At 41.1% G+C, this 115,343-nt stretch carries 108 protein-coding genes and 1 tRNA gene; 32 read left to right on the top strand and 77 right to left on the bottom strand.

All coding sequences use genetic code 11. The annotated features are described in order from the left end of the window. Positions 1-182 (top strand): DUF4136 domain-containing protein (locus tag FXV77_RS15285; RefSeq protein ID WP_148920109.1); only part of this gene is annotated, 182 nt, incomplete at its 5' end. 40 nt (positions 183-222) lie between these two features. Here the strand turns inward: FXV77_RS15285 and FXV77_RS15290 are convergent. The 5 genes from FXV77_RS15290 to FXV77_RS15310 all read right to left on the bottom strand — a co-directional run bounded on the left by FXV77_RS15290 (position 223) and on the right by FXV77_RS15310 (position 7,123). After that, positions 223-1,374, bottom strand: a complete 1,152-nt coding sequence (locus FXV77_RS15290) for an aldose epimerase family protein (protein WP_148920110.1) — start codon at positions 1,372-1,374, stop codon at positions 223-225. A gap of 35 nt (positions 1,375-1,409) precedes the next feature. Next, positions 1,410-3,110, bottom strand: a complete 1,701-nt coding sequence (locus FXV77_RS15295) for a sodium:solute symporter family transporter (protein WP_148920111.1) — start codon at positions 3,108-3,110, stop codon at positions 1,410-1,412. Positions 3,111-3,181: 71 nt separating this feature from the next. Then, a complete protein-coding gene (araA, locus tag FXV77_RS15300) occupies positions 3,182-4,684 on the bottom strand; it encodes an L-arabinose isomerase (RefSeq protein ID WP_148920112.1) in 1,503 nt (500 codons plus the stop codon). A 47-nt stretch (positions 4,685-4,731) separates the two neighbouring features. Continuing rightward, positions 4,732-5,427, bottom strand: coding sequence for an L-ribulose-5-phosphate 4-epimerase (locus tag FXV77_RS15305; RefSeq protein WP_148920113.1), 696 nt, complete (start codon positions 5,425-5,427; stop codon positions 4,732-4,734). 22 nt (positions 5,428-5,449) lie between these two features. Continuing rightward, positions 5,450-7,123 carry a ribulokinase gene (locus tag FXV77_RS15310; protein WP_148920114.1) on the bottom strand — a complete coding sequence of 558 codons (1,674 nt, stop codon included), beginning with the start codon at positions 7,121-7,123 and terminating at the stop codon, positions 5,450-5,452. 180 nt (positions 7,124-7,303) lie between these two features. Here FXV77_RS15310 and FXV77_RS15315 point away from each other — a divergent pair, with 180 nt between their 5' ends. After that, entirely contained in the window at positions 7,304-8,005 is a 702-nt protein-coding gene (locus FXV77_RS15315; RefSeq protein ID WP_148920115.1) for an NUDIX hydrolase, read from the top strand. Positions 8,006-8,019: 14 nt separating this feature from the next. Here FXV77_RS15315 and FXV77_RS15320 read toward each other — a convergent pair whose 3' ends face one another. The 4 genes from FXV77_RS15320 to FXV77_RS15335 form a co-directional block, all read right to left on the bottom strand. Continuing rightward, entirely contained in the window at positions 8,020-9,051 is a 1,032-nt protein-coding gene (locus FXV77_RS15320; RefSeq protein WP_148920116.1) for a GntR family transcriptional regulator, read from the bottom strand. Positions 9,052-9,144: 93 nt separating this feature from the next. Next, a complete protein-coding gene (locus FXV77_RS15325; protein ID WP_148920117.1) occupies positions 9,145-9,531 on the bottom strand; it encodes a type II toxin-antitoxin system VapC family toxin in 387 nt (128 codons plus the stop codon). Continuing rightward, a complete protein-coding gene (gene vapB / locus FXV77_RS15330) occupies positions 9,531-9,734 on the bottom strand; it encodes a type II toxin-antitoxin system VapB family antitoxin (protein ID WP_148920118.1) in 204 nt (67 codons plus the stop codon). Before vapB ends, FXV77_RS15325 begins: the two co-directional genes overlap by 1 nt. 136 nt (positions 9,735-9,870) lie before the next feature. Continuing rightward, on the bottom strand, positions 9,871-10,800 hold the full coding sequence (locus FXV77_RS15335; RefSeq protein WP_148920119.1) for a LytTR family transcriptional regulator DNA-binding domain-containing protein: 930 nt from the start codon (positions 10,798-10,800) through the stop codon (positions 9,871-9,873). A gap of 444 nt (positions 10,801-11,244) precedes the next feature. Between FXV77_RS15335 and FXV77_RS15340 the strand changes: the two genes are divergently transcribed. Together FXV77_RS15340 and FXV77_RS15345 are read left to right on the top strand one after the other, a co-directional pair. After that, positions 11,245-11,484: a hypothetical protein gene (locus FXV77_RS15340; RefSeq protein WP_148920120.1), complete on the top strand. Its 240-nt coding sequence runs from the start codon at positions 11,245-11,247 to the stop codon at positions 11,482-11,484. A 146-nt stretch (positions 11,485-11,630) separates the two neighbouring features. After that, on the top strand, positions 11,631-12,047 hold the full coding sequence (locus FXV77_RS15345; protein WP_148920121.1) for a hypothetical protein: 417 nt from the start codon (positions 11,631-11,633) through the stop codon (positions 12,045-12,047). A 105-nt stretch (positions 12,048-12,152) separates the two neighbouring features. Here the strand turns inward: FXV77_RS15345 and FXV77_RS15350 are convergent, their stop codons facing one another. After that, positions 12,153-13,523, bottom strand: a complete 1,371-nt coding sequence (locus FXV77_RS15350) for a RagB/SusD family nutrient uptake outer membrane protein (RefSeq protein ID WP_187444153.1) — start codon at positions 13,521-13,523, stop codon at positions 12,153-12,155. Between the two features lie 13 nt (positions 13,524-13,536). After that, positions 13,537-13,902 (bottom strand): hypothetical protein, encoded by a 366-nt coding sequence (locus FXV77_RS15355; protein ID WP_148920123.1) that lies wholly within the window; start codon positions 13,900-13,902, stop codon positions 13,537-13,539. Positions 13,903-13,954: 52 nt separating this feature from the next. Here FXV77_RS15355 and FXV77_RS22185 point away from each other — a divergent pair, with 52 nt between their 5' ends. Then, positions 13,955-14,092, top strand: coding sequence for a hypothetical protein (locus tag FXV77_RS22185; protein WP_187444154.1), 138 nt, complete (start codon positions 13,955-13,957; stop codon positions 14,090-14,092). Between the two features lie 273 nt (positions 14,093-14,365). On the opposite strand, the gene FXV77_RS15360 is transcribed toward FXV77_RS22185, so the two are convergent. From FXV77_RS15360 to FXV77_RS15370, 3 genes are read right to left on the bottom strand one after another with little or no spacing between them, the layout of a single operon-like run. Next, positions 14,366-15,241 carry a hypothetical protein gene (locus FXV77_RS15360; RefSeq protein WP_148920124.1) on the bottom strand — a complete coding sequence of 292 codons (876 nt, stop codon included), beginning with the start codon at positions 15,239-15,241 and terminating at the stop codon, positions 14,366-14,368. 16 nt (positions 15,242-15,257) lie between these two features. Then, positions 15,258-16,907 (bottom strand): SusD/RagB family nutrient-binding outer membrane lipoprotein, encoded by a 1,650-nt coding sequence (locus FXV77_RS15365; RefSeq protein WP_148920125.1) that lies wholly within the window; start codon positions 16,905-16,907, stop codon positions 15,258-15,260. An 11-nt stretch (positions 16,908-16,918) separates the two neighbouring features. Beyond that, on the bottom strand, positions 16,919-20,098 hold the full coding sequence (locus FXV77_RS15370) for a SusC/RagA family TonB-linked outer membrane protein (protein ID WP_148920126.1): 3,180 nt from the start codon (positions 20,096-20,098) through the stop codon (positions 16,919-16,921). A 668-nt stretch (positions 20,099-20,766) separates the two neighbouring features. Between FXV77_RS15370 and trmD the strand changes: the two genes are divergently transcribed. The 4 genes from trmD to trpC all read left to right on the top strand — a co-directional run bounded on the left by trmD (position 20,767) and on the right by trpC (position 24,444). Then, on the top strand, positions 20,767-21,444 hold the full coding sequence (gene trmD / locus FXV77_RS15375) for a tRNA (guanosine(37)-N1)-methyltransferase TrmD (protein ID WP_148920234.1): 678 nt from the start codon (positions 20,767-20,769) through the stop codon (positions 21,442-21,444). Positions 21,445-21,679: 235 nt separating this feature from the next. After that, entirely contained in the window at positions 21,680-23,083 is a 1,404-nt protein-coding gene (locus tag FXV77_RS15380; RefSeq protein WP_148920127.1) for an anthranilate synthase component I family protein, read from the top strand. Between the two features lie 6 nt (positions 23,084-23,089). Beyond that, positions 23,090-23,665 (top strand): anthranilate synthase component II, encoded by a 576-nt coding sequence (locus FXV77_RS15385; RefSeq protein ID WP_148920128.1) that lies wholly within the window; start codon positions 23,090-23,092, stop codon positions 23,663-23,665. Beyond that, a complete protein-coding gene (trpC, locus tag FXV77_RS15390) occupies positions 23,662-24,444 on the top strand; it encodes an indole-3-glycerol phosphate synthase TrpC (RefSeq protein ID WP_148920129.1) in 783 nt (260 codons plus the stop codon). Before FXV77_RS15385 ends, trpC begins: the two co-directional genes overlap by 4 nt. Before the next feature lie 27 nt (positions 24,445-24,471). Here the strand turns inward: trpC and FXV77_RS15395 are convergent, their stop codons facing one another. From FXV77_RS15395 to FXV77_RS15405, 3 genes are all read right to left on the bottom strand, one after another. Further along, positions 24,472-25,344 (bottom strand): cupin-like domain-containing protein, encoded by an 873-nt coding sequence (locus FXV77_RS15395; protein WP_148920130.1) that lies wholly within the window; start codon positions 25,342-25,344, stop codon positions 24,472-24,474. Positions 25,345-25,492: 148 nt separating this feature from the next. Beyond that, the gene (locus FXV77_RS15400) at positions 25,493-26,260 is read right to left on the bottom strand and encodes a uroporphyrinogen-III synthase (protein WP_148920131.1); all 768 of its coding nucleotides are present in this window, start codon (positions 26,258-26,260) and stop codon (positions 25,493-25,495) included. An 11-nt stretch (positions 26,261-26,271) separates the two neighbouring features. Then, positions 26,272-27,201 carry a DUF4271 domain-containing protein gene (locus FXV77_RS15405; protein WP_148920132.1) on the bottom strand — a complete coding sequence of 310 codons (930 nt, stop codon included), beginning with the start codon at positions 27,199-27,201 and terminating at the stop codon, positions 26,272-26,274. 64 nt (positions 27,202-27,265) lie between these two features. On the opposite strand from FXV77_RS15405, the gene FXV77_RS15410 reads away from it, so the two are divergent. Then, on the top strand, positions 27,266-27,841 hold the full coding sequence (locus FXV77_RS15410) for a DNA-3-methyladenine glycosylase I (RefSeq protein WP_148920133.1): 576 nt from the start codon (positions 27,266-27,268) through the stop codon (positions 27,839-27,841). An 18-nt stretch (positions 27,842-27,859) separates the two neighbouring features. Next, positions 27,860-28,876 carry a tRNA dihydrouridine synthase DusB gene (dusB, locus tag FXV77_RS15415; RefSeq protein ID WP_148920134.1) on the top strand — a complete coding sequence of 339 codons (1,017 nt, stop codon included), beginning with the start codon at positions 27,860-27,862 and terminating at the stop codon, positions 28,874-28,876. Here the strand turns inward: dusB and FXV77_RS15420 are convergent. The 4 genes from FXV77_RS15420 to FXV77_RS15435 are packed head-to-tail and all read right to left on the bottom strand — an operon-like array spanning position 28,836 to position 32,433. Next, the gene (locus FXV77_RS15420) at positions 28,836-29,375 is read right to left on the bottom strand and encodes a hypothetical protein (RefSeq protein WP_148920135.1); all 540 of its coding nucleotides are present in this window, start codon (positions 29,373-29,375) and stop codon (positions 28,836-28,838) included. The two genes, dusB and FXV77_RS15420, sit on opposite strands and share 41 nt — an antisense overlap. A gap of 50 nt (positions 29,376-29,425) precedes the next feature. After that, positions 29,426-30,943 (bottom strand): MATE family efflux transporter, encoded by a 1,518-nt coding sequence (locus FXV77_RS15425; RefSeq protein ID WP_246162483.1) that lies wholly within the window; start codon positions 30,941-30,943, stop codon positions 29,426-29,428. Positions 30,944-30,948: 5 nt separating this feature from the next. Continuing rightward, positions 30,949-31,227 (bottom strand): acylphosphatase, encoded by a 279-nt coding sequence (locus FXV77_RS15430; RefSeq protein WP_148920136.1) that lies wholly within the window; start codon positions 31,225-31,227, stop codon positions 30,949-30,951. Positions 31,228-31,263: 36 nt separating this feature from the next. Then, entirely contained in the window at positions 31,264-32,433 is a 1,170-nt protein-coding gene (locus tag FXV77_RS15435) for an amidohydrolase family protein (protein ID WP_148920137.1), read from the bottom strand. A 289-nt stretch (positions 32,434-32,722) separates the two neighbouring features. Here FXV77_RS15435 and FXV77_RS15440 point away from each other — a divergent pair, with 289 nt between their 5' ends. From FXV77_RS15440 to FXV77_RS15450, 3 genes are read left to right on the top strand one after another with little or no spacing between them, the layout of a single operon-like run. Further along, positions 32,723-34,864: a TonB-dependent receptor gene (locus FXV77_RS15440; RefSeq protein ID WP_246162484.1), complete on the top strand. Its 2,142-nt coding sequence runs from the start codon at positions 32,723-32,725 to the stop codon at positions 34,862-34,864. A gap of 17 nt (positions 34,865-34,881) precedes the next feature. After that, positions 34,882-35,328, top strand: coding sequence for a D-aminoacyl-tRNA deacylase (gene dtd / locus FXV77_RS15445; RefSeq protein WP_148920139.1), 447 nt, complete (start codon positions 34,882-34,884; stop codon positions 35,326-35,328). A gap of 14 nt (positions 35,329-35,342) precedes the next feature. After that, on the top strand, positions 35,343-35,669 hold the full coding sequence (locus tag FXV77_RS15450; RefSeq protein ID WP_148920140.1) for a nucleotide pyrophosphohydrolase: 327 nt from the start codon (positions 35,343-35,345) through the stop codon (positions 35,667-35,669). Here FXV77_RS15450 and FXV77_RS15455 read toward each other — a convergent pair. After that, positions 35,661-36,428 carry an endonuclease/exonuclease/phosphatase family protein gene (locus FXV77_RS15455; RefSeq protein WP_148920141.1) on the bottom strand — a complete coding sequence of 256 codons (768 nt, stop codon included), beginning with the start codon at positions 36,426-36,428 and terminating at the stop codon, positions 35,661-35,663. The genes FXV77_RS15450 and FXV77_RS15455 overlap by 9 nt on opposite strands. Positions 36,429-36,494: 66 nt before the next feature. Between FXV77_RS15455 and ggt the strand changes: the two genes are divergently transcribed. Beyond that, a complete protein-coding gene (ggt, locus tag FXV77_RS15460) occupies positions 36,495-38,192 on the top strand; it encodes a gamma-glutamyltransferase (protein WP_148920142.1) in 1,698 nt (565 codons plus the stop codon). Between the two features lie 10 nt (positions 38,193-38,202). Here ggt and rmuC read toward each other — a convergent pair whose 3' ends face one another. Both rmuC and FXV77_RS15470 read right to left on the bottom strand, forming a co-directional pair. After that, positions 38,203-39,519, bottom strand: a complete 1,317-nt coding sequence (gene rmuC / locus FXV77_RS15465) for a DNA recombination protein RmuC (RefSeq protein WP_148920143.1) — start codon at positions 39,517-39,519, stop codon at positions 38,203-38,205. An 11-nt stretch (positions 39,520-39,530) separates the two neighbouring features. Further along, positions 39,531-40,718: a formimidoylglutamase gene (locus FXV77_RS15470; RefSeq protein ID WP_148920144.1), complete on the bottom strand. Its 1,188-nt coding sequence runs from the start codon at positions 40,716-40,718 to the stop codon at positions 39,531-39,533. Positions 40,719-40,868: 150 nt separating this feature from the next. Here FXV77_RS15470 and FXV77_RS15475 point away from each other — a divergent pair, with 150 nt between their 5' ends. After that, entirely contained in the window at positions 40,869-41,843 is a 975-nt protein-coding gene (locus FXV77_RS15475) for an SDR family NAD(P)-dependent oxidoreductase (RefSeq protein ID WP_148920145.1), read from the top strand. Then, positions 41,840-43,135, top strand: coding sequence for an HAD-IB family phosphatase (locus tag FXV77_RS15480; protein ID WP_148920146.1), 1,296 nt, complete (start codon positions 41,840-41,842; stop codon positions 43,133-43,135). Before FXV77_RS15475 ends, FXV77_RS15480 begins: the two co-directional genes overlap by 4 nt. Here FXV77_RS15480 and FXV77_RS15485 read toward each other — a convergent pair. The 7 genes from FXV77_RS15485 to FXV77_RS15515 form a co-directional block, all read right to left on the bottom strand. Then, entirely contained in the window at positions 43,116-43,688 is a 573-nt protein-coding gene (locus tag FXV77_RS15485; RefSeq protein WP_148920147.1) for a 5-formyltetrahydrofolate cyclo-ligase, read from the bottom strand. The two genes, FXV77_RS15480 and FXV77_RS15485, sit on opposite strands and share 20 nt — an antisense overlap. Before the next feature lie 74 nt (positions 43,689-43,762). Then, on the bottom strand, positions 43,763-44,323 hold the full coding sequence (efp, locus tag FXV77_RS15490) for an elongation factor P (protein WP_148920148.1): 561 nt from the start codon (positions 44,321-44,323) through the stop codon (positions 43,763-43,765). Between the two features lie 48 nt (positions 44,324-44,371). Further along, positions 44,372-44,956 (bottom strand): ABC transporter ATP-binding protein, encoded by a 585-nt coding sequence (locus FXV77_RS15495; protein ID WP_317132160.1) that lies wholly within the window; start codon positions 44,954-44,956, stop codon positions 44,372-44,374. Between the two features lie 70 nt (positions 44,957-45,026). Further along, positions 45,027-45,824 (bottom strand): acyl-ACP--UDP-N-acetylglucosamine O-acyltransferase, encoded by a 798-nt coding sequence (gene lpxA, locus FXV77_RS15500; RefSeq protein WP_148920150.1) that lies wholly within the window; start codon positions 45,822-45,824, stop codon positions 45,027-45,029. A gap of 1 nt (position 45,825) precedes the next feature. Next, entirely contained in the window at positions 45,826-47,223 is a 1,398-nt protein-coding gene (locus FXV77_RS15505; protein ID WP_187444155.1) for a bifunctional UDP-3-O-[3-hydroxymyristoyl] N-acetylglucosamine deacetylase/3-hydroxyacyl-ACP dehydratase, read from the bottom strand. 23 nt (positions 47,224-47,246) lie between these two features. Then, the gene (gene lpxD, locus FXV77_RS15510) at positions 47,247-48,290 is read right to left on the bottom strand and encodes a UDP-3-O-(3-hydroxymyristoyl)glucosamine N-acyltransferase (RefSeq protein ID WP_148920152.1); all 1,044 of its coding nucleotides are present in this window, start codon (positions 48,288-48,290) and stop codon (positions 47,247-47,249) included. A gap of 30 nt (positions 48,291-48,320) precedes the next feature. After that, positions 48,321-49,577, bottom strand: a complete 1,257-nt coding sequence (locus FXV77_RS15515) for an HD domain-containing protein (RefSeq protein ID WP_148920153.1) — start codon at positions 49,575-49,577, stop codon at positions 48,321-48,323. Positions 49,578-49,821: 244 nt separating this feature from the next. On the opposite strand from FXV77_RS15515, the gene porX reads away from it, so the two are divergent. From porX to FXV77_RS15545, 6 genes are all read left to right on the top strand, one after another. After that, positions 49,822-51,375 carry a T9SS response regulator signal transducer PorX gene (porX, locus tag FXV77_RS15520; RefSeq protein ID WP_148920236.1) on the top strand — a complete coding sequence of 518 codons (1,554 nt, stop codon included), beginning with the start codon at positions 49,822-49,824 and terminating at the stop codon, positions 51,373-51,375. A 7-nt stretch (positions 51,376-51,382) separates the two neighbouring features. After that, on the top strand, positions 51,383-51,793 hold the full coding sequence (tsaE, locus tag FXV77_RS15525) for a tRNA (adenosine(37)-N6)-threonylcarbamoyltransferase complex ATPase subunit type 1 TsaE (protein ID WP_148920154.1): 411 nt from the start codon (positions 51,383-51,385) through the stop codon (positions 51,791-51,793). 72 nt (positions 51,794-51,865) lie between these two features. Further along, positions 51,866-52,402: an RNA polymerase sigma factor gene (locus FXV77_RS15530; RefSeq protein WP_187444156.1), complete on the top strand. Its 537-nt coding sequence runs from the start codon at positions 51,866-51,868 to the stop codon at positions 52,400-52,402. Further along, entirely contained in the window at positions 52,399-53,163 is a 765-nt protein-coding gene (locus FXV77_RS15535) for a hypothetical protein (protein WP_148920156.1), read from the top strand. The genes FXV77_RS15530 and FXV77_RS15535 overlap by 4 nt, the downstream gene beginning before the upstream one ends. Before the next feature lie 6 nt (positions 53,164-53,169). Further along, positions 53,170-53,958 (top strand): outer membrane beta-barrel protein, encoded by a 789-nt coding sequence (locus FXV77_RS15540; RefSeq protein ID WP_148920157.1) that lies wholly within the window; start codon positions 53,170-53,172, stop codon positions 53,956-53,958. A 50-nt stretch (positions 53,959-54,008) separates the two neighbouring features. Beyond that, complete coding sequence (locus FXV77_RS15545; protein ID WP_148920158.1) at positions 54,009-55,055, top strand: ABC transporter ATP-binding protein; 1,047 nt, start codon at positions 54,009-54,011, stop codon at positions 55,053-55,055. Between the two features lie 41 nt (positions 55,056-55,096). Here the strand turns inward: FXV77_RS15545 and FXV77_RS15550 are convergent, their stop codons facing one another. Both FXV77_RS15550 and FXV77_RS15555 read right to left on the bottom strand, forming a co-directional pair. Next, positions 55,097-55,939 carry an alpha/beta hydrolase gene (locus FXV77_RS15550; protein ID WP_148920159.1) on the bottom strand — a complete coding sequence of 281 codons (843 nt, stop codon included), beginning with the start codon at positions 55,937-55,939 and terminating at the stop codon, positions 55,097-55,099. A 4-nt stretch (positions 55,940-55,943) separates the two neighbouring features. Beyond that, positions 55,944-57,155, bottom strand: coding sequence for an alanine dehydrogenase (locus FXV77_RS15555; RefSeq protein ID WP_148920160.1), 1,212 nt, complete (start codon positions 57,153-57,155; stop codon positions 55,944-55,946). A 119-nt stretch (positions 57,156-57,274) separates the two neighbouring features. Between FXV77_RS15555 and FXV77_RS15560 the strand changes: the two genes are divergently transcribed. The 4 genes from FXV77_RS15560 to FXV77_RS15575 all read left to right on the top strand — a co-directional run bounded on the left by FXV77_RS15560 (position 57,275) and on the right by FXV77_RS15575 (position 61,264). After that, on the top strand, positions 57,275-59,197 hold the full coding sequence (locus tag FXV77_RS15560) for a polysaccharide biosynthesis protein (protein ID WP_148920161.1): 1,923 nt from the start codon (positions 57,275-57,277) through the stop codon (positions 59,195-59,197). Positions 59,198-59,272: 75 nt separating this feature from the next. Continuing rightward, positions 59,273-59,944, top strand: a complete 672-nt coding sequence (locus FXV77_RS15565; protein ID WP_148920162.1) for a tetratricopeptide repeat protein — start codon at positions 59,273-59,275, stop codon at positions 59,942-59,944. A 70-nt stretch (positions 59,945-60,014) separates the two neighbouring features. Continuing rightward, positions 60,015-60,503, top strand: coding sequence for a 6,7-dimethyl-8-ribityllumazine synthase (gene ribH, locus FXV77_RS15570; RefSeq protein ID WP_148920163.1), 489 nt, complete (start codon positions 60,015-60,017; stop codon positions 60,501-60,503). 35 nt (positions 60,504-60,538) lie between these two features. Next, positions 60,539-61,264 (top strand): hypothetical protein, encoded by a 726-nt coding sequence (locus FXV77_RS15575; RefSeq protein WP_148920164.1) that lies wholly within the window; start codon positions 60,539-60,541, stop codon positions 61,262-61,264. 5 nt (positions 61,265-61,269) lie between these two features. Here FXV77_RS15575 and FXV77_RS15580 read toward each other — a convergent pair whose 3' ends face one another. Continuing rightward, positions 61,270-63,756, bottom strand: a complete 2,487-nt coding sequence (locus FXV77_RS15580) for a family 20 glycosylhydrolase (RefSeq protein WP_148920165.1) — start codon at positions 63,754-63,756, stop codon at positions 61,270-61,272. Positions 63,757-63,941: 185 nt separating this feature from the next. Here FXV77_RS15580 and FXV77_RS15585 point away from each other — a divergent pair. After that, a tRNA-Glu gene (locus FXV77_RS15585) sits at positions 63,942-64,013 on the top strand. Between the two features lie 136 nt (positions 64,014-64,149). Here the strand turns inward: FXV77_RS15585 and FXV77_RS15590 are convergent. From FXV77_RS15590 to FXV77_RS15605, 4 genes are all read right to left on the bottom strand, one after another. Then, positions 64,150-65,445: a dicarboxylate/amino acid:cation symporter gene (locus FXV77_RS15590; protein ID WP_148920166.1), complete on the bottom strand. Its 1,296-nt coding sequence runs from the start codon at positions 65,443-65,445 to the stop codon at positions 64,150-64,152. A gap of 86 nt (positions 65,446-65,531) precedes the next feature. Further along, entirely contained in the window at positions 65,532-65,765 is a 234-nt protein-coding gene (locus tag FXV77_RS15595; RefSeq protein WP_148920167.1) for a hypothetical protein, read from the bottom strand. Positions 65,766-65,776: 11 nt separating this feature from the next. After that, on the bottom strand, positions 65,777-66,334 hold the full coding sequence (locus tag FXV77_RS15600) for a DUF4142 domain-containing protein (RefSeq protein WP_148920168.1): 558 nt from the start codon (positions 66,332-66,334) through the stop codon (positions 65,777-65,779). A gap of 12 nt (positions 66,335-66,346) precedes the next feature. Further along, entirely contained in the window at positions 66,347-66,589 is a 243-nt protein-coding gene (locus tag FXV77_RS15605; protein ID WP_148920169.1) for a hypothetical protein, read from the bottom strand. A 320-nt stretch (positions 66,590-66,909) separates the two neighbouring features. Between FXV77_RS15605 and FXV77_RS15610 the strand changes: the two genes are divergently transcribed. Together FXV77_RS15610 and FXV77_RS15615 are read left to right on the top strand one after the other, a co-directional pair. Next, on the top strand, positions 66,910-67,752 hold the full coding sequence (locus FXV77_RS15610) for a universal stress protein (RefSeq protein ID WP_148920170.1): 843 nt from the start codon (positions 66,910-66,912) through the stop codon (positions 67,750-67,752). A gap of 129 nt (positions 67,753-67,881) precedes the next feature. Then, complete coding sequence (locus tag FXV77_RS15615; RefSeq protein WP_148920171.1) at positions 67,882-68,274, top strand: hypothetical protein; 393 nt, start codon at positions 67,882-67,884, stop codon at positions 68,272-68,274. Positions 68,275-68,277: 3 nt separating this feature from the next. Here the strand turns inward: FXV77_RS15615 and FXV77_RS15620 are convergent, their stop codons facing one another. The 24 genes from FXV77_RS15620 to mutY all read right to left on the bottom strand — a co-directional run bounded on the left by FXV77_RS15620 (position 68,278) and on the right by mutY (position 92,840). Further along, positions 68,278-70,488, bottom strand: coding sequence for a mechanosensitive ion channel family protein (locus tag FXV77_RS15620; RefSeq protein WP_148920172.1), 2,211 nt, complete (start codon positions 70,486-70,488; stop codon positions 68,278-68,280). A 76-nt stretch (positions 70,489-70,564) separates the two neighbouring features. Then, positions 70,565-70,933, bottom strand: coding sequence for a response regulator (locus FXV77_RS15625; RefSeq protein ID WP_148920173.1), 369 nt, complete (start codon positions 70,931-70,933; stop codon positions 70,565-70,567). 13 nt (positions 70,934-70,946) lie between these two features. Continuing rightward, complete coding sequence (locus FXV77_RS15630; RefSeq protein WP_246162485.1) at positions 70,947-71,528, bottom strand: chemotaxis protein CheB; 582 nt, start codon at positions 71,526-71,528, stop codon at positions 70,947-70,949. A 5-nt stretch (positions 71,529-71,533) separates the two neighbouring features. Then, positions 71,534-72,358, bottom strand: coding sequence for a CheR family methyltransferase (locus FXV77_RS15635; RefSeq protein ID WP_148920174.1), 825 nt, complete (start codon positions 72,356-72,358; stop codon positions 71,534-71,536). Between the two features lies 1 nt (position 72,359). Further along, positions 72,360-72,755, bottom strand: coding sequence for a response regulator (locus FXV77_RS15640; RefSeq protein ID WP_246162486.1), 396 nt, complete (start codon positions 72,753-72,755; stop codon positions 72,360-72,362). A gap of 3 nt (positions 72,756-72,758) precedes the next feature. After that, positions 72,759-76,361: a response regulator gene (locus tag FXV77_RS15645; protein WP_148920175.1), complete on the bottom strand. Its 3,603-nt coding sequence runs from the start codon at positions 76,359-76,361 to the stop codon at positions 72,759-72,761. A gap of 6 nt (positions 76,362-76,367) precedes the next feature. Further along, complete coding sequence (locus FXV77_RS15650) at positions 76,368-77,837, bottom strand: hybrid sensor histidine kinase/response regulator (RefSeq protein ID WP_148920176.1); 1,470 nt, start codon at positions 77,835-77,837, stop codon at positions 76,368-76,370. 29 nt (positions 77,838-77,866) lie between these two features. After that, positions 77,867-78,256: a DUF2752 domain-containing protein gene (locus tag FXV77_RS15655; RefSeq protein ID WP_148920177.1), complete on the bottom strand. Its 390-nt coding sequence runs from the start codon at positions 78,254-78,256 to the stop codon at positions 77,867-77,869. A 1-nt stretch (position 78,257) separates the two neighbouring features. Then, positions 78,258-78,770 (bottom strand): CD225/dispanin family protein, encoded by a 513-nt coding sequence (locus tag FXV77_RS15660; protein WP_148920178.1) that lies wholly within the window; start codon positions 78,768-78,770, stop codon positions 78,258-78,260. A 99-nt stretch (positions 78,771-78,869) separates the two neighbouring features. After that, on the bottom strand, positions 78,870-80,510 hold the full coding sequence (groL, locus tag FXV77_RS15665) for a chaperonin GroEL (protein WP_148920179.1): 1,641 nt from the start codon (positions 80,508-80,510) through the stop codon (positions 78,870-78,872). 31 nt (positions 80,511-80,541) lie between these two features. Continuing rightward, a complete protein-coding gene (locus tag FXV77_RS15670; protein WP_148910403.1) occupies positions 80,542-80,817 on the bottom strand; it encodes a co-chaperone GroES in 276 nt (91 codons plus the stop codon). A 208-nt stretch (positions 80,818-81,025) separates the two neighbouring features. After that, complete coding sequence (secG, locus tag FXV77_RS15675) at positions 81,026-81,397, bottom strand: preprotein translocase subunit SecG (RefSeq protein ID WP_148920180.1); 372 nt, start codon at positions 81,395-81,397, stop codon at positions 81,026-81,028. 12 nt (positions 81,398-81,409) lie between these two features. Further along, on the bottom strand, positions 81,410-82,501 hold the full coding sequence (locus tag FXV77_RS15680) for a hypothetical protein (RefSeq protein WP_148920181.1): 1,092 nt from the start codon (positions 82,499-82,501) through the stop codon (positions 81,410-81,412). A 6-nt stretch (positions 82,502-82,507) separates the two neighbouring features. Further along, complete coding sequence (locus FXV77_RS15685; RefSeq protein ID WP_148920182.1) at positions 82,508-83,035, bottom strand: LptE family protein; 528 nt, start codon at positions 83,033-83,035, stop codon at positions 82,508-82,510. Further along, positions 83,035-84,270 carry a sigma-54 interaction domain-containing protein gene (locus tag FXV77_RS15690; RefSeq protein WP_148920183.1) on the bottom strand — a complete coding sequence of 412 codons (1,236 nt, stop codon included), beginning with the start codon at positions 84,268-84,270 and terminating at the stop codon, positions 83,035-83,037. Before FXV77_RS15690 ends, FXV77_RS15685 begins: the two co-directional genes overlap by 1 nt. A 16-nt stretch (positions 84,271-84,286) precedes the next feature. Next, entirely contained in the window at positions 84,287-85,720 is a 1,434-nt protein-coding gene (gene miaB / locus FXV77_RS15695) for a tRNA (N6-isopentenyl adenosine(37)-C2)-methylthiotransferase MiaB (RefSeq protein WP_148920184.1), read from the bottom strand. 131 nt (positions 85,721-85,851) lie between these two features. Then, positions 85,852-86,541 carry an OmpA family protein gene (locus FXV77_RS15700; RefSeq protein ID WP_148920185.1) on the bottom strand — a complete coding sequence of 230 codons (690 nt, stop codon included), beginning with the start codon at positions 86,539-86,541 and terminating at the stop codon, positions 85,852-85,854. A 100-nt stretch (positions 86,542-86,641) separates the two neighbouring features. After that, positions 86,642-87,406, bottom strand: a complete 765-nt coding sequence (locus tag FXV77_RS15705) for a hypothetical protein (protein ID WP_148920186.1) — start codon at positions 87,404-87,406, stop codon at positions 86,642-86,644. A 63-nt stretch (positions 87,407-87,469) separates the two neighbouring features. Then, positions 87,470-87,862: a hypothetical protein gene (locus FXV77_RS15710; protein WP_148920187.1), complete on the bottom strand. Its 393-nt coding sequence runs from the start codon at positions 87,860-87,862 to the stop codon at positions 87,470-87,472. Between the two features lie 13 nt (positions 87,863-87,875). After that, positions 87,876-89,291, bottom strand: a complete 1,416-nt coding sequence (gene rlmD / locus FXV77_RS15715) for a 23S rRNA (uracil(1939)-C(5))-methyltransferase RlmD (protein ID WP_148920188.1) — start codon at positions 89,289-89,291, stop codon at positions 87,876-87,878. A gap of 285 nt (positions 89,292-89,576) precedes the next feature. Continuing rightward, a complete protein-coding gene (locus FXV77_RS15720) occupies positions 89,577-90,158 on the bottom strand; it encodes a TetR/AcrR family transcriptional regulator (protein ID WP_148920189.1) in 582 nt (193 codons plus the stop codon). Between the two features lie 16 nt (positions 90,159-90,174). After that, on the bottom strand, positions 90,175-91,212 hold the full coding sequence (pheS, locus tag FXV77_RS15725; RefSeq protein WP_148920190.1) for a phenylalanine--tRNA ligase subunit alpha: 1,038 nt from the start codon (positions 91,210-91,212) through the stop codon (positions 90,175-90,177). A gap of 23 nt (positions 91,213-91,235) precedes the next feature. Beyond that, positions 91,236-91,682, bottom strand: coding sequence for a single-stranded DNA-binding protein (locus FXV77_RS15730; RefSeq protein ID WP_148920191.1), 447 nt, complete (start codon positions 91,680-91,682; stop codon positions 91,236-91,238). An 84-nt stretch (positions 91,683-91,766) separates the two neighbouring features. Continuing rightward, a complete protein-coding gene (gene mutY, locus FXV77_RS15735; RefSeq protein ID WP_148920192.1) occupies positions 91,767-92,840 on the bottom strand; it encodes an A/G-specific adenine glycosylase in 1,074 nt (357 codons plus the stop codon). Positions 92,841-92,973: 133 nt separating this feature from the next. Between mutY and FXV77_RS15740 the strand changes: the two genes are divergently transcribed. Next, entirely contained in the window at positions 92,974-93,831 is an 858-nt protein-coding gene (locus FXV77_RS15740) for a M23 family metallopeptidase (protein ID WP_148920193.1), read from the top strand. A 100-nt stretch (positions 93,832-93,931) separates the two neighbouring features. Here FXV77_RS15740 and FXV77_RS15745 read toward each other — a convergent pair whose 3' ends face one another. The 6 genes from FXV77_RS15745 to FXV77_RS15770 all read right to left on the bottom strand — a co-directional run bounded on the left by FXV77_RS15745 (position 93,932) and on the right by FXV77_RS15770 (position 99,259). Continuing rightward, entirely contained in the window at positions 93,932-94,729 is a 798-nt protein-coding gene (locus FXV77_RS15745) for a DUF4197 domain-containing protein (protein WP_246162488.1), read from the bottom strand. Between the two features lie 65 nt (positions 94,730-94,794). Next, positions 94,795-95,631 (bottom strand): endonuclease/exonuclease/phosphatase family protein, encoded by an 837-nt coding sequence (locus FXV77_RS15750; protein ID WP_148920194.1) that lies wholly within the window; start codon positions 95,629-95,631, stop codon positions 94,795-94,797. A 35-nt stretch (positions 95,632-95,666) separates the two neighbouring features. Next, on the bottom strand, positions 95,667-96,506 hold the full coding sequence (locus FXV77_RS15755) for a phosphodiester glycosidase family protein (protein ID WP_148920195.1): 840 nt from the start codon (positions 96,504-96,506) through the stop codon (positions 95,667-95,669). A 6-nt stretch (positions 96,507-96,512) separates the two neighbouring features. After that, positions 96,513-97,274, bottom strand: a complete 762-nt coding sequence (locus FXV77_RS15760) for a glycerophosphodiester phosphodiesterase family protein (RefSeq protein WP_148920196.1) — start codon at positions 97,272-97,274, stop codon at positions 96,513-96,515. Positions 97,275-97,359: 85 nt separating this feature from the next. Then, positions 97,360-98,016 (bottom strand): HD domain-containing protein, encoded by a 657-nt coding sequence (locus tag FXV77_RS15765; protein WP_148920197.1) that lies wholly within the window; start codon positions 98,014-98,016, stop codon positions 97,360-97,362. Next, positions 98,006-99,259, bottom strand: coding sequence for a THUMP domain-containing class I SAM-dependent RNA methyltransferase (locus tag FXV77_RS15770; RefSeq protein WP_148920240.1), 1,254 nt, complete (start codon positions 99,257-99,259; stop codon positions 98,006-98,008). Before FXV77_RS15770 ends, FXV77_RS15765 begins: the two co-directional genes overlap by 11 nt. A 72-nt stretch (positions 99,260-99,331) precedes the next feature. Between FXV77_RS15770 and FXV77_RS15775 the strand changes: the two genes are divergently transcribed. After that, positions 99,332-99,706, top strand: coding sequence for a DUF3127 domain-containing protein (locus tag FXV77_RS15775; RefSeq protein ID WP_148920198.1), 375 nt, complete (start codon positions 99,332-99,334; stop codon positions 99,704-99,706). A gap of 79 nt (positions 99,707-99,785) precedes the next feature. On the opposite strand, the gene FXV77_RS15780 is transcribed toward FXV77_RS15775, so the two are convergent. The 9 genes from FXV77_RS15780 to FXV77_RS15820 all read right to left on the bottom strand — a co-directional run bounded on the left by FXV77_RS15780 (position 99,786) and on the right by FXV77_RS15820 (position 115,180). Next, a complete protein-coding gene (locus FXV77_RS15780; RefSeq protein WP_222867807.1) occupies positions 99,786-101,816 on the bottom strand; it encodes a hypothetical protein in 2,031 nt (676 codons plus the stop codon). Between the two features lie 23 nt (positions 101,817-101,839). Then, positions 101,840-102,790: a glycoside hydrolase family 43 protein gene (locus FXV77_RS15785; protein WP_148920200.1), complete on the bottom strand. Its 951-nt coding sequence runs from the start codon at positions 102,788-102,790 to the stop codon at positions 101,840-101,842. An 18-nt stretch (positions 102,791-102,808) separates the two neighbouring features. Next, positions 102,809-104,371 (bottom strand): RagB/SusD family nutrient uptake outer membrane protein, encoded by a 1,563-nt coding sequence (locus FXV77_RS15790; RefSeq protein WP_148920201.1) that lies wholly within the window; start codon positions 104,369-104,371, stop codon positions 102,809-102,811. Between the two features lie 17 nt (positions 104,372-104,388). Further along, the gene (locus tag FXV77_RS15795; RefSeq protein WP_148920202.1) at positions 104,389-107,403 is read right to left on the bottom strand and encodes a SusC/RagA family TonB-linked outer membrane protein; all 3,015 of its coding nucleotides are present in this window, start codon (positions 107,401-107,403) and stop codon (positions 104,389-104,391) included. Positions 107,404-107,446: 43 nt separating this feature from the next. Further along, complete coding sequence (locus FXV77_RS15800; protein WP_148920203.1) at positions 107,447-108,394, bottom strand: glycoside hydrolase family 43 protein; 948 nt, start codon at positions 108,392-108,394, stop codon at positions 107,447-107,449. A 12-nt stretch (positions 108,395-108,406) separates the two neighbouring features. After that, positions 108,407-109,717, bottom strand: coding sequence for an IPT/TIG domain-containing protein (locus FXV77_RS15805; RefSeq protein ID WP_148920241.1), 1,311 nt, complete (start codon positions 109,715-109,717; stop codon positions 108,407-108,409). 173 nt (positions 109,718-109,890) lie between these two features. After that, positions 109,891-113,889 carry a hybrid sensor histidine kinase/response regulator transcription factor gene (locus FXV77_RS15810; RefSeq protein WP_187444157.1) on the bottom strand — a complete coding sequence of 1,333 codons (3,999 nt, stop codon included), beginning with the start codon at positions 113,887-113,889 and terminating at the stop codon, positions 109,891-109,893. A 111-nt stretch (positions 113,890-114,000) separates the two neighbouring features. Further along, positions 114,001-114,642 (bottom strand): hypothetical protein, encoded by a 642-nt coding sequence (locus tag FXV77_RS15815; RefSeq protein WP_148920205.1) that lies wholly within the window; start codon positions 114,640-114,642, stop codon positions 114,001-114,003. Continuing rightward, the gene (locus FXV77_RS15820; protein WP_148920206.1) at positions 114,632-115,180 is read right to left on the bottom strand and encodes an RNA polymerase sigma factor; all 549 of its coding nucleotides are present in this window, start codon (positions 115,178-115,180) and stop codon (positions 114,632-114,634) included. The genes FXV77_RS15815 and FXV77_RS15820 overlap by 11 nt, the downstream gene beginning before the upstream one ends. Between the last annotated feature and the right edge of the window lie 163 nt (positions 115,181-115,343).

Below are 115,343 nucleotides of genomic sequence, written 5' to 3' on the forward strand. Positions count from 1 at the left end.
ATCCTGTAGGCCATGAAAAATACCGTTATGCCCATCTGATTATCGAGGCTGTGGACAGACGTACAAACAGTGTTGTATGGCAGGCTCGCGGCTCGTCAGAAGTTAGATCCCCTGAAAAAACCATCAATAAACTTCCAGAGATTGTTAATGGGGTATTTAAACAATATCCAACAAAGAAATAGTAAAATAAGGGCGATGATAATCATCGCCCTTATTTTTTAATTATTTCACAAAAAATCGATATTCTGTTTTTGACGTGTATTGCTCGCCCGGTTTCAGTACCGTGGACGGGAAAGATGGTTGATTAGGTGAATCTGGAAAATGTTGTGTTTCCAAACAGAATGCGGAGCGGAACGGATACCCCTTTCCTTCTTTACCTTTCGGATCGCTATCTGTCATAAAGTTGCCACTATAAAACTGTAACCCTGGTTCGGTTGTTAATATCTGCATTTCTATCCCTGTTTTAGGTGCATATACCGAGGCTACTTTACGGAATCCTTCCCCTTTCACTAATTCAAAGTTGTGGTCATATCCTTTCCCAACTTTTAACTGTTCGTTATCTGTATCGATACGTGAGCCGATAGTTTGAGGCTTGCGAAAATCAAATGCTGTACCGTCTACAGGCAAGCTCTTGCCTGTAGGAATTAACGTTTCATTCACTTCTGTAATAGCATCAGCATCTATTTGCAATTCGTGATCCAATATCGTCGAATCTCCCTCTCCATTGAGATTAAAGTAGGCGTGGTTGGTTAAGTTCAACACCGTTTCTTTATCAGTAGAACCTTCGTAATCGATAACCAAGCCTCCCTCATCCGTTAAGGAATACGTTACTTTCATAGTCACCGTGCCCGGATATCCGGCTTCTCCATCGGGGGACGTATACGCCAATGTTATAGCGGTATTTGAAGCATCCTCTACATCCCACACTTTGTTATAAACACCATTTGTTCCTCCATGTAATGAGTTTTCACCATTGTTTTTCTCCAACTCATATGTAGTGCCATTCACTGTAAAAGTAGCGTTGCCAATACGATTTCCATACCGCCCCACAATGGCGCCATAATAATTGCTAGCGTTTTGCTTAAATTCGTCTGCTGTATCATAGCCTAAGATGACATCCGTTTGTTTGTCCTCTTTACCTTTTACATTCAAGCTGACTAATCTTGCCCCATAATTCGTGAGGGTTACATGTAGCCTATCATTTTTTAAGGCATACAATTTAACGTCTTTCCCATCGATAACAGCATCAAAGGCTTTCTGCTGCTCGGTACTGTCGCTCGTTGTTTCCCCTGTTTCGCCCTTATTGGCTCCCTGTTGACAAGCATAAGCCAACGAAGCCGAAGCCAATAATGCAATGAAAATTTTTCTTTTCATGTTCTTTATAGTTTATAGTTATTGTGTTTATTTATCTACCAAAACCTAACGTAAATAGCTGTCACAAGCAGTAAAGTTATCACAATCATGACAAGAATGGAAGGCTCAACTTTAAACATTTTCCTATCAAGTTCGAATGCTTTCGGATTGACTTTAGGCCCCAATAAGCTTATTCCAACCATCACGATCATCGTAAACGCAAAAGCTAATCCCATACAAATTTGGAAAGGAATCTCGTATACACCAAATTTGTTCAGATAAGCTGTATAGATCCACGTTTCTGGACCGAAGACGTTCACCGCAAACTCGTTAAAGAAGACGGAAAGTACAAACCCCGTAATAAGCCCTGCAATCGCTGCTGGTCCGGTCGTCCGCTTCCAAAACATACCCAACAAGAACATCGCAAACACACCTGGACTGATAAAGCCTGTATACTTCTGGATAAAGGTAAATCCACCCGCACCTCCAATACCTAAAGTATCGTTCCATGTAAAGAGAACAGCTACTACGATAGACGCAATAATCGTTAACTTACCAACCCAAACCATTTTGCCCTCACTAGCATCTTTATTCATGTATTTCTTATAGATATCCAGCGTAAAGATAGTCGCTATACTATTCGCTTTACCAGCGAGACCCGCAACGATAGCTGCTGTTAATGCCGCTAATGCTAATCCTTTCATACCATTTGGTAAATAACCTAAGATCGCTGAATAAGCATTATCCGCATGGAATACCCCTCCCGGTGCCATTTCTTCCTGCAAAGCGCCATTCTTATACAATACATAAGCTGCAATACCCGGTAACATCACGATGATCGGCATGAAAAGCTTCAGGAAACCTGCAAAAAGAATACCTTTACGCGCCGTATTAAGGTCTGCCCCCAATGCACGCTGCGTGATATATTGGTTACAGCCCCAATAGTTTAGGTTCACGATCCATATCCCCGCAAGGTACATTCCTATACCGGGTAACATCAAATATTTATTAATCTCTTCCTGCGTAGCACCTGGACCCGGTTTCTCAACGATCATATTGAAATGCTCCGGCGCATCGGTCATCAACGCATTGAAACCGGCAAGCACATCCTTACCTAATCCGAAGTGTTCGCTAACCAATGTCAAGGCTACGTATGTTGTAGCGATACCCCCAATGATAAGTACAACCACCTGGATAACATCGGTAAAGCCAATAACACGCATACCACCAAGCGTAATGATAACAGCAAAGACCGCCAACGCAACCATAATTAAGTGGAAGGTATCCCCGCCACCCGCAAGGCTGGAGATGGCTATTGCGCCCAGATAAAGGATAGACGTCAGGTTCACGAAAACATACAAGAACAACCAGAACACGGCCATAATCAAGCTCGTCGTTTCATTATACCGGTTGTTCAAGAACTGCGGCATCGTGAAGATCTTGTTTTTCAGATAAACCGGAATAAACCAGACCGCAACGATGATCAGTGCCAATGCGGCAATAATTTCGTAGGCCGCCACAGCGATACCTACTTCGAAACCGTTTCCACTCATTCCGATGAATTGCTCTGCCGAAATATTCGACGCAATTAAGGAAGCACCGATAGCCCACCAGGTTAGTGAACCTTCCGCGAGAAAATAATCTTTACTGGTGTTTTGTGCTGCCGTCTTCTTACGGTAGATCCAATAGCCATATCCGGCTACCACAAAAAAGTAGATTACAAAGATGATGTAGTCTACTGTTGCAAATTTTTCCATTTATTATACAGCTTTATTGATACAAAAAGGCTTCCCGTTACATCATCATGTGGTGGGAAGCCTTGGTTAGGTTATTTTTTTAACAGGTAATATAGCTCATTCCATTTGAGTTGATTTTCCAGGCCTGTCAATGTCGTATTTTCATCAATAGCGACATATTCCAGTCCGGCAATTCTGGCAAAGTCTTCCAAATATTCTGGCGTCAAACTTAGACTATAAGCCGTGTGGTGTGCACCTCCGGCGTATATCCAAGCACTACAGCCTGTCTTCATATCCGGTAGTGGTCTCCATAACACCCGTGCAACAGGCAGCTTCGGCAGTTTCTCGACTACGGGTACGCCTTCTACTTTATTCACGATTAAACGGAACCGTGTTCCCATATCAACGATAGAGGCGTTTAGCGCCGGACCGCTGATACCGTTAAATACCAGACGCGCCGGATCAGCCTTTCCACCGATACCCAAAGGATGTACTTCTATCCTCGGCTTATGTGCCGCCAGTGCCGCATCTACCTCCAACATATGTGATCCCAACACCATCGCATTTTCGGGGTCAAAATGATAGGTATAATCTTCCATAAACGCTGTTGTTCCCGGCAAACCCGCACCCATCACTTTACAAGCACGAACTAATGCAGGCGTTTTCCAATCACCTTCTCCTGCAAATCCATATCCATCAGCCATCAAACGCTGAACAGGTAAACCCGGTAATTGCACCATCCCGTGCAAGTCTTCGAACGTGTCTGTAAACCCTTTAAAGTTTCCCGCTTCCAAGAATTTACGGAGACCGATTTCAATTTTAGCAGCTTCGACCAAACTTTGGCGGTCTGCCCCACCTTCAACTACATTCTCTGCCAGTTCATACGTTTCTTCATATTCCTGCAATAAAGCCTGCAGTTCTTGGTCGGTTGTTTCGTTAATCACGGCTACTAAATCACCGATAGCATAGGTATTCACGGAGAAGCCGAATTTGGTTTCCGCCTCTACCTTATCCCCGTCGGTCACTGCCACAAAACGCATATTGTCGCCAAAACGCGCAAATTTTGCACCCTGCCAGTCCTGCCATGCAGCAGCAGCCCGTGTCCACACGTTAATCCGGTCGATGACCTCCTCATCTTGCCAATGACCAGTCACGACCTTACGCCCAATATTCAAGCGCGTTACGATGTGTCCGAACTCCCGATCACCATGTGCACTCTGGTTCAGGTTCATGAAATCCATATCCATCGTTTCCCATGGAATGTCTCTATTATATTGCGTATGCAGATGCAATAACGGCTTTTGCAATGCTTTTAAGCCTCTTATCCACATTTTAGCCGGAGAGAAGGTATGCATCCACGTTATCAATCCAATACACTCGCGGCTAGCGTTAGCTTCCACAATAGTGTCATATATCTCGTCGCTGTTCTTTACAATCGGCTTATAGACAACCTCAACCGGTATTTTTTCGTGCGCGGAAAGATAATCTGCAATTTCTGCGGCATGCACGGCGACCTCCCGTAGTGTTTCTTCTCCATATAAATCTTGACTTCCTGTTAGGAACCAGATTTGTAATTTGTTTAATTCGATATTCATTGTTTATTATTTGTACTTGTATTTGTTAAACTTCCGAACGAACTTTTCTACTCCTGTCCATAATACGCATCCGTACCATGTTTACGGTCGTAATGCTTTTTAATCAACGCATCTTTAAGTCGAGGTGCTTTCGGATTGATTTGCTCTGTTAAATACGCCATTTGTGCTACCGTTTCCAAGACCGCACTATTATATACGGATTTGATACCCGTCTTACCCCATGCAAAAGGTGCGTGGTTCCCGACTAATACCATTTCCACTTCTTTATAATCCAACTGTTGTGCTTCAAAGTGGTTGATGATCTGGAAGCCTGTTTCGTATTCATAGTTCCCGACAATCATCTCATCGTTCATCGGTGGAGCACAGGGTATGTCAACCGTCAGGTGATCGGCATGGGTTGTCCCGAAAATAGGAATATCCCGTTGACTTTGCGCCCATGCAGTACCATACGTAGAATGGGTATGCGTAATCCCCCCAATCCCTTCCCAATGTTTATATAGTACGGCATGTGTCCGTGTATCCGAAGAAGGGCGCAAATCTCCCTCTATGGTATTTCCGTCGAAATCTACAATGACCATGTGATCTGGCGTAAGCTCTTCATAGGGAACACCACTCGGTTTAATAGCAAAAACGCCTTGTCCACGATCTGCCACACTTACATTGCCAAAGGTAAACAGGACCAAGCCCAATTTAGGCAACTGCATGTTACAATAGTATGCCTCTTCTTTTATTGCTGTATACATTTTTTTAGTATTATTTAATGACTTAGTATGCTACATTTTCTACAAAAGCGCCTAACGCTTTATATTGCTGATACCGTTTCGCATAGATGGCGACCATCTCTGGTCGTGGTTGGTAGGTTCGTTCAAAACCTTGGCCCATGGCTTTCATGGCATCTTCTACCTTATCATAGATACCTGCTGCTGTTGCAGCAAACATCGCCGCACCTAGTGCGCAGGTTTGTTCCGATTTATGTACGCTTATGGGCATATTGATTACATCAGCCATCGTCTGCATAATATACGGTGACTTTTTTGCTACGCCGCCCAGTCCGATAATTCCTTTGACGGGAATGCCTTCGTCTATAAAACGGTCGACAATACTTTTTGCACCGAAACAGGTTGCTTCCACCATTGCGCGAAAGATACGTGGTGCATCTGTTCCAAGGTTTAAACCCTGTAAAGCTGCTTTCAAGGTTTGGTCAGCATCCGGTGTACGGCGACCATTAAACCAATCAAGTGCCAGTTCGGATCCTGATGTTACCGGTAAAGCTTCCGCTTGTTTCCCCAATTCGGGAATGATACGGTCATCGACCAGCTCAAGCACTTTTCTCAGATCATCCTCCGGCAATACGCCACTATCTGCCAATAAATTTTTTACTGGCCATAGCAATATTTGTTTGAACCAGGCATAAGCATCGCCAAAAGCCGACTGACCGGCTTCCATACCGATCATACCCGGGATAACCGAACCATCTACTTGTCCACAAATACCCTTTACCAGTGTATTGGCGATTTCTTCTTTTGGTGCAACTAAGATATCACAGGTGGAGGTACCGATTACTTTACTTACATAATAAGGTTCAATCTCTCCACCTACAGCCCCCATATGGCAATCAAAAGCCCCGACACCCACCACCACTTCCGTGGTTAGCCCCAGTCTTTCCGCCCATTCTTCCGACAATGTACCCGCAGACTGATCGGAAGTATACGTATCTGTAAACAGACGATCTGTCACGCCATCCAGTAGCGGATCCAATGCACTAAAAAATGCATTAGGAGGTAGACCACCAAATTCCGCAGCCCACAAAGATTTATGTCCTGCTGCACAAACACTGCGCTTGATATCCACTGCGCGCGTTCCGCCTGTCAACAAAAAAGGAATATAATCACAATGCTCCACCCAGGTATACATGGCTTTACGAACGCTTTCATCTACCCGCAATGTACGCAGTAATTTTGCCCAAAACCATTCAGAAGAATAAACACCACCTACATACTGCAGATAGTTGACATCAAATTTCTCGGCATGTTCGTTGATCTGCTGCGCTTCCTCTACAGCAGTGTGGTCTTTCCACAACACAAACATGGCATTCGGATTATCCGTAAACTCTTCTAGCAACGCCAAAGGAACACCGCGTTCATCTACGGCTACCGGTGTAGAGCCGGTGGTATCCACCGAAATCGCTTTCACCTGTTGTGCCGTAAGCACGCCATCTACTTTTTTCAGGCAGTCCTTTATCGTAGCTTCCAAGCCTTCTATATAATCCAATGGATGTTGACGGAACTGACTAGCCGATGCATCACAAAATGCTCCTTTTTTCCATCTGGGGTAATAAAACACAGACGACGCCATTTCGTTCCCATTACTTGCATCCACTAATACGGCCCGAACCGAGTCGCTTCCGTAATCCAATCCAATCACATACGATTTTTCCATTATGAATATCTTTTCTGGTTTATTTCAGGAACTTCCCTTTCAAAATTAATGTCAAATTAACACTTAATTTTAGAAAAGTGAAAATTTTATTTTACTTTTAGCAAAATAAATTTAATTGTACCTATCTTAACAGGATAAATCAGTAATCTAATTAACGTGGGGAAACCCGATAATCAACATATGGATTTTTACAAAGGCGAACCCAAAACATTATTGGCTGTGGATTGTGTTATTCTTGGCTTTAACGGGGAATCACTGGAAATATTATTAGTCAAAAGGGATATTGCGCCCGAGCGTAACAAATGGAGTTTGATGGGCGGCTTTGTTCAGGAAGACGAGAGTCCCGAAAAAGCGGCTACACGTGTACTCAAAAAACTCACAGGCCTGGAAAACGTCTACATGGAAAATTGTGGTATATTTGGCGAGCCTGGCCGTGAAAAACGTCGCGTCGTTAGTATCACTTATTTTGCACTGATCGACACAAAACAATATAAGCATATTCTCAGCGAAGAGTATGAAGCGAAATGGTTTCCGTTAAACGATCATCCGAAGCTTATTTTCGATCACGAAGACATGATTGCTGCCGCAAAGCACACGTTACGCACCAAAGCGGCATTGTACCCCATCCTGTTCGAACTTTTGCCAGAAAAGTTTACGGTTCCGCAAATTGCGATCTTATATGAATGTGTGTACGACATATTTCTGGATAAACGAAATTTCAGCCGTAAGCTCCTTTCTTCCGGGCTCATCATCAAATTGAACGAAAAAGATAAAGAGAACTCCAGAAAAGGTGCTTTTTTTTACCGGTTGAATACGGAAATATACAAAGAGAAAATCATGTCGTTCATACGTTATCTGCCAAGCTGGTCTTCTGTTGACTAATAAATGGCTGGTTTCTATAAAGAAGGCCGAATGTTGACGTAGAACGGGTTTTCTTTCTGTTCTTTTTTCTGTTGTTTAATGATTTGCGCAGCATATTTCCCCATAAGCTCAAAGTCGGTAGATATCGTCGCTATCCCATTGAGAATAAATTTTTTAAGTGGGGTTTCGTTATAGGAAATCACACCTATATCGTTACCGATTTGATAATCTTTTGCTATTGATTTTTCTAACATGTGTACCAAATCGTCTTCGGCCAGAATAATATAGCACTCTCCCCTTTTTAACGGCTCCTTGGCGAGATCGTCTACGAGCAAATGATCAAATGCGTATTGCTGGCAAAATCTATAAAACCCTTTTATAATCGCTTTGGGGTAATCACTATGATCGGGGAAAACAAGTTTCAACGTACGGTATTGGGAGAGTGGTGCCAACATTTTTTCCAATGCACCATAAATATCCTTTTCATAATTTTCATAGACCGCATCGAAACTTCCTTCCAATCCCTCAATGAGTTTACCTAGTAACATCAATTTATCGATAGGAATAAGCCCCAGAACTTCCGCAGCTTGATCGCTGCCCTCTTTGAAATGAGGAAAAACGACATAATGGTCGTACTGCTTCGTCAAATTCAACAATAGGCTACGTAGGTGCGAAACATCACTGTTATAAACAAACAAATCCAACGATGCTTCATCACCCAACTCGCGTGCAAAGGCATCGTAAATAATTTTTTTATGGGCACTCAGTTTATTCAGAAATAGAGCTATCTTTTGTTTGCTTACAACATCGGATTTCGCAACAAAATACCCTTTTCCAGGTGTAGAGGAAATGATATCCAAGCTCTTAAGGTGCCGGTAACCCTTTTCTACGGTATCGCGGGAAATATCGAAATAAACGCTCACTTCATTAATAGAGGGCAGGATATCCCCTTGCTTTAATTGATTCTTTCGCACACCTTCGATGACCGCATCTGCTAATTGCAGATACTTCGGTGTAGACGAAAACTCGCTGATCTGAATGCTTTTGATAAAATCAATGTCGCTCATGTTATTCCTGTTGGCTATAGAAAAGGCTAAAGAAACGGTTTTTTTGAAAAAAATGCAAGCTTTTGCTGTTTCAGCATAGCGAAAAACGGGAATTCACCAAACTACAGAAAGTGGATATTTTTTTAGGTTAGCGTCTTTCGAAATTAGTTGATAATTTAAATCGATTGCAGTAGCTGCAATGATTCTATCAAACGGATCTCGATGGTGGAATGAGAGTTTTTCTAAAGTGGTTAAAAAAGACGGCTGAATCGGCAAAATAATGATATAGTTTATAGTGCAAGACTGGACTAATTCTTCTATAGAATATCCCAATAGAAGTTTCCCTAAAGACTTTTTAATAACAATTTCCCAAAGAGAGGCAATACTGATATAAAGATCATTTTCAGCATTACTCAGTATCGTTTTTATATCGGCAGGTAAATTATCACTATCATCTTGCATCCATAGCAAGACATGTGTATCCAAAAGGTACTGCCCCATTACATATAATCTTTAAAATCTTCCAAAGGTTCATCAAAATCACTACCCATTTTTAGCTTACCTTTTAACAGACCTAATTTTCTTTTCGGTTTATAAGATTTTGGCACTTTCTTTTCCAAAATAAAATCAATAAAATCTTCAACCTCCTGCTGATATGCAGGCGGTATCTTTTTCACCTTTTCTATTAATTGATCTTGTTCCATACCATCCATGTTTAGGTTAAAGATAGCCAAAATTCCTCAAAAATAAAATTACCAATCGTTATATCCACCACACAAAAACCCGCACGATTTTTTTACACGCCACGGAGCTACAAACCACTCTCTCATTTAGCTCCCATTATTCAGAGGTATTGCTTCTATCTTCCATTTCCAGCCACGCAAGAAAAGACTCTACTTCAGTTTTGGAGACGAACACATCTACCGGATAGTTCTCTAACAGCTGGAGTGTAACGCCTTTGTCTGCGTTGGGATGATAGCCCGCAATAATTGAGCGGTTAATAACGCAGTTGCGGTTAACCTTTCGATATTGGAAATAATCGAGGTGCTCGTGGAGCTTTCTCAATGAAAGGTTATTCTCGTAATAATGTTCGGGTGAATCGTAAACCCGATTTATACCCTCCTGATGCGCAATGAGCGTCACCACGATATCCTTTAGAAAAAACTTTTGGCCATCTACTACCGCGATCAACGGATTATCTGACATCTTATTTTCCATCACTAATGATTCCCCTCCTTCATTTCCGTTTTTTTCTGAGGGCTTAACTTTTACCAATAATGTGTAATACTCATCTTTCAAAGATAGCAATGCACAGCAAAGCCCGCAGATAATAGGAAGTATCAACGAATAAGGCACCTGGAATACATTCCGCTTCATCCTTAAGAGGCTACGATCGGTTATTTGGAGATACATACGGTCATAACACTCCATAAAAAACATCGCAGACAGGATGACGATCGGTGTAACGACATACATGCGTACATAAAAATCCTTTCTCCAACGCTCTTTACCATCAAAATATTTTGTACACCAATAAATCCACTCCACAACCAAAACAATCAGCACCAACGACCAGAATACATCAATGAAATAGTCCGGCTTTTCGACGACGTGCCGTCCCAGCTTCCAGCCCTCGCCAATGCGATGCCCCACTAAAGGCATGATAAAAGCGACAACACAAGAAATGGCGAAACGGTTCCACCATCGGCGTGTTTCAACCCTGTTCGCTTGTGTTTCCTCCTGCTGTTTTTCTAACGATGTATCCGCCATAAAGTACTCCCTTCATAATTTGTTGTATTTAATATTTCTTTTAGGTATGATAATTATATGAAAAACTGTTCAAAAAAACAAGTCAGGTCGCGGCCAGTCACATTTTTTCATTTCAATTCACGGCTATCGGTGAAAAAATACGGAAAGAAGTGAAAGCCTTGTTTTCTTTGCTTTTGACGATACGACAAAGTATGTAAACGAATAATATACGGAACGTACCGGGATCTGGAGCCATTCTCCCGATGGTAAAAGTCCGCCACAAGGTAGCCACAGGCAGTGAGACCAGCTACTGCTATCCGCCGGTACGTAAATTGGGTCGATCGGATGTGGCGGACAAGGGGACGCGGGTACAGCGATAAAGTGCAAACAAGCCCAGTGGGCAGGTGGGGCCAAGGCTGCTCCGCTGAACAGTAGGCAAATGGATAAAGGTAAAAAATGGATGCAATGAACAGTAAAGGAACAGCAAAAACGAGAACAACAGATTTCCTCCACAACATTGGAGAACTGCAGCTGTATATACAGGTTTGGCTGCATGCCCTGTTCTTGCGGATATCCATGGTAACCGTGTTGGTAAGAGAATACATCTTTATACGGCTACCCGTCTATCGGATTGCCTTAGCCCAAAAGAGAGTTATTAACCGGTTCTATTATCCGCGTAAGTTTGCACCCTTCACGGGCAGCTAGGTCTTTTGGCTTCAAGGAGGCTAATCGACCAACAAACAGGATCCCTCGAGAGCATCGCTGTGAGGCAAAACCGGGATGCAAAGTGGATAACGACATTTTATTTTGAAACTAAAGTTCGCACTCATCTTCAAGTGCATAATTTGCCTATGGCAACTATAAAGAAAAACTGGCTACGTGCCGGTATATCATTATTCGTTTTACTATTAGGGGTTTTCTATATTGTGAAGGCAAGGGAAACAAAAGACGAGATGGCAGTGGAAAAAGCAGAAACGAAAAAGGCGGATGATCTTTACACATTTGAGTACACTGGTCCCGATTTTAGCAAAGCTAATGTGGAAGATGAATCAAAGTGGACATATACGACCAATACGGATCTCTGCAGTGGATTGGATGAACGCCCTTGTCGCATTCAAGTCTCCGAAGCATTTGTGAGTAACCCTAGCACTTCTCCTTCTTTAAATCCAAGTGCTAATATAAGTGCGGCTTTAAATTCAGGAACAGGCACTCATTATGTAGATGGGATTGCCGACCCGAGTGGGGTAATCTCGAATATGGAGAATTAGAAGCTACGATTGAAGGACATAAAAGTCCCCAAAAACCACGTTACTATAGTTCGGTTTTGGGGACTTTTCCGTAAAAACAGACGACTAGCAAAATATAGTATAGTTTTAGTTCTGTTCAATACCCGTCAAACGTATGATGTCGTCAGGAAGCGGCAAAGCGTACAAACTGTCGTTAGGTTGCAAAGAAAAAGTTTCTCCGTTAACCACCCTTGTCGGAACAATATTCGACCCCTCCTTATTAAGCCTTTTTATATCTATCCATCTCAATCCTCGCATTAACAGTTCTTTTCTTCTTTCCAAAAGGACAATTGCAAGGGCATCTTCTGCGTTTTCCGCCGTAAATACAGGGTAATCCACATTGTTTTTCCATCTCATTTTTAATAAAGTGTTGAGATCATCCATAGCTTCGTCGATTTTACCCAAACGGGCATTGGTTTCCGCCCTGATCAAATACAGTTCGTCCACAGCAATTCCGCTGAAAAGTATACTTGCACTGGCTGCATAGCTGCCCTTGAACTGGTGATAACCGCTATTTGGCCTAAAGAAGGCTTCTTTCCGTAGATCGTTGGTGTCATATGAGTTGTAAAGTATACTGTCTATCTTACCTCTAGCCGGATGGTGCAGTCCAAAGCTTGAAAACATCTCTGAATAGAATAGGGTTTCACTATTGAATTTTTTAAAAGGTACAGCTGCTGTAACCGAACCGTTGAGGTCTGGATCTCCATTATAATCCATAAGGGAGCTTTTAATACCAAGTGCGAGATCTGCATACTTATATGCGCTATCGGGAAGGGACATAGATAGATAAGTTCTTGCCAGCAAACCGTATGCCGCTGCTCGTGAAGGACGCATGACGTGGATAGGATGTTCCGGTAATAGTGGCACAGCGGCTTTTGTATCTTCGATAACTTGGCCATAAGTTTCCTCTACGCTTGCCCGAACTGACGGAACATTAAAATCTGAGTTAGCTCTTAATACGATTCCCAGATCAGTGGAAGCGGTCGATGTATCGTAAGCCTTGGCATGTTGCCAAGCCAGTAGTAGATAATAGTATGATCTAAAGAAAAGCGCGGAACCCTTGACATTATCCCGAGCGAGTTTGTTTACTACGGTCTGCTCGATATCCTCCAGCCTCTCCAGACAAACATTAGAGTTGTAAACAACTTGATAGGACTTGGACCAATCATTACCATACTCATACGGAAACGGCTTGTAGCAGTAGAGGGAAACCTGTAAGCTGGTCAACGCATTATATGTTGCCGGTAAGAGAAAATAATCATCTGAGCAGGTTTCCATAAATCCCGGAGTAGCGGTGTTCATGGTTACAGCATCATCAAGCAATGCCTGAAGATCCTCAACTGTCGACGGTGTAATCAGGCTCTTGTCCGATTTTTCTTCCAAATAATCTTTACATGAAGAAAATAGGAGCAAAGATACTATTAGCGGTGTAACCTGTATCAATAATTTTGTTTTCATGATCATAGTGGATTTAAAAATTTGATCTTAACCCTATGGTTATAGTACGTTGTTCTGGATAAATCGAAATATTATCGGGATCAATTTTATCCTTATTTGCCCTCCACAGAATCCCCAAGTTGGAAGCGACAGCAAACAACTGTATCCGTTCAAAAGGAAGCACTTGGACTTCTTTCCTGGAAAAAAGTTCGTACCCGATGTTTATATAGTTTAGCCGTATATGGTCGCCTTTGATGACATTTGCCTCCGAAGATGCGAAAAAGGCATCCCTACCCGAAATCACTGGATACGTAAATGCTGGAATATCCGTAAACAGTTCATCCCCCTGTTTTTGCCATCTTTTTTCATAGTCTGCGTGCCCTCTTCCATTTTCTATCAATGCAGCATAAGAGATAGTAGGCTTAAATAGATAATAACCAAATTTATAACCGATGTTGATAGATGCAGATAATTTCTTCCAGGCAAAAGTATTGATCAGGGAGCCGAAGTATTCGGGTACGGAGGAACCAATATATCTTACGTTGCCGTCCGTCCCTTCCGCATACGCTTCTCTGCTGATCTCGGTGTAATCCGTACTCAGTTCTCCTTCCCGATAACCCTGCGGATTTCCATCTGTATCCAGTCCTCCCCACTTATATGCCGCTATTGCATATAGGTGTTTTCCTATTATCGGGCTGATACTGCTCCCTGTCGCACACCAGTAACATTAGCGTCATCTTATTCATAATTTTCTTTTCCAATCGTGGCCTTCCTCTGTTTAGAAAAACAATTTAAAGATAGATAAAAAAATAGGCCGCCCAAAAAGGACAGCCTATTTTCATTTATTCCGTACCGAATCCGGTTTATTGCACTTTCTTCAATTCAAGAACGTATGCACCAAATCCACCAGCACTAACAGTATAATTACCGTTAATTCTGATTGTTCCTTCACAGGGGTTTACATAGTTTGCAGTCCCCCCGCCGGTAGAAGCTACCGATACGACTCCATAAGGCCAATTTCCATAATCTCCCAGTGGTTGTTGTGGAACGACAACAGTGTTATCTCCTAAATCGACATTAAGTGTGATCGGGTTAAAACCAGGTATAGGGTAGGTGATTGAGATCGTGGATTCATCGACTTTAACTACATCTACAACTGTACCTGTACCGAAATCAGCCCATCCATCTGTTATAACTTCAAACTTACCATCACCGAGGAAGTCATCTGCAATAAATGAACAAATAGCCGAATAACGCACCATTGGAGAGGCATCCGGCTGGGCTGCTACGTTAGGTCCATAGCCTATTCCACCCCCTTCGGGAAAAGCAACATAAGTTGTTCCTCCGGTAATATAGTTTGTACCAAAGTCAAAGTTATCTCCAGCGACGATTGTTCCAAACAAATCGGTTAACAATTGTCCGGACACCTCGAATTCTACCGGGTAAGATGAAATATTACCTCTTAATAGCTTCGCGTTTTTGGCATCTCCATTTTTCATGACCACCAAATCCAGATAATCTGGTTTTACATTCGAATCTTTAAAATATAAATCAACACCGACTGTAGCTTCAAACCCCAACGGATCATCATCTAATATGGCGGGGGAACCCGAAACCTTTGTTACGTGCGGTTGATTAATATATATAATGCCATCAGGCATCGTGGCGTTATCGCTTTTTCTACATGCTGAAACCACGACTAGTGACAACAACATCAATATGCTAAATAATCTTTTCATTTCTATCAAATATTAATTAAGGCATCCAAAATACTTTCGCAGCATTCAAATCTGTTTTTTGTGCAGGCGCATTTGTATTGATGTTTATCTCATCGGCTATATAAGGCAAAGAGTTAGGAAACGGACGGTTCAAGATTACCGTCACAGCAGGTAAATCTTCGCCACCATTCCCTCCAGCAGGGGGTGTTACTGAACCCCCAAAGTTTGCAGGATTGAATAATACTGGATAACCTGTTCTTCTGTAATCTGTATACTGATCTACCCAAGAACCAATATTAGACAACCATTTCTGAGTCATGATATGTTCTAATTTTTTCGCCGCCGAAGCCGATGCAAACTGTGCCAATACTCTTGTCACATACTCTTCAGCAGCTGTTGATCCTGCCAGTACGGGCACTCCACTGGCACCTGTTCCCGTTACGACATAATCAATCATATTAAAGGATTCTTGAATAGCCTCTTCCAAAGTTTCCGCTGCATCACCAGAAATCTCACCTGCTTGTATCAACTCTGCTTTCAAGAATAGGATGTCAGCATAAGTGATTAAGCGATATGGTGCTGCTCCCGTCCCACTAGTTGCGGAGGCCGTACCACCCGCACCATTATCGTATCGGCCACCAACCGGGTAGATTCCAAATAAGGAAACTTCGTTTTGCAGGTTTTTACCTCTATTCGGTCCTTGTGAACCAAAATATTTAGAGACAAAAGCACCATCTCTATATTCGACATCTGGGTTTGGATCGGCATCTTCTGTCATTTGATTATAGATATAATATGGAATACGAGGGTCTTCAATACCGGTTAATATACCTGTATTATAGCCTTTCATAATTTCATACAACCAAGGGCTGACGTGCATGGTACGTTGTGAGGCATAATATTCTCCATAGCCAGGGTTACGATCATCTGTGGCCGCATTCGGACCATAAGGAATCATGAGAGACTCATCTGTAGCACTGATCAAGTCACCAGAGTTTAACAAAGCATCGGCTTCTGAACCAATACTTTTCACGTGCCTCTGCTGCACCAACAACTTAAATTTCAGCGAGTTTGCTGCCTTTATCCAATTATCCAGATCGCCACTGTATATAACGTCATCGTTTCCTGGTTCAGCACTCGCATTGTTCAAGTCTGCAATAGCTTCATCAATCAAGTTTTCCAACTGTGGATAGATTTCTGCACCGTCATCATATTTCGGGTACAGTATGCCCTCTACCAATTGGTTTGCTTCTGAGAACGGAACATTACCAAATAAATCCACTAGTACAGAGTATGTATATACTTTCAACACCTTTGCAATTCCCACGTAATGTAGTTCTCCTGCCTCTGTTCCTTGCTGGATAATAATCTCTAAATTGGTAAGCGCATCCCGATAGGCAAAATCCCAACCTTGTGTCCAATAAAAATCATTTCCTGCTGCACCATACTGATCAGCATTTCCATAGTGCACCATTTGATGCGTGTAGGCAGAGAGGTTGTTGGAAAAACCTGTTCCCATAGCCATACTCTCACCGATATATTTCTGCGCACGTGTTAACAACACCGAAGAAGATAGTTTTGCTGGGTTGTTCGGGTCATCATTTATATCCAGTTGCTTCGAGCATGACATAGCCGAAACGGCTAAAGCAACTAGTACAATACTTTTGATTTTATGTATATATTTCATAATTATCTCAATTAAAATCTTGCCACTAAATTAAATCCGTAACGTCTCGTTGTTGGAGCTGCTGACAAATCAATACCTTGCGTAGAACTTGAACCAAAACTATTAACCTCAGGATCAAAGTTAGAATACTTAGGGAAATTAGGAGCAAAGTGCCATAAGTTACGTCCAGTGAGGCTTAACGTCAAACCTTTAATAAAGCTATTGTTGTTAAATAATCTTTGTGGTAAATCGTAGCCAATAGATACCTCACGCAATCTATAAACCGTTGCATCATATACACTCCATTCAGAAGCCCCATTAATCCCAAATGTCTGTCCTAGCGTCGGATCTGGAGAAAAATAAAGGTCATTGACGGTTAATTTTGTTCCATTAGGAATCTTATTACCGTTTCCATCTAATATAGCCTGACCTGTCTCCGGATCACCGTATACACCAGGAATAATAGCATTAAATTCACGACCTTCAGTATCCTTGGTTACCCCCCGCCCTATAAGCGAAGAGTTTGTCACCGAATACATACTTCCGCCTTTTGTCCAATCAAAAAGAGCAGCAAATGTAAATCCTTTATAGCTTACCACGTTATTGATACCCAACTTGAATTTCGGATTCGTATCCCCAAGGTAATGTTCCTGGCTTTGATCCTCGATCAAAGCGCCTGTTTCCGGATTGATCAACAAGTTTCCTTCATCATCACGAAGTGATTTTGTTCCACGTAGATAACCGAAAGGCATTCCTGGCTCCAAATAGGTACCGATGGTTCCGCTCAAAATCCCTCTCAATTCCGTTCTATCTGTTCCTTCGATCAGCTCTTCCACCATGTTTTTGTTTTTAGTGAAGGCTGCGGATATTTGCCATTTTACCGGACTGTTCGGCGATAAGGGCCTCAATCCTAAACTTGCTTCCCACCCTTTGTTACTTATCTTACCATAGTTCATAAAATAATAGGTGTAGCCTGATGATTTTGGCACAGATATTTCTGCTAATAAATCGGTAGAATTTCTGGTATAATAAGTAAGATCTAAGTTAATACGATTATTAAAAAATGCCAACTCCGTACCCACTTCAAATTCTCTCGTAAATTCTGGAGTCAGATTCGGATTGAAAGCTGTACGACTTATATAACCCGTAGGCTGACCTAAGAAATTCGTTCCGATAGTATACGTATTTAGTAGATTGTATGGATCCGTATCTCTACCGACCTTTGCCCATGAAGCTCGAACTTTACCGTAACTCAAGATATCCCCTTGAAGATTGAATGCATCAGAAAAAATAAAGGACGACGATATACCAGGGTAGAAATAAGATCTAGAATCCTTGGGTAAGGTAGATGAGATATCGTTACGTCCACTTAATGTCAAATACAAATACTCTCTATAGTCAAACGTCGCATCGATAAAGGTACCCATTATCCGTCTTTTAAACAAGTCATCTATATCGAATTGTTGTTGAGCAGTGTTTGTAAGAGAATAAATCCCTTCAGAAATAAACCTTCTTCCGGTCAGCTTGTCTCTATCCGTTACACGTTGGTTATAGTTAAAACCAATGACACCCGTAAAAGATATATCATCGGTAATCTTAGGAGTAAAGATGGATTTGAAAGTTGTTTCCAACTCTCTATGATTTCTAGCGTCTGTCACCAAGGCACCTAAACCTTCATAAGCACGTGAAGAAGTTTCATAAATCTCTTTACGATCCATAAAAGATAGGTTGGCTCCCAACATATAATCCACCTTCCACCAATCGTTTATAGTATAATCTATCGCAAAAGACCCCAATACTCTATTCTCTAAAGTTGTCGCATAGTTATTGTATGCTGACCAAGTCGGATGATCAAATTGACCACCACCTAACCAATTCAAGTCTCTCCCATCAGCAGTTTCCCACGGTAGTGAGCCATCCCAGTTACGCGCTAAAAACAGCGATCGAGCAAATTGGGATGCCGCACCATCTACCTGGTTTTCTCCAAAATATCCACCAACTTGATTGGAGTTTGAAAATGTAAGGTTTCCTCTCACGTTCATCTTATCTGAAACTTTCAAAGCCCCACCGGCAGAAAGGTTATAACGTTTAAAAGAAGAATTTGGCACATACCCCTTATGGTCCATTTGCGAAAGGGTAACGTTAAAACCTGATGTAGAAGAACCTCCTGCAAAGTTAACCGAGTTTTCCCACACTACACCTGTATTAAACAAATCTTTTACGTTATTTTCATAAGCACGATAGGGAACTCTACTTCCCGGCTCAAAAATTCCGGCATCTACATATGTAGGCCAGGCCGGAATACTATCCAACTGGTCAAAACCTGGTCCCCATGAACCATTAGAATTAGAGTAACTAAACTGGGATCCTGCACCATAAGCGTTTTGATACGTAGGGAGATTCGCTATATTTTCTAGTGAAACGGAACTTCTAAGTGTAATAGAAGTGGGTTGATCTATTTTAGCACTACCCGATTTCGTGGTGATAAGAACAACACCATTTGACCCTCTGGATCCGTATAATGCTGCAGCCGCAGATCCTTTTAATATGTTCATCGATTCGATGTCATTGGGGTCAAGATTCGAGATACCCGAAGAATACGCCGAACCACCGGAAGTCATGCTATTTGTTTCAGTCATAGTATTATCGTATGGAACACCGTCAACGATAATCAGCGGCTGGTTGTCTCCAAAGAAAGAAGAGTTACCACGAACTTGAAAACGTGTAGCCGCACCCGGTGTACCTTGTGATGTCCGAATGTCCACACCGGCTACTTTTCCTTGCATCGATTTCAAGATATCTGGTTCTGAGTTTTGAACCAAATCTTCTGGATCTACACGAGCGGTCCCATATGATAAACTTCTTGCGGATCTTTCGATCCCCATCGCCGTTACCACCACTTCCTCTAAAGAGGATTCATCCGTCGCTAGGTTAATATTAATTGTCGAGCGGCTATTCACTTGAACACGCTGACTAATATAACCGATGTATGAAAACGCCAATGTAGCATCTGTAGCCACATTAATCGAATAATTACCATCTCCATCGGTCTGCGTGGCATTTGTAGTTCCAACAGCCGCTACCGAAACTCCTGCAATAGGAGATCCATCACTTGCTGATGTCACACGACCACTCACTTGTCGATTTTGTGCAAACGATACCCCTACCAGGAACGTCAGCACAAAAATTAAACTGAGTAATTTTTGTTTCATGTTTGTGTTTGTTTAGTTATTAATTTGTTGATTGTTGATGTTTCCTCAGAAGTTACTAACATACATATACTTTGCTCATACGTCACACATTCTCCACACAACTACCTTTCAGCAAGCTATCAAATTAATACGAACCGAAGTTCAAGTAACTTGAAAGCCCACATCATGAACATTTGAGTGTAAAAACGTTACTACCCTAACAAAGAAAATACAATGGATTAGTTAATAAATTCCGTTTCATCTGTGTGTTTGTTTAGTTAAAAAATCTATCTCCCATTAACAAATGATTAACGACCAAGGCGATTGTTAAAAACTGTTAAACTATGCAAACATAGAAAAATATCTTTGTTCTTGCAACTTTTCAAAAAACTAAACTAGTTACTAAAAGGGCATCAACAAATTCAACAAAACGATATAAAAAAGGAAACAAACAATACAAAATTATAAAACAAAAAAATACTGCAAAAGCAAACTTTATTTTAAACAAATGTTAAACACAAAAATATTCAACCACAACACAACAGACCAAAAACAGATTCAATCTTCCAGAACACATATATAAATATTATATTTTGTCATAAAAAAATGACTCTACAGGATTTTAGGAATATAGAAGTTTTGCGCCACTTTTGCGATCAAAAGTGGAAACAAAGAATTACTTTTGTACCATGCGCTTCGATATCATTACTGTTTTACCGGGCTTATTGGAGAGTCCTTTTGCACATTCTATTCTGCAACGTGCTCAACATAAGGGCCTGGTAGAAATCCATGTACACAATCTACGGGATTATGCAGCGAACAAGCACAAGTCCGTAGACGACTACCCCTATGGTGGCGGATCGGGGATGGTTATGCAAATAGAGCCTTTTGCAGCCTGCATTGAAAAACTGCAAGCGGAACGGCAATATAACGAAGTAATTTACATGACACCGGATGGAGAAACCCTTAATCAAGAAATTGCAAATACGCTATCATCCGTAGAAAATGTGATTATTCTCTGCGGACACTACAAGGGAATTGACCAGCGTATCCGAGATGTATTTGTGACCAAAGAGATTTCCATAGGTGACTATGTACTGTCTGGTGGCGAGCTACCTGCCGCTATACTCGTTGATGCGGTGGTCCGGTTGATACCGGGAGTACTGTCGGATGAGACCTCGGCGCTATCTGATTCTTTTCAGGATGGATTGCTGGATGCACCTATCTATACTCGGCCTGCGGAATGGCGCGGACATCATGTCCCTGAAGTACTGCTCAGCGGTCATGAAGCAAAAATTGCCACCTGGCGCTACGAACAACAACTGAAGCGCACGGAAGAACGTCGGCCAGATTTACTAAACGACTAAGATTAATCCATAATTTTTAATTTTTTATCAAAAAAAGTTTGCCAAATAAAAAATATTCATAAATTTGCGCAGTACAAATGATCATGAAACAAATCCATACAAACTGGTGGTGGCTCGAAGCAAGTAGCGTCGGGAATGTGTTTGGTATGTACTAAAGAATATTCATAATCAACCAAAACCATTTTGAAAGTAAGCCCGGCGATTAAACGTCGGGCTTTTTTAATTAAGGGAAACAATGAAGTATACACTGAAAACGAATTACAGAAAGATATTGGCGGATACGACAACGCCAGTAAGCATCTATCTCCGTCTGCGGGATACCTTCCCCAACAGTTTGCTGTTGGAGAGCTCGGAATACCACAGCCGCGACAACAATATTAGCTATATTTGCTGTGATCAAATTGCGGGCATCACCCTAGACAAAGAACAGCTTCGCATCCTCGAGCCGGGCGCGCAACCTGTTTACAAACCCGCGAATGAAATCAACCTCCGGGAAGAGGTATCAGCTTTCCGTAAGCACTTCTCTCAAGCGGAAATTGATGGCGTGAATGTTATTTCTTCCGGATTATTCGGATACTTTACTTTTGATGCTGTGGAGCACTTTGAAGATATCAAACTAACAGCAGGTACGCATATAGCCCGTGAGATTCCTTATATGCAATATCACGTATATCGTTATGTCATTGCTATCGATCATTTCAGAAACCAACTTTATATCTTCGAAAACCTGTTGGCCGACGAATCTTCCGATTTGGATCGACTTGAATATTTAATACAGAATAAAAATTTCCCTGAATATCATTTCAAACGCCAAGGCGGTGAGTCGTCTAATATGACGGATGAAGACTTCAAGAGTCTGGTCAACAAGATGAAACAACACATACAGCGCGGAGATGTTTTTCAGATTGTACCATCACGTGCGTTCTCTACCCCGTTTGCAGGTGATGAGTTTAATGTATACCGTGCGTTACGATCGGTAAATCCCTCGCCTTATCTTTTCTATTTCGATTATGGTGACTTTAAATTATTTGGGTCGTCACCAGAGGCGCAACTGACCATTAAAAAAGGGGAAGCCACCATCTATCCCATCGCCGGGACATTTAAGCGTACAGGCGATATGGAAAAGGACGAAAAGATTGCAGAAGAATTGAAAAATGATCCAAAGGAATCCGCAGAACATGTCATGTTAGTTGACCTAGCCCGCAATGATTTGAGCCGTCATTGTACCAACGTCAATGTAAAATCGTATAAAGAAGCACAATATTATTCCCATATCATCCATTTGGTATCCAAAGTTTCCGGCGAGCTTAACCCTACCTCAAATCCTTTTGATGTCGTAGGCGATACCTTCCCCGCAGGGACGTTATCGGGTGCACCTAAACATAAAGCACTCACACTCATAGACCGCTACGAAGGCTTTCCGCGCTCCTTCTACTCCGGCGCCATAGGCTACATGGGTTTTAACGGAGATTTCAACCACGCCATCATGATCCGTTCCTTCCTTAGCAAACAGAATGTATTACATTACCAAGCTGGTGCAGGAATCGTACTGGATTCTGACGCTGAAAAAGAACTACAAGAAGTAAACAATAAAATTGCAGCTTTACGCCGCGCTTTAGAAATTGCAGAAACGCTATAACACAAAATGAGTAACAATAAGATATTAGTAATCGACAATTACGATTCTTTCACCTACAACCTCGTCCATTTACTACAGGAACTCGGACAAGAATACATCGTGTGGCGAAATGACAAATTCGACCTGGAGGATGTCGAACCGTTTGATAGGATTTTGCTGTCTCCTGGCCCGGGAATACCGGAAGAAGCGGGACTTTTAATGGATGTAATCCGTCTATATGCTCCCTCAAAGAGCATCTTAGGTATCTGCTTGGGACAGCAGGCTATCGCCGAAGTATTTGGGGGAACGTTATATAACATGCCTAAACCCCTACATGGTGTTGCGACCGATATTATCATCACCGACGAAACGGAGGAATTGTTTCAAGGTTTTCCTAACGATTCCAAAATTGGACGTTATCATTCATGGGCGGTATCTAAAGAAACCCTACCGACATCTCTTCAGGTAACGGCGGTAGATTCCGATGGGGTGATCATGGCATTGCGCCATAACGAATATAATGTACGTAGCTTACAATTTCACCCGGAGTCAGTATTGACAACAAATGGGAAAAAACTAATAGAAAATTGGCTAAAAAAATGACAATATTAGATAAAATAATAGAACGGAAAAAAATAGAGGTCGCAGAGGCGAAAAAACAAGTTTCGTTAGAAGAACTGGAACAGTATCCGCTTTTCAGCAGGACTTGTTATTCACTGAAAGATTCTGTATTGCACCCCGAACGGACGGGTATTATTGCGGAATTTAAACGGGCGTCTCCATCAAAAGGGCTCATCAATGGAACGTCGAGCGTTGCGGATGTCGTCCGCGGCTATCAGGAGGCGGGAGCTTCGGCGATATCCGTACTGACTGACCCCGATTTTTTTAAAGGCTCTCTTGCAGATTTAAGCGCTGCGCGGGACGTATTAGCCATCCCTTTACTGCGCAAAGAGTTTATCGTAGACACTTATCAGATAGCTGAAGCCAAAGCGTATGGTGCTGACATTATCCTCTTGATTGCCGCATGTCTGCATAGCGACGAAATAAAAACTTACGCCGATTATGCTAAATCGTTAGGGTTAAATGTACTCTTGGAGGTGCATAACGAAGAAGAGCTCCAACGTAGTCTCTTTGATAGTATAGATGCTATAGGCGTCAATAACCGTAATCTAAAGGATTTTGTCGTAGACCTGAACCACTCCTATGATTTGGTGAAGACCATCCCAGATCGTTTTATCAAGGTTTCGGAAAGCGGCATATCTGATCCAAAGACGATAAATGAATTGAAAAATGCTGGTTTTCAGGGATTCTTGATTGGCGAAAACTTCATGAAAACAGGGGATCCTGCAGAAGCGATAAAAACATTCGTCGGAAATTTATAGAGACGCAGGTATTGCGTCTCTATAAATTTATTTCTTCTCGCGTTTTCGCATTCCACGACTGGCACGCTTCTCTGCAATCTTTATTTTATAAGACAACCATTTATCTTTGAATATCTTACGCATCGTGTCATCAAAATAACGCGTGATAAACAGGTTTCTCGCTCCCTTAATTTTTTCACTAAGAGAATTTGCCAGTGCCCGAACGGAAATGGAATATCCCTCGGTTTCATATTGTATATAGTGCCACCATCCTGCTGGCATATAGAGCGTATCACCGGGGTGGATAAGGGCTTCATAACCCTCCAATAACTTTAACGCCGGGTACTCTTCATGGCTGCTTGTTTTTAAATTCGCTATGCTATGAAAGTTATAAGGCAACTTATACATCAAATCGGATTGATTGTTTGGAAAGACCCATATCCGCTTGGTTCCTTGAAATTGCGAAATGAATACATGCGACATATCAATATCGAAATGGTTGCGGGTTGCCGAACCTTCTCCCCCAAAAAACATATACGGAAGCCACTGCACCACTTTACCTCCAGTCACATCATTATAGATAACATCTTTTTTTAGCTCCGGCCGAATCTTCATCAAATTGAAAAGAAACAAGCGAAGCTCTGTTGGCTCTGTACGGATTTTATCAAGATATTCACCAAAACTCATCCTTCCCACTGGGGGACTGGCGGCATGGTTTTGAGATTCTTCTTCACGTCCGTATATGTCTACTTGTTCATTACCCGCTATTTCCTTGAAATAATCGTAACTCCATTTCTGCCAGCACGGACTATCTTTGCTGATAAAATCCTTGATAATAACCGGCTGCCCCTTGTTGAGATAATCCCGAACAAAGTCCTTTGGAGAAATTCCTGATATACTATTTACTGGTTTTAGTTTCACAAGTTCTTACGCTTAACAACTATTTACAAACTTAAAAAAATATTCCTCTTAAATGATGATACGATAATTTTAATTTTATCGGATCCATATGCACGCACAAATTAAATAGAAATATTCTAAATAAGAAATAACAAGCGCCATATTTCTCCTATTTATTCGCCTGTTTAATGTATTGTTCCACCGCCATGGTCATGCTTGGTGCTTCTGGCGTGGGGGCCGGTATATCCAAAACTAAATTATGGTTAAGCAGCTCTTGTTGGGTCGTAGCGCCAAATGCCGCAATTCGTGTATCCTTTTGTTTAAAATCAGGAAAATTCTCGAACAACGATTGTACACTTGATGGGCTAAAGAAAACGATAACATCATAAAATACATTCTCCAAATCTTTGATGTCGCTGATAACGGTGCGAAAGAGCACTGCCGGGGTAAAGTCGTATCCGTTATCTTGTAGCCATTTTTGTGTTTCTTCATTAGCAACGTCAGAGCATGGAAAAAGGAATTTTTCTTTACTATGCTTCTTTAGAACCTCTTCTAAATCTTTAGCAGTTTGCTTCCCAAAGAAAATTTTACGCTTACGATATTGGATATATTTTTGCAGATAAAGCGCAATAGCCTCCGAGATACAGAAATATTTCATGTCAGCCGGCACTTCATATCGCATTTCCTCACATACACGAAAGAAGTGGTCGACCGCATTTTTACTGGTAAAGATAACAGCTGTAAAATCGGCAAAGTTAATTTTTTCCTTTCGCACATCTTTAGCCGGGACACCTTCTACATGGATGAACCCTCTAAAGTCCAATTTCAAGTTATATTTTTCTGCTAAGGCAAAATACGGAGACTTATCATTTTCAGGTTTGGGCAAGGTAACTAAAATACTTTTTACCTTCTTGGCTCTTGCTTCATCTACTTGCATATTCGATTTTTTTAATTGCTCAATGTTCGCACCAATATCAAAATCGGCGCTACTTCAAGTGCGCAAAGATACAGAATTAAATAAAAAACTGAAAACTTTAGATTTCCGAACAAGCGGAAAGCAGTTCTCAAAAACCTATATATGAACAAGATAGACACCAATATACTGAACAAAATTAACAGAATCTTAAAATAGGTAGTAGGAACGAGGGTCACCGTTAATAGAAAAGGCATCAAAAAAAGCATGCTATTAAAGTAAACTAAATAAAGGACAGTGACATATTCTCTCACAAGCCGATCTATTTCAAATACAAACGAAATAAATCTGATTAAGAGTATTTTAATAATAAACAATAGCGCAACAAGAAGAGCCGTTCGTAAATAATTTTCCAAACTGAGAACGTCAAAACGTTCAAAAGAAGACTCCAATAACACAATAAAAAGCCCTAATGCAAGGCTAAAAATGAGATAAAGAAATATATACGGCCAAGATGTCAGCATATTGTCTTCTTTACTCACCTGTTGCAATGTCCGTTCGTCGTAATATGCCTGTACAATCATCGTAAAATCACCTGGAAATGCAAGACGCACGAGTGCAACAGCCAGAAACAACAGAAAAACAACCACCAATACCCATACCGGCCGTTCGCTTTTTATCTCCCCTTGCCCGTGGGAAATGCTTTCGGAGGATTTATTGATGGATTGCATATAATCCAAAGCAGCGACCGGATTTACACTACGGTATTCAATATCTGACAAAAATTGTTCAAGGAGTTTATTTGGACGATCCGTCGACGGAAATATATAATTGAACATATCGATTTCCGTTTCTTTCACGCTTTCACGTATTGTCAACATACGGGTAGTGTCCTCTTGCTCCCACGCTATGCTGATGATCAAACACAGTATGCTACTCAAAAAGATACGCTTCAATAGATACATCCGAAAATTTTCTTACTTTGGCGTAAAGTTAGCATAATATCACCAAGCTAAAAAAGAAAAACACATGACGTTATCTCCTATTGAACGTTGCCCTTGGTGCGGTAACGACAATTTATATGTAAAGTACCACGATGAAGAATGGGGCAAAGAAGTAGATTCTGACACCGTTCTTTTTGAATTTCTTGTCCTGGAATCGGCGCAGGCGGGTTTAAGCTGGATTACAATCTTGCGTCGTAGAGAAGGTTATCGAAAGGCTTTTGCCGAATTTGATTACAAACAGGTTGCACAATTTGATGAGCATAAAATTGATGCACTCGTGCTCGACGAACGTATCATCCGCCACCGTGGTAAAATAGCCGCAACCGTAAAAAACGCACAAATATTCATACAAATACAGCAAGAATTTGGATCATTCTACAACTATCTCTACAGCTTTATGCCAGAGAAAAAACGCATCGTCAACTCGTTAAAAGATTTAAAATCCGCCCAAACACACAGTAAGGAATCGGACGCCATTTCGAAAGATCTCAAAAAGCGCGGCATGAAGTTTTTCGGAACAACGATATGTTATGCATTTATGCAGGCCGTAGGTATGGTTGATGATCATTTGGATAGTTGTGATTTTAAGGCAGTTTCGTAACTTTGCAAAAAAGTTAAGATGGCTGTTAAGATTGGTGAGCATATTGATTTAGGTAAATTTCCGTTGCTACTGGCTCCTATGGAGGATGTCAGTGACCCACCATTCCGTTATGTGTGTAAGCAAAACGGTGTGGATATGATGTACACGGAGTTCATTTCTTCAGAAGGACTAATTCGCGATGCGGCCAAATCAAAACAAAAGCTTGACATCTTTGAATACGAACGGCCTATTGGTATACAGATATTTGGTTCTGACATCGAAAGCATGCGCCAGTCTGCCGAGATATGCACCTTAGCCCATCCGGATTTAATCGATATCAATTATGGTTGCCCGGTAAAGAATGTTGCTTGTCGTGGTGCAGGGGCCAGTCTACTGCAGGATATTGATAAAATGGTTGCCATGACCAAGGCTGTTGTCGATGCCACACCCCTTCCGGTAACCGTAAAAACGCGTCTTGGCTGGGATGATAACACCAAAAATGTATACGAAGTCGCCGAACGCCTCCAGGATGTAGGTATCAAAGCTTTATCGATCCACGGACGTACAAGAGCCCAGATGTATAAGGGGCAGGCCGACTGGAGTATGATACGGGACGTAAAACGTAATCCTCGTATCCAAATCCCTATTTTTGGAAATGGGGATATAGACTCCGTGGAAAAAGCCGCGGCTTGGCGTATGGAATATGAAGTAGATGGCATTATGATTGGACGTGCATCCATCGGATATCCCTGGATATTTCGGGAGATCAAACATTTCTTTGAAACAGGAGAGCAATTGGAAGGCCCGACAATCGAAGAGCGTGTCGAAGTCTGTAAAACCCATCTGATCAAGTCTATTGAATGGAAAGGGGATAAAACCGGTATTTTCGAAATGCGCCGCCATTACGCCAATTATTTTAAGGGTATACCGAATTTTAAGGAATACCGTACAAAATTGGTGGGATTAGGAAACCATAATGAAATTCTGGAGGTACTAGAAGAAATAAAGGAAAGGTTTAAAACGCATACCCAAATCCTACCATCCATTTACCGGTAATAGATTCCATGTTGTCGGTTGTGTTGATAAACTTACGGGCAATGCCTCCACCGACTTCCAACATCAGGTTTCTTTTAAAAAGCCACTTACCTCCTAAACCTACCCCCAGTCCTACCGATGTACGCTGTTCCGTAACCTCTATATAATTCGCATGAGCATCGCTATATTTCTCAAACGTTTCTTCCTTATTGACAATCGGCACAAAAGCTTCCATAAAAAAACCTGCACCATGCGAACCGCCTACATACAGTCGTCCAAATGGTGAAAACTGTATCATTTCGTCCATCGCACCTAAACCCAACAGACTATGTACTCCCAGGCCTACATCTTCGTTAATGGCACGTTCATAGGAGAAATTAAGTACTGGTCCTGCAATTAAAGAGATCGGATCTAACATGATATGATTGGGGCGTGCAGCTGCTCGTTCTCGCCTCGATTCCTGGGCATGACTAACGAATACAAAAGCCATAAAACTCCAAAAAAGCAAAATTTTTCTCATAAAATAATATTAATAAACAAGTAAACGGCACACGAGCTATAAATGCTACGTTATTTCAAATTATTTTTTCGCTGCGACAACAACAGCTGTATATTCTTTCTTTCCAAAAAAATAATCGTTAAACAGAACAATAACAGTAAGCCATTACCAATCCAGAAGTTACTATCAAAAATAAAGAAACTAGCAAGCGAGACGCCTAAACCGCTCACAAGATAAAGAATTATTTTAAGGAAATGATAAGGTATCGGATAATATTTCTGCCCCCAGAAAAGAGACAATCCGATCATCACCAAATAGGCTGCAGTAGTTGTAGCAACGGCGCCTGGATACGAATAAATAGGAATCAGCAGAAAATTTAAGACGATCGTCACTAACGCACCGGTCAACGATATATATAAGGCAAACCGTGTCTGGTCGGTCAATTTATACCACACGGATAGGTTCATATAGATGCCTAGTAAAACAAAGTTTAAAAGTATGAACGGTACGACTTTTAATCCGGTCCAGTAGATGTCTGGTTGGAGTTCATTTCCTTTGATAAAATCTTTAAGCCAATCCAGGTTTACGGTGATACCCACCATGACCAATACCATCAGCATTACAAAGTACTCCATAATCTTGGCATACGTACGGGAGGCATTTTCATTTTTAGCGTATGAGAAAAAGAAAGGCTCTGCACCTAGACGAAAAGCGGTGATAAATAAATTTAGAAAAATAGCAATTTTGCTCACCGCACCGTATATACCAAGTTCTGTTCTTCCGTATTCCCCAGGTAATAATTTCGGAAAAAACATTTTGTCCAGATTTTCATTGATAATAAACGATATATTGGCAATCAAAATCGGGAAGCTGTAAGCTAGCATATTTTTCATGAGCGGTCTGTCGATACGCAGCCTTAATGTCAACATCTCCGGCACCAACAAAAGTAATGTTATGCTACTGGCTAGCAGATTGGAAATAAAAACATAACCTATCCATCCTTCCTGAAACCAACCCGCTGCAAAATTAGCCCAAAAGGTAGACGATTTCGTCCAGCTAGATAAGTAAACGATAAAAAATAAGTTTGAAAGAACAGTGATGAAAATATTGATAAACTTCAGATAGCTATATCGGATAGGACGTCCCTGTGCCCGCAACTTCGCAAAAGGCACTACCGCCAACGCATCAGCTACCAAAATAAATACAAAATATTGGATATATTTGGCATATTCGTCGACATTCTCGTCTCCCGCAAACCAAGTTGCTATTGGATCAATAAAAGTAAAAACAGAGGCCAGCAACAGCAAGGAGGTAATCAAGGTAACAACAAAGCTGTTGTTAAAAACCCTATCCTTATCTTTGGAATCAACTTTTTGCAAAAACCGGAAATACGTAGTTTCCATTCCGAATGCCAGAATAGCATTCAACATAGAAACCCAAGAGTAGAGATAGTTATATAATCCATATACCGCGGCATTTTCAAATTTACGGAGATATATGGGCGTCATCAAAAAACCGATCATACGGGGGACAATGGTCGTAAAACCATATATCACCGTATCACTTACAAATTTTTTGACGGAAGACACAACGGCTATCTTTTCTTTTTTATGACATCAAAATTCTTAAAACCTTGCACGGGGCCTTCAATAGAACTGACTGCTGCAACTTCGGCACGATCAGGCCCTTCGTGGCAAAATTCTAACAGAGCCTCCAATGCAAAGGACTCACCTTCGGCCTCCATATATACCGAACCATCGGGCTGGTTCATAACAAATCCCTTTACCCCGAGCTGATCCGCGACTGCCTTACACGTTGCACGATAATATACGCCTTGCACCTTGCCTGTAATCGTAATATCCAGATGTTTCATTCTTACAAGCAAATGTAAGAAGAAAATGGAAAGAAACTAAGCTATTCTTTTCAACGTGACCCGTTCCGTCAGCCGCAAGTTGTTCATTCCCTCCAGCAGGACTAAACCCGGTGTTTTACCGACCTCGATAGATCCAAGCTGATCGGCAAGTCCCAGCACTTCCGCACCATTAATCGTTGCCCATGGTAGGATTTGCAAGAAATCCAATTGGCTAAAGTGTGAGGAAATCACCTTCAATTCTTCCAGGATATCAAGTGTATCGTTAGAAGCCAAACTGTCTGTACCAATCACCATTCGGTTTTGGTTCGGAACAAAATTGAGGATTTTAGGCAACTTGCCCTCAATGTACAGATTTGATTTTGGACAGACACAAAAGTAAACGTCTCTGCCTAAACGTTCGATAAAATCAATATCCTTTAAGGACATATAAGTATTATGGACTAACATGAGCCTATTGTTCTTCGGCAGGTGGGCAAGGTAAGACTGGATAGAATTTCTGGCCTGCGCTTTGAACGACTCTGCATTCAATCCCATTTCCTTATAAAATTCGAGAAACTCCCCTTGTTTATAGCGATAGAGTTTATTCTCTTCATCGCTCTCTTGATTATGGACACTTAGGATATTATCCTCGCTCACGAGCTTACGAAATGCCTTAAACAGCTCTTTCGAGCACGAATACGGGGCATGCGGCGTAATGGAAGCATGATTAGCATCAAAATAAAATTCAATATCACGTGCTTTATCCACACGGACTTGTATATCTTCCTTTGCCATCGCCATGACTTCTACAAACGTGTGGTATTTTATCCGGCTATTTGTTTTTATTTTTGCCGACAACTCCGTATTAACATGATCGCCCACCGCTTGGATGCCATTATTGTACATGGTCTCATCGGCCGCTTCAATTTTCGCCAAAATGTCCTTTTCTTTTGCGGCCCGTTGTTTCATTACATCCGCCAAAAAACGCGGTAGCCCCGTTCCTTTCTTCGTTTTACCAAGCATGTGGGACAATTCAATATGGCAATGTGCATTGACAAAACCCGGTATTAAGACTCCGTCGTAAAATTCCTTCTTCACATCCGATACTTCAGGGTCCGTTTCTTCGTAGACCCCCTTAATCATACCGGTTTTATCAATCGCAACGACACCCTTTCTCATGAAATTCCCTTTGACAGGAATCACAATGCTTGCTGAAATATACCTCATTTAACTAATTGAATATTTTGTTATTCAGATAGAATCAAAAATGACGCCATAATTTGAGAATATCAAATTAATCTTTACTTTTGCGGTATCGAATAGGGGTGCCTTGTTTTAAACATAAAGACGGGCTGAGATCATACCCAGTCTCGCATAATCGCGGGACGCACCTGATCCAGATAATGCTGGCGTAGGGAGTGGTTAGTTAAATTGGTCACTATTGCAAACCCCTTGTAATAGTATGTTTAACGTAGTTTAATTATTATTTTTTATGTTAAAACATGGAATTATAACCATGGCTATGCTTCTCGGAGCATTCATCACTTATGCACAAAAGCCGGACACCGTTCGTGTGCTCGTCGAAGTACAGGTCATGGCGACACGAGCAGCAAATAACGCTGCAACAACGTACAAAAATATCTTAAAAGAAGACATTAAGCGGGGAAATCTCGGACAGGATATCCCGTATTTACTCGACCAGACACCATCCGTTGTCATCGGTTCAGATGCTGGCGCGGGAATCGGTTATACCAATATGAGGATCCGAGGGTCGGACAATCAGCGTGTCAATGTTACCCTTAATGGTATTCCGTTGAATGATGCCGAGAGTATGGGTTCTTTTTTTGTAAACCTTCCCGATTTTGCATCGAGTTCAGAAAGCATTCAGATTCAACGCGGTATAGGAACGTCAACCAACGGCGCGGGAGCTTTTGGCGCGTCGCTTAATATACAGTCGGATGCACTAGAGCCAACCCCATACGCCGAACTCAACAATAGCGTAGGCTCTTATAATACGTGGAAAAACACCATTAAAGTCGGCTCGGGATTAATTAACGATAAATTTGCTTTTAATGCCCGCTTATCACGGATTAGTTCGGACGGCTATATTGACCGTGCTACCTCTGATTTAAAATCCTTCTATATCGACGCGGGATATTATGGTGAAAAACATCATCTGAAAGCCACCGTGTTCTCCGGCAAGGAGAAAACCTATCAGGCATGGGATGGTGTACCGGAAGAAATGTTGGATGATAATCGTCGCTATAATGGTTTTACGTACGAAAACCAGACCGACAACTACACGCAAACGCATCACCATCTGCATTACAACTATTTTGCATCGGAGCGCACCACGTTTAATATGGCACTACATTATACACGAGGTGCCGGTTATTACGAAGAATACAGAAACGATGAACCATTTAATGCTTATGGTTTAGCGCCTATCGAAATCAGTGGTATAACCATCGACACCACAGATCTCGTCCGTCGCCGTTGGCTAGACAATTATTTTTACGGAACGGTGTTCTCTATCCATCACCAGGTAAATGAAAACCACAACTTGATTTTCGGTGGAGGTGCCAATCAATATCGGGGCGATCATTATGGGGAAGTAATTTGGGCACAGTATGCTTCGGATAGTCAATTAGGTGACAAATATTATCTCAATGACGCAGAAAAAAATGATGTGAATATATACGGTAAATGGAACGCTACTTTCGGTGCGGTACGCCTGTATACAGATTTGCAATACCGCTTAGTAGATTACACTTTTGAAGGGTATAACCACAATCTGGAACTGGCGGATGTGAATGTAAAGCATCACTTCTTCAATCCAAAAATCGGAACGACCTATATATTATCGCCAACCGCAAATCTATACGCCTCGTATGCATTTGGCAATAAAGAACCTGTTCGCAACGACTATGTCGAATCCTCGCCCAACGCTCGTCCTAAAGCAGAGAAAATGCATAATATCGAAGCGGGTTACCGATTGAAACGGGAATCGTTGAATATCGGTGTCAATATGTATGGTATGTTTTATAAAGACCAACTGATTGCAACGGGTGAAATCAACGATGTGGGTGGATCGATACGGGAAAATGTGCCAGACAGCTACCGTATCGGACTGGAATTGGACGGCGCCTGGCAGATATCGGAACAGTTTAGATGGAAAGCAACAGCTGGCCTCAGTGAAAACAAAATCAAAAACTACACGGAATATCTTACGGTAATGGACGAAGACTGGAATGAATTGGACGAACCACAGGTAGAACAGCACTATCGTTCCACGACCATCTCGTTTTCTCCCTCCGTGATCTTGTCCAATGAGCTTTCCTATTCACCCATACGTCCAATGGAATTTAGTGTGGCCAGCAAATACGTATCTAGGCAATATTTGGACAATACACAGTCGGCAGACCGCAGCGTAGACCCTTTCTTTGTAAACAATCTGCGTGTACGCTATAATTTCTCTTTGTTAGGTATTGAAAATATAGACGCAAATTTAGCTATCAACAATATTTTCAATGAAAAGTATGAATCTCACGGTTATACATACGGTGGCATTACCCCTAATGGAACACGACTTTACGGCAATGCGTATTATCCTCAAGCGGAAACAAATTTCATGTTTGGATTAAATATCCGGTTTTAATTTTTTTATCTTGCAGCATGCGAGCAGTTATACAACGGGTTACACAAGCTTCGTGTACAGTAGATGGCGTATGTACCGGAGCAATTCAACAAGGGTTATTGGTATTATTGGGTGTAGAAGAAGATGACACAGAGAAAGAACAGGAATGGTTGGCTCAAAAACTAGTCAATCTTCGTATTTTTTCTGACGAAGCGGGCTTAATGAACAAATCTGTTCAGGATATAGGTGGCAACATCCTTCTTATATCCCAATTTACCTTAATTGCGCAGACCAAGAAAGGTAATCGGCCTTCTTTTATCCGTGCGGCAAGACCCAACAAAGCAGAACCTTTGTACCAAGTTATGGGTGAACGTTTATCTACGCTATTGGGTAAACAGGTACAAATGGGTATTTTCGGAGCAGATATGAAAATAGATCTGCGGAATGATGGTCCGGTAACGATTATTTTGGACACGAAAGAGTAAGGAGATTTAAAGATATGACTATAAAAGAAGCACAAGACCTCGTAGACAAATGGATTAATAGCACCGGTGTGCGTTATTTCAATGAGTTGACGAACACCGCTATGCTGATGGAAGAAGTGGGAGAAGTGGCGCGGATTATGGCTCGGCAATACGGGGAGCAATCCTTTAAAAAATCGGATAAAGAGGTCAATCTAGCAGATGAAATGGCAGATGTATTATTTGTACTTATCTGTCTTGCCAATCAAACAGGGATAGACCTCACCGATGCGTTGCAAAAAAACCTAGAAAAGAAATCCATCCGTGATGCGGACCGTCACAAGAACAACGAGAAATTATTGTAGTGTTATTTCTATTTCCGCAAATACGGGTAAATGATCGGAAGCATACGTTTCGAGGATTGTGTTATAGGTTTTCCAACTGAATTTCGTTTGTTTTCCGACCATAATATAATCGATTTCGTTTTTTGCTCCAGTGTTTGGATGCGTCGGGCCGTTAGTTGTCGTATTTCGGACAAACTGTTCTTCTAAGATTTTAATAGTCTCTTCACTAGGTTTCGCATTAAAATCCCCAACAAGAATCAACGGATTTTCTATTCTTGCACCTAATTCATTTATATAGTTTGCTTGTGCAACTTTATTTTTTGCTTTTAAATCCAGATGCGTATTCGCAAAAGACAGGATTTCGCCAGTGGGCAGCTCCAAATCGACAACGGCTAGCGATCTGTTTTCACTTTTTTCGACCATGGGTAAATCATAGTGTTTATTGCCGACAATTTTATGCTTTGTAAGGATTAACGTGCCGTATTCGCCTTCTTCTAAATCGATACCCTTCGAGAAAAAATAGTGCATCCCTGTCAGGCTTGCCAATTCTTTTGCTTGATCTACCATTTGCGAACGCGATACACGGACATCCACTTCTTGTATACCGACAACATCAGCATCAGCGGTTTTAATAACTTCCGCTATGCGGGGCAAATCGATTTTATTCGGATGGCCCGGCGGATTACCATGATGTATGTTATATGTTAATATGCGAACCGATTGTGCATGGAGCACAACGAAAAAAACACAAAATACAATAGTGGAAAAAAATGTTTTCATGGCATCTAAGTTAGACAAAAAAACATTTTTAATTTATATTTACCCACGATAAACTGTTTTGTCTCTATGAAGTTACTTTCTACCATCTTTTTTATCACTTTATTTTTAGTAAGTCCCCATCCTAAAGCTCAAGATAAACCTCTTACGATCACCGGACAGGAATTTAGCCATGCCGCGGTAGTCACTGCTCATCCCTTGGCCTCGCAGGTTGGCATAGATATACTCAAAAAAGGGGGGAACGCTATTGATGCTGCCATTGCGGTACAATTCGCCCTCGCCGTCGTTTATCCAAATGCCGGAAACATCGGTGGAGGTGGCTTTATGGTATACCGGGGCAAGGATGGTCATGTTGCATCCCTTGATTTTCGCGAAAAAGCATCCGAACACGCACATCGTGATATGTACTTGGATGAAAAAGGGAATCCCATAACGGATCTCAGCCTGTACGGTCAACTCGCCGCGGGTGTACCCGGCTCGGTTGCTGGAATGGAAGAGGCTCATAAAAGATACGGCAGTATGCCCTGGAAAAAGCTCATCCAACCAGCTATTGATCTTGCTGAAAAGGGATTTTCCATCACTACCCAGCAAGCAAGAGAATTTAACAACTATCAAGATCGGTTCAAACAGTTTAATCGGAATGGAGCCGCCATTATTCGGAACGAAGAATGGAAAACCGGCGATCTATTTGTACAGACACAACTTGCAGGCACGTTAAAACGGATTGCTGAACAAGGACGAGATGGTTTTTATAAAGGGGAAACGGCTGATTTCATTATTGCGGAAATGAAACGTGGAAATGGGATTATGACACATGCTGATTTAGCGAACTATCATGCCGTTTGGCGAGAACCCATTGTCGGAACTTATAAGGATTACAAGATTATTTCCATGCCTCCTCCTTCTAGTGGTGGCATTGCTTTGTTAGCATTATTACAATCGGTAGAGCAATACCCTCTGCGTGCTTGGGGCTTCCAATCCGATAGTACAGTAAGGGCAATGGTAGAGGCTGAGCGGCGTATATATGCTGATAGGGCATCCTACCTAGGCGATCCTGATTTTTACAACGTACCGGTACAATATCTAACCGATAAAAAACTTAACCAAGATCGGATGGCAAACGTAAACCTGGCCAAAGCGACACCTAGTTCCGAAGTACAGGCATCGTCCTTTCCGGGTTATGAATCGGAAGAAACCACCCACTTCAGCATTGTTGACAAGGACGGGAATGCGGTTTCATTGACGACTACTATTAACGGATCTTATGGCGCTTATGTATGGGTAGATGGCGCTGGGTTTCTATTAAATAACGAAATGGATGACTTTTCTGTAAAACCGGGAACACCTAATTTGTATGGTTTACTAGGAGGCAAAGCGAACGCCATAGCTCCACAAAAAAGGATGTTGAGCGCGATGACTCCCACCATTGTTGAACAGAATGGACAGCTAAAGATGGTTATTGGAACACCCGGCGGGTCAACGATCATCACATCGGTATTTCAGGGTATTCTTAATGTTCTGGAATTTGGTATGAGTGCACAAGAATCTGTAAACGCACCTCGTTTTCATCACCAATGGAAGCCCGATCGCATTGATGTCGAGGGAAAAGCAGTCGCCGAACATGTCCGTACAAGTTTGGAAAGCGACGGTTATGTCCTCTACCCACGACAATCGATAGGTCGTATGGAAAATATTGTCGTCCTTCCTAACGGGAAATTACAAACGGGCGCGGATCCACGTGGGGATGATGTCGCTGTAGGGTATTGAGATAACGCCTTTACTCCAGATATTTTGGATCGATCTGCTTATTTGCTTTTGCGCCAAGCTGCTTTAGGTTTTCTACTTTTTTGATCACATTTCCCGTACCCGTCGACAACTTTCGCATAGCCTCTTGGTGTTTTTCCGACGCACGTTGCAAATGGGTTTCCATTTGTTCCATATCATTCAAAAATCCTACAAACTTGTCATATAGTAAGCCTGCTTCTTTCGCTATTTCCAATACATTACGGTTTTGGCGCTCCTGTACCCACACACTAGCAATCGTCCGCAATGTAGCCAACAGCGTTGACGGCCCTACAATAACGACTTTCCTATCCCAAGCATTGGAAAATAGATCCGATTTTTCCTTAATAGCAACACTCAAAGCAGATTCTACCGGCATAAACAATAGGACAAAATCTGGAGAATGGATGCCATAGAGATCGTGGTAATTTTTTGCTGATAGCTGCCGGATATGTGATTCGATGGACTGTACATGTTGTTGTAGGTAGTGAACTTGTTCTGCTTCCTCTTCCTCATTCACCCAACGTTCGTACGCCGTCAACGATACTTTAGAATCAATGACCAGATGTTTATTTTCCGGAAGTAAAACAATGGCATCTGGAATTTTACGGCTATTATCTTCGTCAAATACCGCTTGCAGCCTATATTCTTGATCTTTTATCAAACCCGAACGCTCTAATACCCGTTCCAGGATAATTTCACCCCAATACCCTTGCTTCTTATTATCGCCTTTCAGTGCTTTTGTCAGATTATTCGCCTCGTTTTTAATGAGCATACTTTGCTGCATAAGCTGCTCCACTACACCTTTCAATACATTACGTTCTCCAGCTTCTTGCTGGTAAGTACGCTCTACTTTCTCCTCAAACGTTTTGATCTTTTCCTTTAATGGCGTTAGTATCCGATCTAGCTGTTGTTGGTTAACCGCTGTGAATTTCTGCGTCTTTTCTTCGAGAATAGCATTCGCCATCTGCTGAAATTCTAAATGAAACTGTTTTCGTAATTGTTGTGTTTCTTCTTGCTGTGCTTGATATTTCTCTTGTTGTGCCTGTAGATAAGCATTGGTGCCTTCGAGTGTCCGCTCTAACGCTGCGCGTTCACGTCGCTCCGTTTCAAATGCCTGTTCGACAAGCGCTTTTCCCTGCTGTAGCAACCGCTCCCGTTCTTGCACTTTGGTCAGTTCTATCACAGCGGTATTCTTCTCTTGCTCGATTTGCAACAAAGCGCTTTTGGGTATTTTTTGCGTCTGCAACCAAAGGAGCCCAATAATGATACCGAATAAGACGACAATGATAAGAAGTGATAATGTATCCATAAACCTCGTCCCTACTGTAATTTTTGATGGGTTTTCCACCAGAGATCAGGCATATCACCACCTACCGCTTGTTGATAATCTTCATACCGACATGGCACCCAGTAATAACGCTCGTTTACAGATCTAGAACCAAAATAAGGCACTTGCATCCACCAACGATCGGATTTCTTACTCTTGACAAAAACCAATTCGTAATCATCATTTTCTAACGTGGTACGATAAATAATATAAGATGATTTCGGGATAACCGGTGTATCATTTTTACGGCTATAAAATCCGTCAATAAAGCACCATATCATCTGCGCCACCAAACTGCCAGTATGCCCCATAGGATCAAAAGTGGGATTATATTCGTAAAACCCGATTGACGAACACTTATCTGACATTCCTGCATAACGTGTTAACTGACAAGCTTCATCTCCATATAGTCCGTTCGGATTTGCATTAGCATTACCCGGTGCTTCGGACGCCCGTATGGCGCTTATATCGAAACTGACCATATCTGCAGCACGAATTAGGGGCTCTGCCTGATCAAGCTTACCCGCCATCATACCAATACGCATCGTAGTGAAAAATAGCTTATCATACATATTAATAGACTCCTTGCTCACTAAATAGGTTTGATAAGCTAGGTTACTTAGATTAAACAGATAGTCGGGTTGATGCAGAATAATATGATTGAGGTAGGTATTCGAGGTTAACGGGGGATTTTCTACATGATCTTGATCCAAATCAAATCGGGCATCGATAACCGCTATTTCCACACGTTGTTCCAGCCCTTCGTAACCTGTATATTGGGCGTAGGTGAGATCCTGTCCCCCTCCTATTATAACGGGTATTATATCCTGCTTCACCAATTCTTCCACCACGGTTTTTAAAGCGATGTACGTATCTTGTATCGTTGCGCCAGCTTGAATATTCCCTAAATCAGCTACACGCACATCATAATCGCCTTGATAGAGATTATAAAAATGCTTTCGCACCGCATTTGGCGATTTCTTCACTCCCCCGTTATTACTAGATGCTCGCTCCTCTTCGACACCCACTAAGGCTATATGTGGTTTTTTTTCCGAATCTTCCAGATCGGGGAAGGACGTTTCATAAGCCTGTATAATTTTTCCGAATTGCGAATTATAAAAATCAGTGCCAGAACAAAAGTCCTGTGTCACGATAGGTGTAAAGAAATCAGCTAAAGACATGTTAACAAAGTAAAAGGTAATATTTAAAAAGTCAAAAGCGAAAGTTTCCACAAATTGTGAAAAGAAAAAAATAGCCGTTTTTTGCACTTGCAAACCCAGTATCAATAGGTTATCTTTGGGCGGAGCAATTTCAACGACAATTCGATATAGGTGATATTAGTAACAGGCGGAACAGGTTTTTTAGGATCCACATTGATTAAGTTATTAATCGATGAGGGAAATGCCGTTCTAGCTATCAAGCGTGAACAGTCTGAAATTCCCGAACTATTACGTTCTTCTTCCCTAGTGGAATGGCTGCCTGCGGATATCACGGATTATTTCGCTTTAGCCGATGCTTTTGATGGGGTGACACAGGTATATCATTGTGCCGCTAAAATATCCTATCAAAAAGAGGACTGGGCGGCCATGTTGCATACGAATATCGAGGGCACCAAACATATTGTCAATCTTTGTTTGGAGCACGGTGCTCGCTTGGTGCACGTGAGTTCTATTGCCGCCCTAGGTTCTCCGAAAGCGGGCGAATTGATTTCTGAACAAAGTAAATGGGATGATGGGGCTGACCATTCCAAATATGCTCTTTCTAAGCATGAAAGTGAAATAGAAGTATGGCGCGGCATTATGGAGGGATTGGAGGCTGTTATCGTCAACCCCTCCGTCATTATGGGTGTTGGTTCTGGCAAAAAGGCCTCTGGAGCAATCTTTAACTTGATCGAAAAAGGAATTAAAGTTTATCCTCCAGGAACAGTGGGCATTGTGGATGTAGAAGATGTGGTCAAAATCATGACACTACTAATGAACAATCGGGGGATCAGTGGTGAACGCTTCGTACTAAACAGTGAAAACCTTACCAATAAAAATTTATTGGAACGTATCGCCAAACTACTAGATAAACCAGCTCCAACGATTAAAGCAACACCTTTTATGCTTAGCATAGCCTGGAGGGTGGCCAAGATTATCGCCTTATTCAAAGGAGGGCGTCCGGCATTGTCGCGTGAAACTGCAAAAGCTTCGGCTTCTCATTTGGCTTATACAAATAAGAAAGTGACTGACACTACAGGATACTGTTTCAAGCCGGTTGATTTAACTTTGAAAGAAATGAGCATGGATTTTAAAACTTATAAATGAAAAATTATTACATCATCGATTTCGATAGCACATTCACGCAAGTCGAAGCTTTGGATGAATTAGCAAGAATATCCTTAGAAAATCATCCCGACAGGGAACAAATTTATCAACAGATAGAGGACTACACCAATCTTGCGATGGAAGGAAAGATTTCCTTTCGAGAGAGCTTAACTGGTCGTGTCCAACTCTTGAGTGCAAATAAAAGTCATCTGGACAAGTTGGTAACCCATCTGAAAAAAAAGGTGTCCCGATCATTTGGTCGAAATAAGGAGTTTTTCAAAAAAAATAGAGACACTGCACTTATTGTGTCGGGCGGATTCAAGGAGTTTATTACGCCCGTCGTAACACCCTATCACATCCAAAAAGAGAATATATATGCCAATACGTTCAAATTTGACAAAGATGGCAACATCATCGGATATGACGAAAACAACCCGCTTTCCGATGAAGGAGGTAAAGTCAAACTGCTCCACGAGCTTAAATTGGACGGCAGAATATTCGGTATTGGTGATGGTTATTCGGATTTCCAGTTAAAGGAATCTGGTCTAATTGAGAAGTTCTTCGCTTTTACTGAAAATATCTCACGAAAAAGTGTAACGGACAAAGCTGATCACATCACGCCTAGCTTTGATGAGTTCTTATATGTGAATGATCTCCCACGCGCTATTTCCTATCCTAAAAACCGTATTTTATGTGTTATTGTGGGTGACGTACCGGAAATTGCTGTCCATATTTTAAAAAGGGATGGTTTCTCTGTGCGGGTAAAAGACACTTTCGAAGACAAATACACGAAAGATGTCGGTCTGCTTTTATTGGCTGATGGCGTACACATTGAGGATGAACAATTATCCCAAGCAGACAAATTAAAAACCATTGGATATCTGGGTGACGTAAAAGGATCTATAAACAAAAATATATGCACCGAAAAGGGCATTGTCATTTTTGATGACAAAAAGTATAAAAAACGTAACGCGGAATTTATTCCAAGACGTATGGCGGACTTCATCAATAATGGGGATACCTACATGAGTCGAAACTTCCCGAACTTGACATTGCCTCGTCTTACGCAGGCACATCGTTTGTTGCATATCCACCAAAACGTGCCCGGCATCATGGCGCAGATAAATAATGTATATGCTGAAAACGAGATCAATATTATTTCACAATTTCTAATGACAAAAGGAGAAATCGGATACGCTGTTACAGATATTCATACGGCATATGATAGAGATGTTCTAAAGCAATTAAAACAGATCGACAATACCATAAAGTTTAGGATATTGTATAAATAAAGTTAGGTGTTATCACGATATCCAAAGGCACATCCAATGGGTCTACGTCATCGATTTTTTCGACGGGTTCAAATAGTGATACACCTATCTTTAGACAATCCGGGCGACACTTCGCCAAAAAACGGTCGTAGAATCCCTTCCCGTATCCTATTCTATTGCCGGTTTTATCAACAACTAATAAAGGAACTAATACGACATCCAGTTGTGTTTCGGCTATCGTTTCTCCGTCGACAGGTTCTACGATTCCCCAAGCATTTTCTTCTAGCACAACATTGTCGGCTAACAGAAAATGTTTCATGGAATGGTCTTTCTGTTCGGAACGGCTAACAACGATATGTACATCGGGACAATACACTCGGATATTCGTTATAAACGACCACATATCCGGTTCATTTTGCCCGGTAATAGGCAAAAAAGTATGAATGTAGTGCATCCCTTTCCAATCAAATTGTAAAAGCTGATTCAATATACCCGTATTGAACGAACTGATCTGCATCTCCGTTAAGAGAGAACGCTTTCGCTTATAATTTCTCCGTAGTTCCGCTTTTGTCATGCTCGATTAATAAAAAACGGCCTTGCGCCTGAGAGGCTAACAAGACCGCATAATCAACCTAACCTAATATTTTTTTATTTTACGCGCTCGATATAATCTCCCGTACGTGTATCCACTTTCACTTTATCTCCTTGGTTGATAAATAAAGGTACACGAATCTCGACCCCTGTCTCGACTGTTGCATTTTTCAAGGCGTTTGTCGATGTGTCACCTTTCACGGCAGGCTCCGTATAAGTTATCTCCAATTCTACAGATGCCGGTAGGCTTGCCATAATAGGCTCATCGCTTTCAAACGCAACCAATACATTCATACCCTCTTTCAAAAATCGCGCCGCATCGCCAAACAAGGCTTTTGGAATATTGAATTGCTCGTATGTATTGTTATCCATGACAACGAAGAAATCCGCGTCATCATATAAATATTGATAATCATTTGTTTCTACACGGGCAATCTCTACCTCTTCGTCTGTCCTAAAACGATATTCTACCAACTTTCCTGTCCGCACATTACGCATTCTCGCTTGATAAAATGCGCGCAAATTTCCCGGTGTACGGTGGATATATTCTTCCACAGTAACTAGCTCTCCATTAAAACGAAGTATATTCCCTGATTTTACCTCAGATGCTTTTGACATAACAATCTATTTGAGTTTAGTGTAACAAAAGTACGAAATATCCACTTCTTATAAAAACGATAATTTTTCCCCCTTATAGGAAGTTATATTTATTTGCTCATCACAAAAGGCATATTCTTTTTCTTGGTTGGAACCTATTATCAATATCCGATCGGTTCCGATAGTGCGCTCTATCAAAGATAGGTACCAATCTTCTCCTGCAGTATCCAAATTGCTCATAGGCTCATCAAGCAGCACCATGTTACTGGATGAACAGCAGGCCAATGTCAGCTTAACACGCTGTTTCATTCCCGAAGAGAAAAAACGAATTTCTTTATCTAAGGCTTTTTCTAAATGCAATATCCTAACGACTTCACCCAAATCAAACCCAGATAGGTAGGATTTGAATTTAAAATGAAATGAAATCAGCTCCCTCAGTGTAAACTCTTCAATCAGTTCCATATAAGGAGCTGCGACCGTCAACTGTTGATAAACACCTTCTGTTAGTATGCGTTGAGTAGATATATTTTCGTAGACGATTTCCCCCTCACTTGGTGCAAGACTTCCGGAAATCACTTTCAACAAAGTAGATTTGCCCGAACCATTTGGCCCCAGTATTGCATATTTCTTGCCAAATGAAAAGGTATAATCCATATGGCGAAAAATCCATTCTTTATTATACCGTCTACCTAAATTTTGTAAAGTTACAATCAATAAGCTTTTTTTAAAGTGTCGAGGTTCTCCCCTGATTAAAACCCTTAATTACGCCGCGATTGGAATTACGGACAAAGGAAAGTATTTCATCTCTTAATTCTGTCGGCGCAAATTCTGCTTCTACCAAATCGAGTGCTTTGGTCAGATTGCGGTGCTGGACGAACAATACCCGGTAGATATCCTGGATTTCTGTAATCTCTTCCGTACTAAATCCTCTGCGACGCAATCCAACAGAATTGATACCTGCATAAGCAATAGGCTCCCTGGCCGCTTTGATAAATGGTGGAACATCTTTTCTCACCAGCGTTCCGCCCGTCACAAAGGCATGCGACCCGATTTTACAGAATTGATGAACAGCGACCATACCTGCAAGAACAACATAGTCTCCAACGGTGATGTGTCCCGCCAGTGTACTGGAGTTGGAGAAGATACAATTATCTCCTACGAAACAATCGTGAGCAATATGGCTATAGGCCTGAATAAGACAATTTTTTCCAATGACGGTCTTATACCTATCTTTTGTACCTCGATTAATGGTTACACATTCCCGAATCGTGGTATTGTCGCCAATCTCCGCAGTCGTAATCTCACCTTCAAATTTTAAATCTTGTGGCTCGCCCGAGATAACAGACCCTGGGAAGATACGACAGTTTTTTCCAATACGGGCTCCATTCATGATGGTAACATTGGACCCGATCCAAGTTCCCTCTCCAATTTCTACATCCCGATGAATGGTGGAGAATGGTTCTACTACCACGTTTTGTGCTATTTTAGCCTCTGGATGTATGTATGATAACGGTTGTATCATGCTAATTACCTTTTACTTTTACAATTTGAGCCATAAGCTCTGCTTCACTTACTACCTTGTCACCTACCATGCCTACGCCCTTCATTCTGGCTATTCCGCGACGAATAGGTTCGAGCAACTCGCAGCTGAAAATAATCGTATCACCGGGAGTCACTTGATTCTTAAAACGGGCATTTTCTATTTTTAGGAACAGTGTAAGCCAATTTTCTGGATCAGGAACTGTATTTAAGACTAAAATCCCCCCTGTTTGTGCCATTGCTTCAATCTGTAATACCCCTGGAAATACCGGTGCTTCCGGAAAATGTCCCATAAAAATATCTTCATTCATCGTAACATTTTTTAATCCTACGACGTGTGTTTCCGATAATTCCAGAATTTTATCGACCATTAACATTGGCTGACGATGCGGTAAAATTTTCATTATTTGTACCGTGTCATAAACAGGTGTCATGTTCGGATCGTAAATTTTTATGTTTTTACGATTCTTATCATTTTTAATTTGTGCTTTTATTTTCTTCGCGAAAGCCGCATTTGCAGCATGCCCTGGGCGGGCTGCCATAATATGCCCTTTAAGCGGGCGCCCTACTAACGCCAAATCACCAATCATATCCAGCAATTTATGTCGTGCTGGTTCATTTTGATAACGTAATTGAATATTATCCAAGATGCCCTCACTGGCAACTTCCACCGTTTTATTAAATAAACCAGATAGCTTGTCCAACTCTTCCTTACTCACCTCTTTATCCACAATAACGATGGCGTTGGATAGATCTCCTCCCTTGATTAAGTTATGGTTGACCAGGCTTTCCAATTCATGTAAGAAGCAGAATGTCCTTGAACCGGAAATTTCATTTTTAAATTCCGTAATATTACTGATAGATGCATGTTGGCTTCCCAATACAGGCGAATTAAAGTCGATCATACAAGTCAAGCGGTAACCATCCAACGGCATCGCTATGATTTCGACTTTTCTATCCTTGTCCACATAAACAATATTATCCTGAATTTCATAATAGTCTCGATCTGCTTCTTGATCGATAAAGCCAGCTTCCACTAACTTCTCTACAAAAATTCTGGAGCTACCGTCTAAAATGGGAACTTCCGGACCATCTATTTCGATTAGAACGTTATCAATTTGAAGGCCGACCAACGCAGCCATCAAGTGTTCAATAGTACTGATCGATGCTCCATTTTGGGAAATGGTCGTACCACGTGATGTATCGGATACATTATCTGCATCAACGGCCACGATAGGCCCTCCCTCCAAATCAACCCTTTTAAATTTATACCAATGAAATTCCGGCGCAGGTTTAATCTTCATGTTCACAGCTTTCCCCGTGTGCAATCCAATCCCTGAAATCGATATTTCAGATTGTATCGTCCTCTGTTTTACATTCATATCTAACATTCTAATTAGCAAATTTATCGAGTTTCGTTATAGAGTTCTTTAAGACGGGCTTCCAGTTCAGCAATACGTTGCTCCAGTGCGGGCAACTTACTGTATATAACCTGCGAACGTAAGTTCCTGCTATAGGGCATAGCAGGACTCCCTCCCCATTTCTTATTTTCTTGGTCAATAGATCTATTAACGCCCGATTGGGCTTGAATTTGTGATCCCGTTGCTACTTGAATATGGCCCACGACTCCTACTTGTCCACCTAAGACTACATTCTCTCCAATTTTCGTACTTCCCGAAATACCTGTTTGGGCTGCTGCTACCGTATTGGCACCGATCTCTACGTTATGGGCTATTTGTATAAGGTTATCCAATTTCACTCCTGTACGAATGGTCGTAGAACCAAGCGTAGCACGATCTATTACCGTATTAGCGCCTATCTCTACTTGGTCTTCAATGACTACATTGCCAATCTGAGGCACTTTTCTATACGTACCATCTTTTTGTGGTGCAAAACCAAATCCATCACTACCTACTATCACACCACTGTGAAGTACCACACTATCTCCGATTTTACTATCGTGATAAATCCTAACTCCTGGATAAATTACAGTATTATCTCCAATGGCAACGCCATCTCCAATATATACTTGCGGATATATCTTCACCTTGTTGCCGATTACAACATCTCGTCCGATATAGGAAAAAGCGCCTAAATATAGCTCTTGCCCTATACGTGCCGATTCATGGATGAAAGAAGGCTCTTCGATTCCGCTCCGTTCGTTACGCAATTGGTCATAGATACGCAAAAGCTCTGAAAAAGCGGAGTATGCGTCTTTTACACGGATTAGACTAACCTCGACAGGTTTTATCAACTGCAAGTCCTGATTGACGATAACGACAGACGCTTTCGTTTCATAAAGGAAATGCTCGTATTTTGGGTTTGATAGGAAGGCCAACGCCCCCTCTTCGCCCTCTTCAATCTTAGCCAATTGATTTACAAGAACATCGGGATTGCCTTCAACGTATCCGTTCAATAATGTTGCTATTTGATTTGCAGTAAATTGCATCTTACAAATGTATACTTTTTCTTAATAATTTTACGAGAAATTATTACCCTCATCCAGCGGATGCCCTATTTCCTTCGGATAGGAAATGGCAAACTTAACTACGCGCTTTGCCAATGCTTCTAAATTAGAAACGTCAGAGGCTTCCGTAATATCCTGAACACAACCTCTGTTGTTGATAATTTTAATATTATTATGTTGTATGTCATAAGCACTGTTTTGAATAACTTGTGTATACACGAAGTAGTCAATTTCGCTGTCTTCCAAATCAAAATGAGCTTTCACTTTTCCCCGTACCAAATCTACTTCCGTTTCCAAAAAAGGCGTATTTCTAAGTTCTGTACGTGGAAGGTCTCTATTCATCAATTTCCGACAAAGTGTGCGCAATATTTCGTCTTTCTCATTTACCCATTCTTTCAAAGCCGACATAATATCTGTATCGTCTAAGCGCGTAAACCATTCTAAATGACGAGGATCTTCTAAGAAATTATGATGATTAATTTTATTTGTCAAAAAATGGCGCAATGCCGTTGTCGCAAATAAGGTGTGTCCCTCTGTCGCCAGCTCCTTAGCACGATACAGAATCTTAATAAGCATCTGTTCTGCACTGATGACGGTTTTATGTAAATAAACTTGCCAATACATCAGGCGGCGGGCGATCAAGAATTTTTCCACAGAATAGATTCCCTTTGCTTCCACGACCAACTCACCCTGTTCAACATTGAGCATCGTAATGATGCGGTCAAAAGAAATAACGCCTTCCGAGACGCCTGTAAAAAAGCTATCCCGGTTGAGATAATCCATACGATCCATATCCAGTTGACTGGAAACTAGTTGATGAAAAAATTTTCTGGGATACTGATCGTTAAAAATAGTAATTGCTAAAGACAACCCGCCATCAAATTCTTCGTTCAGTTTGTCCATCAATAACAACGAAAGCATTTCATGAGATACACCTTCAATAAGCGTATGTTCTAACGAATGTGAAAAAGGGCCATGGCCAATATCGTGCAACAATATCGCAATCAGCACAGCCTCTTCCTCGTCGGAGCTGATGGGGACATTTTTATTACGAAGTGTATCAATGGCTAATGACATGAGATGCATCGCACCAATGACATGTTGAAACCGCGTGTGAAGTGCCCCGGGATACACCAAATGCGTCATGCTCACTTGTTTGATAAAACGCAGCCTTTGCAGGTATGAATGTTGAATAAGGTCGAAAATAAAGGCCGACGGAATAGTGACAAATCCGTAGACAGGGTCGTTAATTATCTTTTTCTTATTCAACTTTACGCTATGATGTTAATTATTATCATTAAATTTGAGACACGAACGAGAGCTTTCAACAGCACAACTACATTGTAGCCTCAAAGAGTTCAAAGGTAATTTATGTATGCGAGGACAAGCTCTTTCTACTTCGACATAGCAGTTCATCTCTCTTTCTTTTGCCGTTGGTGCTTAAGCGCTTTCGGGTGTCTAAATTAAACGCAAAGATAAGGAGAATGAAGTTAATTAATGTTAAAAATAAATGATACAGAAGATACATATATTGTGGGCCGATGACGAAATTGAGTTTTTGAGGCCACATATCCTATTATTGGAAGAAAGAGGCTACCGGGTCAAAACCGTTAATAACGGTAACGATGCGGTGGATGCTTTTCAGAATGAACCTTTTGATTTGGTTTTTCTCGACGAGAACATGCCAGGTAAAACGGGTCTGGAAACGCTTGCCATATTGAAAACCATCAACCCTGCCATTCCTACGGTATTGGTAACAAAGAATGAGGAGGAACATCTGATGGAAGATGCGATAGGTTCCAAGATTGATGATTATCTAATAAAACCTGTCAACCCCAAACAAATCCTCTTGACGATAAAAAAGTTCACTGAAAATAAACGTCTGGTCAGTGAAAAAACCTCCATGGCTTACCAGCAGGAATTCCGGAACCTAGGAATGACCATTAATGATGACCTAAATTATAAACAGTGGATAGAGGCTTATCGTAAACTGATCTATTGGGAGCTTTCCTTGCAAAAGTTGGAAGATGCCGGCATGCACGAGATTCTTACGATGCAAAAGGCAGATGCCAATACACTTTTCTCTAAGTTTATAGAAAAGAATTATCTGAATTGGATACAAAATAAGGAAGAAGGACCAATTTTGTCACATCAGCTATTTAAAAACAAGGTATTTCCACAGCTTGACAAGGAACGTCCTACTTTTTTCTTCTTGATTGATAACTTGCGGTATGACCAATGGAAGGTAATAAACGAAGCCATAACAGATTATTATCGATTAGAGGAGGAAGACGCCTACTACAGCATCTTACCTACAGCCACCCAATATGCAAGAAACGCTATTTTCAGTGGCTTAACACCGTTGGAAATGGAAAAAAGATTTCCCGATCTTTGGCAAAACGATGATGATGAGGGAGGTAAAAATTTATATGAAGATAAATTTTTAGCTGATCAAATCAGCCGCATCTACCGCCGAGATTTAAAACATTCGTATCATAAAATAATCACGCTAAGCCAAGGTAGAGACGTTGTTGAATCGCTGAATAACCTCATGCAAAACGATTTAAATATTTTGGTTTACAACTTTGTTGATATGCTTTCGCACGCACGAACAGATATGGCGATGATTCGAGAATTGGCAAATGATGAGAGGGCCTATCGTTCATTAACCTTATCCTGGTTTGAGCACTCTCCGTTATTAGAAGCTTTAAAGTGGCTTGCGCAGCGGAATGTACGTGTTATCATTACAACCGACCATGGCACTATACGGGTAAAGAAACCAAGTAAGATTATTGGTGACAGAAATACAAATTCTAACTTGCGGTACAAACAAGGAAGAAATTTGAACTATAAAAACAAGGAGGTCTTTGTGATTAAAAACCCACAGGATGCACAACTTCCCAAACTTCATGTGAGCTCTGCATTTGTGTTTGCCAAAGATGACTATTTCTTCGTTTACCCGAACAACTACAATCATTTTGTCAACTATTACAACGAAACGTTTCAACACGGTGGGATCTCTTTGGAAGAGATGATTATCCCGTATGCAGTTTATACACCCAAATAATGCTTTTATGACAATCACCGTAAACAATCTTCAAGAATTGGACGCGGCGGCAAAAAAAATACTATCTGGTTTTCCAAACGATAGGATTTTTTTGCTTTGCGGCAACATGGGAGCTGGGAAGACAACGCTGGTCAACTCGTTTTGCCGGGCTTTAGGCGTATCGGATAGTACGAGCAGCCCGACGTTCTCTATCGTTAATGAATATCGTTCTCCTCACGGCCCCATATATCATTTTGATTTCTATCGCTTAAAGCATGAAGAAGAGGCATTAGATATGGGTTACGAAGAATATTTTTATACAGATGCCTATTGTTTCGTAGAATGGCCGGAAAAAATCCCCAATCTCCTCCCGGAAGAATCCCGACAGATAACCATTACCGTGTCATCACCAAGCAGTAGGATCATTGTTGTAAAATAATTTTCTTCTTCATGCAACCTTTCCGCGATCGCCATCGTCTTTTTAATAAAGACTAATCTGAAATTGGATAACATGAACTTAGATACCTTATGGAATGCCTGTCTAGCGGGAAACCGCAAAGCACAGTTTCAATTGTATCAAACTTTATCCGGTCGAATGTTTGGCGTTTGCCTACGTTATGCACAGCATGAATCGGAAGCAGAGGAAATCCTCCAGGCGGGGTTCATCAAAGTGTTCACAAAAGGGCAGTTATTTGACAATAAAGGTTCATTAGAAGGCTGGATTCGCAAGATCATGGTCAACACAGCCATCGAACTACACCGAAATAAGAGCAGACATTCTTTTGAGTCACTTACGGATGATTATCCAGTGGTGGATAGTCGCTCGAGGAGCGACGAAAACCTACGGTATAAAGATCTGTTAACTATGGTAACAGAACTTCCTTTAGGTTACCGAACGGTCTTTAACTTATACGTGATTGAGGGTTACTCACATAAAGAGATTGCACAAATGCTGTCCATTAGTGAAGGTAACTCTAAGTCACAGCTGTCTAGAGCACGGCAATGGCTTAAAGAGAAATTGATGAAAATTGAAAATATCGGGTTATGAACGATGAAGAACTAGACAAACTATTCAAGGAGCAACTGGAACATCATCCTGTTCCTCCAAGAAAGGACAATTGGCATCAAATTGAAAGCCAATTAGATCAAGAAAAGGCTGTACCTGTCAGAAGACTAGGCTGGGTAAGTTATGCAGCAATCGCTATTGGGTGTCTCAGCCTGGTTGCATTATTATATAAGATTATAACCCAACCTACGCCGGCACTTGACGTACCGATCATCGCACACAAGGAAATATCATCACCGCCGACAAGCACGGTGCAAGAATTATCCAAATCGATTCAAACTGACATCCCTGTCGCAAAACATGCTGAGCAACTGAAGGAACAAGAAGTAGCGAAGACGGAAACGTTCGTACTAGAGGTTTCAGCTCCCGAACAAAAAAATGATGTAAATGAACTTCTACCTCGAGTGGAAGAAAATCGTTTGGAGCTAGTGGAACTAAAACCTGCTGATCTTTCATTGCCTCTGACAGCCGGTCTTCATATTGATGATAAAGCCCCGCAGGAGTATACTATTAGTATTCCACCTATCGCTCCGCTAATTGATAGCCCGGAAACAGAAGAAAGTATGTTAGCGTCCACTCGAAAACCAGCGGAAGGTATAGTACCTGGCATCTTGAACAGAATATCCGATGCGTTAAACCCTACTGATAATGCAACCTTTCAATTTAGCAAAGATGAAGAAGGATTTCTTCGTCTAGATATAGTCAATAGTTTAGTAAAAAACCGTAATAAAAAAAGAAGATAATTCATTATGAAGAAGAATTTATTAGTTACCGGATTAGTTGGTATAGCCATGCTTTTCGCTGCACAATACTCCTTTGCTCAAGAAGATGAAGGGAATGACACTGTCACTAGAAAAATAGACCTCGAACCAACTTTAGGGAAAAAAGATTATGATGAGCGTGGTAAAGTAATCAAATACCCCCGTGTATTTGGTGGTCTCACTTTTACCCGTATAGATTGGGGGTTTTCTCGCCTTATGGACGATGGGAGCTTTACATTAGGAGAGGAAAATCAATTTTTGAAATACAAGAAAGCGTCCAATTTTGGATTTGACGTCGCTCAATTTGGCCTTCGCTTTAATGATGCTTTCAAAATGTACGTATCCGCGGGGTTTGAATGGAATTATCTCCGGTTAAAAAATGATATTATTCTAAACACGGAAGCGACCCCGCTGGCTTATAGCCCGTCTGACATTACCTATAAAAAGAACATCTTTACATCTACCTATCTCCGTACACCACTGAGTTTCGAATGGCGGGGACGCAGAAACCATCGCGGTCACCGACCTAAAATTGCTTTTGGCGCTATGACGGGCATTCTGCTCAAAGGGACTCAACGATTCAAAAGTGAAGAACAAGGTAAACAAAAGTTCAAGGACAACTACAATTTAGCAAGCTTCCAATATGGCGCATTTGCACGAGTAGGATTTGGATCACTGGGTATTTTTGCTAAATATTACATGAATGATATGTTCGAGAATAGTCCTAATCAAGAGAATTTAAATAATTTCACTTTTGGGCTGACATTAGGGTTTTAACGCGAGTAATAAATCGTTACTTTTGTGCCACACAAGATTCAGTATTCTCTATGGCACAACAAAACTCTTCTTGTCAATATATCCCGACCGACCAACAAAAGATGGGGGTGCCCCTTATCTATGGCGAAAATCTTTCCCACATCTTCCATGCGAAACAGGATGTTGTCGCAGTTGATAAGGTTGATTTCGGTATCGCTGAGGGAAAGATCACGGCTATCATCGGAGAATCGGGGAGTGGTAAAAGCACATTGTTAAAACTTATTTATGGTGTATTAGAGCCTTCTTCGGGGGAAGTTCGTTATCGTGGGTGGTTAGTTCCTACGCGAAAAGATAAACTTATTCCGGGGCATGATGCCATGAAGTTAGTATCACAAGGGTTTGATGATCTGAATCTGTATGCGAAAGTTTGGGATAATATCGCATCCCAATTACCCAACACCAATCTTTCGCTGAAAGAATCTAAGACACGTGAAACGTTGGATAGACTAAACATCCTTCACCTTGCTCAACAACGCGTGGCTGATTTGAGTGGCGGGGAAAAACAACGTGTGGCTATTGCACGGGCTTTGGTAAACGAGCCGGAAGTTTTACTCATGGACGAACCTTTCAACCAGGTGGACGCCGCATTTCGAGATGCTTTACAACAAGATATTCGTCAAATCGTAGAAGACACAGGCCTTACGGTACTTTTGGTTTCCCATGATCCTACGGAGGTCCTCGCTATGGCCGATGAATTAATCGTCATGAAAAATGCAAAGATAATTGAACAGCATTCTCCGACTAAGCTTTATTACGAACCTAACCACAGCTATACAGCACAACTTCTGGCAAAGAGTAATATATTATCTTCGGACCAAGCGGCTCTCTTGGGCATCTCATCAAACCATACCATAGGTATCCACCAAGAGGATGTTACCTTTGCGGAAAATCTGCGAGGCACATTTCATGTAAAAGACATACGTTTTCGTGGCTTTTACAAAGAATTGATATTAAGTGACGGGTCGCTTACGTTGCATGCGATTCTACATCCTTTATCCAATATTGCCATTGGCAGTAATGTCGAGATTCATATCAAAAAATATATTACGTTCGTTTAAGACTATCCGACTCTGTTTCCAATATGGGTTCGGTGAGTTAATCATTTCACATCTTTTAGCCACATAAACATGGCTTCTGACCATTTTCTAGCATCGGTTTTATTATGCAATCCAAAACCATGTCCACCCGTGTTATAAATAAAGATTTCATTGATTATCCCGATGTTATCTAATGCTTCTTTATAACGTAATGCATTAGCAATGGGCACTGTCTTATCATCTTCGGCATGTACCAAAAAAGTAGGTGGAGTTTTTGTGGACACTTGCTTTTCCAAAGAAAAATAAGTAAGATCATCTGTACCGGGTTGCTCTCCTATCAAATTTATCTTAGATCCTTTATGCGTAATCTCATCATCCATCGAAATAACTGGGTAAATCAATACAGAAAAATCAGGTGCTAAGTCAATTGTATTCTGATTCTCAATTTTCACATCATCAAAATGGTTTGATAATGATGATGCTAAGTGGCCTCCGGCTGAAAACCCTATTACGCCGACCCTGTCGAAGTCATAATGTTCCCTAATATATTGCATACTGCGTTGCGCATCTTGTAAAGGTCCTATCTTGCGCACGTTCATGTTCTCATCCTTAGGCAAGCGATAATACAGTACAAAAGCACTATAACCCTCCTCATTAAACGCCTTGGCTATTTCATGTCCTTCGTGGTTAATAGCCACATGGGAGTATCCTCCTCCAGGGATCACCAATACAGCCTGTTTCGCACTAGGCAACTCATATTTATACAAAACCGGAACATTTTCTTCTCCCAAGTCTTCTGCAGATTTTGTCGCATTGGGGATTTCGGCATATAAAGCAACTTTCTCCTGTGCTAACGTATAATAATTTAATAACACCACAAATAGTATAGAATAAATAAACTTCATTTTTTTATTGATTAGCTACGATAATTAAATCCAAATCTTTTGATGGTAAGTTAAACTTTTCTCCAATGTCCTTATTCGTCAACATGCCTTGATAAAGATAGATCGCACTGCGAATACATTTATCAGACCATATCATATTGTTCATGCCTCCGCATTCTCCAATCTGTAGGAGCAGGGGTGTCATAATGTTTGTGAGGGCGTAGGTTGCGGTACGTGCCACACGCGACGCAATATTAGGAACGCAATAGTGTATCACATCGTATTTCCGGAATACGGGTTTGTCATACGTGGTCACTTCGGAGGTTTCGAAACATCCGCCTTGATCGATGCTCACATCAATCAGCACAGAGTTGGGTTTCATTTTAGAAACGGTATCTTCCGAGATGATACAAGGAGAACGGCCATTCTTTGCTCGTACAGCGCCTATAACGACATCACAAGACCGAACGGCTTTATTCAATACAATAGGTTGTATCACGGAAGTAAAAACACGGCTACCGACATTATTTTGTAATCTACGCAACCGGTAGACAGAACTATCAAATACTTTAACCTGAGCTCCGAGCGCAATAGCAGCACGAGCAGCATATTCTCCTACCGTACCTGCTCCGATGATGACCATTTCTGTCGGAGGAACGCCTGTAATACCACCAAGCATCAGGCCTTTTCCATCAAAAATATTGCTAAGATACTCCGCTGCAATAAGCACAGAGGTTGCGCCTACAATTTCACTCATGGCACGGACAACGGTTAGGTGTCCACCTTCATCTTGCAAGTATTCATAGGAAACCGCTGTGATTTGTTTTCGCATTAAAGCTTGTAATATGGGTAGTTTCATGAGTGATGGTTGATGAGAGGATAGCAATACCTGCTTACTTTTCATCATATTCACCTCTTCTAAGGTGGGGCTTGCGATTTTAATGACGATATCGCATTGAAATACCTCTTGTTTATCATGGCTAATCCTCGCACCTTGTTCACTATAATGTGTATCTAAAAAGTTTGAAGCTTCACCAGCTCCCGACTCTATGATTATCTCATGACCGTATTCAATGAGCAATGCAACAGATAGCGGTGTTAGAGGTATGCGTTTCTCCTGAAATGATATTTCTTTTGGTACGCCTATTTTTAATGCGTGCCGACTTTTGCCCACACTTGCCAATGCTTCTTTCGGTTGAAATATCGCCTTATGGGCAATTTTTGACATATCGTTCATGCTACAATCATATCTGTTTTTTAAGCTAGTGAATTTAAATATTATTCTTGATATTTCCGGAATAAGATTCATAAATCCACTTTTTTTCATATTTTTACAGCCTATGTAAAAAATTGTCAATGCAAAAGTTTCCCGTTTTTAATCAGATTGGCATTGTTCCGAGATGGACCATTTTTATTTTTGACCTAGCCATTGCAGCTATAGCTTTTGTATTCGCTTACGGCTTGTTCCATTCGTTCAATATACGAGCATATGCACAATCAGGCTTTGCCATCGAATTGATTTACTGTTTGGGGATCACTTCTTTTTCTTTCTTGATTTTCAAACTCTATTCGGGCATTGTACGCTATACCAGTGCGGTTGATTCTATCCGAATTTTGTCGACGTTACTTTTCAACGTCATTATTCTGTTCGCCATTAAGTTGATTATGATTGCGAGCAATATTCCTACACTGATCCCGACTAATGTCATCATCGTCTATAGCTTGTTCGCTTTTACAGGTTTAACAACCTATCGAACATTAATCAAAATTTTTTTTCAGTATAATAAAACCAAAGCTTCTGATAAGAAAAATGTTATAGTATATGGTGCGGGTGATTTAGGTATAGCAGTAAAGCGTACATTCGACCATGACCTTAAGTCCAGTAAATATATCGTTGCCTATCTCGATGACGACGAAACTAAAATCGGCAAATATATTGATGGCATCAAAATTTTCAGCTCGACGGATCTTGGAGGTTTGATTAATAGATTGGCTATTGATGAATTGATATTTGCGTCGCATAGGATTAGTTCCGAAAAGAAAAATCAGGTCATTGATATATGTCTGGAGCAAAAGATAAACGTACTCACCCTGCCTCCTGTAAGCGAAATCATCAATGGGACAGTCTCGCCCACGCAGATCACAAAAGTCAAGATCGAAGACCTATTAGAGCGAGCCCCTATCAAATTGAAAAATGACTCTCTACTAGAACAATTGAGAGGAAAACGTATTTTGGTAACGGGCGCCGCAGGCTCTATCGGAAGTGAGATTGCTAAACAGCTTGGATATTTCGAACCGCAACTCATTATCTTATGCGATCAGGCAGAATCTCCCTTACACAACCTACATTTAGACTTGCAGGAGCGGTTTAAGGGCCAAGCCTATCAAGCTTTCATCGCAGATGTAAAAAATGAAGAACGGATGCGCACACTGTTTGAGACATTTAAGCCTCAATATGTTTATCACGCAGCAGCTTATAAGCACGTGCCCATGATGGAAAGCCATCCTATCGAAGGCGTGCGAACGAATGTATTGGGTACATTTACATTAGCGAACCTAGCAGTTGAATTTGACGTATCAAAGTTTGTTTTTGTTTCTACAGACAAAGCCGTCAATCCCACCAATGTGATGGGAGCAACCAAACGTATTGCTGAAACGTATGTACAGTCCCTAAACAATAATTTAACGGAAAATCACCCCAATGCGAAAACCCGATTTATTACAACACGCTTTGGAAATGTTTTAGGATCAAATGGCTCTGTTATCCCACGTTTCCGGGAACAGATAGAAAAAGGTGGGCCGCTTACGGTGACTCATCCTGAAATCACCCGCTATTTCATGACTATTCCCGAAGCCTGTCAATTGGTTATCGAAGCAGGATGCATGGGTAATGGCGGTGAGATATTCGTATTTGACATGGGCAAATCAGTCAAAATTGTTGATCTTGCCGAAAAAATGATTAAACTATCAGGCTTTATTCCTTACCAAGATATAGATATTAAGTTTACGGGGTTACGCCCGGGTGAGAAACTGTACGAAGAATTACTTAACGACCTTGAAAACACACTACCTACCCACCATCAGAAAATTATGATTGCAAAGGTCCGAGAAAATAATTTCTCCTCAGTTGGCGAACAAATCAACCGTCTTTTTGAAAGCGTTAAAACGAATAACAATGTGGAGATTGTTCGCCAGATGAAGGCAATCGTTCCCGAATTTAAGAGTCAAAACTCCATCTATGAGCAACTCGATGGTGAGATGTCAATAAAAGACAAGTAAAATACGATAGAAAACTTGTAATAAAATTTTAAAAGTGTAATTTTGCGTTCCATATTTATTATACGATAATAACAAATGTCAAATAAAAACGTAAATCAAGCTGAACCTAAAAAATCATCAGGTTCATTTTTTCAGGACAATCAAAAAAGCATTACCTTTATTATTGGCGGTATTATTCTTTTGATTTTACTGTATTTAGGTTATCAGCGACTATACTTAGCTCCTCGAGCAGAAAAAGCAGCAAATCAACTATATAAAGCAGAAGAATATGCTGCAATTGACTCTCTACAAGCCAAAGCTATTGAAGGGGATGGATCGTTCTTAGGCTTCAAAGAGATTGCAGAAGAATATTCCAACACGAAATCTGCGAATATCGCAAACGCTTATTTGGGAGGGCTGTACCTTCGCCAAGGCAATTTTCAAGAGGCGATAAAATACCTTCAAAAATATTCGGATACCGGAAGTGATATTTTAGATCCGTTGGTTGCTGGTTTAATCGGAGATGCTTACTCGGAGTCTCAAGATTATAAGAGCGCTGCCAATCAATACAAAAAAGCGGCACAAAAAAGTAAAAACACGTATACAACACCGCTCTTCCTTAAAAAATTAGGCTTGGTGTACGAAGCTTTAGAAGATTTTAAAAATGCAGAACAGACTTATCAATCTATCAAATCCGACTATCCCAATAGTCCGGAAGCGAATATGATAGATGGCCTTATAGCCCGCGTACAAGCAAAACAGCAATAAGAAATAATCCATTAGGATATACAGGCTGCTTATTTTTTGTAAGCAGCCTTTTTTATTTATCTTTGCACCCATGTCTAGTAGCATGAAGAATTTGTCAGACTTCTCACATATTGAAGTTGGCAACGCGAAGGGTTTGAAATTCGCAGTCGTTGTTTCTCAATGGAATGCCCAAGTTACGGGAGCTTTGTTAGATGGTGCGCTGCAAGGGTTACAGCAACACGATGTGGCGGAAGAGGATATCGATGTTGTCCAAGTTCCGGGCAGCTATGAATTAATTTCCGGAGCTGATATAGCACTTCGCAACAAATCATTTAATGCAATAATCTGTCTTGGTTGTGTCATCCAAGGCGAAACACGGCATTTTGATTTTATATGTGACGCCGTAGGCAATGGTCTCGCTAACGTCGCTATTAAACACAATAAACCCGTTATTTTTGGCGTATTAACAACGGATAACCTGGAACAGGCTTTGGATCGAGCAGGAGGAAAACATGGCAACAAGGGAGAAGAAGCCGCCATTACAGCAATTCAAATGGCACTTATTAGTAAAAGATATTAGTGATTGTTGCTTCATCTTAAAAATAGGAGTCAACTATGAGAACATTCCTAACAGCAATTATTACCGGTATCCTTTCGATTTCGTGTGTGACCATACAGGCACAGGAAGAACAGGAAGCAGGTAAAATACTATTGAAAGGAATCGGTGGAAAGGACAAGTGGGATAGTACAAACTATATTCTCTTTACGGCAAATGGGAACGATGCCAAACACTTTCGAAACACTCGAAAGTTCCTTATCAATACCAAGTCCGGGCAAGCGCGTTTCGAAGGTAAATCCAACGACGGGAACAATATTGTTTCGCTGTTCAACTTTAAGACCGGCAAACTAGCTAAGTTTTTTGTCAATGGCAATGAAGTAAAACAGATGGATTCTGAAACAAATGAGCTTTTTACCAAAATCAACGAGCAGTTCAAAAAAGATGTTAATTTTCTTTTTCTGCCCGCTTTAATTGAGCAACCCGAAACAAAAACAGGAAAAATATCTTCCAAGATTTTAAATGCAGAAAAATTACAATCGCTTCCCTTTCAGTTAAAAGGGGGATTGTCAGGCGAAGTATTATTTAGTGGCGAAACGGGATGGATTAAGCAGTTTGTCGATAAAGAGGGCCAAACGTATCTTGTAAATGGCTATAAAGATATTGGTGGCGGGCTATTTCTTCCTACCACCTTTAGAAACCTAGAGAATAGCGAAAAAAGCCTTTTATTCTCTACTGTAGCTGCATTTACGGAAATGGAAGAATCGAGGTTTTCGATCCTGTAATATCGCTATTTCGATTTAATAACAGAGACAGTGCCATGACGCCCTGTTTTATCTATTACCGTAAATTTGTATGTTTTTCCTGCTTCTAATGAGACTGGTTCGCTGTATTTTGAGCTTTCTCGTGTAGGAATGTTTCCGTCAACGGTATAGTAAACATCAAATCCAGGATATTCGGTATTTGCATATAGCTTACCCTGCTCCTCTCTAACACCTACCGCAGGTAATCTAAACTTTACAAAAGATTGTATTTTAGGCAGCTCTTCCTTCCCTACTTTATTTAAGAAGGAGCTATAGTCCTTATTGAATGGTTTGATATCAAACTTATTTTCATCTTCGTAAGGTTTACGTGGAGACCAGGCCCGTTCAGCGAGTGAAAAAAGACGTGGAAAAACCATGTAGTCCAACCGCTCTTCTGAAACAATCGTTTCCGCCCAGGTCCCTCCTTTTATACCCACCAGGTTGGATTTTCCCTTTTCATTTAAACGTACTTTATGACTAAAATATCCTTTCTCATACTTCGCTCCGTTTATACTATATGCTATAGAAGCAAAGAAATGCTCGGGCAAGAATGTATACGATTGATAGAGGTCAGCATAAGATGCCCATCGTAGCCCCGGCTCTTCAAATACGTTATCCCACGCCATATCAAAATAATTATTATTGGCGCTGATATAAACGGTCGGGTATCCGGCATTAGCCAATCGGTAAGCAAGGTCTTCCTGTCCGCCACCTATCAGGTTGTTCCATACATCTAACTGAATATTAGATGAAGCTAACCCCGGATTGACTTCCATACCTTTGCCTTTGTTCATCATACCCATTTCTTCCCATCCCACTAATTGCAAACCTTTTTCCTGACACAACGCGTTAACTTTCTTAATATAGTATGGCCATACATCATACACAGAAGTCGTTCCTAAACTGTCCATCAACATTTTAATTTTAGGAGATTTCTCCCAGGCGCCTTCCGGAACCTCATCCCCTCCTAGCGACACTTTTCTCAATTCCAAATCCGCACTGGCATACATAGATTTGAACTCATCCAACACAACGGAGATAAACGTATATACCGAGGGCAAGGCCACATTCATGACATTATCATTCCAATATTGCGCGGAACTATATACGGATTTATCTTCAAAATCATGCAATAAGTATCGCTCGGCCTCTGCTTTATCTCCTTTCTCTATATACCGATGATAGCGTGCTTCCATCGCCTTAATGGACGCACGGGCGTGTCCTGGTGTTTCTATTTCAGGCACTACCGTGATGTGTCGTTGTTTAGCGTAACGCAGTATCTCAACGAAATCTGCTCTGCTAAGATAATGATCAGGTGTCCCCGCAGCTCCAGAGCCGTAAGTAGGTTGAAGGCCTTGGTGCTTACCAAACAGTGGTGAGCGATTTGCTCCTATTTCCGTTAGTTCCGGTAAGGTGGAAATTTCAATCCGCCAACCTTCGTCGTCGATAAAATGAAGATGAAAGGTGTTCAGTTTATACCTAGACATCAAATCTAAATATTTCAAAATCGTTTTCTTATCTTTAAAATTTCGGGAGATATCCAACATAAACCCTCGGTACGTGTAACGGGGCTCATCCTTTATCTCCACATGGGGAAGTGAAATTTCCGATGCTGCAAAGGAGGGCACATCAAGTAAAGAGCGTAATGATTGTAACGCATAGAATACACCAATTCCTTCGCTCGCTTCGATATGTATTCCACGGTCATCAATTTTCAATCCATAAGCTTCTTTTCCATATCCCGGAACATGACGAACAGTAAACTGTGATTTTTCAGTTCCTTCGACAAAGCGTACTCCTGGGAATTGATCTGCAAATGTCATTAGGTTTTCCATTTCTTGTTCAAAAACGCTATCCACCCAATAGGTGATTGCATTTGCTAACTGGAGTTTATCTTTACCTTTTTTTAGATATTTTGGTGTCGGCAAGATAAGATTGGCATCTTCTGTCACTTGACGCTCCCTATTCTTGTCATATAATGAGGACCAATGCATGCGACGCTGCTCATTCGTAACAGGAAGTGGGTTTACTTCGACGTCTACCGCAAAGAATGTTGACATATCTTCTCTATGTTGAAAATAAACACCATTCGGCACTGTCGAAATATTGAATACAGGATATTTGGATACATAACTTACTTGTAAAGAATCTTGCGGTTTGATGTATAGGTCATCATTAAACCGTACCCGAATCAAATTCCCGTTTCCTGACAAAATTTCGTAATCGGAAGTTTTTTTATTCTCGACAGGGAAAAGAGCGGTAAACCAAAGATCATGCTCATTTAATCGAATTTTCGTTTGACCGATATTTTTTAACATTAAATTTAGCTCTTGGTTATCTTGCCCATTATAGTGCTCTCCCGGTTTCCATTTCAATGTAATAGTACTGGAATCTAACTGGGCTAAAGCAGCGGAGGATAACCCTATAAATCCCAATAAGGTAATGAAACTAAATATACGTTTGAATGGTATCATAAATTCTTAAATAGTTAACCGTCTAAAAGTACCGTTTTTTTTATGAAAAGTACTTGTGTTTAGCACGTTTTGAAATAATCTGCAAACTGATTAGCGCCTTTTTTTAAGAAAGGAGTATAATTTTTTGAATTTTATTTTGCACAATAAATAATCATTTCTATATTTGCACACCGAAACACAAAAACGGCCCGTTCGTCTAGGGGTTAGGACGCAAGATTTTCATTCTTGAAACAGGGGTTCGATTCCCCTACGGGCTACACACTTAAAAGTTAAAACACACTAAAACGCTGTAAATTAAATATTTACAGCGTTTTTTATTTTATTGGCATCTACAAATCTTTCAATTTTTCCCAGCAAAAAATACACGAATCCCATAGAAGAAAAGATAATTTCTTACACGCTTTCCTTCGGTAATGGGACGTCGTCCTTTTCCTTACTGTACCTTTCCATGATTACGGCGACCAGCGCATCACCTGTAATGTTTACAGACGTCCGTAGCATATCCAACGGCCTGTCAACGGCAAATATCAACGCTATACCGGCCGGACTGACACCTATGGATTCTAAAACGATAACAAGCATGAGGAGACCTGCTCCCGGAACCGCTGCCGCGCCGATGGAGGCTAATGTGGCCGTAAGAATTACGCTTAATTGTTGGCTAGTTGTTAAGTCGTATCCCATCACTTGGGCGATGAAAACCGCTGCTACCGCTTGATAAAGACAGGTGCCATCCATATTTACGGTGGCGCCTATTGGTACAACAAAGCTCACGACATCCTTCCGAACGTACAGATTATTTTCGACACAATCCATAGTAACCGGTAATGTTGCTGCACTGGAACTAGTAGAAAAACCGAGCAATTGCGCCGGAAAAATCCCTTTGAAAAATTCCTTTGGTTTCATCCTACCGAAGAAATAAACAAATAGCGAATACACGCCGTACATAATGATTAACAACCCCAATACAACGGTAAACGAGTAAGCCCCTAAAGCCTTGAAAACGTCAAAAGACGGAGCCTCTGCAATCAGTGCAACCATCAGTGCAAACACACCATAGGGTGCTGCCAACATAATCAAGTCAACAATTTTAAGTACAATGGCATTCCCCGCATCGAGTACTCTCTTAAACGCTTCCACTTGATTGATAGGCAACATAATCATCGCCACGCCAAATATGATACTGAAAAATATAATCTGGAGCATGTTACTATTCGCTGAAGCTGATTCAAAAATATTCTCGGGAACAATATCGATAAGCGGCTGTAGAGGCCCTCTAGCCTGCTCAATAGCCGTAACCTCGTCTACCTTCTCTTGCACCTCCCCTCCAAAAGATATCAGCATTTCTTGTCGGGTTTCCTCGGAAATAAAACCACCAGGCTTAACAAGGTTGACTAACCCTAAACCTAATGTAACGGCAATAATCGTTGTGGCAATATAGAAACCGAGCGTACGTATCCCCAAACTGGAAAGCTGTGTTACATCCTTTAAATCGGAGATGCCTTTAATTAAGGAAACGATGATAAGGGGGATGGCAATTAATTTCAGTAGATTTATAAAAATGGTTCCAAAGGGTTTAATCCAATCGATGACAAATTCTTTGCCTCCAACAAACTGAATACACAATAGTCCGACTAGTATACCGCCTAGAATACCTATCAGTATTTGCCAATGTAAAGCTATTTTCTTCATTATTTATTTAGGGTTAAGCGTAAAACTTACTGCAGTTTACCAGAAAAACCCTAAATATAATATAACCTTACGGATTAAAGAAGTTTTTAATTACCTGTTTTCCCATCTTTTGAAGTTTTCGGTTCCAAAGGTCGATCGGTAGGATCATTGGGCATATCGTTCAATTGTTCTGCCTGTGGATCTACTCCAGCTTCTCCATCACCATCTTTGGTACGCGTCGTCTTTTTGATGACTGATCCAAGTTCTTTATAAGTATCCCCCTCTTTTTTCTTCTTTTTTTCTCCCAGACCTGTCTTTTCGTTTTCTACTTTTGTTGCCATAGCTATTTCTATTATAAGGTTTCTGTTGAATTCTCCTCTACGGGTTGAGAGGGGCTGTTGGACTCTGATCTTACTTGCAGTGATTTGGCTTGCTCCAAATGACCCCTCAGGGTCGGTACCTTTTCAGCAGCCCACTGCCTCATTTCCTGATCGTTTAAATTATTAGCCGCATCTTCAAATAATGCAATAGCGCTTTCGTGTGTTTTAATCATAACGTCCTTGAACGCATTATCAAAATCAGCACCTGACAGTACAGATAACGACTTTAATATCGAAGCTTGATTTTCTTCCAGCCCATCCGGTAGGGACAACTTTTTGGCTGCAGCAGCCTCTTGCAATTCCTCTAACACCTTAGTATGGTCATTTATCAACATTTGACCATATTGTTTGAAATCGTCTTTTTCTGACTGCTTTAAAGCGTGAGTTCCCAATGCAATTTCGAATTGATTCGAACCAACCGCTTTCGTTAAGAAATCCTGTTCCTTACTATTTTCCTGTGCAAATACACAAGGTAAAAATAGAATAATCATGCCTAGCACGATGAAACAATATTTGAGATATTTTTTCATCTTTCTCAATTTTTAATCATGTCCTTGTGTTTTTACAATTTTATTGTAAATGCCAAAAAGCAAAAAAGGAGCAACCCACTGGCCAACAAACAACGCTGTGTGTTTATGCCCCATGCATTTCAATGTAGCAGACGCTGCCATAGCCGTAAGGGCGACACATAAATATACCTTTGATGGAACCCGAGCTGTTTTGTTTTCAATTTCCTTCGTCATTTCTCCTTCTTTTGCTTTGACGCCTTTTTCTAAATTTTCCATGTTATTCTTTTTTTTTTTTAAACCATCTATTCATTCTGTGATTCCTATTTTTTATCACCTATCTACGTATACATTTTCTATCACTGTAAACTACCAGATTACGATACACGTCTGTCATAATAAAAGGATTATATCTCCAAATAGTTGGCTAAAAATTAAATACAGGTATTTCACGCCGCTCAAATACGTACCTCGCACCCGAGCTCGTATTTATTTTGTTTTTGGGATTTAATACGGAAACAATCCCTGCCAACAGATTGTTTACTAAATACGATGAGGAAAAAAATGAAAACAAAATATGGAACAAAAAAAATAAATAGATGAAAACAATTATCATTACAACCGATTTTTCGGAATCGGCATTAAACGCAGCTCGATACGCCACAAAATTGGCAAAATCCATAAATGCAAATCAAATTGTACTTTATCACGCCTATGACAATTTGCCTGTCGGCACAGATCTCCCCATGACAGACGTAGTCCCTTCCCTTATAGAGGAACAAAGCTTTTCTAATTTAAGGACTGTACAAGCGGAATTGGAACAGGTGCTAGGAGAAGATAGCGGGGTAGGTATCCATTTGATAACAAATAATTTCCCATTGTTACGTGGAATTGAAGGACTTGCTGAAGAATGGCATGCTAACCTAGTTGTGGCAGGAACAACGGGAAGGGGTAACTTAGAACAAGTGCTAATTGGCAGCAATACCGTCAACCTAGCTTCCTCCTTGAAACTGCCGTTACTTATTGTTCCGGCGGATGCTGACTATGAACCGATCCAAAAGGTTGTCTTTGCTTGCGACTTAAGAAAAGTATCGCATAGTACGCCTATTGCCGAAATCGGCCAATGGCTAGAAAGACTGGGGGCAGAATTATTGGTATTAAATGTTACCCTAGAACGAAAACGTGCAAACCCCGACACGATTATGGAGCAATATAAAATGCATGCTTTATTGGATGTTTACCAACCGGAGTACCATTATACAACAAGTGATGATATTGCAGAAGAAATAGAAGATTTTGCAGAAGATCATGACGCGGGATTAATCGTTACAATCCCGAAATCGTATGGTTTCTTTGAGCGGTTATTTCGTCGGAGTGTAAGTAAGCAACTTATCAAAAAATCAGATATTCCTCTCCTACTTCTTCGGGAAAAAGAGGAATAGAAAATCCCATGTAAATCTATTATGTGAATATAAAGGTTAAGGGTATTTATTATATTTTTCAGGTATTTATCACGGCAACTATATTGAACTGAAAGCGGTTCAATTAATACATCAATAAAGAAAAACACAATGAAAACAAAAAACCTTTTTGCTGTGAAAGGACAAGGTCCGATCATAGCTTTCGCACTAGTAGATCCAACATCCGATCCCGTCACTCCAAATCGTGGAGGAGAAGGAAATGTACCTGAAGAGGAAATTATTCCTGATGATGAGAGAGGCGTGGGAAATCTTCCCCCAGAACAACCTGATGTAGACCCTCTTGAACGGGAAGAACCCGAATTGGATGAGATAGAGGAAAATCAGCCCAATGAGCAACCGGACATTGACCCTCTTGAAGCACCCCATCCCGATATCGACGAAATCAATCCGGATGCGGAGCCCGAAATCAATGAGCTGTCCACTCCAGAACCCAATATTAATCGCGATCCTACGGTCGAACCGGGAACGAACCCCATGGGGTGAGTTTTAGCTCGAGGATATCTTGACTCCTCGAGCATCCATGTCTTTTTTAAAGGATTCTAAAAATCGGCTCCGAAAACGTTCAATATAGCGAACGTGTTTAATCCCTACTTGAATGGTAAGTTGATAGCTATCAGCTGTAATTTCCTTTGTAAATATTTTCGTCGAAATAGATCGATCTATCTCATCAAAGCTTGCAAGTTTTATTTTCAATTCTTTTTTAATATCTTCAACAGGAATAGTGTTATCCACAGTCAATTTCAAATTGACACGAATATCCGCGTCTCTGAACGTCCAATTGACCAATCTTCCCGAAAGCAGGTCGCCATTGGGTATAATCACACGAGCTCCCTCATCGGTCAGTAAGGTACTGGAACGGATCCCAATCTCCATCACCTGTCCTTTTTTATCCGCAAGTTCGACATAATCACCAATCTTGAAAGGTTTTTCGAAAACCAGAATAATACCCGACACAAAATTGTTGATGACATTCTGTAATCCCAATCCTATTCCGACACTTAGTGCTCCGATAATGACCGTCAATTTATCTATCCCCAGGCCCAATATGCTAATCCCTAGCAAAAATCCGATGACGATAATAAGCAATCTGAATAAGGGAAACAAAGTCATCTTTCGAACCTGCAATTCGTCTTTAGGAGACGTATCGTCTAACAAACTTTTTAAATTTTTCTGAAACCAATTTGCTAACCAGATAACCGCAAGGGCAAGCAAAAGATTGGCATAAGCAAACGTAAGGCCTCCAATTTTATGCTCTGTCATGAGCAAACGTTCCAACAAAGAACTTGCTTCACGGACGAGGTGAAAATTGTTTAATAATACCAACACGATCAACACGACGGCACAAAAACGGAATAAACGATCAAAACTCAGCAGCATCCGCTTCAAATCGAAACGCCGAAATAAAGCTTCAGGCTTCACCTTGTTATATTGTTGTTCGATGTCATGAAGCAACATTTCACGTACGGCACGTAACGCAATGACCTGCAGCAATCCGATACCTGCCGCCAAACTCCACATACGTGCAAAACTGACATACCCCATTATATTCAATACAACGGCAAGAAAATACCCTAGTATAATCAGCCAACGGGCATATCGATGAATATACCCTATCGGATTATCAATATCTGTTCGGCGTCCCATAAACCAAACTACGGCGATACTTAAGATGTTGGCCAATATAGCATAAGCTTTCGTCCACCACAAGGTTGATAAAAAAAGATTCGCGCTTATCAGTATAATATAGGAAACGAAAATCAGTCCCAGTACCCTCCGCTTAAAGGTGGAAAGCTCTTGGTAAAGGATAATGTAAAGAAAAACAAAAACGAGTAAATAGCTACTTTCCAGAATAAGGACAGGTACAGAAAAGGACGCAAACGGTAATAACACCAAAAAGAGTATGCATGCTTTTAAAAATGGGATCCATAACGGCTCGTTCTGATATAATCTAAATTCCTCGTCACCCTGCTCTGTTTTCCGCCCCAATTTATACATCCAATAAAAATAAAGCAAGCTTATTAAAATCAAAAAGAGGCGACTACTCCACGCCGGATAGTCAAAAAATCCGGAAGAGGAGCCATCCTTTCCTAAATTAGATTGCACTACTCTCACCATATGCCGTCGAACAGGATTCATCTCAACGGTAGCGGAATCTACGGCGATAGTCCCGATCTCTGCTTGTTGACGACTAATCCATCTTTCCAAATAAACGACATCGCCGATCAGTCTTTCATAGCCCCGAATCAGCGGCGGCAAGGTGTCTATCAAATCTTTCGCTATTTTTTTGATAGAATCCGTTTCTAACAATTCTTCCATAACCAAACTGTCTGCTTCAACCTGCACTAGTTCAGGCGTGGACAACCAGTTCGTTCGAGCGGTCTTAATCTCGTAAATATATTGTGAAATCTCTTTCTTTGCTGCTCCCAGAAAAACTAATGTACTATCTAGCTCTGTGGAATCGGGTGCTGTGCGTTCAAATAAAACGCTCTTTTTAATACTATCTACGGTAGTTGAAAAGGTATCCTGCACCTGCTTCCAATAATGCACCTGTGCTTGTTTCTCTTTCCAGATGAATTGTTGGGAATAAAAAAGTGAGTCTTGGGAGTGCGCCACGGGGTGAACAGTGCTGTACAGCAATAATATCAAAAGCCGTAGCAGCCATTGTAGCAACTTTCTATTCTTCTCTATTTTAATCATAATTATACAACAACTTATACTGCTCAAACGTTTACCCCATTATTTGATTTATAAGTGTTCCCTATATAAAATATGACTATTTATCCCGAAGCAAGCTGGCCACCTTATTCTCCAACTCATCTAAATCAAATGGTTTGGCTAAATATGCCTCTGCTCCGGCTTGTTCTGCAAGTGAGCTTACGTCATTGTTTGCCGAACAATAAATGACTGGAATATGTTTAAAATTAGGTTCGCTTTTCAGTATTTGCGTGGCTTTTACTCCTCCAATATTAGGTATCCAGTTGTCCATAATAATCATATCGGGGCTTACTTCTTTAACCCGTTCCAAAATATTATGAGAGGTTTCAGAAATTTCTACTTGGTATCCCGAGGCTTCGAGAACTATCGTAAAAACATCCAAAATATTTGTATCATCATCAAATACAAGTATTGTTTTGTTCTTCATAGTGCTATAAAAGTTAATAGTTCGTACTTAACTGATTGATAAAGGAGGCCATTTCTTCTGGCTTTAAAACAGTGTCAACTTGCAAATTAAGAAGGGCTTGTTGAGGCATATAGGCTATCTCAGCGGTATCGGGATCCTGAACAAGTACAGTACCTTGTTGTTGGGCTATATAACGTAAACCTTCCAAACCGTCTGTATTAGCACCCGATAGCAATAGAGCGACAGTATGTTTCATATATATTTGAGCAGCAGACTGAAAAGTAACATCAATAGAGGGTCTGGAATAATTGACTTTCTCAGAACAATCCAAAGATACCATCTGCTTATTTTCAAATAGAAGATGATAATCTGCTGGCACTAAATAAATATAATTTGCTTTCAACGTCATTTTATCGTACGCTTCTTCTACCGGCAAACGACTACGAAATCCCAGTAATCCTTCCAATATACTTTCCGGATGCGCTTTGCGATGAACAACCACCATAATAGGAAAAGAAAGGTGATCGTTAAGATGAGGCAATACCTCCAAAAGGACGCTAATGCTTCCCGCAGAACCCCCTATCAATAAAATTTCTGTTGTTTTTCTATTCATCATGCATACTAGGATATTTTTTTCCAAATTCTATCCTCATTCCACTGTTTATATCGTTGTTCAATATTGGAGAACCGAAGTGTCTCTTTGGCTCCCAATGCCAAAAAACCAAATGGTTGAAGACTATCGTCAAAAAGCTTAAATACCTTGTTTTGAAGATCCTTATCAAAATAAATAAGGACGTTTCGGCACAAAATAAGCTGGAATTCGTTAAACGAAGAGTCAGACACCAAATTATGTGTAGAAAATATCATTTTACTGCTTAAACCGGAATGAAATTTTGCCACGTCATACATCGAAACGTAATAAGAAGAAAAATCCTTTTCCCCACCAGACAAAATGTAATTCCTAGAATACTGTTTCATTTGGTTTAAGGGAAAGATACTTTTGGATGCCTTTTCGAGCACACTGGGGTTGATATCGGTAGCGTAAATCAACGTTTTTTCAAATAAATTCGTTTCCTTTAACAATATCGCCAAGGAATACGCTTCCTCCCCCGTAGAACAACCCGCAACCCAAATACGAATGAACGGATATGTTCCTAAAATGGGCAAAATATGATGGCGTAATGTAGCGTAAAAATGGGGGTCTCTAAACATCTCGGTCACATTGACCGTTATTTCTTCAATAAAACGTGACAGATAAGCCCCATCATGAATAAGCCTATACCTTAATTCTGCAAAGCTTGCGAACTTATCGAGCATACATATTCTATTGAGGCGTCTTTTTAAAGATGCCTTACTATATTGTGTAAAATCATAACCATACAAATGAGAAATATCCTTTAACAACATTTCCATATCATCATTCTTCACGATATCCAGCTCGATCATCTTATAAAAATTCCTCTATGACTTTCATTAATTTATCCACATCAATTGGCTTCGCGATATAATTATCTGCTCCCGCAGCTAGACATTTTTCTTTATCGCCACTCATAGCATTCGCTGTGACGGCAATAATAGGAACGCTTCCGTATACGTCTGAACGTCGAATCTGCTTTATGGCTTCATACCCATCCATTTCAGGCATCATCATATCCATCAAAACTAGGCCTATTTCAGGATTGGAATGCAATAGCTGTAAACCTTCCATGGCATTTGGGGCAGACAAGAACCTATATTTTCGAGCTTTCAACGTTAATTGCAAAGCGAAAATGTTCCGGTTATCGTCATCTATCAGCAAGATTACCTTTTGCGTCTTCATCGTCATATTTAGTTCCAACGTCATTATTTACCTCTCGGTTTCATATAACCAAACCCTTAATAGGGATAACAACTGATCTTTATCGACCGGTTTGGAAATATAATCCGATGCTCCCGCTTTAATACACTTTTCTCGATCGCCTGTCATCGCTTTAGCTGTCACAGCAATGATCGGCAGCTTAGCATAGTCGTGCATATTCCTAATTTGCCTAGTCGTTTCGTAGCCGTCCATTTCAGGCATCATCATGTCCATTAGGACAACCGATGTCTCCGGATGTTTTTCCAATTGTTGCAACGCTTCTTTTCCGTCGATTGCCGAAATTACTTTCATTTGATAGTGCTCCAACGTTTTGGTTAGCGAAAAAATATTTCGCACATCGTCGTCCGCTATCAATACCGTTTTGCCATTTAATACCTCATTAAGAGATCCTAGCTTGCTGGTTTTTCTTTTATCGGGTTCCAAATTGCTCTCCTCTACTAAATGAAGAAATAATCCTACTTCATCTAAAATACGTTGGAAAGAATGTGCCGTTTTTATAACAATCGAATGCGCATACTGTTTTATTTTCGACTCTTCCGCTTGCGATAAATTTTTCCCTGTAAAAATAATGATAGGCAAGTTTTCCAATCCTTCTTTTTGCTTGATGGCTTCTAAGGTTTCATATCCTGTGTCATCGGGCACACCCATATCCAAAATTACACAGTTAACATTATCGGACATTAATGCTTGAATACTATCTTCAATATTGTTTTTAATTTCCGATACGATGTTAAAATTGCTCAGAAAAAAAGATAATGCCGTCGCATGTTTGGGGTTTTCTTCGACAATCAGCACTTTTTTCGGATTCCGGGTAAGTGCATCTTCTATTTTACGGAACATTTGCGCAATCTGCTCGATAGCAATTGGTTTATTTATAAAGTCTATAGCTCCTTTGGATAGACTTTCCCGCTTCACTTCTAACGACGACATAATGTGTACCGGAATATGTCTCGTTTTGGGATTGCTCTTGATTTCGTCCATCACTTGCCATCCATCTTTCATAGGCAACTGTATATCTAACAAAATTGCCAAAGGTTGATATTTTTCAGCCGCCTCTGTTGCCCAATCACCTCGTACAATGATGATACCTTTATATCCATTTTGGTGCGCATATTTAAGCAACGCTTTTGCAAAAGGGGTATCATCTTCGACGATAAGAATAACTTTATCCCCCGGTTTAACATCATGGCGGTCGTCATTAACTTCTTCAGGAATATTCGAGGTAGTTAACGAAGATGCCGTATCCGAAACCAAAGCAGTCATCTCTTCCACCTCATGCGTAATACTTTCTACAAGGGCATCGGGTGCCGCTAATAGCGGTTCGGATACTTTCCTAATGGGGATCGTCAGACAGAATGTGCTACCTTCTCCCAAGGTGCTGCTCACCGTAATTTCACCTCCCAATAATCGAGTAATTTCCCTACTGATGGAAAGCCCCAATCCGGTTCCCCCAAACTTACGCCTTGTAGAGCCATCCGCTTGCTGGAAAGCTTCAAATATAATCTTTTGATTTTCAGCACTAATTCCGATTCCAGTATCTTTCACAATAAATTGTATATAATCCGGAAGATCCTGTTGTTGAGATATCGATAACAACACATCGCCTTTCGACGTAAACTTAATAGCGTTCGAAAGTAGATTACGGAGTACCTGCTCAAGCCGTAGTCTATCTGTTTCCAGATAGCTTGGTATTCCTTCATCTATCTCGACCATTAACCCAAGTCCCTTTTCATCCACTATCGGCAAAAACAAATTTAGCAAGTCGTTTCTCAAATCCGTTAATGCCACATGTTCGTACTCAACGTCCATCTTTCCTGCTTCTATTTTCGATAGATCCAAGATTTCGTCAATGAGGTTTAATAAGCTGGAACCTGAACTTTGTATAACCTTGGCAGATTCCACTTGGTCTTCCGTTAAATTCTCATCCACATTTTCGACCATTAATCGAGATAACAACAGAATGGAATTTAGTGGTGTCCGAAGCTCATGTGACATATTGGCGAGAAATTCTGATTTATATTTTGTACTCAGCGCAAGCTCTTCCGCTTTCTTTTGTATCTCTAGATTGCGTTCAGCAATAAGCTGATTCTTTTCCTCCAATAACTTCGAGCGTTCTTCCAACTCCTGGTTGGACTGCATCAGCTCTTCCTGCTGGACACGCAACTCTTCCTCTGAAGCTTGTAACTTCTGCGTCTGGGCTTCCAGCTCCGTATTAAGATTTTCTAGTTCCGCATGCTGCGTTTGTAGTTCTTCTGCCTGTGCTTGCGTTTCTTCCAATAAAGTCTGAACCTGCTTTCTTCCTTTAGCTGCTAGTATTTCTAATGTAATATTACGACAAGCTTCTTGATAAAACGCTATATCCAGTTTCTCAAAAGGAAAAACACTGCCCAATTCTATTACCCCAAAACACTGCCCTTTCACCATCAGAGGCAACCAAAGAAGATGGTTTATTTTGATCTGGCCAGAAGAGAAACTAACGACAAAGTCCGTTTCATCCACGTTTTCCAGGACTTTAATTCGTTTATCTTCAAACACCTGTCCTACGATTCCTTCTCCCGGAAGATATTCTTTTTTCATATGCTCTTCTAAACCGTAGGAGCCCGATAGCACTAGCAATCCTTTGTCCCATATATAGAAAGCACCATTTAAGCACTCCGTATAAGATATCAACAGTTCCAATGCGTCATTGGCAACTATTTCTTCCGTCTTATTACCTGCCAAAATATCGTTTATTTTAGCCAATCCTGTTTGTCTCCATTCGTTATCATTTAGCTTTCCAAACGATTCCTCCAACGCAGCAGCCATACCGTTGAGAGAAGAGGCAATATAGCCCAGCGTATCCTTTTCAGCCTCCTCAATTCTAACAGAATAGTCTCCATCAGCGACCTGTTGCGCCAAACTTTGTACAATATTCAAACGGCGTGTCGTATCCGCATCTTTTTCACGAAGTAGTTCTTGCATCTTCTCCCGTCTTCCGAACTCGTTTCGAATTTGCAAATAGAATAAGATCGTAATAATAAGGGAAGCGAAAGCTGCAAAAATGATGAAAAATGAAGTTAATCCTGAATTTCGTTGCATGCTAACCGTTTGGACATCGAGCTTATTAGATTCTTCAGTCACAAAACGATCTATAATATTCCGGCAGCTGTCCATATAGAGTTTACCGCGTTCCAATTGCTCAACTGTAGCCGTGCTTCCCTCTTTTTTTAAATTAACAAGGTCGTTTAAAAGATCCAGTCTCGTCATTATCAAAGTCTCTATGCTGTCTATGCGCCGCGATTGTTCCGGTATATCCTTCGTTAATTCCCGGGTTGCGGATAAAGATGACGGAAGAGAAGTCTGGCTTTCGTAATAAGGCTCTAAAAATTTCGTTTCGCCTGTTAGAAGATACCCTCGCTGCCCCGTTTCGACATTCTGCAAATCAATCAAAATTTGATTAACCGAGTCGATTGTCCGCTGTGTTTTGATAACTTTACTGCGGTTATTCATCTGCGTTTTGATACTGATGTAGGAAGCAGATGAGCTCAACAACAACACAAATAACGAAAATCCAAATCCGACTTGTAATTTCCGAATGAGTTTCTTGGACATATTGATTTAATTAAATGGTATAGTAAAATAAAAGGTGGTTCCCTGGTCTGAAGAACTTTCTATACCGTATGTTCCATCATGTTGTTTAATAATTTCCGCACAAATATATAAGCCAATGCCCAATCCTTGAAATTTCACAGATGACTCTTCCACACGGTAGAATTTCGTAAAGATATTATTTTTTTTGTGTTCCGGAATACCAATACCAAAATCTTGAACGGCAATATAGAGCTGATCCCTATCAGTAGTGGTATGTATAACAATCTTATCGCTATCAGGGGAGTATTTGATAGCATTCGTTAGAAAGTTGATAAGTACTTGTTCGATACGAAAAGCATCACCATTCACCTCTTGTGTAATCGTTTCTCCCTTTCGTTCGATTTTAAACTGCACATGGCTATGCGTATAATAAATAGTTTCCATAGCACTTTCAATTAGCTTCTCCATATCAAACCGCTTTTTATTCACCTTTAGCTTTCCATTCTCAATTTTGGAAATATCTAACAGATCAGCGATAAGACTGTCCAATTTATTAACTTGATTTTGTGCACGGTTGATATAGGTTGCAAATTTACTCTCTTTCTGCACATCTGGCATACGTTCTAATAACTGGATATAAGCTTTAATACTCGTCAGCGGAGTTTTGAGCTCATGGCTCGCGATACTTAAAAATTCGTCTTTTTTTCGCTCCTCCTCCTTCTGGTCATGTATGTCTGTAAATGTCCCCACCCAACTTCGTATACCTATTTTATCTTTTACCGGAATAATCCGCAAGAGATGGAAGCAGAAATGACCCGATTTCAGTTCTTTGATACGCACTTCAAGTGCCAGTGGTTGGCTATGCTCAACACAGTGTTGCCATACTTTTTTGATGCAAGTATCATCTGGATGAACTTCGGGAAATGTCTCCGGACATCGAGAATATTTGTACCATCTTTTGTTAACAAAAGTAATTCGTCCTCGTCCATCAGCCGTGAAGGCAATTTGAGGCAAGCTTTCAAGCGTAGTATGAAGATGCTCTACCTTATCTTTCAATTCCTGCTGTGCCTTCTTTCTGGTTTCTATCTCTGATTCCAATATTTTTTGAGTCTCGTTGAGTGCTAAGGTTTGCTCATATAACCGATAGAACGTTTTCACTTTCAACATTAAAATATCGGGATCCACCGGCTTGGTAATATAGTCTATCCCACCGGAAGCGTAACCTTTGGCTATAAACTTTTTATCTGTATTGACGGCAGACAAAAATATAATGGGTACTTCTTTGGTTTTGCTGTAGCCGGACAATGTTTCCGCTACTTCGAAACCATCGATGCCGGGCATTTGCACATCCAAAATAACTAGCGCATAGTCATTTTTTAAGACTTTTTTAAGCGCCTCTTCGCCCGAAAGCGCGGAATCAACCTCAAACCCCTTAGACTTTAAGAGCTTTTCTAATGAATATATATTTTCTATCTGGTCGTCAACGATTAAAATCATGGATTCTTTTTGAAATAAGAATGAGGAATCTATAGCACGTTCCTCAAAATAAAATAGGCAAAAATAACAGCAGCTAAAATTTTAATAGCGTATTCACCAAATAGGATTTTCCGCCATTTCAATAAACGTTCATCTGGATCTTTCACACACCGATAACTAAACCCAACGGTAAGATAGGGAATAAAAAACATCAGCAAAGCATTATGATGGAATGCTTTTCGAAAATCTGCATGTAATATCGCATGAACCGCGCGTTGGGAACCACATCCGGGGCAATCCAATCCCGTCAACGCCTTGAAAGGACATTGTGGGAACCAACTATGTACAGCAGGATCATAGGTATAATACATGTAGGTTGCTGCTCCGAGTACTGCCACACCAGCTCCTAGAAATACCCAACGATATTTCTTCAATAACATGTTAATATCCTCCAGACATCATTGCGCCGAACATCGCAAAGCCAAAGATAATGAAATAAAGTACCCATAGACCAATACAAACGCCAACATTGATCCACATCCATTTTTTTGCATTTGCAGAATCCAATTCAGCTCCCAATACATCACCTGCGTAGAATTTCTTTTCCACGCGTGAAGCATAGATAATCGATGGAATTCCTAACGGCCAACAACAAAAAATTGTCGTAAGAATCGTTTCCAGCAAATAAGTCTTAGGTGGTTGCCCCATATGCTGATTGTAAGGTGAAGGCGGTGTATTCGGAAATTGAGGTGGAGTCTGTTGTGATCCTGTGAAATAAGGCTGTGCACCTGTGGACAGGATATCGCTTAACTCCGGGACACTTCTAGCAAGCACCCAATTTGGCATACCTTCTGCCCATACATACGTATCGCCAGTAATGTTTTTTGTTTTCAGTTCCTCTATCGAAAAGGGCCCAAATGTATTTGTCCCATCGGTATAATGATATTTTTGCATCTGATATGAATATGTTGGACTAAATATAAAAAAGAAAAAAGGCTTCAGAAAATATCTGAAGCCTTTTTGTTTCAATTATAGGATAGAAAGATCCCTATCTTACATCATGCCTGGCATACCGCCGCCCATTGGAGGAGCGCCAGCACCAGCTGCTCCGCCTTCTTCCGGCTCGTCAGCTAACACGCATTCTGTAGTTAATAGCATGGATGCAACAGAAGCCGCATTTTCCAACGCAACGCGGGAAACTTTAGTTGGGTCGATAACACCGGCACCAATTAAGTTTTCGTATACATCTGTACGCGCATTGTAACCAAAGTCAGCCGTCCCCTCTTTTACTTTTTGAACAACTACTGCACCTTCGATACCTGCGTTGTTACAGATTTGGCGAAGGGGCTCTTCGATAGCACGTCTGATGATATCGATACCGATTGTTTCATCTTCGTTAGCACCTTTAAGGTCAGTCAACGCTTCTGTAGCTCGGATAAAAGCAACACCACCACCAGCAACGATACCTTCTTCTACTGCTGCACGGGTAGCGTGCAATGCATCGTCCACACGGTCTTTTTTCTCTTTCATCTCTACTTCTGTAGTTGCTCCGACATAAAGTACCGCTACACCACCAGACAACTTCGCTAAACGCTCTTGCAATTTCTCACGATCATAATCTGACGTTGTCGTTTCGATTTGCGAACGGATTTGTGCAACACGAGCTTTGATATCGTCTGCATTTCCAGAACCATTGATTACGGTTGTATTATCTTTGTCAATAACGACCTTTTCAGCTTGACCTAAGTAAGAAAGCTCCGCATTCTCTAATTTGTAGCCTCTTTCTTCAGAGATAACTGTACCGCCTGTCAAGATAGCGATATCTTCCAACATCGCTTTCCGACGGTCGCCAAAACCTGGTGCTTTAACCGCCGCCACTTTCAGCGAGCCACGGATTTTGTTCACGACCAATGTTGCCAATGCTTCACCATCTAGATCTTCCGCAATAATCAACAATGGTTTACCTGTTTGTACTTGTTTCTCCAAGATAGGCAACAATTCTTTCATGTTGCTGATTTTCTTGTCGTAGATTAAGATATAAGGAGTTTCTAACTCTGCTTCCATTTTATCAGAGTTAGTCACAAAGTATGGTGACAAATAACCACGGTCGAACTGCATACCTTCTACTGTTTTCACTTCAGTCTCCGTACCTTTTGCTTCTTCTACTGTGATAACGCCATCATTGCCGACTTTCTCCATAGCCTCCGCAATTAAAGAACCGATTATTTCGTCATTATTTGCAGAAATTGTAGCAACCTGCTTAATTTTATTATTATCAGCTCCAACTTCTTTTGATTGTGATTGCAAATTGGCTACAACGGCTGCAACAGCTTTATCGATACCACGTTTTAAGTCCATTGGGTTAGCACCTGCTGCAACGGATTTCAAACCTGGAGCAACGATAGCTTGAGCAAGTACTGTAGCTGTTGTTGTACCATCACCGGCTTGATCAGCAGTTTTAGACGCAACCTCTTTCACCATCTGTGCGCCCATGTTTTCCAACGCGTCTTTCAATTCGATTTCTTTGGCTACGGTTACACCATCTTTTGTGATTGCAGGAGAACCAAATTTCTTCTCGATAATGACGTTCCGTCCCTTTGGACCTAATGTTACTTTTACTGCGTTCGCCAACGTGTCTACACCTTTTTTCAATGCATCACGTGCTTCTACATTATATCTTACTTGTTTTGCCATTTTTTTAAATTAGTATGATTTTACCCTTGACTTATAAAACCGCGTAAATGTCAGATTCACGCATAATTAAATACTCCTTACCTTCGTAAGTAATTTCCGTACCGGCATATTTGCCATATAAAACTTTATCGCCCACTTTAACAGTTAGCGGTTCTTCTGGTTTACCCGCTCCTACCGCAACAATAGTACCTTGAGAAGGTTTCTCTTTTGCTGTGTCTGGAATATAGATTCCTGATGCTGTTTTTTCTTCTGCGGGAGCTGCCTCTACGACAACTCTGTCTCCGATAGGTTTAATACTTAATGCCATAGTTATCTCGTTTAATTTTTATTTGATGTTTAATTTTAAACTCTTCTCTCCTTTCCTATCACCAACTATGCCAAATGAAAAAATAGAGAAATTGTTGCCATTTTTTCTCTTCTCCGTGTCATCCTGTCATATTAAATGAGACAGTATTGCAAAAAAAGACCTCGCAGATAATCTGCGAGGTCCTTCCAATACCTAATAAACATACGTCTTAATCCGCGCTATCAACAGGGGCTGTCGGTGCAGGTGTTTCTGTCACAGGCGTTGTTTGCTGTTGTGTAGGATTCGGGTTAAGGTTCAGTGGCGAAGTTTGTGCCGGAGCATCAATTTGATCACCCAATCCCCCTGCTCTTCCCCCAGTTGATGGTCCTAAAATGTTCATTGCTAAACAGAGTACCATCAATCCAATTGCCAAGCCCCACGTTCCCTTTTCTAAGAAATCACCTGTACGTTGAACGCCCATCAAATTAGAGCTCCCTGCGAATCCTGATGCCAAGCCCCCTCCTTTGGGGTTTTGAATCAACACAATAAATCCTAATAAAGCACTTGCTAATATGATCAGGACAATTAAAAATGTTTGCATTATTTTATTTCGTTAATATAGTTTTTCTTCCAATTCCTTAATTCGGGTCGCAAAATACGATTTTTTTTCTGGAAATCTCAAAATTAATTTTTTATAGACTTCTATCGCCTTAACGTACATAGCTTGATCCGCGTATATACTGGCTAGTGTTTCCGTCACTAAATCAAATTGTTCCTCCGAACTCTTTCTGGCTTTGTTTTCCACATTTATATTCTCCGGTTGCGGAGGTTGTATCTGCGGTTCTTCCCGAATAAAACGCTCTATTACCTCTGTCACCTTATTTGGTTTATTGGAGGCTATCTCGCGCTGCTTCACTTCTTCACTGAGCTTATCTTCTGGATTCTGCAAATGAATGATGTGCTCCCGTATTTGCTGGTCTAAAATAACTTTGTCGAGTACTGCCGGATCAAATGAAGATTTATTTGCTGTCGGAAGCTGTGGGCTTGCAAATGGTTGATAGGTATCCGCGTGTTCCAACCGGGTTTTATGCAACCACCACCGGAAGCTATACGGCATTAATTCATCATTATACAGGCTAATATCCTCTTCTTTTTTTTCTTTATCAACTTGTTCTTCCTCTCCAAAACCTCGTTCTTCAGTCTGCTCAAATTGTATGTCTTTGACATGAACGGCAAAATAATCTCCCCCTCCTACCCCTTCTTGCACCAACGTTTCTAAGACATCTTTGCCTTCCTCCTCTTTTACGATAATTTGTTCATCATCTTGCTGCTCACCCAACCGGGTGTTCTTTTCTTCCTTTAAACTTTCTTCCACAGGAGGCATTTCCAACTCTTCCGAAGATGCTGCAATATCTTCAAAAGGTACATAATCATCATCTTCCACTTCTATTATGGGCACTTCTCCCACCGGCAACTGGACATACTCTGCCAACCAATTGGCATTGCTTGCCAATAGAACCGCTCGGTTTTCTAAATGCTTCGGTGGCTCGTCCTGTAGAAATTTACGTCTTTCAAAAGCAAAGTGCAAGGGTTGTGAATAGGGAAACTGAGCAAGCAATTGCTCAAAATCAGTCAAGGCAATATCCTTTGGATTGAGCAAAGCTTGGTGATATAAATGTGTAAATGACGCTCCTTGATTTCCCATACTATTTTACCAGTTAGCAAATGCTCTATTGTAAATATCTTCCGTCAGTAAATTGATTATTTCTCGTGTCAGGTTTTCTTCCTGATTTTGTATCAAGCCTGAAAACTCTCTAAACTGTGAAAAGGATTGTTCAAAATTGCTGTCTCCAGTTTCATCTAAACGATTCGTATATTTCACTTTGACGGTAATCGTCAAACGATTTAAAGCGGCACGGTCTGTATTCGCTTCTACGGCTGCGGGAGCAATATCATAGCCCGTAATAACACCTTCAAACATAGCATCTGCTTCCCCGTTGACTTGGCTCAATCTAGACTGGTTTCGAATACGTTCCTTTAATCCTTCCGTAAAATTCTGACCAAGCGTTTGGTAAACCATCGGTGCAATATTTTCGAAATAGGCCACATGCACCGTTTTCATATTTTCTGGAATCGAACCTCCCGTAAAACCGTATTTTACACCACAGCCATTCAATAAGAGGCATACCACAATTGCTAACAAAGGAAATAATACATTCCGCGTTTTCATAGCATTCATCAATCTAAATTTAAATCTTTGATTTTTCTATACAATGTACGTTCGGAAATTCCCAATTCACGAGCCGCCGCCTTACGCTTACCTTTATGTTTCTTCAACGCCTTTTTTATCAAATCTGATTCTTTCTCTACTAAAGAAAGCGACTCCTCTACCTCCTCGGCTTCTTGATCGTCATATGACATATAGTCATTGCTTTTAGAACCCTGATTAGGATTATGGATGGTTAAGGTGGGAGGGGCAGAAGGCATCACTTCATCATATAATTGATCGATATACGGTGAATTTTGCTCATAAGTACCTGGATTTACGCCTTCTTTCAGAAGCTCTACCACCAATTTTTTCAGATCTACCATATCCTTTTTCATGTCAAAAAGGACTTTATATAGTAAATCTCGCTCTGAAAAATCTTCTTTTCCCGCATCTTTCACAAAGACGGGCAACGACGATACAGGTTGTTCTATAGGCAAGTATTTAGACAATATCGCAGCATTCACAACACGTTCCTTTTCTAACACCGCGATTTGTTCGGCAATATTCTTTAACTGCCGCACATTTCCGGGCCAGCTATAATTCATCAGCGTTTCCTGTGCATCCGGCGTCAATTGCACTCCCGGAGATCTATATTTATCTGAAAAATCAACAATGAATTTTCTAAACAGTAGATTGATGTCTTCTTTACGTTCCCGCAAAGAAGGAATCCGTAACGGAACGGTATTCAGACGATAATATAGATCTTCTCTAAACTTACCCTTTTTCACCGCTTCATACACATCGACATTCGTTGCGGCAACTACCCGTACATTTGTTTTTTGTACTTTCGATGACCCGACACGAATGTATTCGCCCGTCTCCAGTACCCGTAACAACCTAGCTTGTGTCCCCAAAGGGAGTTCCCCTACTTCGTCCAAAAAAATAGTTCCGCCATCTACGACTTCAAAATATCCTTTTCGTGCCTCGTGCGCGCCTGTAAATGACCCTTTTTCGTGACCAAACAATTCAGAGTCTATCGTTCCTTCGGGAATCGCACCACAGTTTACAGCGATAAAAGGTCCGTGTTTTCTCGCACTTAATTGGTGGATAATATGCGAAAAAACCTCTTTACCCGATCCGCTCTCACCTTGTATCAACACAGATATATCCGTTGGTGCCACCTGCCAAGCGACATCAATGGCACGATTTAGCAATGGTGAATTACCAATGATTCCAAATCTATTTTTAATATCTTGAATATCCATTTTTTCTTCGCGTTCCTTACTCTACAATCCTTCCAATTAAAGTTGCTGATGTACAACGCTCAGCTAACACATGGACATATTGCCCTGGTTTGAAGCGCTCATCAACAGGAAAAACAACCATCGTATTTTGGTCGTTCCGTCCACAATAATCTTGGTCCGAACGTTTTGAAAACCCTTCGATAAGTACTTTTTGCACTTCGCCTACAAAATTTTGTAAACGATATAGACTATGTTCCTGTTGTTTATTAACCACTTCTGTTAAACGTCTTTTCTTCACTTCTTCCGGCACGTCATCATCATAACGTTTTGCAGCCAATGTGCCTGGTCGCTCCGAATACGCAAACATATAAGCAAAATCGTATTTTACGTACTCCATCATAGAAAGCGTTTCCTGATGTTCATCTTCTGTTTCGGTACAGAATCCCGTAATCACATCGGTCGATATTCCACATGTCGGAATAATACGGCGGATCGCATTAACCCTGTCCATATACCATTCCCGGTCATATGTACGGTTCATCAATTCCAATACCCGTGAGCTTCCTGACTGTACTGGCAAGTGTATGTATTTACAAATATTTTCGTAACGCGCCATCGTATGTAAAACCTCATCTGTAATATCCTTCGGATGTGACGTAGAGAAACGTACACGAAGCTCGGGGCTTACTTCTGCCACCATAGCCAAGAGTTGGGCAAAGTTTACTGTCGGTTCCGGTGTTTCGCCTTCTGTTACTGTTTTCTTATATTTATAAGAATCGACATTCTGCCCCAACAAAGTAACTTCCCGATACCCTGCGTTAAACAGATGCTGTGCTTCTTTCACAACAGAATAACAATCACGACTTCTTTCGCGCCCTCGCGTAAAAGGAACTACACAAAATGAACACATATTGTCGCACCCGCGCATAATAGAGATAAACGCAGAAATACCGTTAGAATTCAAGCGTACCGGACTAATATCTGCATAAGTCTCCTCTCTGGAAAGCAATACATTAACCGCCTTGCTTCCGTCATCAACCTTCTCAATTAAGTTTGGCAAATCACGATAGGCGTCCGGTCCTACTACGACATCAACCAATTTCTCCTCTTCGAGAAATTTTGATTTCAATCGCTCGGCCATACAACCTAAAACACCTACCACCATACCCGGGTTCTTTGCTTTGGCGGATTCAAATTCTTTCAATCTATTCCGTACACGCTGTTCTGCATTTTCTCGAATGGAGCAGGTATTAATAAACACAACATCAGCTTCCTTGTAATCTTTGGTTGTTTCAAAACCATTATCTAATAGAATGGAAGCAACAATCTCGCTATCAGAAAAATTCATCTGACAGCCATAGCTTTCGATATACAGTTTTCTTCCTGTAGATTTCCCTGTGGGGAGCATATCTAAAGCCTCACCTTGACGAGACTCATCGTGTGTTTTTGCCGTGTGTTGTAATTCTATCATAACATCAACTAAAAGACTACAAAGTTACGAATAAAAACTTAGAATGATGACAGTTTGGCAGAGCTTATAAAAAAAAGCGCTGTCCAGATAGAACAGCGCTTTTCATTATATATACACAAAAGTCCTACAGCTTAATTCCCAGCTTCAGCATGTGCTTCTTTCACCATCTGGTCACCGGCAACAATCACGATCTCCACGCGACGGTTGTTTGCTCGTCCGGCATCGGTATCATTTGAATCAATAGGTTCCGAAAAGTTTTTACCCTCGGTCTTAATCCGCGAGCCACTTAATCCCTGAGAAACGGCGTAGGCTTTAACAGATGCTGCTCTGGCATCCGAAACTTTCTGGTTGGCGGCCAGTGTCCCAATGTTATCCGTATGCCCAAGCACCAAAATATCCGTACCTGGTTCTTTATTCAACGTTTCTACCAGTTTAGCGATGTTCGTTTTAGCCGCAGATTTCAGTGTTGAGCTGTTGAAGTCGAATAAAATACCTTCGTCAAATTTTACAATAATACCTTCGTCGGCTTTGATAACTTCTGCTCCAGCTACGGTATTCTCTATTTCCTTCGCCTGTCTATCCATCTTTTTACCGATCAAACCGCCTGCTACACCACCAATAGCTGCGCCTGCGATGGCTCCTACGGCTGTATTACCAGCTTTTCCTCCAATCAATGCTCCTAAACCAGCCCCTGCAGCCGTTCCGATAGCAGCACCTTTAGTTGTGCTACTGGCATTTTGAATAGTACCACAACTGGCAAACAACATTGCTGACGTAGCTACTGATAAGCCATATACAGCTATTTTTCTATTGAGTTTCATAATTAATTATTTTCTATGTTCACTTTATTACTTACTTTTAAACAAAGTAAATGCCAAAATAGGTAATCTCGACATAATCTAAATGAAAAAACCAAAAGAATTACCGTTCTTGTGGAGGAATTTCGAGTTTTGGTAACCGTTCGGAACGAGGACGTCCATTTTTATCCCAGGAGTCGAACGACCGCTTCACATAATGCATAAAATCGTATTGCCCCCAATTTTTCACCATACTATACGAAGGACGATACATATCCATAAACGACTGGAGTTCATCACCCTCCAAATCAATCACTGAGCTCACTGTCGTTTTGTTAAAAACTCGATCTACCTGACTCTCCTCCAATTCTCTATCCATCAAGCTTGCAAACCGCTTAGCATTTTTTGCGTCACGCCCAAACAAGTTATACAGAGCCGTTGCAGGGCTTCCTAAATAGGTACCGAGGGTATTCTTACCGCCATTGTATACCCCTTTCTTTCGATAGTCATCCAGCATATCCCGCATCTCCGCTTCCTTGCTCATTCTACTCACTACAACGGTCTCGAGGGTTAAGCCGGCCTGCATCTCCATAAGGATGTCTTCGGTTGTTTGCAAAATCGTCTTTACCGGCCCATAGCCTGTTTTTGTCAAATAAAGACTATCCCCAACAGATGCTTCAATAATAAATACACCGAATGTATTTGTTTGCACGCGTTTTTTGGTACGCAGGTTGGTTACATTTACATCAGAAAGACGCACACTTCCACCTTTCTCCACTACAATGCCCGAAACACCACTAGCTTGCTGTGCGTGTGCGCCCGGTACTCCTATGAGTAAAAGCACGACACAACTCACGAGCGCGCCGATATATTTGCTATTTATATACATTCATATAAATTTAGTAAATGTTTAGACTAACCAATGTTAAAAAGTTTTAAATCTAACTAAAAGTTAGTTATACGGATAGAAAACAAAGTTCGCTCCCTCTGGCACAATAACAAAGAGACACATATATTCATTGGTATTTTTAAAATGTTTCGTAAAATAGTCTTTTCGGTCTTCTTTGATAAGACCACGGTCGACAAATTCCTCCAGCGAGCTTACATTAATAGTCCATTGTGTGTTCAATTCATCTTTATTTAACAACAGCTCTCCGATACTGACTTCATGCTGATGCGCTATAAAAATAGGGTATAACGTGTATCCTTCTGCGATCATTTCCGTAGCTATTTCCTTTATGGAATCACTGTAAAAATCCAAATCAACTTTCAAGCTTTTGAGGGGACTGCTTGCGGTTGGATCTTCGGCAGATCCCATTCTTCCCATTAAATCTTCAATGTCCATATTTTTGTTGTTATCAACTCTCCGTTTTTAATTTCAACAACACCACATTTTCTACGTGTTGTGTGTGTGGAAACATGTCCACCGGCTTAATACGTTCTACGTGGTATTTTTCCTGCAATAAAGCCAAATCACGCGCCTGAGTTGCCGCATTGCAACTTACATACACTACTTTTTCCGCTTCCATTTCCAAAATACGGTTCACCACATCTGCGTGCATTCCGGCGCGTGGCGGATCGGTAATCACGACATCCGGTTGCCCATGTTCACGCACAAAATCCGCCGTCAGCACATCTTTCATATCGCCTGCATAGAACTTCGTATTGCCAATTCCATTTATTTGCGAATTGATCTTCGCATCTTCAATAGCGGAGGGCACATATTCGACACCCACAACTTCCTTCGCCATCCGGGCCACAAAATTGGCAATCGTTCCCGCTCCGGTGTACAAATCATATACCAATTCATTTCCTTGTAAGCCAGCAAAGTCGCGTGTTATCTTATACAGCTCATACGCTTGTGCAGAATTAGTTTGATAAAAAGACTTTGGCCCAACCTTAAACTTCAATCCTTCCATTTCTTCGTAAATATAATCACGGCCGCTAAATGTATGGATATCTTGATCAAAGATGGTATCGTTACGCTTCTGGTTGATGATGTATAGCAGGGAGGTAAGTGTAGGAAACTGCTCGTCGATATAGTTCATCAATGAGTCGACTTGCCCTTCTTCCGGATAGGCAAAAACGATAATCACCATCACTTCTCCCGTCGAAGATGTACGAATTATCAGATTACGCAAAGCCCCCTCATGTGCGCGCAAGTCATAAAAAGAGATTCCTTGTGCTATGGCAAAAGAGCGTACCGCATTTCGAATTGCGTTGGATGGATCTTGTTGCAGAAAGCAATGATCTATATCTAAAATCTTGTCAAACCTTCCCGGCACGTGAAACCCCAATGCATTTAAATCATCTGGCTTTACTTCCTCGTCTACCGACGTCAACCACCGTTTATTGGAAAACGTAAATTCCAGTTTATTTCTATAATATTCCGTTTCAGCCGATGCAAGAATAGGTTCCATTGGAGAAATATCCACTTTGCCCAAGCGTTTTAATGCGTTCTCAACATATTGCTGCTTGAACAACAATTGCGCAGGATATTGCATATGTTGCCACTTGCATCCTCCGCATACACCGAAATGTGGACAAAACGGATCTATACGGTATTTCGAGGTTTCCTTTAATGCCACTAAACGTCCTTCCGCAAAATTTTTCTTCTTGCGAAGCAACTCTACATCGGCGACGTCACCAGGCACAGCCTGCTCAATGAACAGCACTAATTCGTCGTGCTTGGCAACTCCTTTGCCTTCTTCGGCTATGTCAATAATGTGAACATCGGATATCAACCGCTTGTCCTGTGGAATTCGTCTACCCATAATGGGTGCAAAAGTAAGGATTTTCCATTGTATTCTTTTTCTCCGCGAAAAAGAATCAAAAAGCTCGTCGCTTCAAATCTTTGAGGATAGAGACAATTCTAAGAATGAGTTTCTACATGCCTCAAAAATTTGGATGCGACATTTCGTGTTATGGGGGATAGTACAAATGTAGACATCTTACGCACGTGGAACGTGGGCTAAAACGGCCTCGCATTGTTCCGCAGCCAGCTTTATGTAGGCTATTCTTTTGCTTCTTTTCCATCGATGGGAAAAGAAGAAGAAAAACTACGACTCCAGCAAGGTCGCCTGCACGAGGTAAGGAAGAATTTCCTTTTGAAAAGAGATAAAGTTCTTACGTACATCGGCATCTGTTACCGCGGTAAAAGCAAATGAAAAGACAATATTTTTACTGGATTTGATAAGAAAGGTTAATCTTTCTTCGGGTACAGTTAACGCAATGGTTTCATTTTGTATAAATGAGCTAAGTAGTAGAAATTCCAAGTCATCGGAAAGTGTTTTCAGGTACTCCTGCGCATTGGCCGATTCCCGAATAAACTCCCACCCGACAAACTCATTGCACACGGTGTATGTCACACGGCTTACACGAAGAATAGTATTCGCCAAAAAAGTAGAAAGATCTTTCTCCCGGATATTTTTATTTAGGATATCCTCGACGTTTTCCCGGATATAATCCATCAGTACCGCATGCAGAATGAGCTCTTTACTGGCAAAATGTTTATAAAATGTCGCTTTTGCTATGCGTGCTTGTTTCGCCAGTTCATTGACACTGGTTTTGTTATATCCATAGCGCCTAAAAAGTTCGCGGGCGGATTTCTTAATTGACAATATGACTTGGTCAGACTCCATATACGATTTTGGGAGGTTACACAAGTTCCGTCTCAAACTGGGATAAGAAACGTACATCGTTCTCAGAGAACAGACGCAAATCCCGAATCTCATATTTCAAATTTGTTATCCGTTCGATACCCATACCAAACGCAAAACCTGAATATTTCTTACTATCAATCCCACAGTTCTCTAGCACATTCGGGTCTACCATACCACATCCCAATATCTCCACCCATCCGGAATATTTACACAGCTGACACCCTTTTCCCTTACATATCGTGCAGGAAATATCCATTTCAGCCGATGGTTCGGTGAAGGGAAAATAAGAAGGACGGAAACGTACTTTTGTACCCTCGCCATACAGCTCTTGCACAAAATGAAACAATGTTTGTTTCAAATCTGCGAAAGAAACATTTTCGTCTACATACAACCCTTCTACCTGATGAAAAAAGCAGTGTGCCCGGGCGGATATTGCCTCATTTCTATAAACGCGTCCCGGCATAATAGCACGAAACGGTGGTTTTCCCATTTCCATTAAGCGAACCTGAACAGAAGATGTGTGTGTACGTAGCGCAATGTCGTTACCCTCTTTCTTTTCTACAAAAAAGGTATCTTGCATATCCCTCGCAGGGTGTTCAAGCGGAAAATTTAGTGCAGAGAAGTTATGCCAGTCATCTTCGATTTCCGGTCCTTCAGCCACGATAAAGCCTAATTTTTTGAAGATTTCTACGATTTCTTTTCGCACCAACGACAGTGGATGCCGAGATCCTAGTTGAAAACCTTCTCCGGGAAGCGTTAAATCACCCTCCTCACGTTGCAGGTTCTTTTCTGTATGCGTAAACTGTACCTGAGCGTCGCTATAGGTCTGTTCAGCGAGTTGCTTAAACTCGTTTAAAACTTTACCTAGTGTACGCTTCTCCTCTGCTGATACGGTTTTAAATTCCTCAAATAATCCCTTAACGATGCCTTTGGCAACCAAAAACTTTAACCTAAAATTTTCAACATCGACTGCTGATGTGGGGGTAAAACCCTTTATTTCTTCTGTAAACTGCTTAATCTTGTCCTGCAACATAGTGCCAAAGATACGGCAAAATATTAAAATGGCAAACCATCCACATCACCGTCGTTCTCCGAAAAATCTACTTCTTCGTCTTTTCCTCCGTCGTGTTTTTCTTCTTCTGACGAAGTAGATTTTCCCGTTTGTCCAAAATCAGACGGACGCCCTAAAAGCTTGAAACTTTCGCCGACAATCTCCGTTACATATCGACGCGTTCCTTCTTTATCTTCATAATTTCGTGTCCGCAGTCGCCCCTCGATATAAGCCAGCTTACCCTTTTGGAGATATTTAACCGCCATCTCCGCCAGATTACGCCACATGACGATATTGTGCCACTCGGTATGTTTAATGCGTACGCCGTCTTTCGTGTACGTTTCAGAAGTTGCAAAAGGAAAACTACAAACGGAGACATTGTTATCTAAATAACGTACTTCGGGATCCTTTCCCAAATGTCCGACTAAAATCACTTTGTTAACACTTGCCATAATCTATAATTTAGGGCTAATCAATTGTATATTTTCTTCTATAATCTATTATACGCTCTAAGGTTAGAAAGAACACCTATGATTTCACTCTAGTTGTTTACCCGCGATGAGATGAACATTTTTTTCCAGAAAAGAGAATATAAGTTTATGTTTAGCTAATTTATCTATTTTTTCGTAATAATAGTAATTCCAGTCCTTTTTTTTCTTTTTCAAAGCATTGGAATCGCCAACAATATAAAAGCGCGCGTAAATGTTTTGATGGCTCAGCACATGTTTTACTTGTTTGCCGACCGCCGTTAGAACGACGTCTTCTTCAAAGTATTGGACAAAATCTGCATGTACCGTCAAGTCTGGCATGGGCATATCCTCCGCTGTTTCTATCATCGGAAATTCATACAGGTTCGTCCACACATCGCCTTGCCCCCGCTTTGACATCAAAATCCGATCGCCCTCTATCACAATAAAATAATGAAAATACCTATTGCGACTCCCTTTCCCTTTCAACTTCGCTGGCAGCACATCGATGAGTTTCTCTTGAAAAGCAACACATTCCACACGAAAAATACAATCCGCACATAACGGGTTCTTCGGTTTGCATTGCAAAGCACCAAAGTCCATAATTGCTTGATTGTATATGCCCGGACTTTCTTTATCAAGCATCTCTTCCGCAATCTGAGCAAATATTTTTTTCCCCTGCACGGAATTAATCGGTTCTTTTATCCCAAAGTAGCGCGCCAGCACTCGATACACGTTCCCGTCTACTACCGCTCTTGCTTCGTTTGCCGAAAAAGACGCAATAGCCGCCGCCGTGTATTCCCCGACGCCTGGAAGACGAATCGCTTTCTCATAAGTATTAGGAAACACACCTTGAAAATCATCTACCACCATCTTCGCTGCTTTATGCATATTCCGGGCTCGCGAATAATATCCCAAACCTTGCCATAATCGCAGGATGTCTTCTTCATTGGCTTCTGCAAATTTTGTTACAATCGGAAACGCCTCTACAAAACGATGGAAATAGGGCCTCCCCTGTTCCACTCTGGTCTGTTGCAAAATAATCTCCGAAAGCCATATAATATAAGCGTTATGCGTGGTTCTCCAAGGCAAATCACGCCCCTTCTCACGATACCAATTCATCAGTTTTACAGCGAACAACATGCACAAAGTTGCCTATTTTTTTGTTATAAAAAGAGTCTTAAAAAATGTTAAAATTTGTAAAATATTGACTACAAACAGCTTGATACATTACCTTTGTGCATTCGTATCATAAAAGTTTTTGTTATTGACGCCCATGCTAAAGAAAAAAACCGCCGTGCTTTTCGTCGAACCGGATGGTACATCTACCAAGAGAATGCAGGTACCTACGTTCGTCATCAATCACTGGAAAAAGGTTCTATGTTCCTTTGTTACCCTCACCGTTATAACCGTGTTATCTGTGGTGTATGTGGTTAAACAACGGACATCTGAAAAATATATAAAGGTTTATGACCAAAAAATAAATAAGCTGAAAGCTGAAAACCGTCTATTGGAATTGGATGAGTTCAACAATCAGTTGACGACTGAAGAAATAAAGAAATCCTTTAACTCTATTGATAGTGCTATTGACCGCATTAACCAAAAGATGAAGAAGCGGGGATTGAAAGAAATTAAGATGAGCCCTAATATGGGAGGTCCGGTAGAAAAAGGTGAAGAAGACTTAGTGGAGCTTTCCGTCTTCTACAAAAAACAATTAGAAGACCTGGAATCCAAATTAGATGGTTTACCGCTGGGTCGGCCACATCACGGACGCGTCACGTCGCCCTATGGATATCGTCGGAATCCCTTTACGAACCGAGGTCGTGAAATGCACCAAGGGGTAGACTTGAAAGGAAGAACAGGAGACCCGGTTAAAGCGACGGCAAAAGGCAGAGTTACTTTTGCGGGCTGGCAAGGGGCTTATGGATATGTGGTCATGGTAAAACACAACAACGGATATGAAACGCGATATGCACACTTGACCCGTACACGTGTTAAAAAAGGACAGGCTGTGGAAACTGGAGATATTGTTGGTCTACTAGGCAGCACCGGCCGAAGCACCGGTCCCCATCTACATTATGAAGTTCTTTTAAATAACAGGAAACTCAACCCATCAAAATATTTTTCGTTGTAACAACTTCTTCTTAACGGTAACGAAGCTTGTATGAATTATTGTCTTTTATAAATAATTCATACAAGCTTCGCTCTAATTTATTGTCTGGAGTTGGACAGGATTATTTCTGCTTATCTGCCCAACCAAATACCTTTGACAGCAAATCCGTTGAACGGGAACCGCCGAGATTATTCCGGATTTTGAGTTCTTGATCAGCCACTTTGACAAAAAGTCCATCGATAGCTTTTTGCGTTACATAGGCGGTGAGATTGGTCTCCACCTTGCTGGACAGCGGCAAGTTATTGTAAGCTGACGTTAGTTGTGTCCAATAGTCAGCAACATTATTTGTACCCATTGCCGATTCTATCACCGGACTGAAGCGTTGGGTCAATTCAGATGTTGTGTTTGACTTGAAGTAAGATGTCGCTGCGTCTTGCTGTCCGCTCAGTAAAATATTATATGCGTCGTTAATAGTCATCTTAGACAAGGAGTTAACAAACACCTCTCCTGCTTCGTTAACGGCTGTTTCGGCGGCACGATTCATACTTGTAATAAACTGGTCGCATAGGGAGCCCATACTTACCGCTCGCAATGCTTTTTCTACCTTTTGTGCTTCCTGGGGCATCAAAATTTTGACCGCAGCGTCTCCCAAATAGCCATCCTTTGCAGACAACATCTTTATACTCGCCTGCAGTCCATTACCCAACGCTTGCTTGACGGCGTTATTAGCTTCCGTTTTAGTTACTTCCTGATCACCAGTTTGTGATGATATATTATTAGAGGTCTTCGAGGTATCCCCAGATGTTGTCCCTAACTGTCCTAAAACCCCCATTAGTTTGTTTCCTATTTGCGCTTCTGCACTAGAGAATGTTCCTAAAAAGATCCCTATTGTACAAAACGCCATTAAACTTTTCTTCATATCTTATCTTGTTTACCACGACAAAGCTACAAAAAACACTATTTTAGCCATTGCGCCACATAGGCTTACCAATGTAGCTTACTAACCACAGGAAAATGATCCGAAGGGAATTTACCCATATACGTATCTGTTAAAATTCCATATTTATGTACGTTGAACGGTTTCGTGATAAAAATATGATCGATACGCTGTTTGGGTTTCAGGCCTTTTCCCCACGCGTTAAAAGAGGAGTTCGGTTCGTACACAATTTTTGCCAGTTCATACGTATCTTGTACTATCTCACTTTTTGCAAGCGTAAAGTACGCTTCGTTGGTTTCATCTACATTAAAGTCACCGGTTAAGATAATGGGCAAATCGTTTGCCAGTTCTTTTGCTTTTTCTAAGATAAGCTTTGCGCTTTCACGACGTGCTTCCACACCTACATGATCAAAATGCGTATTCATGAAGATAAACTGCTTGCCATTTTGGTTATCTTCAAATACACCCCATGTGCAAATCCTAGGCAAAGCGGCATCCCATCCTTTGTTGGGTTTCCCAGTATCGGTAGCGGAAAGCCAAAACGTCCCGTCTTTTATTAATTTAAAGCGCTGTGTATTGAAGAAGATAGCCGAGTGCTCTCCTTTTTCCGCTCCGTCATCACGTCCCACACCGATGTATTCAAACCCCGGCAATTGGCTCTTCATGTCCTGCACTTGTTCATAAAATCCTTCTTGAATACCGAAAATATCAAATTCATGAAATTGAATGAGGTTGGTGACCGCCTGCTTCCTGTCCTCCCATAAATTCCCAACATCCGACGTCGTTTTCAACCGTATATTAAAAGAAGCTACTGTCAGCTCTTGTGCTGACAACATGTAGGAAAATCCTAAAAGAAGTACTATTGATAAAGAAATCTTTTTCATCTATTTATTTTTTTGTTTCATAACGTGATTTAACGTTACTTAATATAAATAATGTTGGCAACAGCGCGTTCACCTTCATGATCAAACAATTTATTATCAGACGGATAGCTTACCAGCCCATTCTCGGTCGCTCCTTTTATATATAACGTAGAGCTTCCTCCGCCATCCAGGTTCATCGCCTCTTTCGCTCCCAACCACCGTAGTACGCTCGACAGTTCGTGGAGATCCATACCGTGCGAAGATTTATTCCTCCCATCAACGACAAATAGGAGTAATTTATCATCGTCCGTCAATGCAACCGCCGTACGCGGATGCCGATTGTCGTTAAAAGCGTTTTTGGTTAATGGATAAGGGTTGCCGCTCCTAACAAGCATCGGACCAGCAAGCATGACGTTAGGATAGTGCTCCGACTCATACAGCGTATCCGTTGCAGCTTTGATTTTTATCTCTTTTTTTGACAGCAAAAGTAGTGCATTACCGCGATCTGTTTTTTTTCTGGTACGGTTAACAACTTTATTTTCTACTTGTATGAAATCAGTTGCACCGCCATTTTTCATATCAAAAAAACCGCCATTGATAGCTACCAACGCCCCGTGCTCCGATGCTAATTGTGAGGTCGGTTTTAACTCGGAGGGCTCGGCAGCTAAATAAAGGTTTTTCAAGTTCTTTTTAAGGTCGATTTCTACATAATTAATCTCCTGCTCACCATCAAAGAGATTATTAAAATGTCCTTGCTTCCAGACAACCCCTTTTTTTACGTTCGTCTTTTTCCAGTCTTTGCTAACGACTGCTAGGGAATCTTGATTCTCTTGTGCAGACGCAGCCGTAACAAAAAAGAAAATACCAATAAGAATATTGATCCTTAAACGATACATCGAATATTATTTTTTTAGAACGCGGCTAAGCAACTCTGGCTCATCCGTCGTGATATAATCAATCTTTTGGTCAATGAAATAATGCATATCGTCTTCACGATTCACTGTCCATACATTGGTTTTAAGTTTCAATTTCTTTGCCTCTCCGATCCATTCGGGGTGTTTCTTATACACTGACTGGTTGTAATCCAGTCCGCTTAAACCTGCTGCCTTTATCTCTTGAGGTGATTTATCGCCATTAAGGTAGTGAACTTTTGCTTTCTTGTCCAATTCTTTAAGTTTCAAACAGGCATCGTAGCTGAACGCGATATATTCTACTTGTTTTTCGGCTTTCAGTTTCTTTACCAAAGCCACGGCTAGCTCCGCCGATTTCAACGTTCTTTCTGTACCAAGCTTATTCGTTTTAAGTTCATAAATCAATTTGGTTTTTTTCTGCTTCAGTCCTTCTTTTAAATACTCTTCGGCAGTAGCGATGCTTTCTCCGTTGGGGTGTTTCTTGGCGAGCAATTCTTCGTAGGTGGATGTAGCTATGTCTATTCCATAAAAGTCTTGGTCATGGTTTACCACCAATACATCATCTTTTGTGAGGTGTACATCAAACTCTGATCCCCATGCTTGCTGCTCTATGGCTTTATTTAAGGATGCGAGTGAATTCTGCGGCACTTCGGTATTTTTCCAGGCTCCGCGATGCGTGATCATTTCTGTTTGAGCTATAGCTCCCATGTGCACGACCGTTATTAAGGTCAGGATTACTAATGTTGTTTTCATATCTTACATGAATAAGGTATACGTTTGATTGATGTGTTTATTTAATTACACGAATATACCCAATTCCCATTAAGATTGTGTTAAATTACCTTTTACCATTCCATTCGCCATAAAATTGTTGCAAAAAGGATTCCATAAAATGATGGCGCTTCTCGGCTATTTGCTTGGCTGTATCGGTATTCATCTTGTCCCGTAACAGTAATAGTTTTTCGTAAAAATGATTAACGGTAGGCGCCGACGTATTTTTATATGCCTCCTTACTCAGTTTTTGGTGGGGAGGAATATTGGGGTTATATATTTCTCGATTCTTAAATCCTCCATAATGAAAAGCACGCGCAATGCCGATAGCTCCGATAGCATCCAAACGATCCGCATCTTGCACAATCTCTAATTCTTTGGAATGAAAATCAACTTGCCCCAAAGACGCTTTGTAAGACATATTAAATATAATCTGCTGTACATGTTCTATCCGGTCTTTATCCAATCCGATGCGCTGTAACAACTCTCCTGCTATACGCGGGCCTATATGCTCGTCACCATTATGAAATTTGCTATCAGCAATATCATGTAGCAATGCGGTCAACTCACAAACTAACGCATCAGCTTCCTCCGTTTCTAAAATCAGTTTTGTATTGTCCCATACCCGCTGAATATGCCACCAATCATGCCCTGCTTCTGCATTTTTCAGCTTTTCCTGCACAAAAGAAACGGTTTGTTGTATGATTATCTCGTCATCTATCATTTTTATCCCGTACCCGAATGAGTTTATGTATTTTACCTCCGGTTATCTTTTCTGTTGAATCAGGCTGTATTTCGGGCGCAGCAGGTTTATCTTTCGAACCTTCATACAGCTCATATTGCAATAGCCGACAATCTAGTTTACCGTTGAAAAACTCAAACCTGCGGGATGCTTGCAGACCAATTTTTTTGGCCAGGTCGAGATTTCCCGTAAACACGTAGCCTCGATACCCCTTGCACTCCTGTTTCATAAAGTCGCCGATACGTTTATAAGTTGCTTCCAGTTTTGTATGTACCCCCAGACGCTCACCATATTCTGGATTAAACATCATCACACCGTTTCCTTCGGGGATGGTTGTCTTGGCAAAGTCAGTTACCTCAAAGGTAATCAAATGCTCCACACCGGCCGTCTTTGCATTCGATTTTGCAATTTCTATCGCCACATCTGAGATATCCGAAGCTACAATATGAGGGAGATTATTTTTATCTGTCAATTCCTTCAACCGGCGACGTTCCTCAAAAAACACTTCCTCATCATAACCTATAAAATGCATGAAAGCATAATTCATCCGTTGCAAACCGGGCATACGCTTTTGCGCCATCAGCGCCGCTTCAATAGCTAAGGTTCCCGAACCACACATGGGGTTTATGAAGGGCGATTTACCATCCCACTTAGTAGCCATGATAGTCGCTGCGGCAAGCGCTTCCAACATGGGTGCTTTGCCGGGATGTTTTCGATAGCCGTGCTTAGCGAGCGTTTCGCCGGAAGTATCTAAAAAGATTTCTGCTCTATCATCTATCCAGTGTAGATGGATGACGGCCCGGTTTAACTCAGGTCCCGTATTAGGTCGTAAACCTTTTTTATTTTTAATACGGTCTACAATGGCATCTTTTACCTTGACATTCGCAAACAGCGGCGTCGTAATCGTCTCATTGTGTACATTTGATGTAACAGAGAAATATCCATCAAACGGAAGGAGCTCTTCCCATGCAACAGTCATCAGCGCTTTGTAGAGCTCATCGGCATTTCGAGCACGGAACGATTTTATCTCATAAAGCACTTGACTCGCTATGCGCAAATTCAGGTTCAATCGGATGCATTCATTTACAGAGGCGCTAACCTCTATACCTGTATTAAAAGCACGGACAATGTCAAAGCCCAGCGCTTCCACTTCTTGTGCCAAATAAGGGGACAAGCGTCTATTGCAGGTAATGATAACTTTATTGGGGGTGTTGAAAACTTCCATCATCTTTTTTGCAAAGTTACTTATTCTGCTTAGCAAAAAATGCTTAATTTTACAGTTTAATACGTTTTTGATATGGAAATAAGAGGAAAAGTTCATGAAATAGGCGCTACGCAACAAGTTACGGAATCTTTCAAAAAAAGAGATTTAATTGTTGCTTACGCAGAAAACCCACAATTTGTAGAATACATTCGCTTTGAGGCAACGCAAGACCGCGTCAATATATTTGATAACTTAGCTGTTGGTGATGACGTAGAGATTTCGTTTAATCTACGCGGTCGTCCGTGGACAAATAAAGAAGGAGTTACCACGTACTTCAATTCCTTAGTAGCGTGGAGAGTAACAAAACTGGCCAATACACCGCAACAAGCTCAAGCACCAGGTCAAATGGACATGCCTCCGGTCGATATATCGTCTTCCGGAGCAGATGATGACGATTTACCTTTCTAAGTAAAAAAGAGATTTATAAAGTAACAGGGCAGCCTTATATAAGGCTGCCCTGTTACTTTATAAAAAACATATGTTGCCTTTAGTCGGCGGCATTAAAATACTTTTCTACACGATCGGGGCTTAACATTTGCCAAAGCGAGGCAACCGTCCACCCAGGCGCAAATATATCGTTGTAAAAGCCTTTACCATTCTTTCCATAATCCCAGTTAGTATGTTGGACAACTTCCGGATAATAACCTACTTTTCCGATGTCAAACATATTGTCCGGAATAGGCATCAATTGGAGCATAGAGCTCTTTATAACCGACGAAAACGCAGAAAAACGGGGTTCATGGCATTCTTCCGACAGCCAATCAAGAATAGTGGCAAACTCAAAGATAAATACATCGACATGATTGTTCTCTACAGATACGTTACCCCATCCCCTTGTTTTAAAACCTACGTCACCCAACATTTGTCCCTGTGCAAATGGCACATCCCACAGATAATACCAAGAGAGGCAAAAATAAGCGGCTTGCTGACACAAGTCCACATAATGCTGTCTCTCCTTCCCTTTCGTCACCATAGCCAGATAATGCATTGCCGTAGAAGCATACAATGACGCTTCTTTATCTTCGCAATTGGCATCCAACGTCGAAGAAAAGTAGTCTGCTTTAGCTATAAGCTCGTTCTCCAAATATTTCCCAGCTCGCTTGGCACTTTCCAGATAGGATTTGTTATGAAAATATGCATACCCCATAGTCAGCGGTAATACACCCGATGGCGTACTACCTCCGGAAGCGTCCGTTACCTGAAAATGCTGATCAAATTTTCGCGGGAAGCTACCGTCTTGCTTTTGCAACTTTGCAAAGTTGCAAAAAAGTATCTTTACTCTATTTTCCCATGTTACATGCGTTCTTCCTTTCATCTTCTCGTATTTGAGATAATTCAAAACAGCAAAAAGCCCTTCTGATTGACGACGGATACTATACTCTTGTGTTACACTATCCTTTCCGTAATCCACATACTCATGAAAAAAACCATTCGCAGCAAACCCATGTTGGAGATAGGAATTGAAAATGCTGTTCGCTTTATGAACCAACGCTGTATCCCCTATTTCTTCCCCATACTCCAGTGCATTAAATGCATTCAGTAAAACGCGTCCTATGAAACCAACTTCCGTCGCTTCGGTACTTTCACAATCATCGGTTCGCATATGTACGCCAGAAAAGTATTTTAAATCAAATTTATCTACATAGCTTTCTCTAAAAAAATTAGACAATGTCTCTTTAGCCTGCTCCACGCGCATAGCATTGGTGTATATCGCCGGCTTTAGCGAGTCATACGCATAATTCCACACATCAGATACGAAGGCAGAATAATTTGCGGCCTTACCTTTTCGTACCTCCCAGGTCAGCTGGCGAACTTCCCCCTTTTCCAATTTCTCAAACGCCTGCACCGCAGGGACAAGTGTAAGTTTACGTATATACGTATGAGGCGCCTCCTGATAGGGAAAGCCGAAAACCAAGGATGTATTCCCTCCGCTATTGCGGAAACCAGTAGACCCGATATCGGTCTTTCCCGAAAGAATAACTTCTCCCGCGCTGTGCGTTGTAAGGCTTTCGTGCTTGAATTCATCCAAACGCATAACCGTAAAATAATCACCTGTCTTATCACTGTATATCCCTGTCAATGGTGTGCTCAAACGATCTTCCCGCACTTGCCAGCTATGGCTAGTTGCATAGGAAGGAGCTTCTTCCGGCGAGCGAAGATTACGCCTATACCAGAATCCAGGCATCAAAAATTGACAGTCTTCGTGTTGAATAGCGGGTAATGTCAGCTGCTCTTCAAAGTTATAATATACCGTTTCTTTTGCCGTAATTTCTATGGATATCTGCATACCCGACGATGTTTCCTGAATTTGCCGACGGATAGAAACCGGCAAATCCCGATCGGATGTCAATACGCCTGACGGACTAGTACCTAACACATGAGCAACTGCGGGATTGCCTGGCTTTTTAATCGATAATCGCCATTCTGAATTTGATAGATTCGTGTTTGATAGAACAGTATTAGCCGTTGCCGATCCCAACATAACGACTAATAACCATACCACAAGAAATTTTTTCATTATATACATATTGTGTTCCACATTTATCTAATCACTACGGGTGCCAAAATATCTTCCCCTGTATACATTACGGGTACCGCATTGTCGGTAAAATGCACATCCGTCATCAACATGATCCTCGGCAAAACCTTATTGGGAGCATAATGGGCATGAAAAACCATTTTCAATTGCCCTTCTTTATCTTTGAAAAGCGAATGATGTCCAACGCCCGTATAGCCTTGAGGTTTCAGCAAGATAGGATTTCCTGAAAACTTTGTCCATGGTCCATGGGGTGAGCTGGCGGTAGCATATCCCACACCGTAGTAATGGCTTTCAAAGTGATTCGCTGAATAGGTCATATAGTAGATTCCTTGATGTTTAACAATAAAAGGTCCTTCATTAATACGGCCCTGGATTCTTTCCCAATTTTGCGAAACATTGATACAGGGCTTAAGAGTTTCTCTTTTTATCGTTTTCAAATCGTCTTCCAGTTCTGCCATCCATACGACAGAGCCGTCCGTGAAACGTACAAAATACAAATAAGGCGTACCATCATCATCAATAAACAGAGAATTATCTATAGCTTTTCCATCTGCCCACATGGGCTCTTTCTCCTGTTGCATAAACGGTCCTAATGGACTATCGGCTGTTGCCACCCCTATATGCTCGTCGGCTGTAAAATACATATAGAATTTATTCTTTTCTGCAATATAATAGACTTCTGGGGCCCAAAACCATCGCTCGGCCCAAGTGCTGTCTTTATGTAAGGCCAACTGGGATGTTTTCCGCCAAGACTCTAAATCTTCGGACGTGTACACCTCAATGCCATTGGAAGCATTTGTCCCATAAGCATAATACATATTTTCATGATAGAGGATATTCGGGTCGCCCAATAATACGGGAGTTTGATACTCGAAATCGCGCTGGTTGTTTTTTTCGCAAGATGATACGCCCACGAAGACGAATGCTAGCGCTATATATAATAAGGTTTTCATACAAAATAACGTTTAGTATTAATATCTCGGGTTTTGTTCCACATTCGGGTTGTTGTTGACATCATCAGACGGGATGGGCAAACTACGATTCCGCCCGATTACAAAATTGTTGAAATCAACATCCCGTTGCTTTAACTCGTCCACTCCACTTTGTGTATCCAGCAAACCCCACCGCTTGATATCTGCCCAGCGGTGTCCTTCACTTGCCAATTCCAATACGCGTTCCGTCTGTAGGCGTTTGAGAAAACGTGCGCGATCAGTTGTCGTGACAAAATGGTTAACGGACAGCGCCGGCATATTGGCCCGGGCTCTTACCCGGTCTACATATGCCACGGCATCGGATAATGCCCCTCCCGATTCCACCATGCATTCCGCATACATCAACAAAACGTCAGCAAAGCGAATCAGCCTGACATTGGTCGGATTATAATAATCATCAAAACCCCGATCAGTAGAAGAATATTTACGGAAGAAAACTCTTCCCTGCCAATTCCCTTGTTGCCAAAGCGCGTTATTACTAGTCAGGTTATAAATACGGCTGTTATCGGAAAAATCATTTTCCATACCTTGATAAAAGGCGGTATATTTTAAACGAATATCAAACCCATTGGCGAGGTTGCGTTCTCTTTTAAGCTCTGTAACGATCCAGGGACGTAGCTCACCATCATTCCATCCGATACCTGGAGGTGCAAAAAATTGTCCTCGATGAAGACCTAAATTAGGGTCAATGTCATTGACTCCGTCTCCAGCGGGAGCCTTGTTCACATCTGAATATTGTATCTCAAACACCGATTCTATATTATTTTCCGAGTTTGGTGTAAAATTATCTGCATAATTAGACACCAAATCATAATACGTCTTTCCATCTCCTTCTACAAGCCAATGTAGATCGGTCTGTGCTTCTTGCCACTGATGTAACTGCATATAGCATTTTGCCCGAAGGGCTAATGCCGCGCCTTTGGTAGCCCTGCCTTTATCTTGACCAGTCCACAACTCTGGAAGCATGTTTTGCGCTTCCGTAAGATCGTTGATAGCCTGCTGGTAGACTTCGTCTTCGGTATGTCCCTCCGGCTGCATACCGGGTTCCGAAGGTTCCAATACGATGGGAACACTCTTATTCTCACTGCCCCATAATACGGCTAAATTGTAATAATAGAGTCCTCGCAGAAAATAAGCCTGTCCGAGAAGATGAGATTTTTTTGTTTCATCTTCAAACGTAATACCGGGGACGTAGAACAGGACTTGATTCGCCCTGAAAATAGCCTGATAGCATTCTGCATATGTCATGGCATTACCTTCACCAAAATTGTAGTTATTATAGGTAAATTGGGTCCACTCGCGCAGTTCTGCCCAAGGGCTTTGGCTAAAACCTTCGTCCGACGTAAGGTCAAACCTAAACCACATCCATCTCGCATAAGTCCCCGGTTTGTAAAACATGTTGTATATCGCGTTCACCCCATACTCGGCATCTAATTCTGTATTCCAGAAACTTTCCTGAGTAAGTGAATTGGGATTTTCTACCTCCACCTTACAGGCGGCAAATACACTTATACTGAAGATGATATAAAATAACTTTTTCATGATAACATACTTTAAATTTAGAATGACAACTGTGCACCAAACGTAAATCCTCTTGGATTAGGAAATGCGCCTCCATCATACGATCTGTCCCATATATTCGTATTCAAAAACTCTGGATCCAATCCTTCGTAGGAGGTAAAGGTGACCAAGTTCTGTGCATTGACATATACCCTTGCTGCTCTAATATGCTGACCCAACAAAGATTTGGGCAGGTTGTAGCCTATCGCAATCTGTTTAATGCGGAAATAATTACCATTTTCCAACCATCTATCTTGATCGGGGCGCGCATTTCTGGAGTCTGCAAAAATCGGTCTTGGATCTTTTCCCTGTGGATTTTCTGGAGTCCAAGGGTCGTAATCAGCCCGGTAATTAGAATTGTCATCATATCGGTCAAATCCAGATCTCGGACCATTATAAGCCATGTATCCAAAGGCACCTGTAGACTGAATTTGCAGATCAACACCTTTGTATTCAAAAGACATGTTCATGCCGAGATAATACTTGGGAATCGTCGATCCAAGATATTGTCTGTCTGCATCTGTAATTTGCCCATCGCCGTTATAGTCGATATACCTTATATCTCCCGGCTTGGCATTTGGTTGAATCAGCGCACCTTCGCTGTTCCGATGAGACATAACCTCTTCCATCGAACGAAACAATCCGTCGGTTTTAATCAGATACCACTCTCCGATTGGATGACCGACAACAGATTTGGTATTCCACTGGTTAAATTCCGATCGGCCGTAGCCTAATTCGATAATCTTGTTTTTCAAATAAGAGCCATTGACGTCCAGACCATAATGAAAATCGCTACCAACTTTATCTTTCCAGCTTAGTGCCAACTCAACCCCTCTATTTTCCAAGGTCGCAGCATTGACAAACGGGTTTCCGCCATTATTTCCAGTAGATCGCAAAATCTGCATCGGTGTCAACACGTCCTTTGTCGTCTTCTCGAAATACTCAAATGTGACATTAAAACGATTCCTTAAGAACGTCGCATCAAATCCCGCGTTCATCTGTGATAACCTCTCCCATTTCAGGTCGACGTTGGATAATTGCACTTGTGTCATACCGGGGACAGTTGTTGTATTATCGCCAAAAGATGCCTGCGGAAAGGAATTGATCAAGGCAACCCAGTCCCAAAATCCGATATTCGACGTTCCGAGGATACCGTAATTCGCCCTTATCTTCAAATCATCCACCCACGACACGTCAAAAAATGATTCTTGACTGATACGCCAACCCGCCGACACCGAGGGGAAATAGCCTACGTTATACTGTGGGGCGAAACGGGAAGATTCATCTCTGCGTATGGTGGCACTCAGTAGATATTTGTCGGCATAATTGTAATTGAGCCGACCGAATACCGAGAACAACTTCGCCAAGTTTTGATAACCACCTGTCCTGGCGTCCCTCAAAACAGCATCCAAATGTTCAAAATAGCTTCCGGTCTGGCTATTCACTAACACGTCGTTTTTTGCCCCCCAAACCTGTTCATACGTATACGGTTGGTAGCTGGCACCCACGACCGAATTTATAGTGTGTTTGCCAAACTGTTTATAAAATTCCAACGTATGGTCAAAAACAAACTCCCTAAATTGGGCTTGGTTCCGTGTTAAGGTCGAAGGATCAATCGGCTGGTTGACTTGCCAAGAGCCTACCTTTCGGAGGTATCGGTGGTTATCATTACTAAAATCAAAACCAAAGCTAAACTTATACTTGAACAGGTCGAATAAATCCAACGATGTAAAAGCATTTCCCCTGATCCTCAAGTTACGGTTTCTGGTATCTGTGAAATCCTCTTTGGCAAAGGGATTAGTCCCAAATGTGATGTCATAAGCACCGTTGCCGTATCCATAGCCACCATGATTTGCAGGGTCATAGATGGGTATGGTCGGTAGCATCCGGTACACGTCAATAATCGGATTCGTATCCATTTGATCGATGGCATAATGACTCAAGACAATATTCTCTCCTATAGTAAATTTAACGTTTTGACCAAAATCGCGGCTTGCAGAAGCATTGGAGCGAAGTGTATAGCGTTCACTCTGTGTACCGATCACCGTTCCGGAATTGGATTGGTAATTTCCCGAAATAAAATAGCGATTGTCACGTCCCCCTCCGGAAAAAGAAACATTGTGATCGTCCACGACACCCGTTTTAAAGACTTCATCTTGCCAATCGGTATCTGCGCCAAAATGATTGGCCAATCCGTTGAGGTTGGGATTTCCATCTGCGATCGCATTCATAAAAGCCAGATCATTCAACTTAATCCATTGCGTTCGGTCAGTTAAATTATATTTTGGTAGCCATTGCAAACTACGCCGGGAAGAAAGATCGATTTTCATCTTTCCTTCTGCTCCTTGCTTGGTCGTAATGATAATGACTCCATTTCCCGCTCTGGAACCATAAATCGCTGCGGCAGAAGCGTCTTTTAGCACCTGGATACTTTCAATATCATTGAAGTTAAAATCCCTGTTTGCACCGGATATGACACCATCGACAACATACAGTGGGTTGCTGTTCCCAAATGTCCCAGTTCCTCTAATTTCGACCTTTCCTTCCTGCCCTGGAGCACCGGCTGTGCGTACATTGACACCCGGAACAGTCACCAATGCATCGCCTACCGTTCCGGTAACGGTCGTATTTTTCATTTCATCGGGCTTGAACACCGAAACCGCCCCGGTCAGATCCGCTTTTCTGACAGTCTGATAACCGATGACGACCACTTCATCCAACGCTCGCCCATCTTCTGGCATAATCACCTCAATAGAGGTCTGTCCTGTAAACACGACTTCTTGTGCAAGCCTGCCGATTTTTGAGAATGTGATGGTATCTCCAGACGTTAGCGCGAGGGTAAAAAAACCTCCCTGGTCTGTATAGGTAGCCTCCTGTTTACCTTTTACCTGGACAGTCACCTCGGAAACACCCTGCCGATCCCCATCAACGACGCGCCCTTGCGTGGTTACCTGCTGTCCATGTGTCATCATGGTGCTAGTGGCCAGTATGAGTAATAAAAATATCCTTATCATAATTATATGTTTTATATCATTTTTTTAGTTTCTTATACTTTTCCTACTTAACTTTTATCGGACTTCGTATCGTGTTTTCGTTTACTGTAACCGTCTGATCACCAATCTTCATATCGACAATATGCAGTAGACGAGGGGCTACTTTTTGTTGGTCGTAATGGGAATGGAATACATATTTTTCATCCCCCATTTTATCAGTAAAATAAGCCCCATGCCCGGTGCCGACCAATCCGTTTTTAGGATTTTGCAGAATGGGATTACCGCTCTGTTTCCGCCAAGGCCCCAATGGCGAAGTCGCCATAGCGTATCCCACACCATAATCTTGGCTTCTAAAATCGTTAGCCGAATACAACATATAGTATATCCCTTCTTTTTTAATGACCGATGCACCTTCATTTACTTTACCCAGCGATGTCTCCCAACCGGCATCGGAAGTTTCCAGACACATCGTCAATGTTTCTTCCTTGATCGTTTCCCAATCATCTTCAAGTTCCGCTACCCAAATGACATTGCCATTGGTAAAGCGGACAAAATAAACGTAGGGCGTACCGTCATCGTCTATAAAGAGCGAAGAATCTATTCCTTTTTCTGTACGCATCGGTTTTTTGACGTGTTGCTTGAACGGCCCTAAAGGTGAATCTGATGTTGCGACACAGATGTGCTCCTCGGCCGAATAAAACAGGTAGAATGTAGCGTTGGATTCCCTATAGTATACTTCCGGTGCCCAAAACCATTTTTCACCAAATGAATCCTCTTTTTTTAACAACATATCCGAATGTCGTTTCCATTCATTTAAATTATCGGAGTAATACACCTCGAATCCTTCATCAGTACTTGTTCCGTAGGCATAATACCTATCTTCATGATACAGAATATAAGGATCCGCCAGTGCCAATTTTTCGTTTTGATCTTCCCCTGAACGGTTCGTCGTAGCACACGATAATAACAATATCACCGACAGCAGATAAAGAACTCTATTTTGTTTTTTCATTATGTCTATAAATTACTCGTCTTTTATTATTCTAATTCTTGAGTTCACCAAATCAGCTATGTAGATATTCCCATGTTTATCAATAGCTATTCCTTCCGGTTCATTAAATTTTGCACTTGCGCCATTTCCATTCGCAAAACCTTGGTTTCCTGGCCCTCCGTCGCCCGCATATCTCGATACTTCTCCCGAAGGGGATACTGTACGAATCCAGTGGTTAAACTTCTCTGCTATGTATAGCCGACCTTGCGCATCTACCGTGACCTGAGCCGGCTGATCAAAACTTGCGTTTACACCATGCCCATCGGATTGCCCCCAAGAACCCGTGCCTGCAAAACGCTGAAAACCACCGCTAATCTCATTCGTGGATGGATTATATTGCGCACTAAGTATTCCGATAAAGGGATATTTTGCCACAACATACATTGTTTTTGCATCCGGCGAAAAACCAAAGTTGGCATAGAAATCGCCACCAATGCCAGGTACCGTCGCCAGATCATACAATAATGTGGCACTTTTGGTTGTCTTATTCCATTTGTAGAGTTTTCTTTGCCAGCAGTAAAAAATAAGTGTACCATCAACGGGATTTACACCCGCGAAATTAACGTGATTGGATGGAGCTGATCGCACATAATCCTGCTGTACCCTAAAATCAGTATCTCTTGTCAGCATAGCAACAGAAACATTATTGGGATTACCAGCGTTGTCATTACCGATAAAAAGGGTGTCTGATGTGACAGACATCGTGATACTTCTCGGGTTGTTAATCGATCCCGAGAGTGCAGCTACGGTTTCCACCATTCCATCTTTGATACGTCTTATGCGCCGTCCTTCTTCCAAAACAAATAATGCGTCATCCTTTTTGTCGTATGTCAACCAATACGGCCTGCTGAAACTAGCTTGTGCCAAGCTTCCGTCTACAGAGACTGCGGCTCCGCTACCACTATATGTATATACGTTTCTGACATACTCATAATCAAAATTGCTATCTGAACTGAATTCTTTATTCCTGACAGCAATTTTGACTGCGCCACTTCCTGCAGCATTTGGAACAAGTGCATAAATACGCGTAGGCGTTACACTGATAACTTCTGCTGGTATATCATTGACCCAGACTTTTGCATCAGCTACGCTATTTCCGAAATTAGCACCTTTAATCATCAGTTCTGTTCCGCCTTTTCCTGTTTCTGGCGAATAACTCTCAAACGTTGGCTCTCCTAGAATAGGTTCTTTTTCGGAGTCACTACATCCTACAAAACTGAACCCAAAGAGTGACATGATCAATGCCGTAGCCCTATAGGTGTTTTTTTTACGAATGGTTTTCATTGTAGTTACTAGATTTATATTGTTAACGATTTACTGTAAGAACGACGGTTAGCTGTTCTTTCCAACAAAAGTATGCTAAGACAGCATTTATTAATACCAAAAAGGTCTCAATAAATGATAATCCTGTATCAAAATTGAATCAACAAAAAAACAATAATCTGATTATTAATTAATTAGGTTTTTTTATAATCTTTTGGCAGCGTACCGAATTGTTCTTGGAAACATTTGGAAAAATAAGAAGATGAACTGAATCCAACGATATAGCAAATCTCTCCTATAGGGTATTTATTTTCCCGAATAAGTTGTGCCGCCATTTTCAAACGCTCGAGTTTTAGGTATTCATTGGGCGACATATCTAAAACACCTTTTATCTTTCTATAGAAACTCGCCCGACTCATATGCAGCATCTCAGCTATATCCTCCATCTTCAAATCTGCGTGCTGCATATTTTGGTGGATAGACTCCCGAAGTTTATTTAAGAATATTTTGTCTGTTTCGGTGATGACCATCGAACTTGATGTAACGACCGGATTTTTCAAAAAAGCCTCCTTGAGTTTTTCTCTGCTGTTAATAAGGTTAGCCGTTACCGCCAATAGATAATCCGGAGAAAATGGCTTTTCGATATAAGCATCTGCCCCTACCGTCATACCTTCTATCTTTGACTGTATATTTGTTTTTGCTGTTAACAGTACAATAGGAATATGGCTATAATGAATATCAGACTTAATCTTTTCGCATAGTTCTATACCGTCCATCAATGACATCATGATATCACTAATGATTAGTGATACGAAATTATTCTTTAATATTTCTAACGCCTCCTCTCCATTGGCAGCGACTAACTTATTATACTCCTCTGGCAATATTTTTATAATAAAATGCTGCATATCTGCACTATCTTCTACGATCAATATGGTATAAGATTTCTCAGAAGAAGGATAGTTATTTTTAATAATAGCCGTATTATAATTGGTGTCATCAGGATTATCGGCTATGACGATTCTTTTCTCCTGATATCTAGGTAAAATCAGTGAAAACCGATTGAGTTTTATATCCTCCACCATATTCAGCGTACCATTATGTAGTTCTGCTAAGGAACGCGCCAGTGACATACCAATCCCCGCTCCGGAAATATGCGTTTGTTCCGGATGATGGAGCCTGGAGAACGGTTTAAATACTTCATCATAAAGCTCCTTGGACACCACAATACCGTCATTTTCTACACTCACTTCAAATGTATCGTCTTGCTGATGGATAATCAGACTTGCTTTGATGTTTAATGCCGCATACTTGATTGCGTTACTAAACATATTGCTGATGATCTTTATAAATGCTTCCTGGTCTATATAAGCATAGAAATCTTCATCCTTTATCTCTAAAAGAAAAACACGCTTATTTTGTTTGATCATCGGTGAAAATCGATGATATATTTCGCGGAGCAAACTGGGTATATGATGATGGGACAAATGGAGAAGAAACCCTTCTTTTTCTACCTTTTTGAAATCCAATAGTTGATCCGTTAGATCCAACAATCTGTCGGTATTCTTTTTCATGATATGAAGATCGTCCCGTGTCTCTTCTTTTTCAATATCATTCTTCATAAGAATATATTCCAACGGACCTTTTATTAAGCTAAGTGGCGTTCGTATCTCATGCGTGATCTGTGTAAAGAATCGTATTTTTGCGTCGTATATTTCCCGTTCCTTATTCTGCTCCAGTTCCTGAACAAATCTTTTCTGTCTTATTTTTTGACGCTCTATTAAATACCTTATCACTATATATAATACCAATATAAAAAAAATGCCGTAAGCGATATAAGCCCCAGTCGTCAGATAAAAAGGAGGAAGTATCCGCATAAAAAGTGTTTTCTCTTGTGGATTCCATACGCCGTCGTTATTCGCCCCTCTTATTCTTAACAAATAGTCGCCTCTATTTAAATTAGAATAGCTAATGACAGGAGATTCATAGATATGATGCCATTCGTCATCCAATCCTTCTAATTTGTATTGCAACGAATTGATCTCAGGTGCTTGAAAACTCAAAGCAGCGACGCGTAAAGAAAAATAATTTTGATCGTGTTTTAAGACGATAGAATCAGAAAATAGAATACTTTTCTCCAAAGGTGAATCGGTTACACCAATAGCGACCGGCTTATTAAACAAAAGAAAATCCGTGATGTGGATTGGCGGGACGTATTCATTTTGGGAAAAATTACGTGGGTTAAAGGATATCATCCCGTTTATACATCCCAATAGAATATCTCCATGCCTTGTTTTATAACTCGACTTATAATTAAACTGATTACTCAATAATCCGCTGGCAACTGTAAAGGTTCTACTGTCATTTTTTTGAGGATGAAATTTTACCAAACCATTATTGGTGGTGATCCAAAAATAACCCGAATCGTCTTCGACGATCTGATAAATGACATCACTCGGTGAGCCTTGTTGGGTAGTATAGGAAATGAACGTCTTCTTTTCCTGGTCAAATCGACAAAAGCCTCTACCTTCGGTTGTCAACCAGATCTGTTTCCGGCTATCTTCGAAAATACTCAACACTTTGTTATAAGGAAGCGCACCTTCCTTATCCGAATATTCAAAATGTTCATATTTTTCACGTCTCGGATCATACCTGAAAACACCATCTACATAAGTCGCTATCCATAAAAAGCCTTTGGAGTCCTCTTTGATATCATATATTAGATTATTACCTAGCTCTATAATTCGCTCAAAACTTTCCCTATCCTTATCATATCTAATCAATCCCTGTCCTGTGCCGAGATAAATATGCCCTGATGAAGCTTTTAGGATCGAGAATATATAATTATCATGGATGGTTGTAGGAGAATCATCCGCGGTATATGATTTTATCCGGCCTGTTACCGTATTCATTACGCGGACCCCTTTTGAAAACGTCCCTATCCAAAGCTCATCACCATCCATACATAGTCCATGTATGTTTGAAAATTGGGCACTTGGCGCATATTGTTTTAGCGCTTTCGTAGATAGATCAAATTTGAATAAGCCTGCGTCTTCTGTTCCTACCCACAAGATATCGCCACGCCCTTTACAAATTTCTCTTACGCGTTGCCCCTTCAGTGATTCCGTATCGTCTGTTGGATAAAACTTCTCGAAAAATGTTGTTTGCTTAGGATAGTAATTAACACCACCAAAGAAAGAGCCAACCCACATCCCACCCTCTCGATCTTTGTACAATGAATAGATCGCATTATCCGAGATGGAAAACGGGTCAGACAGTTTATTGGCGACATACTTACAGGTTTGGGCTTCGGTATTATATATGTATATGCCCGTCTCTGTTCCTATCCATAGCTCTTTATCTGTATAAGGAAAGATACACCTAACGAAAATCGGTTCAGACGAACGACTGGCCAACAATACCTTGCGCACGACTTGTGAATGCAGGTTTATTTCTAGCATACCGTTGCTTTCGGTGCCGAGGTATATGTTATTTGAATTTCCGAGATATATCGCCGTAATGATTTCGTCCCTTAGGTTATAGGTATGTTTCTCCTGTTGATAAGGTTCGATTGTTTGAAAATCATCTCTGGTAAAATATAAGCCACTATTAAGTGCCATCCACACAATACCACGGTCGTCGATCTCAAAATCCCGAACGCTACCTTTGTCTGCAAAATCATAATTATGTAGTTTTTTTGTACCTGTTTCGTAACAAAAAAGGCCTGCTCCATCAACAGAAATCATAATCATTCCGTTTTTTCCAGCGCTTATTTTATGAACCGTCCGATTTATCAGACGACCATTTTGGGCTTCTTGTACAAACCGCTCGAATTGCTCGTTTTGCGGATCATATATGTAGAGATTGACATCTGTTCCAACCCATATTTTACCCGCTGCATCTTCGAAAAGACAAGTTATAAAACCGTTTTCTAACCCATTTGTATTCTTAAATACCTTAATGGAGATACCGTCATATCTATTTAACCCGTCTTTCGTACCAAACCATATAAACCCATGGCTATCTTGTAGTATCGCATTTACGGTATTTTGTGATAAGCCTTTATCGACACCTAACTTCTTGAAGTAATAAGGTGATGTGGTCTGAGACACCCCTGACGTGACTACAAAGATAACATGGATGAATAAACAGGTCCACTTGGTAACGGCTTTTAATATAGGTTGTCTGCGCATAGATGATAGGCCACTAATATCGCGAAAATCCAAGAAAACAGAAATTTTAATCGCAGATCTTATAAAAGAGGGATGGAGAATATTATCTAATATGGATATCTTTCGAGCCTCCTACTCCGGAAATACAATTTCAATATGCCCTTCTTTTCCTTCCCATTTAGGCCCTTTCTGTAAAACCTGTATAATCTCTTCATAGATCGGTTGTTTCTTGGCTACCTGTGGCTGTATATCATAAGGAAGCCCATATTGTCCAACTTTGAAGCGAACCTCTAACCGCTTTTCCATATTTACACCAGAATAATGCTCCGATACAAATGCAGAAAATGCGTTCCATCCATCTACCGGGCGCGCATCACCACCAGGCAATGAATGTACAGCCGTCTGTGTAAGGTCATCATCCATCAGCTCCACTTCCGTTACATTAGCGCTCTGTCTATTAGGAAGATAGCGGATCAACAGAAGTGTACAGACGGCGATAAACATGACCGCCCCCACCATACCTATTGCTAAACGCTGCCAGCTAAAATAAAATTTATTTTTGCGTTGAGCATGCTCCGCTATACGCCGCTCAAGCCGTTGTTGTAATAAGCTCAACGATTTTACATCAACTCCTTGCTGCATTTTATAGCCATCAATCGCATCCTGCAAGAATGGATCTTCCAACGCCTCCCGCTCCAACGCGTGCATCTCTTCCCGGCTCATTAAGCCGTGTATATAGTTATGTATTCTTGACAGTTGATAGTTATTTTCCATTTTTCCCGCTCTCCATACAAATTTTCAAGTTTCTTTTCCCATTTTGGATATAGCTCTTCACCTTATTCAAATCGTATCCAGTCTCTTCCGCAATATCCTTGTAGCATTTTTGCTCCAGATAGAACAGACGTACACAGACTGCCTGATCCGTGGAAAGGGATGCCAAACATTCGTGTACTTTATCGAAATCATCTTCTGTCCATTTCCCTTCATCCTCCATCACGAGCTTTTGTTCGCTTTCAGACATATTATCTTCGATATCCACATACATTTTGCCTTTCTGCTTTCGGAGTTCCATCAAGCAATAATTTCGGGCAAACACATACAGCCAGCTTTTAAAATTATCCACCTCATGTACACGGAGCTTATGTACCAGTTGTTCAAAGATCTGCATTACCGCATCCTGACTCGCCGCTTGCTCCTGAAAATACTTAAAACACACACCGTATAGCAAAGACATATAGGGAGCATATAGTTTCCCCAATGCCTGCAAATCGCCCGTCTGCTTATAATATATGAGTTGTTCTTTTTCGTCCATACACTATTGTCCATTAAGAGGATGCTGAAAGATAGTAAATTCCATAAGAAAACTATAAAGAAATAACATCATCAGCGAAACTACGTGAACCTGACGACGACACAGAATCAGGACGAGTATAAGACAGCCTATCCCCAAATTGCCCATGAGTCCATATTGAGTC

Source organism: Sphingobacterium phlebotomi, assembly GCF_008180195.1.
Taxonomy (GTDB): domain Bacteria; phylum Bacteroidota; class Bacteroidia; order Sphingobacteriales; family Sphingobacteriaceae; genus Sphingobacterium; species Sphingobacterium phlebotomi.

Bases quoted from the DNA above. Each gene is read 5' to 3' on its own strand.
- FXV77_RS15290 (WP_148920110.1), bottom strand. From the start codon at position 1,374: ATGAAAAGAAAAATTTTCATTGCATTATTGGCTTCGGCTTCGTTGGCT.
- FXV77_RS15295 (WP_148920111.1), bottom strand. From the start codon at position 3,110: ATGGAAAAATTTGCAACAGTAGACTACATCATCTTTGTAATCTACTTT.
- araA (WP_148920112.1), bottom strand. From the start codon at position 4,684: ATGAATATCGAATTAAACAAATTACAAATCTGGTTCCTAACAGGAAGT.
- FXV77_RS15305 (WP_148920113.1), bottom strand. From the start codon at position 5,427: ATGTATACAGCAATAAAAGAAGAGGCATACTATTGTAACATGCAGTTG.
- FXV77_RS15310 (WP_148920114.1), bottom strand. From the start codon at position 7,123: ATGGAAAAATCGTATGTGATTGGATTGGATTACGGAAGCGACTCGGTT.
- FXV77_RS15315 (WP_148920115.1), top strand. From the start codon at position 7,304: ATGGATTTTTACAAAGGCGAACCCAAAACATTATTGGCTGTGGATTGT.
- FXV77_RS15320 (WP_148920116.1), bottom strand. From the start codon at position 9,051: ATGAGCGACATTGATTTTATCAAAAGCATTCAGATCAGCGAGTTTTCG.
- FXV77_RS15325 (WP_148920117.1), bottom strand. From the start codon at position 9,531: ATGGGGCAGTACCTTTTGGATACACATGTCTTGCTATGGATGCAAGAT.
- vapB (WP_148920118.1), bottom strand. From the start codon at position 9,734: ATGGAACAAGATCAATTAATAGAAAAGGTGAAAAAGATACCGCCTGCA.
- FXV77_RS15335 (WP_148920119.1), bottom strand. From the start codon at position 10,800: ATGGCGGATACATCGTTAGAAAAACAGCAGGAGGAAACACAAGCGAAC.
- FXV77_RS15340 (WP_148920120.1), top strand. From the start codon at position 11,245: ATGAACAGTAAAGGAACAGCAAAAACGAGAACAACAGATTTCCTCCAC.
- FXV77_RS15345 (WP_148920121.1), top strand. From the start codon at position 11,631: ATGGCAACTATAAAGAAAAACTGGCTACGTGCCGGTATATCATTATTC.
- FXV77_RS15350 (WP_187444153.1), bottom strand. From the start codon at position 13,523: ATGAAAACAAAATTATTGATACAGGTTACACCGCTAATAGTATCTTTG.
- FXV77_RS22185 (WP_187444154.1), top strand. From the start codon at position 13,955: ATGTTGATAGATGCAGATAATTTCTTCCAGGCAAAAGTATTGATCAGG.
- FXV77_RS15360 (WP_148920124.1), bottom strand. From the start codon at position 15,241: ATGAAAAGATTATTTAGCATATTGATGTTGTTGTCACTAGTCGTGGTT.
- FXV77_RS15365 (WP_148920125.1), bottom strand. From the start codon at position 16,907: ATGAAATATATACATAAAATCAAAAGTATTGTACTAGTTGCTTTAGCC.
- FXV77_RS15370 (WP_148920126.1), bottom strand. From the start codon at position 20,098: ATGAAACAAAAATTACTCAGTTTAATTTTTGTGCTGACGTTCCTGGTA.
- trmD (WP_148920234.1), top strand. From the start codon at position 20,767: ATGCGCTTCGATATCATTACTGTTTTACCGGGCTTATTGGAGAGTCCT.
- FXV77_RS15380 (WP_148920127.1), top strand. From the start codon at position 21,680: ATGAAGTATACACTGAAAACGAATTACAGAAAGATATTGGCGGATACG.
- FXV77_RS15385 (WP_148920128.1), top strand. From the start codon at position 23,090: ATGAGTAACAATAAGATATTAGTAATCGACAATTACGATTCTTTCACC.
- trpC (WP_148920129.1), top strand. From the start codon at position 23,662: ATGACAATATTAGATAAAATAATAGAACGGAAAAAAATAGAGGTCGCA.
- FXV77_RS15400 (WP_148920131.1), bottom strand. From the start codon at position 26,260: ATGCAAGTAGATGAAGCAAGAGCCAAGAAGGTAAAAAGTATTTTAGTT.
- FXV77_RS15405 (WP_148920132.1), bottom strand. From the start codon at position 27,201: ATGTATCTATTGAAGCGTATCTTTTTGAGTAGCATACTGTGTTTGATC.
- FXV77_RS15410 (WP_148920133.1), top strand. From the start codon at position 27,266: ATGACGTTATCTCCTATTGAACGTTGCCCTTGGTGCGGTAACGACAAT.
- dusB (WP_148920134.1), top strand. From the start codon at position 27,860: ATGGCTGTTAAGATTGGTGAGCATATTGATTTAGGTAAATTTCCGTTG.
- FXV77_RS15420 (WP_148920135.1), bottom strand. From the start codon at position 29,375: ATGAGAAAAATTTTGCTTTTTTGGAGTTTTATGGCTTTTGTATTCGTT.
- FXV77_RS15430 (WP_148920136.1), bottom strand. From the start codon at position 31,227: ATGAAACATCTGGATATTACGATTACAGGCAAGGTGCAAGGCGTATAT.
- FXV77_RS15435 (WP_148920137.1), bottom strand. From the start codon at position 32,433: ATGAGGTATATTTCAGCAAGCATTGTGATTCCTGTCAAAGGGAATTTC.
- FXV77_RS15440 (WP_246162484.1), top strand. From the start codon at position 32,723: ATGGCTATGCTTCTCGGAGCATTCATCACTTATGCACAAAAGCCGGAC.
- dtd (WP_148920139.1), top strand. From the start codon at position 34,882: ATGCGAGCAGTTATACAACGGGTTACACAAGCTTCGTGTACAGTAGAT.
- FXV77_RS15450 (WP_148920140.1), top strand. From the start codon at position 35,343: ATGACTATAAAAGAAGCACAAGACCTCGTAGACAAATGGATTAATAGC.
- FXV77_RS15455 (WP_148920141.1), bottom strand. From the start codon at position 36,428: ATGAAAACATTTTTTTCCACTATTGTATTTTGTGTTTTTTTCGTTGTG.
- ggt (WP_148920142.1), top strand. From the start codon at position 36,495: ATGAAGTTACTTTCTACCATCTTTTTTATCACTTTATTTTTAGTAAGT.
- rmuC (WP_148920143.1), bottom strand. From the start codon at position 39,519: ATGGATACATTATCACTTCTTATCATTGTCGTCTTATTCGGTATCATT.
- FXV77_RS15470 (WP_148920144.1), bottom strand. From the start codon at position 40,718: ATGTCTTTAGCTGATTTCTTTACACCTATCGTGACACAGGACTTTTGT.
- FXV77_RS15480 (WP_148920146.1), top strand. From the start codon at position 41,840: ATGAAAAATTATTACATCATCGATTTCGATAGCACATTCACGCAAGTC.
- FXV77_RS15485 (WP_148920147.1), bottom strand. From the start codon at position 43,688: ATGACAAAAGCGGAACTACGGAGAAATTATAAGCGAAAGCGTTCTCTC.
- efp (WP_148920148.1), bottom strand. From the start codon at position 44,323: ATGTCAAAAGCATCTGAGGTAAAATCAGGGAATATACTTCGTTTTAAT.
- FXV77_RS15495 (WP_317132160.1), bottom strand. From the start codon at position 44,956: ATGGATTATACCTTTTCATTTGGCAAGAAATATGCAATACTGGGGCCA.
- lpxA (WP_148920150.1), bottom strand. From the start codon at position 45,824: ATGATACAACCGTTATCATACATACATCCAGAGGCTAAAATAGCACAA.
- FXV77_RS15505 (WP_187444155.1), bottom strand. From the start codon at position 47,223: ATGAATGTAAAACAGAGGACGATACAATCTGAAATATCGATTTCAGGG.
- lpxD (WP_148920152.1), bottom strand. From the start codon at position 48,290: ATGCAATTTACTGCAAATCAAATAGCAACATTATTGAACGGATACGTT.
- tsaE (WP_148920154.1), top strand. From the start codon at position 51,383: ATGACAATCACCGTAAACAATCTTCAAGAATTGGACGCGGCGGCAAAA.
- FXV77_RS15530 (WP_187444156.1), top strand. From the start codon at position 51,866: ATGAACTTAGATACCTTATGGAATGCCTGTCTAGCGGGAAACCGCAAA.
- FXV77_RS15535 (WP_148920156.1), top strand. From the start codon at position 52,399: ATGAACGATGAAGAACTAGACAAACTATTCAAGGAGCAACTGGAACAT.
- FXV77_RS15540 (WP_148920157.1), top strand. From the start codon at position 53,170: ATGAAGAAGAATTTATTAGTTACCGGATTAGTTGGTATAGCCATGCTT.
- FXV77_RS15545 (WP_148920158.1), top strand. From the start codon at position 54,009: ATGGCACAACAAAACTCTTCTTGTCAATATATCCCGACCGACCAACAA.
- FXV77_RS15550 (WP_148920159.1), bottom strand. From the start codon at position 55,939: ATGAAGTTTATTTATTCTATACTATTTGTGGTGTTATTAAATTATTAT.
- FXV77_RS15555 (WP_148920160.1), bottom strand. From the start codon at position 57,155: ATGAACGATATGTCAAAAATTGCCCATAAGGCGATATTTCAACCGAAA.
- FXV77_RS15560 (WP_148920161.1), top strand. From the start codon at position 57,275: ATGCAAAAGTTTCCCGTTTTTAATCAGATTGGCATTGTTCCGAGATGG.
- FXV77_RS15565 (WP_148920162.1), top strand. From the start codon at position 59,273: ATGTCAAATAAAAACGTAAATCAAGCTGAACCTAAAAAATCATCAGGT.
- ribH (WP_148920163.1), top strand. From the start codon at position 60,015: ATGTCTAGTAGCATGAAGAATTTGTCAGACTTCTCACATATTGAAGTT.
- FXV77_RS15575 (WP_148920164.1), top strand. From the start codon at position 60,539: ATGAGAACATTCCTAACAGCAATTATTACCGGTATCCTTTCGATTTCG.
- FXV77_RS15580 (WP_148920165.1), bottom strand. From the start codon at position 63,756: ATGATACCATTCAAACGTATATTTAGTTTCATTACCTTATTGGGATTT.
- FXV77_RS15590 (WP_148920166.1), bottom strand. From the start codon at position 65,445: ATGAAGAAAATAGCTTTACATTGGCAAATACTGATAGGTATTCTAGGC.
- FXV77_RS15595 (WP_148920167.1), bottom strand. From the start codon at position 65,765: ATGGCAACAAAAGTAGAAAACGAAAAGACAGGTCTGGGAGAAAAAAAG.
- FXV77_RS15600 (WP_148920168.1), bottom strand. From the start codon at position 66,334: ATGAAAAAATATCTCAAATATTGTTTCATCGTGCTAGGCATGATTATT.
- FXV77_RS15605 (WP_148920169.1), bottom strand. From the start codon at position 66,589: ATGGAAAATTTAGAAAAAGGCGTCAAAGCAAAAGAAGGAGAAATGACG.
- FXV77_RS15610 (WP_148920170.1), top strand. From the start codon at position 66,910: ATGAAAACAATTATCATTACAACCGATTTTTCGGAATCGGCATTAAAC.
- FXV77_RS15615 (WP_148920171.1), top strand. From the start codon at position 67,882: ATGAAAACAAAAAACCTTTTTGCTGTGAAAGGACAAGGTCCGATCATA.
- FXV77_RS15620 (WP_148920172.1), bottom strand. From the start codon at position 70,488: ATGATTAAAATAGAGAAGAATAGAAAGTTGCTACAATGGCTGCTACGG.
- FXV77_RS15625 (WP_148920173.1), bottom strand. From the start codon at position 70,933: ATGAAGAACAAAACAATACTTGTATTTGATGATGATACAAATATTTTG.
- FXV77_RS15630 (WP_246162485.1), bottom strand. From the start codon at position 71,528: ATGATGAATAGAAAAACAACAGAAATTTTATTGATAGGGGGTTCTGCG.
- FXV77_RS15635 (WP_148920174.1), bottom strand. From the start codon at position 72,358: ATGATCGAGCTGGATATCGTGAAGAATGATGATATGGAAATGTTGTTA.
- FXV77_RS15640 (WP_246162486.1), bottom strand. From the start codon at position 72,755: ATGACGTTGGAACTAAATATGACGATGAAGACGCAAAAGGTAATCTTG.
- FXV77_RS15645 (WP_148920175.1), bottom strand. From the start codon at position 76,361: ATGTCCAAGAAACTCATTCGGAAATTACAAGTCGGATTTGGATTTTCG.
- FXV77_RS15650 (WP_148920176.1), bottom strand. From the start codon at position 77,837: ATGATTTTAATCGTTGACGACCAGATAGAAAATATATATTCATTAGAA.
- FXV77_RS15655 (WP_148920177.1), bottom strand. From the start codon at position 78,256: ATGTTATTGAAGAAATATCGTTGGGTATTTCTAGGAGCTGGTGTGGCA.
- FXV77_RS15660 (WP_148920178.1), bottom strand. From the start codon at position 78,770: ATGCAAAAATATCATTATACCGATGGGACAAATACATTTGGGCCCTTT.
- groL (WP_148920179.1), bottom strand. From the start codon at position 80,510: ATGGCAAAACAAGTAAGATATAATGTAGAAGCACGTGATGCATTGAAA.
- FXV77_RS15670 (WP_148910403.1), bottom strand. From the start codon at position 80,817: ATGGCATTAAGTATTAAACCTATCGGAGACAGAGTTGTCGTAGAGGCA.
- secG (WP_148920180.1), bottom strand. From the start codon at position 81,397: ATGCAAACATTTTTAATTGTCCTGATCATATTAGCAAGTGCTTTATTA.
- FXV77_RS15680 (WP_148920181.1), bottom strand. From the start codon at position 82,501: ATGGGAAATCAAGGAGCGTCATTTACACATTTATATCACCAAGCTTTG.
- FXV77_RS15685 (WP_148920182.1), bottom strand. From the start codon at position 83,035: ATGAATGCTATGAAAACGCGGAATGTATTATTTCCTTTGTTAGCAATT.
- FXV77_RS15690 (WP_148920183.1), bottom strand. From the start codon at position 84,270: ATGGATATTCAAGATATTAAAAATAGATTTGGAATCATTGGTAATTCA.
- miaB (WP_148920184.1), bottom strand. From the start codon at position 85,720: ATGATAGAATTACAACACACGGCAAAAACACACGATGAGTCTCGTCAA.
- FXV77_RS15700 (WP_148920185.1), bottom strand. From the start codon at position 86,541: ATGAAACTCAATAGAAAAATAGCTGTATATGGCTTATCAGTAGCTACG.
- FXV77_RS15705 (WP_148920186.1), bottom strand. From the start codon at position 87,406: ATGTATATAAATAGCAAATATATCGGCGCGCTCGTGAGTTGTGTCGTG.
- FXV77_RS15710 (WP_148920187.1), bottom strand. From the start codon at position 87,862: ATGGACATTGAAGATTTAATGGGAAGAATGGGATCTGCCGAAGATCCA.
- rlmD (WP_148920188.1), bottom strand. From the start codon at position 89,291: ATGGGTAGACGAATTCCACAGGACAAGCGGTTGATATCCGATGTTCAC.
- FXV77_RS15720 (WP_148920189.1), bottom strand. From the start codon at position 90,158: ATGGAGTCTGACCAAGTCATATTGTCAATTAAGAAATCCGCCCGCGAA.
- pheS (WP_148920190.1), bottom strand. From the start codon at position 91,212: ATGTTGCAGGACAAGATTAAGCAGTTTACAGAAGAAATAAAGGGTTTT.
- FXV77_RS15730 (WP_148920191.1), bottom strand. From the start codon at position 91,682: ATGGCAAGTGTTAACAAAGTGATTTTAGTCGGACATTTGGGAAAGGAT.
- mutY (WP_148920192.1), bottom strand. From the start codon at position 92,840: ATGTTGTTCGCTGTAAAACTGATGAATTGGTATCGTGAGAAGGGGCGT.
- FXV77_RS15740 (WP_148920193.1), top strand. From the start codon at position 92,974: ATGCTAAAGAAAAAAACCGCCGTGCTTTTCGTCGAACCGGATGGTACA.
- FXV77_RS15745 (WP_246162488.1), bottom strand. From the start codon at position 94,729: ATGAAGAAAAGTTTAATGGCGTTTTGTACAATAGGGATCTTTTTAGGA.
- FXV77_RS15750 (WP_148920194.1), bottom strand. From the start codon at position 95,631: ATGAAAAAGATTTCTTTATCAATAGTACTTCTTTTAGGATTTTCCTAC.
- FXV77_RS15755 (WP_148920195.1), bottom strand. From the start codon at position 96,506: ATGTATCGTTTAAGGATCAATATTCTTATTGGTATTTTCTTTTTTGTT.
- FXV77_RS15760 (WP_148920196.1), bottom strand. From the start codon at position 97,274: ATGAAAACAACATTAGTAATCCTGACCTTAATAACGGTCGTGCACATG.
- FXV77_RS15765 (WP_148920197.1), bottom strand. From the start codon at position 98,016: ATGATAGATGACGAGATAATCATACAACAAACCGTTTCTTTTGTGCAG.
- FXV77_RS15770 (WP_148920240.1), bottom strand. From the start codon at position 99,259: ATGGAAGTTTTCAACACCCCCAATAAAGTTATCATTACCTGCAATAGA.
- FXV77_RS15775 (WP_148920198.1), top strand. From the start codon at position 99,332: ATGGAAATAAGAGGAAAAGTTCATGAAATAGGCGCTACGCAACAAGTT.
- FXV77_RS15780 (WP_222867807.1), bottom strand. From the start codon at position 101,816: ATGAAAAAATTTCTTGTGGTATGGTTATTAGTCGTTATGTTGGGATCG.
- FXV77_RS15785 (WP_148920200.1), bottom strand. From the start codon at position 102,790: ATGAAAACCTTATTATATATAGCGCTAGCATTCGTCTTCGTGGGCGTA.
- FXV77_RS15790 (WP_148920201.1), bottom strand. From the start codon at position 104,371: ATGAAAAAGTTATTTTATATCATCTTCAGTATAAGTGTATTTGCCGCC.
- FXV77_RS15795 (WP_148920202.1), bottom strand. From the start codon at position 107,403: ATGATAAGGATATTTTTATTACTCATACTGGCCACTAGCACCATGATG.
- FXV77_RS15800 (WP_148920203.1), bottom strand. From the start codon at position 108,394: ATGAAAAAACAAAATAGAGTTCTTTATCTGCTGTCGGTGATATTGTTA.
- FXV77_RS15805 (WP_148920241.1), bottom strand. From the start codon at position 109,717: ATGAAAACCATTCGTAAAAAAAACACCTATAGGGCTACGGCATTGATC.
- FXV77_RS15810 (WP_187444157.1), bottom strand. From the start codon at position 113,889: ATGCGCAGACAACCTATATTAAAAGCCGTTACCAAGTGGACCTGTTTA.
- FXV77_RS15815 (WP_148920205.1), bottom strand. From the start codon at position 114,642: ATGGAAAATAACTATCAACTGTCAAGAATACATAACTATATACACGGC.
- FXV77_RS15820 (WP_148920206.1), bottom strand. From the start codon at position 115,180: ATGGACGAAAAAGAACAACTCATATATTATAAGCAGACGGGCGATTTG.